Source organism: Chthoniobacterales bacterium (genome assembly GCA_039930045.1).
GTDB lineage: Bacteria > Verrucomicrobiota > Verrucomicrobiia > Chthoniobacterales > DASVRZ01 > DASVRZ01.
In genome coordinates this window covers 1-115343 of the sequence record JBDSQB010000003.1, presented here as the reverse complement: position 1 = coordinate 115343, position 115343 = coordinate 1, and the positions used below count along the sequence as shown (strand labels likewise).

General features: G+C 57.4%; 99 protein-coding genes (1 of these 99 running past the window's edge). 52 read left to right on the top strand and 47 right to left on the bottom strand.

Annotation, left to right across the window (positions count from 1 at the left end):
- Positions 1–293, bottom strand: partial view of an adenine phosphoribosyltransferase gene (locus ABIT76_03605; protein ID MEO7932226.1) — the 5' portion only. 232 nt of this gene lie to the left of the window's left edge; 293 of the gene's 525 nt are visible here — the first part of the coding sequence; its start codon is at positions 291–293; its stop codon lies beyond the left edge, outside the window.
- Positions 294–431: 138 nt separating this feature from the next.
- Between ABIT76_03605 and ccsA the strand changes: the two genes are divergently transcribed.
- The 4 genes from ccsA to ABIT76_03585 are packed head-to-tail and all read left to right on the top strand — an operon-like array spanning position 432 to position 3316.
- Positions 432–1223 (top strand): cytochrome c biogenesis protein CcsA, encoded by a 792-nt coding sequence (ccsA, locus tag ABIT76_03600; GenBank protein MEO7932225.1) that lies wholly within the window; start codon positions 432–434, stop codon positions 1221–1223.
- Positions 1220–2287, top strand: coding sequence for a glutamyl-tRNA reductase (hemA, locus tag ABIT76_03595; GenBank protein MEO7932224.1), 1068 nt, complete (start codon positions 1220–1222; stop codon positions 2285–2287). Before ccsA ends, hemA begins: the two co-directional genes overlap by 4 nt.
- Positions 2284–3180 carry a hydroxymethylbilane synthase gene (hemC, locus tag ABIT76_03590; GenBank protein ID MEO7932223.1) on the top strand — a complete coding sequence of 299 codons (897 nt, stop codon included), beginning with the start codon at positions 2284–2286 and terminating at the stop codon, positions 3178–3180. Before hemA ends, hemC begins: the two co-directional genes overlap by 4 nt.
- Position 3181: 1 nt before the next feature.
- Positions 3182–3316 (top strand): FeoB-associated Cys-rich membrane protein, encoded by a 135-nt coding sequence (locus ABIT76_03585; protein ID MEO7932222.1) that lies wholly within the window; start codon positions 3182–3184, stop codon positions 3314–3316.
- A 200-nt stretch (positions 3317–3516) separates the two neighbouring features.
- Here ABIT76_03585 and ABIT76_03580 read toward each other — a convergent pair whose 3' ends face one another.
- Positions 3517–5253, bottom strand: coding sequence for a DUF6600 domain-containing protein (locus ABIT76_03580; GenBank protein MEO7932221.1), 1737 nt, complete (start codon positions 5251–5253; stop codon positions 3517–3519).
- A gap of 146 nt (positions 5254–5399) precedes the next feature.
- On the opposite strand from ABIT76_03580, the gene ABIT76_03575 reads away from it, so the two are divergent.
- The 3 genes from ABIT76_03575 to ABIT76_03565 are packed head-to-tail and all read left to right on the top strand — an operon-like array spanning position 5400 to position 8594.
- Positions 5400–7058 (top strand): putative manganese-dependent inorganic diphosphatase, encoded by a 1659-nt coding sequence (locus ABIT76_03575; GenBank protein MEO7932220.1) that lies wholly within the window; start codon positions 5400–5402, stop codon positions 7056–7058.
- The gene (locus ABIT76_03570) at positions 7055–7873 is read left to right on the top strand and encodes an amino acid ABC transporter permease (protein MEO7932219.1); all 819 of its coding nucleotides are present in this window, start codon (positions 7055–7057) and stop codon (positions 7871–7873) included. Before ABIT76_03575 ends, ABIT76_03570 begins: the two co-directional genes overlap by 4 nt.
- The gene (locus tag ABIT76_03565; protein ID MEO7932218.1) at positions 7863–8594 is read left to right on the top strand and encodes an amino acid ABC transporter ATP-binding protein; all 732 of its coding nucleotides are present in this window, start codon (positions 7863–7865) and stop codon (positions 8592–8594) included. Before ABIT76_03570 ends, ABIT76_03565 begins: the two co-directional genes overlap by 11 nt.
- A 129-nt stretch (positions 8595–8723) precedes the next feature.
- Here ABIT76_03565 and ABIT76_03560 read toward each other — a convergent pair whose 3' ends face one another.
- Positions 8724–9200 carry a hypothetical protein gene (locus ABIT76_03560; protein ID MEO7932217.1) on the bottom strand — a complete coding sequence of 159 codons (477 nt, stop codon included), beginning with the start codon at positions 9198–9200 and terminating at the stop codon, positions 8724–8726.
- 202 nt (positions 9201–9402) lie between these two features.
- Positions 9403–10020, bottom strand: coding sequence for a fibronectin type III domain-containing protein (locus ABIT76_03555; GenBank protein MEO7932216.1), 618 nt, complete (start codon positions 10018–10020; stop codon positions 9403–9405).
- Positions 10021–10323: 303 nt separating this feature from the next.
- On the opposite strand from ABIT76_03555, the gene ABIT76_03550 reads away from it, so the two are divergent.
- Positions 10324–10542 carry a hypothetical protein gene (locus ABIT76_03550; GenBank protein ID MEO7932215.1) on the top strand — a complete coding sequence of 73 codons (219 nt, stop codon included), beginning with the start codon at positions 10324–10326 and terminating at the stop codon, positions 10540–10542.
- Between the two features lie 129 nt (positions 10543–10671).
- Positions 10672–14871 (top strand): hypothetical protein, encoded by a 4200-nt coding sequence (locus ABIT76_03545; GenBank protein MEO7932214.1) that lies wholly within the window; start codon positions 10672–10674, stop codon positions 14869–14871.
- Between the two features lie 267 nt (positions 14872–15138).
- Here the strand turns inward: ABIT76_03545 and ABIT76_03540 are convergent, their stop codons facing one another.
- Together ABIT76_03540 and pyk are read right to left on the bottom strand one after the other, a co-directional pair.
- The gene (locus tag ABIT76_03540) at positions 15139–15996 is read right to left on the bottom strand and encodes a tetratricopeptide repeat protein (protein MEO7932213.1); all 858 of its coding nucleotides are present in this window, start codon (positions 15994–15996) and stop codon (positions 15139–15141) included.
- A gap of 212 nt (positions 15997–16208) precedes the next feature.
- Positions 16209–17654 (bottom strand): pyruvate kinase, encoded by a 1446-nt coding sequence (gene pyk, locus ABIT76_03535; protein MEO7932212.1) that lies wholly within the window; start codon positions 17652–17654, stop codon positions 16209–16211.
- A 30-nt stretch (positions 17655–17684) separates the two neighbouring features.
- On the opposite strand from pyk, the gene ABIT76_03530 reads away from it, so the two are divergent.
- Entirely contained in the window at positions 17685–18029 is a 345-nt protein-coding gene (locus tag ABIT76_03530; protein ID MEO7932211.1) for a hypothetical protein, read from the top strand.
- Positions 18030–18039: 10 nt separating this feature from the next.
- On the opposite strand, the gene ABIT76_03525 is transcribed toward ABIT76_03530, so the two are convergent.
- From ABIT76_03525 to ABIT76_03510, 4 genes are all read right to left on the bottom strand, one after another.
- Entirely contained in the window at positions 18040–18189 is a 150-nt protein-coding gene (locus ABIT76_03525) for a hypothetical protein (GenBank protein ID MEO7932210.1), read from the bottom strand.
- Positions 18190–18196: 7 nt separating this feature from the next.
- The gene (locus ABIT76_03520; protein MEO7932209.1) at positions 18197–19264 is read right to left on the bottom strand and encodes a YihY/virulence factor BrkB family protein; all 1068 of its coding nucleotides are present in this window, start codon (positions 19262–19264) and stop codon (positions 18197–18199) included.
- Between the two features lie 45 nt (positions 19265–19309).
- Positions 19310–20038, bottom strand: a complete 729-nt coding sequence (locus ABIT76_03515; GenBank protein ID MEO7932208.1) for a superoxide dismutase — start codon at positions 20036–20038, stop codon at positions 19310–19312.
- Positions 20039–20107: 69 nt separating this feature from the next.
- Entirely contained in the window at positions 20108–21004 is an 897-nt protein-coding gene (locus ABIT76_03510) for an HAD family hydrolase (protein MEO7932207.1), read from the bottom strand.
- A gap of 82 nt (positions 21005–21086) precedes the next feature.
- On the opposite strand from ABIT76_03510, the gene ABIT76_03505 reads away from it, so the two are divergent.
- Together ABIT76_03505 and ABIT76_03500 are read left to right on the top strand one after the other, a co-directional pair.
- Complete coding sequence (locus tag ABIT76_03505; protein MEO7932206.1) at positions 21087–21608, top strand: hypothetical protein; 522 nt, start codon at positions 21087–21089, stop codon at positions 21606–21608.
- Positions 21609–21642: 34 nt separating this feature from the next.
- Positions 21643–22524 carry a UbiA-like polyprenyltransferase gene (locus ABIT76_03500; protein MEO7932205.1) on the top strand — a complete coding sequence of 294 codons (882 nt, stop codon included), beginning with the start codon at positions 21643–21645 and terminating at the stop codon, positions 22522–22524.
- Here the strand turns inward: ABIT76_03500 and ABIT76_03495 are convergent.
- From ABIT76_03495 to ABIT76_03485, 3 genes are read right to left on the bottom strand one after another with little or no spacing between them, the layout of a single operon-like run.
- A complete protein-coding gene (locus tag ABIT76_03495; GenBank protein MEO7932204.1) occupies positions 22499–23398 on the bottom strand; it encodes a small ribosomal subunit Rsm22 family protein in 900 nt (299 codons plus the stop codon). The two genes, ABIT76_03500 and ABIT76_03495, sit on opposite strands and share 26 nt — an antisense overlap.
- Positions 23395–24549, bottom strand: a complete 1155-nt coding sequence (locus tag ABIT76_03490; GenBank protein ID MEO7932203.1) for an SAM-dependent methyltransferase — start codon at positions 24547–24549, stop codon at positions 23395–23397. The genes ABIT76_03495 and ABIT76_03490 overlap by 4 nt, the downstream gene beginning before the upstream one ends.
- Entirely contained in the window at positions 24546–25328 is a 783-nt protein-coding gene (locus tag ABIT76_03485) for a hypothetical protein (GenBank protein MEO7932202.1), read from the bottom strand. The genes ABIT76_03490 and ABIT76_03485 overlap by 4 nt, the downstream gene beginning before the upstream one ends.
- Before the next feature lie 87 nt (positions 25329–25415).
- Between ABIT76_03485 and ABIT76_03480 the strand changes: the two genes are divergently transcribed.
- From ABIT76_03480 to ABIT76_03470, 3 genes are all read left to right on the top strand, one after another.
- On the top strand, positions 25416–26309 hold the full coding sequence (locus ABIT76_03480) for a sugar phosphate nucleotidyltransferase (protein ID MEO7932201.1): 894 nt from the start codon (positions 25416–25418) through the stop codon (positions 26307–26309).
- A 76-nt stretch (positions 26310–26385) separates the two neighbouring features.
- Positions 26386–28848, top strand: coding sequence for a transglycosylase domain-containing protein (locus tag ABIT76_03475; protein MEO7932200.1), 2463 nt, complete (start codon positions 26386–26388; stop codon positions 28846–28848).
- A 62-nt stretch (positions 28849–28910) separates the two neighbouring features.
- On the top strand, positions 28911–30248 hold the full coding sequence (locus ABIT76_03470; protein MEO7932199.1) for a S41 family peptidase: 1338 nt from the start codon (positions 28911–28913) through the stop codon (positions 30246–30248).
- A 154-nt stretch (positions 30249–30402) separates the two neighbouring features.
- On the opposite strand, the gene recN is transcribed toward ABIT76_03470, so the two are convergent.
- Entirely contained in the window at positions 30403–32103 is a 1701-nt protein-coding gene (gene recN / locus ABIT76_03465) for a DNA repair protein RecN (protein ID MEO7932198.1), read from the bottom strand.
- On the opposite strand from recN, the gene ABIT76_03460 reads away from it, so the two are divergent.
- Genes ABIT76_03460 through ABIT76_03450 form a run of 3 tightly spaced genes read left to right on the top strand, consistent with a single transcriptional unit; the run spans position 32098 to position 35786 of the window.
- On the top strand, positions 32098–32880 hold the full coding sequence (locus tag ABIT76_03460; protein ID MEO7932197.1) for an MBL fold metallo-hydrolase: 783 nt from the start codon (positions 32098–32100) through the stop codon (positions 32878–32880). The genes recN and ABIT76_03460 overlap by 6 nt on opposite strands.
- Before the next feature lie 9 nt (positions 32881–32889).
- A complete protein-coding gene (locus ABIT76_03455; GenBank protein ID MEO7932196.1) occupies positions 32890–34431 on the top strand; it encodes a TIGR03790 family protein in 1542 nt (513 codons plus the stop codon).
- A complete protein-coding gene (locus ABIT76_03450; GenBank protein ID MEO7932195.1) occupies positions 34428–35786 on the top strand; it encodes a DUF2851 family protein in 1359 nt (452 codons plus the stop codon). The genes ABIT76_03455 and ABIT76_03450 overlap by 4 nt, the downstream gene beginning before the upstream one ends.
- On the opposite strand, the gene ABIT76_03445 is transcribed toward ABIT76_03450, so the two are convergent.
- Together ABIT76_03445 and ABIT76_03440 are read right to left on the bottom strand one after the other, a co-directional pair.
- Positions 35787–36446, bottom strand: a complete 660-nt coding sequence (locus tag ABIT76_03445) for a type II secretion system protein (GenBank protein ID MEO7932194.1) — start codon at positions 36444–36446, stop codon at positions 35787–35789.
- A gap of 1 nt (position 36447) precedes the next feature.
- Positions 36448–36807 (bottom strand): DUF2237 domain-containing protein, encoded by a 360-nt coding sequence (locus ABIT76_03440; GenBank protein MEO7932193.1) that lies wholly within the window; start codon positions 36805–36807, stop codon positions 36448–36450.
- Between the two features lie 94 nt (positions 36808–36901).
- On the opposite strand from ABIT76_03440, the gene ABIT76_03435 reads away from it, so the two are divergent.
- Positions 36902–37498, top strand: a complete 597-nt coding sequence (locus ABIT76_03435; protein ID MEO7932192.1) for a DNA-3-methyladenine glycosylase I — start codon at positions 36902–36904, stop codon at positions 37496–37498.
- Here the strand turns inward: ABIT76_03435 and ABIT76_03430 are convergent.
- Positions 37467–37658 (bottom strand): hypothetical protein, encoded by a 192-nt coding sequence (locus tag ABIT76_03430; protein MEO7932191.1) that lies wholly within the window; start codon positions 37656–37658, stop codon positions 37467–37469. The genes ABIT76_03435 and ABIT76_03430 overlap by 32 nt on opposite strands.
- A gap of 55 nt (positions 37659–37713) precedes the next feature.
- Complete coding sequence (locus tag ABIT76_03425) at positions 37714–38130, bottom strand: NlpC/P60 family protein (GenBank protein ID MEO7932190.1); 417 nt, start codon at positions 38128–38130, stop codon at positions 37714–37716.
- 159 nt (positions 38131–38289) lie between these two features.
- On the opposite strand from ABIT76_03425, the gene ABIT76_03420 reads away from it, so the two are divergent.
- Both ABIT76_03420 and ABIT76_03415 read left to right on the top strand, forming a co-directional pair.
- On the top strand, positions 38290–38736 hold the full coding sequence (locus ABIT76_03420) for a gamma-glutamylcyclotransferase family protein (protein MEO7932189.1): 447 nt from the start codon (positions 38290–38292) through the stop codon (positions 38734–38736).
- Between the two features lie 99 nt (positions 38737–38835).
- Positions 38836–40872, top strand: coding sequence for an MASE1 domain-containing protein (locus ABIT76_03415; GenBank protein ID MEO7932188.1), 2037 nt, complete (start codon positions 38836–38838; stop codon positions 40870–40872).
- On the opposite strand, the gene ABIT76_03410 is transcribed toward ABIT76_03415, so the two are convergent.
- Positions 40869–42668, bottom strand: coding sequence for a sulfurtransferase (locus ABIT76_03410; protein ID MEO7932187.1), 1800 nt, complete (start codon positions 42666–42668; stop codon positions 40869–40871). The genes ABIT76_03415 and ABIT76_03410 overlap by 4 nt on opposite strands.
- Before the next feature lie 87 nt (positions 42669–42755).
- Between ABIT76_03410 and ABIT76_03405 the strand changes: the two genes are divergently transcribed.
- The 3 genes from ABIT76_03405 to ABIT76_03395 are packed head-to-tail and all read left to right on the top strand — an operon-like array spanning position 42756 to position 45933.
- Entirely contained in the window at positions 42756–43982 is a 1227-nt protein-coding gene (locus ABIT76_03405) for an efflux RND transporter periplasmic adaptor subunit (protein ID MEO7932186.1), read from the top strand.
- The gene (locus ABIT76_03400) at positions 43979–44719 is read left to right on the top strand and encodes an ABC transporter ATP-binding protein (protein ID MEO7932185.1); all 741 of its coding nucleotides are present in this window, start codon (positions 43979–43981) and stop codon (positions 44717–44719) included. The genes ABIT76_03405 and ABIT76_03400 overlap by 4 nt, the downstream gene beginning before the upstream one ends.
- On the top strand, positions 44716–45933 hold the full coding sequence (locus tag ABIT76_03395; GenBank protein MEO7932184.1) for an ABC transporter permease: 1218 nt from the start codon (positions 44716–44718) through the stop codon (positions 45931–45933). The genes ABIT76_03400 and ABIT76_03395 overlap by 4 nt, the downstream gene beginning before the upstream one ends.
- Positions 45934–45935: 2 nt before the next feature.
- On the opposite strand, the gene dxs is transcribed toward ABIT76_03395, so the two are convergent.
- From dxs to ABIT76_03370, 5 genes are read right to left on the bottom strand one after another with little or no spacing between them, the layout of a single operon-like run.
- Positions 45936–47858 carry a 1-deoxy-D-xylulose-5-phosphate synthase gene (gene dxs / locus ABIT76_03390; protein ID MEO7932183.1) on the bottom strand — a complete coding sequence of 641 codons (1923 nt, stop codon included), beginning with the start codon at positions 47856–47858 and terminating at the stop codon, positions 45936–45938.
- Positions 47842–48108 (bottom strand): exodeoxyribonuclease VII small subunit, encoded by a 267-nt coding sequence (gene xseB, locus ABIT76_03385; protein MEO7932182.1) that lies wholly within the window; start codon positions 48106–48108, stop codon positions 47842–47844. Before xseB ends, dxs begins: the two co-directional genes overlap by 17 nt.
- Complete coding sequence (locus ABIT76_03380) at positions 48108–49841, bottom strand: glycosyltransferase family 39 protein (GenBank protein MEO7932181.1); 1734 nt, start codon at positions 49839–49841, stop codon at positions 48108–48110. The genes xseB and ABIT76_03380 overlap by 1 nt, the downstream gene beginning before the upstream one ends.
- A 15-nt stretch (positions 49842–49856) precedes the next feature.
- Positions 49857–51233 (bottom strand): sigma-54 dependent transcriptional regulator, encoded by a 1377-nt coding sequence (locus tag ABIT76_03375; GenBank protein ID MEO7932180.1) that lies wholly within the window; start codon positions 51231–51233, stop codon positions 49857–49859.
- Entirely contained in the window at positions 51230–52423 is a 1194-nt protein-coding gene (locus ABIT76_03370; protein MEO7932179.1) for an ATP-binding protein, read from the bottom strand. The genes ABIT76_03375 and ABIT76_03370 overlap by 4 nt, the downstream gene beginning before the upstream one ends.
- Before the next feature lie 100 nt (positions 52424–52523).
- Between ABIT76_03370 and ABIT76_03365 the strand changes: the two genes are divergently transcribed.
- The 4 genes from ABIT76_03365 to ABIT76_03350 all read left to right on the top strand — a co-directional run bounded on the left by ABIT76_03365 (position 52524) and on the right by ABIT76_03350 (position 54775).
- Positions 52524–52652: a hypothetical protein gene (locus ABIT76_03365; GenBank protein MEO7932178.1), complete on the top strand. Its 129-nt coding sequence runs from the start codon at positions 52524–52526 to the stop codon at positions 52650–52652.
- Positions 52653–53334: 682 nt separating this feature from the next.
- Complete coding sequence (locus ABIT76_03360) at positions 53335–53730, top strand: ferredoxin (protein ID MEO7932177.1); 396 nt, start codon at positions 53335–53337, stop codon at positions 53728–53730.
- Positions 53731–53826: 96 nt separating this feature from the next.
- Positions 53827–54456, top strand: a complete 630-nt coding sequence (locus ABIT76_03355) for a GyrI-like domain-containing protein (protein ID MEO7932176.1) — start codon at positions 53827–53829, stop codon at positions 54454–54456.
- Positions 54457–54475: 19 nt separating this feature from the next.
- Complete coding sequence (locus ABIT76_03350) at positions 54476–54775, top strand: hypothetical protein (protein MEO7932175.1); 300 nt, start codon at positions 54476–54478, stop codon at positions 54773–54775.
- A 250-nt stretch (positions 54776–55025) separates the two neighbouring features.
- On the opposite strand, the gene ABIT76_03345 is transcribed toward ABIT76_03350, so the two are convergent.
- From ABIT76_03345 to ABIT76_03315, 7 genes are all read right to left on the bottom strand, one after another.
- Positions 55026–56282: an AI-2E family transporter gene (locus ABIT76_03345; GenBank protein MEO7932174.1), complete on the bottom strand. Its 1257-nt coding sequence runs from the start codon at positions 56280–56282 to the stop codon at positions 55026–55028.
- A 150-nt stretch (positions 56283–56432) separates the two neighbouring features.
- Complete coding sequence (locus ABIT76_03340; protein MEO7932173.1) at positions 56433–58190, bottom strand: SPFH domain-containing protein; 1758 nt, start codon at positions 58188–58190, stop codon at positions 56433–56435.
- A 14-nt stretch (positions 58191–58204) separates the two neighbouring features.
- The gene (locus ABIT76_03335) at positions 58205–59701 is read right to left on the bottom strand and encodes an SPFH domain-containing protein (GenBank protein ID MEO7932172.1); all 1497 of its coding nucleotides are present in this window, start codon (positions 59699–59701) and stop codon (positions 58205–58207) included.
- 125 nt (positions 59702–59826) lie between these two features.
- Positions 59827–60393 carry a peptidylprolyl isomerase gene (locus tag ABIT76_03330; protein ID MEO7932171.1) on the bottom strand — a complete coding sequence of 189 codons (567 nt, stop codon included), beginning with the start codon at positions 60391–60393 and terminating at the stop codon, positions 59827–59829.
- Complete coding sequence (locus ABIT76_03325; protein ID MEO7932170.1) at positions 60390–61196, bottom strand: glycine cleavage T C-terminal barrel domain-containing protein; 807 nt, start codon at positions 61194–61196, stop codon at positions 60390–60392. The genes ABIT76_03330 and ABIT76_03325 overlap by 4 nt, the downstream gene beginning before the upstream one ends.
- Positions 61196–62035, bottom strand: a complete 840-nt coding sequence (locus tag ABIT76_03320; protein MEO7932169.1) for an NAD(P)-dependent oxidoreductase — start codon at positions 62033–62035, stop codon at positions 61196–61198. The genes ABIT76_03325 and ABIT76_03320 overlap by 1 nt, the downstream gene beginning before the upstream one ends.
- Positions 62032–63009 (bottom strand): peptidylprolyl isomerase, encoded by a 978-nt coding sequence (locus tag ABIT76_03315; protein MEO7932168.1) that lies wholly within the window; start codon positions 63007–63009, stop codon positions 62032–62034. Before ABIT76_03315 ends, ABIT76_03320 begins: the two co-directional genes overlap by 4 nt.
- A 67-nt stretch (positions 63010–63076) precedes the next feature.
- Between ABIT76_03315 and ABIT76_03310 the strand changes: the two genes are divergently transcribed.
- Positions 63077–63649 carry a sigma-70 family RNA polymerase sigma factor gene (locus tag ABIT76_03310; GenBank protein MEO7932167.1) on the top strand — a complete coding sequence of 191 codons (573 nt, stop codon included), beginning with the start codon at positions 63077–63079 and terminating at the stop codon, positions 63647–63649.
- Between the two features lie 27 nt (positions 63650–63676).
- On the opposite strand, the gene ABIT76_03305 is transcribed toward ABIT76_03310, so the two are convergent.
- Positions 63677–64954 (bottom strand): hypothetical protein, encoded by a 1278-nt coding sequence (locus ABIT76_03305; protein ID MEO7932166.1) that lies wholly within the window; start codon positions 64952–64954, stop codon positions 63677–63679.
- Between the two features lie 2205 nt (positions 64955–67159).
- Between ABIT76_03305 and serA the strand changes: the two genes are divergently transcribed.
- Positions 67160–68752: a phosphoglycerate dehydrogenase gene (gene serA / locus ABIT76_03300; protein MEO7932165.1), complete on the top strand. Its 1593-nt coding sequence runs from the start codon at positions 67160–67162 to the stop codon at positions 68750–68752.
- 53 nt (positions 68753–68805) lie between these two features.
- Here serA and ABIT76_03295 read toward each other — a convergent pair whose 3' ends face one another.
- From ABIT76_03295 to ABIT76_03285, 3 genes are all read right to left on the bottom strand, one after another.
- Positions 68806–71337, bottom strand: coding sequence for a PQQ-dependent sugar dehydrogenase (locus tag ABIT76_03295; protein ID MEO7932164.1), 2532 nt, complete (start codon positions 71335–71337; stop codon positions 68806–68808).
- Between the two features lie 65 nt (positions 71338–71402).
- The gene (gene ileS / locus ABIT76_03290; GenBank protein MEO7932163.1) at positions 71403–74075 is read right to left on the bottom strand and encodes an isoleucine--tRNA ligase; all 2673 of its coding nucleotides are present in this window, start codon (positions 74073–74075) and stop codon (positions 71403–71405) included.
- A 70-nt stretch (positions 74076–74145) separates the two neighbouring features.
- Positions 74146–74598 (bottom strand): PAS domain-containing protein, encoded by a 453-nt coding sequence (locus ABIT76_03285; GenBank protein MEO7932162.1) that lies wholly within the window; start codon positions 74596–74598, stop codon positions 74146–74148.
- A 168-nt stretch (positions 74599–74766) separates the two neighbouring features.
- Between ABIT76_03285 and ABIT76_03280 the strand changes: the two genes are divergently transcribed.
- Both ABIT76_03280 and ABIT76_03275 read left to right on the top strand, forming a co-directional pair.
- The gene (locus tag ABIT76_03280; protein MEO7932161.1) at positions 74767–75762 is read left to right on the top strand and encodes an ABC transporter permease; all 996 of its coding nucleotides are present in this window, start codon (positions 74767–74769) and stop codon (positions 75760–75762) included.
- Positions 75759–76664, top strand: a complete 906-nt coding sequence (locus ABIT76_03275) for an ABC transporter permease (GenBank protein MEO7932160.1) — start codon at positions 75759–75761, stop codon at positions 76662–76664. The genes ABIT76_03280 and ABIT76_03275 overlap by 4 nt, the downstream gene beginning before the upstream one ends.
- A gap of 8 nt (positions 76665–76672) precedes the next feature.
- Here the strand turns inward: ABIT76_03275 and ABIT76_03270 are convergent, their stop codons facing one another.
- Positions 76673–77356, bottom strand: a complete 684-nt coding sequence (locus ABIT76_03270) for an N-acetylmuramoyl-L-alanine amidase (GenBank protein ID MEO7932159.1) — start codon at positions 77354–77356, stop codon at positions 76673–76675.
- Positions 77357–77482: 126 nt separating this feature from the next.
- Here ABIT76_03270 and ABIT76_03265 point away from each other — a divergent pair, with 126 nt between their 5' ends.
- Genes ABIT76_03265 through ABIT76_03255 form a run of 3 tightly spaced genes read left to right on the top strand, consistent with a single transcriptional unit; the run spans position 77483 to position 81519 of the window.
- On the top strand, positions 77483–79300 hold the full coding sequence (locus ABIT76_03265; GenBank protein MEO7932158.1) for a bifunctional homocysteine S-methyltransferase/methylenetetrahydrofolate reductase: 1818 nt from the start codon (positions 77483–77485) through the stop codon (positions 79298–79300).
- A gap of 5 nt (positions 79301–79305) precedes the next feature.
- Positions 79306–80025, top strand: coding sequence for a TVP38/TMEM64 family protein (locus ABIT76_03260; protein ID MEO7932157.1), 720 nt, complete (start codon positions 79306–79308; stop codon positions 80023–80025).
- A 15-nt stretch (positions 80026–80040) separates the two neighbouring features.
- Complete coding sequence (locus ABIT76_03255; protein MEO7932156.1) at positions 80041–81519, top strand: hypothetical protein; 1479 nt, start codon at positions 80041–80043, stop codon at positions 81517–81519.
- Between the two features lie 395 nt (positions 81520–81914).
- Here the strand turns inward: ABIT76_03255 and ABIT76_03250 are convergent, their stop codons facing one another.
- Together ABIT76_03250 and ABIT76_03245 are read right to left on the bottom strand one after the other, a co-directional pair.
- Positions 81915–84122, bottom strand: coding sequence for a von Willebrand factor type A domain-containing protein (locus tag ABIT76_03250; GenBank protein MEO7932155.1), 2208 nt, complete (start codon positions 84120–84122; stop codon positions 81915–81917).
- A 4-nt stretch (positions 84123–84126) separates the two neighbouring features.
- Positions 84127–84663 carry a sigma-70 family RNA polymerase sigma factor gene (locus ABIT76_03245; GenBank protein MEO7932154.1) on the bottom strand — a complete coding sequence of 179 codons (537 nt, stop codon included), beginning with the start codon at positions 84661–84663 and terminating at the stop codon, positions 84127–84129.
- Positions 84664–84742: 79 nt separating this feature from the next.
- Between ABIT76_03245 and ABIT76_03240 the strand changes: the two genes are divergently transcribed.
- Together ABIT76_03240 and queD are read left to right on the top strand one after the other, a co-directional pair.
- Complete coding sequence (locus ABIT76_03240; GenBank protein MEO7932153.1) at positions 84743–85399, top strand: radical SAM protein; 657 nt, start codon at positions 84743–84745, stop codon at positions 85397–85399.
- 5 nt (positions 85400–85404) lie between these two features.
- Positions 85405–85770 (top strand): 6-carboxytetrahydropterin synthase QueD, encoded by a 366-nt coding sequence (queD, locus tag ABIT76_03235; protein ID MEO7932152.1) that lies wholly within the window; start codon positions 85405–85407, stop codon positions 85768–85770.
- A gap of 18 nt (positions 85771–85788) precedes the next feature.
- Here the strand turns inward: queD and clpX are convergent, their stop codons facing one another.
- Genes clpX through tig form a run of 3 tightly spaced genes read right to left on the bottom strand, consistent with a single transcriptional unit; the run spans position 85789 to position 89136 of the window.
- Complete coding sequence (clpX, locus tag ABIT76_03230) at positions 85789–87060, bottom strand: ATP-dependent Clp protease ATP-binding subunit ClpX (GenBank protein MEO7932151.1); 1272 nt, start codon at positions 87058–87060, stop codon at positions 85789–85791.
- A 19-nt stretch (positions 87061–87079) separates the two neighbouring features.
- On the bottom strand, positions 87080–87772 hold the full coding sequence (locus ABIT76_03225) for an ATP-dependent Clp protease proteolytic subunit (protein MEO7932150.1): 693 nt from the start codon (positions 87770–87772) through the stop codon (positions 87080–87082).
- A 35-nt stretch (positions 87773–87807) separates the two neighbouring features.
- Entirely contained in the window at positions 87808–89136 is a 1329-nt protein-coding gene (gene tig, locus ABIT76_03220; GenBank protein ID MEO7932149.1) for a trigger factor, read from the bottom strand.
- 161 nt (positions 89137–89297) lie between these two features.
- On the opposite strand from tig, the gene proC reads away from it, so the two are divergent.
- Genes proC through ABIT76_03200 form a run of 4 tightly spaced genes read left to right on the top strand, consistent with a single transcriptional unit; the run spans position 89298 to position 91985 of the window.
- Complete coding sequence (proC, locus tag ABIT76_03215) at positions 89298–90095, top strand: pyrroline-5-carboxylate reductase (GenBank protein MEO7932148.1); 798 nt, start codon at positions 89298–89300, stop codon at positions 90093–90095.
- Entirely contained in the window at positions 90095–90892 is a 798-nt protein-coding gene (locus ABIT76_03210) for a tetratricopeptide repeat protein (protein MEO7932147.1), read from the top strand. The genes proC and ABIT76_03210 overlap by 1 nt, the downstream gene beginning before the upstream one ends.
- A gap of 57 nt (positions 90893–90949) precedes the next feature.
- A complete protein-coding gene (locus tag ABIT76_03205; protein MEO7932146.1) occupies positions 90950–91468 on the top strand; it encodes a LysM peptidoglycan-binding domain-containing protein in 519 nt (172 codons plus the stop codon).
- A gap of 13 nt (positions 91469–91481) precedes the next feature.
- The gene (locus ABIT76_03200) at positions 91482–91985 is read left to right on the top strand and encodes a hypothetical protein (GenBank protein ID MEO7932145.1); all 504 of its coding nucleotides are present in this window, start codon (positions 91482–91484) and stop codon (positions 91983–91985) included.
- Between the two features lie 4 nt (positions 91986–91989).
- Here ABIT76_03200 and ABIT76_03195 read toward each other — a convergent pair whose 3' ends face one another.
- The 6 genes from ABIT76_03195 to ABIT76_03170 all read right to left on the bottom strand — a co-directional run bounded on the left by ABIT76_03195 (position 91990) and on the right by ABIT76_03170 (position 101674).
- Positions 91990–93534, bottom strand: coding sequence for a bifunctional glycosyltransferase/class I SAM-dependent methyltransferase (locus ABIT76_03195; GenBank protein MEO7932144.1), 1545 nt, complete (start codon positions 93532–93534; stop codon positions 91990–91992).
- Between the two features lie 45 nt (positions 93535–93579).
- The gene (locus ABIT76_03190) at positions 93580–95445 is read right to left on the bottom strand and encodes a DUF2079 domain-containing protein (GenBank protein MEO7932143.1); all 1866 of its coding nucleotides are present in this window, start codon (positions 95443–95445) and stop codon (positions 93580–93582) included.
- Between the two features lie 7 nt (positions 95446–95452).
- A complete protein-coding gene (locus ABIT76_03185; protein ID MEO7932142.1) occupies positions 95453–97192 on the bottom strand; it encodes a tetratricopeptide repeat protein in 1740 nt (579 codons plus the stop codon).
- Positions 97193–98773 (bottom strand): hypothetical protein, encoded by a 1581-nt coding sequence (locus ABIT76_03180; protein ID MEO7932141.1) that lies wholly within the window; start codon positions 98771–98773, stop codon positions 97193–97195.
- Positions 98774–99188: 415 nt separating this feature from the next.
- Complete coding sequence (locus ABIT76_03175; protein ID MEO7932140.1) at positions 99189–101144, bottom strand: hypothetical protein; 1956 nt, start codon at positions 101142–101144, stop codon at positions 99189–99191.
- A gap of 110 nt (positions 101145–101254) precedes the next feature.
- Positions 101255–101674: a prepilin-type N-terminal cleavage/methylation domain-containing protein gene (locus ABIT76_03170; GenBank protein ID MEO7932139.1), complete on the bottom strand. Its 420-nt coding sequence runs from the start codon at positions 101672–101674 to the stop codon at positions 101255–101257.
- Positions 101675–101829: 155 nt separating this feature from the next.
- Between ABIT76_03170 and ABIT76_03165 the strand changes: the two genes are divergently transcribed.
- The 11 genes from ABIT76_03165 to ABIT76_03115 form a co-directional block, all read left to right on the top strand.
- Positions 101830–103650: a tetratricopeptide repeat protein gene (locus ABIT76_03165; protein MEO7932138.1), complete on the top strand. Its 1821-nt coding sequence runs from the start codon at positions 101830–101832 to the stop codon at positions 103648–103650.
- A complete protein-coding gene (locus tag ABIT76_03160) occupies positions 103647–104852 on the top strand; it encodes a glycosyltransferase family 39 protein (protein MEO7932137.1) in 1206 nt (401 codons plus the stop codon). The genes ABIT76_03165 and ABIT76_03160 overlap by 4 nt, the downstream gene beginning before the upstream one ends.
- Positions 104849–105250, top strand: a complete 402-nt coding sequence (locus ABIT76_03155; protein MEO7932136.1) for a SufE family protein — start codon at positions 104849–104851, stop codon at positions 105248–105250. Before ABIT76_03160 ends, ABIT76_03155 begins: the two co-directional genes overlap by 4 nt.
- The gene (locus ABIT76_03150) at positions 105240–106004 is read left to right on the top strand and encodes a TatD family hydrolase (GenBank protein MEO7932135.1); all 765 of its coding nucleotides are present in this window, start codon (positions 105240–105242) and stop codon (positions 106002–106004) included. The genes ABIT76_03155 and ABIT76_03150 overlap by 11 nt, the downstream gene beginning before the upstream one ends.
- A gap of 44 nt (positions 106005–106048) precedes the next feature.
- Complete coding sequence (locus ABIT76_03145; GenBank protein MEO7932134.1) at positions 106049–108592, top strand: CHASE domain-containing protein; 2544 nt, start codon at positions 106049–106051, stop codon at positions 108590–108592.
- Positions 108589–110007 (top strand): sigma-54 dependent transcriptional regulator, encoded by a 1419-nt coding sequence (locus ABIT76_03140; protein ID MEO7932133.1) that lies wholly within the window; start codon positions 108589–108591, stop codon positions 110005–110007. The genes ABIT76_03145 and ABIT76_03140 overlap by 4 nt, the downstream gene beginning before the upstream one ends.
- A gap of 237 nt (positions 110008–110244) precedes the next feature.
- A complete protein-coding gene (locus tag ABIT76_03135; GenBank protein MEO7932132.1) occupies positions 110245–111117 on the top strand; it encodes a hypothetical protein in 873 nt (290 codons plus the stop codon).
- Positions 111118–111148: 31 nt separating this feature from the next.
- Positions 111149–111826 (top strand): isochorismatase family cysteine hydrolase, encoded by a 678-nt coding sequence (locus ABIT76_03130; GenBank protein MEO7932131.1) that lies wholly within the window; start codon positions 111149–111151, stop codon positions 111824–111826.
- A gap of 42 nt (positions 111827–111868) precedes the next feature.
- Positions 111869–113455, top strand: a complete 1587-nt coding sequence (locus tag ABIT76_03125) for a regulator (protein ID MEO7932130.1) — start codon at positions 111869–111871, stop codon at positions 113453–113455.
- A 74-nt stretch (positions 113456–113529) separates the two neighbouring features.
- Entirely contained in the window at positions 113530–114213 is a 684-nt protein-coding gene (locus tag ABIT76_03120) for an isochorismatase family cysteine hydrolase (GenBank protein ID MEO7932129.1), read from the top strand.
- The coding region (locus ABIT76_03115) for an ATP-binding cassette domain-containing protein (protein ID MEO7932128.1) at positions 114210–115343 on the top strand (1134 nt) is incomplete at its 3' end. The genes ABIT76_03120 and ABIT76_03115, both read left to right, overlap by 4 nt.

Sequence of the window (115343 nt, the reverse complement as noted above, 5' to 3'; positions counted from 1 at the left end):
AATGTGTAGGAATGGCTGAGGCGGGTGAAGGGGAGTTTGCCCGCTTTGCGCACGGGGATGAAGCCGACTCCGAGCGCGTAGGCGGCGGCTGCGCCAAAGAGGAAGCCGCGCGCGTCGATGCCGACGATCTTTTGCACGTTCGACTCGCGGCATTTCGCCACGAAGAGGTCGATGGAGGTGCGGAAGCCTTTTGGGTCGGCGAGGATTGGGGTGATGTCCTTAAACTGGATGCCCGGCTGCGGAAAATCGGGGATGTTGCGGATGAGGCTGTAGAGGAAGGAGATGTCGTCCATGGGAGAAAGCGGAAACTTGAAACTAGAAACCCGAAACTTGAAAGAGGAAAACGAACGGACTCCCTTCAAGTTTCAGGTTTCTCCCGGTCTCCCTTGTTTTTTCACCCACTCCGCTTCAAATTGATCCTCCCTTAATTCATGGATCGTCTCTGGCTTTTACTCTCCACCCTGTGCTTTCTGGTGAGCTTCGGCTACACGGTGATCGCTGTGCGCGGCGGACGGTTTCTGCCAACCCGCTTTAACTTCGTCGCGGTCGCCGCCGGGTTTCTCCTGCAAACGACGTTTCTCTATCTGCGCGGCCAGGCCATCGGACGCTGCCCGCTCACGAATCTCTTCGAGGTCTTTATCTTCGTAAGCTGGTCGATGACGCTCATCTACATGATCGTCGGCCCGGCCTACCGGCTGTCGCTGATGGGGGCGTTCACGTCGCCGGTGGTGTTTCTCATTCAAACCATCGCGCTCCTGCTGCCCATCGATCAACCGGCGGCGCTTCGGGGAAAAGTGAACCCCTGGGTCGAGTTTCACGCGTCGTTTTCGATCATTGCCTGTGGCGCGTTCCTCCTCGCGGGCGTTGCCGGGGTGATGTATCTCGTGCAGGAACGGCAGTTGAAACGCCATACGCTCGGGTCGTTGTTCTATCGCCTGCCGCCGGTCAGCCAGTTGGCGATTGCGAATCGACGGCTGGTCTTTCTGGGCTTCATCCTGCTCACACTCGGCATCGGCGCGGGATTTTTCATTCATCCGCTGCCCAATCCACTGAAACTCGGCCTGGCCGTTTTCATCTGGGTGATGTATTCCGCGATCCTCTGGGGCCGCGGCTGGAAAGCACTCGCGCCGCATCGGCTGGCGACAGCGTCGGTGGTGGCGTTTGGCATCGTGCTGGCAACGCTTTGGAGCGTGACCCTGCTTTCGGGAGGCACTCCGAAATGAATCTGACTTGCATCGGAGTGAGCCATCAGACGGCCAGTGTCGAGGCACGGGAACGCTTCGCCATCGATCCCCTGCAAACGTCCGCCGCGCTCCAGCAGGCGCTCGGGCTGCCGACGGTGTGCGAGGCCGTGGCGCTCTCCACTTGCAATCGCGTCGAGTGGTATGTGGTGTCGGAGAGTGGGAAATTTGACGCGCTCAGTGTGCTCAAAGTCCGCTCACCGGTCGAAGCCAACGACCTCGAACACATTTACCAGCATGACTTCGAGGACACCGTGCGGCATTTGTTTCGCGTGGCCAGCGGGCTCGAATCCATGATCGTCGGCGAGACGGAAATCCTCGGCCAAGTGAAGAAAGCCTACGCCACCGCCGTGGACGCGCAGGCGACTTCCATCTGGCTGAACAAGCTTTTCCAAAAGGCGTTTTCCGTGGCGAAACAAGTGCGGAGTCAGACCGCGATCACGCGGGGCAGCGTCTCAGTCGGATCGGTGGCCGTCGATCTGGCGGAGAAGATTTTTGGGAATCTCGGCGGCTGCCAGGTGATGGTTCTCGGCGCGGGCGACACCAGCGAACGCACCGCCAAGGCGCTCGCCAGCAAAGGCGTAAAAAGCGTGATCGTCTCCAACCGCAGCCACGACCGCGCCGTCGCTCTGGCGGGGGAAATCGGCGGCCGCGCCCTGCATTTCGACGAATGGGAAAAGGAATTTGCCACGCTCGACATTCTCATCAGCTCGACGGCCGCGCCGCATTTTGTCGTCACTCGGATGCAACTAGACGCCCTCATGCGCACTCGCCCGGAACGTCCGCTTTTTCTCATCGACATCGCCGTGCCACGCGACATCGAGCCATCGGTCAACGACATCGACGGCGTCTATCTTTACGACATCGACTCGCTCGAAGCCATCGCTCGCGAGTCACTGGAAATCCGCCGTCAGGAAATGGTCGCGTGCCAGCGGATCATCGAGCATCACGTCGCGGAATTCGTCGCCTGGGCGCGGCAGCGGGGAATGTTTCTGCCCGCGTCCGATGCTCCATCGGCACCCGTGGAAACGGTGAAAACAGCATGAGGCCATTCATCATCGGCACCCGCAATAGCGCCCTCGCTCTCGCTCAAACCCGACTCTTCGAGGCGGCGGTGAAAGCGGCATTTCCTGAAGTCGCGGTCGAGGTTCGCGAGATCACGACGATCGGCGATCAGCGGTTGGATTTGAGTCTGACTGACGCCGCGGGCAAACTCGACAAGGGGCTTTTCACCAAGGAACTCGAGGAGGCGCTGCTCGATGGCCGAATTGACGCGGCGGTGCACAGCCTGAAGGATTTGCCGACGATGCTGCCCAATGGATTGGAACTCGCCTGTGTTTTGCCCCGAGCCAATGCGGACGACTGGCTGATTTCCAAAGTACCGGGCGGTTTTGCGGGCTTGCCGAAGGGAGCCAAAGTCGCGTCGAGCAGCGCGCGTCGTCAGTTGCAACTCAAGTCGCGCCGGGCGGACTTGGAAATCGTCGAGATTCGCGGAAACGTGGCGACACGACTGCGCAAGCTTGGGGAAAATCCCGATTGGAGCGCCACTGTTCTCGCCGCCGCCGGGCTGGAACGCCTGGGGTTGGTCAGCGAGGGAAAAATCACATCGGAGTCGCATTGTTTTCACGTGAGTAACCTCACTCCGGAAGTCACGCTGCCGGCGGTCGGGCAGGGGGCGATAGGAATCGAAGTCCGCTCTGGGGCTTCGGAGCACGAGGTTATTTTGCAAACGCTGAACCACCTGCCGACGTGGGAATCGGTGACGATGGAGCGGGCATTGCTGAGGGCGCTGGGCGGCGGTTGCCAAATGCCGCTGGGAGTGCGTTCTTATCAGGTGGACAATGAATGGATGCTCGAAGCCGTGTTGCATCGCGATGGCAAAGAATCCCTCGCCAGCGGACGCGACATTGAGGATCTCGTGGCCCAACTTTTAACCTGACATGCAAACTTTTCTCGCTCTGCTGGTGGTCGCGCTCACGGTCGTCATTTTCACGATCCGCTGGTGGCAGAACCGCAACAAAAAAGGTTGCGGCGGTGGGTGTGGTTGTAGCGCCAAGACAGTTCTGAAGCGTTAGTCAGGAAGTTTTCGGGAGCGCACGCGTCCCGCGTGTTCCCTTTTGCGTCTCGCGAAAGGGCTTTGACGCAGTGGCCATCTGAAACAGCTTTGAGGCGAGACACCTCAAAGAACACGCGGGACGCGTGCGCTCCCGAAGCAACAAAACGGGCTGCGAAGTTTCCTCCGCAGCCCGAGTTTGAGTCTTATCTGGCGAGTCGGTTAGCGATTGTCGTCGTCTTTTTTCTTCTTCTTGTTTCGCTCATCGCGCGCGGCGTCGCTGGAAGGCTGCGGGGCGCGTTCGCGGCTTTGTTGCACTTGCGGACGGGGCTGTGGACGAGCCTCACGTTGTTGCGGGGCTTCGCGCCGGACTTCAGGACGAGCTTGACGCTCCGGTGCGCTTTGGCGCCGAACTTCCTGGGCCTGTTGCTGACGGATTTGTTGCTGACGCTGCTGCGCTGCTTCCTCTCGTTGAGCACGGGCTCTCGTAGCTTGCGCGGCCTCGTCCTGACTGGCGCGCCGGGCTGCTTGCTGACGTGCCGCGTCTTCATTCTGTCGGGAGGCGTTGGCGGCCTCGCGACGTTTCAATTGCTGCTCACGCTCAGCGCGGGCTTGGGCATCGGCCTGATTGGAACGAGTCCGTTCAGCTTGCTGGCGCGTGGCCTTCTCGCGTTCGCGTTGGGCTAGTTCCTGATCATTGGACTGATTGCCACGACCCGAAGGTGTCTGCTCAGCGGCCTGTCTGCGGCGGGCGGCGGCTTCACGCTGGCGCGCCTCATCGGCATTGCGGTCGGGAGCGGCACCGGGGTCTGGCCGTGGATTGTGATTCTCGCGAGTCTGGGCGTTGCCTTTGTTTTTCTGATTTTCCCGGAACGCCTGGGAATGTCCGTTCGCGTCTGTTTTCTCCGGCTTCGGATCGACCACGGGCTGACGATCATCACGCGCCACGTCGGGGCGTTTATTCGGACGCATCGGCGGCTGCCGATCGGGCAAATCCGCCACTTGTTTGCGGCGGGCTTCCGTCCGCAACGCCTGGACGACCGACCTGTCGCGATTCACCGGACCGCGGGTGCGGCCCTTGTTTTCCTCGCGAATCTTCGCCCGGATGCGCTCGGCCTGCTTGGGATCGCGCACTCCCGACCACCCGTGCTCGGTCTGGACGCGTCCGAGACTGGCCTTGATGTTCCGAGGCCGGAGCTGCCGTTCGACGGGAACGACCGCTGGCGCAACCACCGTTAGGCGGCCATTTCCGCGATGGGCAAAACGGTTGTCGCGGGAATTATCCAGCCGGGTGATCCGCTCCAGGCGCAGCCGCTCGATGGGCCGTTCGCTGCGGCGGTTGATGCGGTCGAAATCGGGGCCACCGTTATACACGATGTTGTCGCGATAGGTGATGTTCGTGATGTTCGTCGTCTGATTGATGATCGTCACGTTTTCCGAACGATTCACGATCACCTGCCGGAGCGAAGGCGACCCGAAACGGCGGCACGAGGCAAAATGATAATACTCCGGCCCGATGTCGTAATCCTCGTCCACATCGCTGCCGATGGAAAAGCCGACGCTCACCACCGCACGAGCGGGCAGGGGAGCCCAGCCCACATATTCATCGCTCGAACGCCAGCTCACCCAGGCTGGGCCCCATTCGTAGCCGGGCACCCAGACCCAGCCGCGGTCGCGGAGATTCGCCCAGCGTCCATAATGATACGTCGCCCAGCCGAAAGATTCGTAGGAAACCCACGTCCAGCCCGCGTCGGTGTAAGTCCAGTAACCATCGGTGTAAGGGCTCCAATCCGGCCCGACATCGCGCGGTTGCCAGCAGTAGCCGTAGTCGTCGGCTTCAAACCAATCGCCGTCGTCGGCCAGCGAGTCATAGAAGAAATCAAGCGTGACTTCCGCCTGCGCCCGATGCGCGCTGAAGACAAACAAAGTGACAAGGAGGGTGATGAGGATTTTTTTCATTGGGGATGATAATTTAACGCATTTCCAAGCAGACTTCTGCAAGAACAATGCTGGGCACAAAACCATCGACTGCGTTGGCTTGCGGCTTATTCAACGGAATTTGAATGGCGTCGTTCGGCGGGTTGGCCTAAAGAGTAGCCTGCCTCATGCAAACCATCGTTATCGGCCACAAAAACCCCGACATGGACTCGATCTGCTCGGCCCTGAGTTATGCCGATTTGAAGCTGCGGCTTGGAGTCGAGGATGTCATTGCCGGCCGCGCGGGCAACACCAACGCGCGCATCGACTACGTGCTGGCAAAGTTTGGTTTCGAGCCGCCGGTGTTTTTCTCCGACGTGTCGCCGAAGGTGGCCGATGTGATGGTGCGAAATGTGGTCTCGGTGTCCGAAAACGCCTCGGTGTATCAGGCGGTCAACTCCATTGAAAAGAAGCACCTGCGCGGTCTGCCGGTGCTGGATAATGACGGGCGCTGCATGGGCTTGCTCTCGGGTTTTCAGATCAGTCATTACCTGTTTCCACCACGGGAAGAGTCGGCTTCCAGTCGTATTGTCCAAGGTTCCCTGCGCGACATGATCGACTCGTTCGACGGCCAGGTTTCTGTCGGTTCCGTCGATGACACAGAGGCCGAATATCTCCTGATGGTTGCGGCGATGAGCGCGAATTCCTTTCTGGAGCGCCTCGTTACCTATCGTGGTCAACACATTGTCCTCATCGTCGGCGACCGGCACGAAGTGCAAAAAATGGCCATCGCGGAAGGCGTCGCCGCCATCGTCATCACGGGCGATTTCTCCGTGCCGCAGGAAGTCCTCGATGCCGCCGCTGCGAAAGGCGTCGTGCTCATCAACTCCCATTACGACACCGCCACCACGCTGCTTCTGGCGCGCGGAGGCATCCGGGTCACTCGAATGCTCGACCGCGTCTTTCAAAGTTTCACGCCAGAGACGACCCTCACTCGTGCCCGCGAGCTGGCGACTCCGAGCAACGCCTTCGTGTTCCCGGTGGTGGATCACGAGGAAAAACTGGTCGGCATTCTTTCCAAGAGCGACTTCCTGAAACCCGTCCTGCGCCAGCTCATTCTCGTCGATCACAACGAAATGTCGCAGGCCGTCCACGGCGCGGAGCAGGTGCCCATCGTGGAAGTTATCGACCACCATCGCCTTGGCAGTTTTCAAACCGATGCGCCGATCCTTTTCTGGAACAGCCCCGTGGGCTCCACTTGCACCCTGGTCGCGCAAAGTTTTCGCACAAACAACATCACTATTCCGCCTAACATCGGCGGCTTGTTGATGGCGGGCATTATTTCCGACACGCTCAATCTCACCTCGCCGACCGCGACCGCGGTGGATCGCCAGATTTTAACGGAACTCGCCACCATCGTCGGCATTCAGCCTGCGGATCTGGCGGACCAGATTTTCTCTGTCGGCTCGCCGTTGCGCTCGCTCACTTCGGACAAAGTGATCCACGCCGATTGCAAGGAATACGTCGAGGCCGGACAGCGTTTCAGCGTTGCGCAGATCGAGGAACTCAACCTCAATCTGCTCCGGGAAAAACAAGCCGGTCTCATCAATGCACTGGAACTCGACTGCAAAAACAAGGCGCTGCTTTTCGCCGCCTTGTTAGTCACCGACATCAATACCCAGCAATCCGTCCTTCTCGTTTGCGGACACCCCGCTTATTTGGCCACGATTGATTTCCCGCACGTCGGCGATCACGCCTGGCGATTGGACGGCATTGTTTCCCGCAAAAAACAACTTCTGCCCTACCTCCTGCAATGCCTGCATCGCATGGCAAATGTGGAGTCATGAGTTGGTTGGGAACGAAAACCAGTTGGTTGGGAACGAAAACCAGTTGGTTTTGGGCTAAAGACGCACGCCCCGTTTCCGGCGGTGTGATGGCTTTGAACTTCGCCGCCGCGCTGCTGGTTCTCACCCTGCTTTTCTACTACGCCTTCCAGCAAAGCCTCGTCGCCTGGCAGGGCGAAGTGCTGGTAAAATATCAGGCCATCTTCTGGCGCGGCTGGTGGCTTACCATTCGAGTTTCAGCCGTATCACTCGTTTGCAGCACGATCTTGGGATTCCTCTGGGCGCTGGCGGGCCGGTCGCATTTTCTCCCGTTGAGAGCCATGGCCAAAATCTGCGTCGAACTCATCCGCGGCACTCCGTTGCTGGCGCAGATTTACATCTTTTTCTACGTCGTCGCGAACGCCTTTCAACTTAATAACCGCTTCATCGTCGGCATCCTCACGCTCTCCATTTTCAGCGGAGCCTACATCGCCGAAGTCTTCCGCGCCGGCATCGAAAGCATCGGTAAATCCCAACTCGAATCCGCGAAAGCCATCGGACTCGACCGCTGGCAGACGTATCGTTACATCATCATTCCGCAGGCGATTCGCGTGACTCTGCCGCCACTCGCCGGACAGTTTGCGTCGATCATTAAAGACTCCTCGCTCCTCTCGACCGTCGCCATCATCGAGTTCACCAAAAGCGCCGCCGACGTCGCCTCGCTCACTTACAGCAACCTCGAATGCTACCTGATGCTGGCACCCGGTTACTTGCTGCTCACCCTCCCCATTTCCCTCTGGACGCAATGGCTCGAAAAGAAACATCGCTATGAGACTTAGCCTCCGCGCTCTGGGCAAAAACTTCGGCGAACAACCCGTGCTCACGGGCATCGACTTGCGTTTCGACGACATCCATTCGCTCGCCTTCATCGGACCCTCCGGCGGCGGCAAATCCACCTTGCTCCGCATCCTTGCCGGACTCGAAATTCCCAGCACCGGCACAGTGGAAATCAATAGGGTCACGCTCAGTCACGACGAAGCGGAGTTGCATCGTTATCGCAAATCCGTCGGCACCGTTTTCCAGGCTTACAACCTCTTTCCGCATCTCACCGCGCTGGCCAACATCACCCTGCCGCTGGAGAAAGTTCACGGCCTTTCCACCGCCGATGCGAATGCCACCGCGATGGATTTTCTAACCCGGTTCCAGTTGGAGAAACATGCGCACAAACGCCCGGCAGAACTCTCCGGCGGACAACGCCAGCGCGTGGCGATCGCGCGGGCCATCTCGATCAAACCCAAATTGCTTTTCTTCGACGAACCCACCTCCGCTCTCGACCCCGAGATGACCGCCGAAGTCCTGGAAATGATCGAGGCCCTGCGCGACGAGGGCCGCGATTTCATCCTCGTCACCCACGAGATGGGCTTCGCTAGGAAAGTAGCAGATCAAGTCGTCTTCCTGGCCGAGGGCCGCATCGTCGAAAGCAACGCCGGCGAATCCCTCTTCTCCCACCCGCAAACCCCACAGCTCCAGCAATTCCTCGGTAGAATCCTGAAGTACTAGCAAGGTAGGGACGAGCGGCCTCGCTCGTCCGATAAACCCGATTGGGTAGGGACGAGCGGCCCGCTCGTCCGATCCCGGAACAAACGGACATGCGAGCCGCATGTCCCTACCTGAACAACCTACCTGTCCCTACCAACATTCACTCTCCACGATCCATGGCCATAATTTGGCCTCCTCCACTAAACCCGCTCGCACTGGATTCGCTCGAATATACGCGCTCTTTTCAGCACGACTTTCATCGCCACGCAGCCGATGTTCAAAGAAATCACGTTGCCACTCCAGGCCACAAGTCTTGGCCGTCAGACTTTTCCAACTCTGGATCGTCCGCCGCATACCGGGCCCGGTTTGCGGAAAAGAAAACAATCCGTGCAAGTGATCCGGCATCAGCACCACGAGGTGGGCATGCCAGTGTCCTGCTTTCTGGCGAAACCTCGCACTCTCCAACAGCGCCTCCCCTACACCTGCCATGCAGAGCTGATTCATCCCACGCTTTCGGCAGTTGATCGTAATGAAATAAACCTCCGCGCCGGGATCGATATAAGAAGGAATATCGTGCGGCAATCTGCGTCGCTGCGGCCATTCACTCACGCGGGAATCTTTTCCCATGCAAAGAAACAAAATCAACCCAAAAAGGTAGGGACGAGCGGCCCGCTCGTCCGATACGTCCAACCAACGGACATGCGGGCCGCATGTCCCTACCTGAACACATGTCCCTACCCAAACAAAAACACGCGGCGCCTTTCCTCCCGGGAAAAACCATCTCCCGTTGGGAAAGAGCGCCGCGTGGATTTATCGCTGGCACTGCTCTTTACGTCACGATCAAAGGCACCGGCGCACTCCAGTCACTCGTGCCGGCCGCATTGGTCGCATTGCCTTGGAAACAATACGATTGCCCCGGCGTCAAACCCGTAAACAACGTCGTCGCCGACGTGCTTTGCATCACACTCAAGTTCGTCTGAGGATCGGAAGCCAGAAAGCAGCGCCAGTTATAGACCTGGGCACCGAGCGCCACCAGCTTCATCACTACCGTGCCGGTATTCGGACCTGCGCCGATGCTTTGCAACACCGGAGCGGGCAGGATCGTCGAAGGCGTGCGCGTGCTCTTCTGCATGGGAAACCCGCTGCTGATGAGGATCGCCTGGTCATTCTTTCCATTGGCCTGCACATACGCCGCCAGGGTGCGCACACGCATGCACAGCTCACTGCGCTTCGCATTGCGAGCCGCCGTCAACGCCGTGCCGCCATCGGCCGCCGCCACGATAGCGTCCTTGAATTCCGTGTTCAGCGCGATCACTTCAGCGATGCCGGAATCCGTGGCCGGATAATTCGGATTTCCCGTGAGAGCGGACGTGATCGTGTCCACTTTAACGACTAACTCTGCATTGGAATCGGATCCCAGGAACCCGATCGATATTTTATTTATCATCTTAACCTTTATTTCTAAACTCCCGGGTGAACGAGGGAGAGTGCCTCGATTGCTCGCATCATGTCCGCAACAAGTTCCTAACCAAGCAGACTCCGCGCACCCCCGGCACATTCTCAAAATTGAGGACCGCACCCACACCCTATTTAGATGGAAAGTCGGAATAAAATTGCAAACAATTTTGCGAAGCAAAACCGCGTCGCAATTCTGCATAAAAATGTGAAGTCCCTATTATTTTTGAGAGGAGTTTAATCCCAATGTGGCCCATTTTGGGTTAACCAAGCCGCTTCATGGGTTCAAGAAGCGATGTCTTGGGTTCAAAAAATGTCTTTTTGGGTCAAACCCATCACGTCTTGGGTTCCAGAAGCGACATTTTGGGTTCCAGAAGCGACATCTTGGGTTTTGGAAAAGATTTCCTTAGGTCAAGAAGCGCCGTCTTGGGCGAAAGAAGCGCCTTCCTTGGTTCAAGTAGAGATGTCTTTGGGTAAGAAAGCGACGTCTTTGGTTCAGGAAGCGATTCCTTGAGTTTAAGAACAGGGTCCATCGATCTCAAATCAACATTGCCAAAAAGTGTTTACACATAATTTGTCCGCTCTAGCTTCTTCTGTGGTATCTCCTCCAAACTATATTGACCTCCGCAGAACATTTGCGCCCGTGGCAAAGGAGGCAGCAGGGGAAGAATCTGCACTCCAGAGCTATGCACCTCCTTCGGATTGGCTTGGGAGGCGCAATGCGCTGAGTTGGGATGAATTGCTAGAGCATCCTCTGGTCGTTGTGCTCGGCGAACCAGGAAGTGGTAAGACGTATGAATTAAAGCAGCAAGCCAGTCTCATCTCTCCCGGCTGTTCGCGATTTTACATGCGCTTGGATGAGCTAGCTACAGACGGGGATCAATTCCGTCTCGGTGATGACGACCAAAAGCGTTTGGTAGATTGGCGGGCGACTAGCGAAAAGGCAGTATTCTTCTTGGATTCAGTGGATGAGGCGAAAATCCGTCAGGCTACAGATTTCTATCGAGCTCTAGACCGTTTCGTTGGGCTGGTGGAGCGCCGCGCTTTGAGCCGAGCGACAATCGTGATCAGCTCTCGCATTACGGAATGGCTACCAACTACAGATGGTCACGAAGTTCGGACTCGAATTCCTCAACAAAGCGCTAGCTCCTCCACGCCTGGGAACAAAAACAATTCGGAAGAAAACTATCCTTTAGTCGTTCAGTTGCTGCCTCTCGACGAAGCAGCAGTGACGACTTACGCGAAAGCTCGAGGAGTTATTGATGCGCAACCGTTTCTCCAAGCTTTGGAGAAAGCACATGCATGGGAACTGGCAAGGCGGCCCGCCGACGTTAATGACCTGCTTGCCTATTGGCGCGAATTAGGAAGCCTCGGAACGCTGACACAAATCCTCTCCTTTATCTGCGAGAGCCAACTGAAGAAAACTTCAGACCGTGAGAGAAGTGATATGTCGCTGGAGCGGGCGCAAAGCGGTGCGCAATGCCTCGCTGCCGTGACTGTTCTCTGCCGCAAGTTTAGCTTTCAAATTCCCGGAGAAACGAACGTATCCGCTCAGTCACTTGATGCTCTTGCCTGCCTTCCACCGGACTGGCGGAATGAGGAGATTCGAGCATTGCTAAATCATGCCCTTTTTGACGGCGCGAGTTATGGCCACATCCGATTTCATCATCGACGCCTCTCCGAGTTCCTAGCGGCTCGCTGGTTCGAAGGGTTGATGGTGCAAGGCTGTCCCGTAGGAGAGCTAGAGGATTTGCTCTTCGAAGCACGTGATACTAAGCGATTTCTGCGTCCTTCTCTCGCTTCGCTTGCGGCTTGGCTCTGCGCCGGGCCAGCAAGATGGAATACGAACGTGCGAAGGCGAGTCCTAGAGGTAGCTCCGGAAATTCTCCTTCGTCTCGGTGATCCGGCAATGCTGAGTGTTGAAGATCGGCGCGGCTTGCTAAAGGCACTCTTACAGAAGGCTGATGGGCGTGAACATCTGTGGTGGAAGCACGATGATGCAACTCTCTCGCGACTCGCTGACCCAGCGCTCTCCGAAGAAATTAACGAACTGATGACTGCCCCTTCAAGCGGACAAACGCTTCGAGAGCTTGGACTGGAAATGGTTATAGCGGGGAGGTTGACTGAATGCGCACCAGCAGTTCTCACACTGGCGACTGCCGAACTGTCGAAAGGGGAGGTTTTCCCCACGGCGGCTCGTGCGTTGAAGGTTGTTGCCAGTGAAGATAATCTGAGGGAGTTGGCCTTTGCTGCAGAGAAGGTGGAGCGATTTCCAGCGCGCGTTTGCGTACCACTTTGCGATCTGCTGTTCCCGAAGATTTGGACCGTCGCACAGCTGTTTCGTGCGCTGAGCCGAATGGAACCGGTCACGCGAGGTGGATTTGGCTGGGATTACACCCTTTCCAGTCACCTCGCTTCGGTAACGACCCATGAAAACGGCCTTTTTCTTTTAAAAGGACTTCTTGGTCACCCGATCCAAGACGACGGAGACGAGGATGATATCGAGCCTTCGCCCAGCTTGAGAACAGCGGTTGCTGTTTCTAGTGTAATGCTCGACTGGCCAACTCTTTCGGAGGAAGAAGCATCGTGCATTGCGGAGATTCTTATCGGTGCTGGTCGCCGCAGGTACCATACAGGTCGAGAAGATACAATTCCCGCACGTACGGAACTTCATCAAAATCTAAGAGAGCGTTATTTCCGGATCGCGGCAGAACGGTTGATGAAGGAACACAAAATCACGGATGCGCGGTTTTCAAGTGTTACCATTTTCTTTGACTGGTTAAAACCGTGCGGAAACGACCTGCTTTGGATACTTAGCTGGCTTGAGAATACGGTTTCAGACAGTGAACGTGAAACCTCATTGTGGTGGGCATTGGACGTTTGGCAACAGACCGGTCGAGTTCGTGCCGACTTAGTCCGCATTAAACAAGCCGTGATGCCTTTTCCGAAAGCGCGAAAGCAGCTCCGAAACTTTTTGCATCCTGGTTTTGTAGCTCACGCTAGGGCGTTCTGGTATCGCCACATTCGTTACCGCTCCTACCGCCATCAGTGGTGGATGGCTCGGCAAAAAGCGAAGAAACCTCTTAGCAAACTTCGAACTCGCTGGGACCTCTGGTACCATCGTGACAAGATACAGTCTGGCGAGTATGCCGGATGGTTGGTTAGTCTGGCTTCCGAAGCTTGCGGCGATTCACACGACCGACAGTATCCAAGCGACTGGTCTTTGCTGGAGAAGAAACGAGGCACAAAATGCGTCCGTGCGGTGAAGGAGGGCTGTAAGAGGGTTTGGGAACGTTACGAACCCCCTCTACCTCACAAGAGAGAGCCCAATAGGGGTGCGACATATGGCACTACTGCGGGCCTAGCGGGTATCTTAATCTTATGGCAGGAAGGTAGTCTCAAGTTTTCTAATTTGCCTTTCGAGGATGCTCGTCGCGCTACTCGTTACGCGCTCAATGAGTTTAGCGGTGTCACCCCGTGGTTTGATGATCTAATACACGCCCAGCCTACGGCCGTGCTATCAGTCTTGGACGAATGCATTTCCGCAGAATGGGAATTCCCTGCGGACACCGAGTGTTCCAACCTTGCACTCAACAAGCTTTATTACAGTGGAAGCGCCGCAGGTAGCCTCGCTCGGCCACTGCTTATGGAACGATTAGCTCAAAGAGAGCCGACCAACCCACAAGTTCTTCAATACGCGATTTTTATCATCGTTTCATCTGACACCGCAATCGAAAGCCTTGCCAGTTTGGCAAAGCAAAGAACCCTAGCGGTCGAGGCATCTGCATCTAGCTTCGCACGATGGATGGCGGTATGGCTTCAGGCGGACGCTTTACCAGCTATTGCCAAGTTGGACTCTGTATTAGGGACTGCGAGCAATGCCTCAGACGCCATGATTTCGATATGTAGCTTTTTAGGCGGGCGACATGGGTACCAACTTGCAGTTCTACCCAATCCTTCGTGGCTGAAACCAGCGGCTATGAGGCAATTTATCCCGTTAGTTCATCGGTATATTCGCCAAGAGGACGATATCAATCGCGCGGGCGGCGGTGCTTATTCCCCAACTTCCCGCGATGATGCCCAAGATTTCCGTGGAGGGCTGCTGGAGAGACTGGTTGCGACGGCAAGTCCAGAAGTTGGCCTGGTTCTACAGGAGCTATTGTCCGAACCCTTGCTCTCGCATTGTTCCGATTACATGCGGCATCTCCTTGAGAAACATCATGAGCAAATGGCGGAGGAAAAACCTTGGAGAGCAAGCGATGTGCGGGCGTTTGCGACAGACTATGAACGCGAACCTCAAACCGACTCAGACCTGTTTAAAACTGGCCTGCGGCGGATTCTCGATCTGAAGCGATGGGTTGAGTTAGGGGAGGATAGTCCCCGACGTGAAGTGCATTCCGAAGATAATGAAGCAGGTTTTCGCGATTGGCTAAGACGGAAGCTGAACGAGACTGCCCGTGGCCACGTCATTGCACCTGAATGGGAAATCGTAGGCGGCCGACCAGATCTTCGTCTGGTCATTCCAAATGCTGCGCCAGTTTCGCTTGAGCTGAAGATCGCTGACAACTGGACTCTCCAGGAATTGGTGGACGGCTTGGAGAAACAGTTAGTGGACCTCTATTTGCGGGACCACCATGCCCGTTATGGCATTTACGTTCTCGCCCTGTTCAATCGGAATCGGAGATGGGAACCGTTAGGAGAGGGACTGCGGATCGACAGCGAACAAATGCATGCCATGCTCCGTAAGCGCGCCGAGGAAATTCAGGAAATGCGTCCCGATATTTCCGGCCTTGAGATTGTGTTGATCCACTTTTCTTCTCCCGTTATTAAATTGCGGCTGTGAAGAAAGGGTCGAGCGGTTCGACCGGGCTTTCGGAAAGAGACTTTTGGGTCCACTCGGCGAAGTGTTTCATTTTCTCCGGGTCTGAAAAGCCGTCATTCCATACCGCATCTTCCTCTCGGAGACGGCTCTTCTGTTGGCGCAGAAAAAGAGCGTAGTTGAGGATCGATTGCCGGGCTTCCGCCGGAGATTACATGGTAGGGACATGCGGCCCGCATGTCTGTTGTCGGGTCTATCGGACGAGCGGGCCGCTCGTCCCTACCTTTTGGGCTAGCTGCTGGCGATTTGCGCTAGGCGTTGGTCGAGCTCGGTTTCGAGTTCGTCGGCTTTGCGGCCCTTGCCGGTCTGGCGCAGGAAGTCGGCGTAGTTGCGCAGGACGATGCTGTATTCCGACCAATCGGTGCGGGCTTGTTTGGCGAGCACGTCGAGCGCGTCGCGATAGTAGGCCCCGGCTTTTTTCCAGTTCTGCCGCGAGTGATAGACGACGGCCAGGTTGCTGAAGGATTGGGCGACGTCGGGGTGATTGCCGCCGTAGGCTTTTTGCCGCAAACCGAGCGCGCGCAGATGCATGACTTCGGCCATGTCGAAATCCTGCTGGGCAATGTAGAGCGCGCCGAGATTATTGAGCATGGTGGCGACCTCGGGATGATCCGCGCCGCGCACGCGTTCGTAGATTTCGAGCGCCTTGTGATAGTGGGTTTCAGCGAGATCGAGCTTGCCCATCAGCTTGTAAGTCATCGCGAGATTATTGTGAATGGTGGCCACTTCGCAGGCATCGACGCCGCGTCCGCCGCCGGAAAGACGCAGGGCTTCCTCGTAAAAGCGACAGGCTTTTACCCGTTCGCCGAGCGCGTCGTGAATCGCCCCAATCTCGTGCGCGATGCGATACGAGCCGACGGTGTCGCTGGCGTATTCGTTAATGATCCAGAGCGCTTCCTCGAAGAGCGATACGGTTTTTTCCAAGTCACCCGCCTCGCGATACAAGTCGCCGAGCTGAATCATCTGGCTGGCAATCTGGGGATTTTCCGGCGCAGGCAGCAATCGCGCTTCCGCCAGGGCGGCCTCCGCCTCGCCAATGGGATCGTCGGCGTTCGTTTTTGTGCGGGAAAACTCGGTTACTTCAGTCACGGGAGGTAACTTAATCCGACTTTCTCACGTCTGAAAACAATTTTTGCGGATGGAAGCCGTCTCCGGTTGAAAAAGCCTTGGTGGGCGTCGCAAAAGTCCCTTGGCTTCTGTTGGATGGTAGGGACGAGCGGCCCGCTCGTCTGCTCCATGCGGTCCAAGGACATGCGAGGCCGCATGTCCCTACCTGTTTTCGAGACTTCTTAGACGCCCTCTTACGCGGCTGACGGCACGCGCTCGACTTTGATGAGATTCGTGGTGCCCTTTTGATTGTAGGGCGTGCCTGCGGTGATCGTGATGACGTCGCCCGGCTGCGCGTCGTAAATCTCGATGCTTTGAGAGATGGCCATGTTGACCAACTGATTCGTGCCGTTGATTTCTCCGGTGAGGACGCTTTCGACGCCCCAGCAGAGGCTGAGTTTGCGGGCAATCGCCGGATTGGCAACGATGGCGATGATCGGGATATTCGGGCGATGGCAGGCCACGCGATGCGCGGTTAGCCCGGAGAAGGTGGCGATGACGATGACTTTCGCCGACAGCGTTTTGGAAATCATTTGCGCGGCATGACCGACGCACGCTTCCAGATCGGGCACCAACTGGAGCGGGGGCAGCGCGGCGACTTCTTTCCGGGTGAGCGCGCCTTCGACTCGGATCGCTATCTCCGACATCGTGGCGATGGACAACACCGGGTATTGACCGGCGGCGGACTCGGCGGAAAGCATGAGCGCGTCCGTGCCGTCGAGAATGGCATTGGCCACATCGGCCGCCTCGGCGCGGGTCGGCTTGTGCGAGGTGATCATGGATTCCAGCATCTGCGTGGCCGTGATGACGGGCGTGGATTGCTGGCGGCAAACGTCGATGATCGTCTTCTGCGCCAGCGGCACATCGGAAAAACTCACCTCCAGCGCGAGGTCGCCACGCGCCACCATCACGCCGTCGGATTCACGGGCAATCGCCTCGATGTCGTCGAGGGAGCTTTTGTTTTCGATCTTGGAAACAATCCCGATCTTGCTCCCGGCAGCCTTCAAATGCTGGCGGAGTTGCAGGACATCGGCGGACGTTTGCACGAAGGAGAGCGCCAGAAAATCGAAGTGATTCGCGATGGCGAAATCCACGTCGGCGAAGTCCTTTTGCGTGAGCGCAGGCAGACTCACGCGCACGCCGGGGAGATTGATGCCCTTGTTGTCCTTCAGTTGTCCGCCGCGAACGACCGTGCAGGAAATGAGGCTGTCGCTGCCCACGCTGAGCACGGTGAGTTCCAGATTGCCGTCGTCGAGCAGGACGAGGTCGCCGGGTTTCACATCGTTGGACATGCCGGAGTGCGAAACGGGTATCACGCCGGGCACATACAAGGTCGCGCCAGGGGCGAGTTTCACTTCCGTGTCTTTCTGCAAAGTGATCGAACCGCCGGGGAAACGTCCCACGCGAATGCGGGGTCCGCGCAAATCGCCGAGGATGGCCACGGAGATTTTCAGCTCGCCCGCGAGCCGGCGAATCCGCTCCAGCACGGGCATGAGCTGGTCGTGAATGGCGTGGGAAAAATTAATGCGCACCACGTCCATGCCGGCGAGCATCATTTCGCGCAGGGTCGTTTCATCACTGCTGGCGGGCCCGAGGGTGGCCACGATTTTGGTGCGTTTCTTGGGTCGGTTTGGATTCATAAGTCTTGGGTGTCCCTCATTGGACCGAATGTGAATAGAGGAATCCGGCAAATTGAAAAGCTGAATTTCCGGGTCGAGTTCCATCGCACTCTGGAAAGGAACAGCCTCGACAAACGCGCTGGACCGGTTTGTCCTGCTGGCATGAACCCGACTTACACCGCACTGGCCGAGGCACTGGAAACGCGGCTCGCCCTCATTGCCGACCGCGAATGGGTCCAACGCGATGCCGCCGGTCACCTCGCTGCGCTGGGCGAGATTTCCATGAAACTCGAATCATTGGCCGCCGCCCTCCCGCGTCCGCTGCCGGGCGACTTGGCCCATTATCTGGAACGCCGCAGCTACGACAAGGCGCTCGCCTGGATTCAGGAGCACTGAAAACGGATGGTCATTGGCCGGCCTTCTGAATGATCGGCGGCAAAGTGGGCTTGGGTGGTGCGTCCCGGATGAGATATTTCCAACCTGCCAGCAGCGCGGCCCCGCAGAGGATCACGATGAGCAGGATTTTCAGGCAGCCTTTTCTGGCAGTTGGATTCATGAAGGTCTCACTGCTTGTCGCTAGAGCGGGTGACGAATCCCGCCAAAAGCCCGATGGCAGCAGCGAGGAGGACGGCGTTTTCCACTTTGAATCCGAGAGGCTGGGGGACGCTGATGATGCGGATCTCGGGTTTCGGAGTCTCGTGAACGCTGGGAGGAGTGAGCCCCTGTTGCGCGCGGGACGCGGCGCTGATGGGTTCCGCGTGTGGCGAGGGCTGGATGTTGTCGCCGGTGGCCTTGGCATAGACCTGGGTAAATTCCGCCCCGAGAAAGAGGATGCACGAGGTGTAATAAACCCAGAGGAGCAGGAGGACGACGGCTCCGGCAGCTCCGTAACTCGACGCGGTGCTTTCGCGTCCGAGATAGAAAGCGAGCCCGAGTTTGCCGAGCTCGAATAACCCTGCAGTGACGACGGCACCGATCCAGACGTTGCGCCATTTCACCTGAACATCGGGCAGGACTTTGAAAATGAGCGCGAAGAGAACGGTGACGAGTCCGAACGAAAACACGAAACTGATGGCGCCCCAGATGACGGGAGGGAGTTGCAGGATGGTGTTGCAGAAATTAGTCAGCGCGGTGATGGCGGTGGTGAGGAGCAGCGAGGTGAGCAGGAGAAATCCGATGACGAGCACCATGCCGAAGTTCAGGAGACGTTCCTTAATGAAACCCATGACGCCGAAACCGGACTTCGGTTTCACTTCCCAGATCGTGTTCAGGGCATCCTTGAGCTGGCCAAAAACGCCCGACGCCCCGAGCAGCAGCGTCAGAAACCCGGTGACCGCGCCGATCCAGCTCTGACTCGGCTTGGCGGCGCTTTGCACCATGGATTGCACGGCTTTGGCCGCGACTGTGCCGATGTAACCCGAGAGCTGGTCGTCGAGCTGGCCGCGCACGGCCTCGGGCCCGAGAACGAGTCCGGCCACGCTGATGGCGATGACGAGCAGCGGCGCAATCGAAAAAACGGAGTAGTATGCCAGCGCCGCGCTGAGCCGCAGGGCATTGTCTTCCAGCCAGTTGTTGACCGTGTCCTTCGCCAGTTTGTAGGTGAAGTTCCCTGTGATCGCGTCGAGATTCATACCCTCCCTTCGTGTCGGAGGGAGCCCTTGGCCGTTTGCGAAATTCTAGGCCGTCGCCTTGGCGAACCGGCTGTTTACGAAGTCCCAGTTCACGATCTTCGGGAAGGCGGCGATGTAGTCCGGGCGTTTGTTGCGATATTTCAAATAGTAGGCGTGCTCCCAGACATCGAGGCCGAGAAGCTCCGTCTGACCTTCGGAAATCGGGGAGTTTTGATTCGGTGTGGAGACGACCGCGAGTTTCTTGTCCGAGCCGACCACAAGCCAGGCCCAGCCGCTGCCAAATTGCTTCGTGGCAGCCTCGGCAAATTTCTTCCAGAACTCCTCCATCGAGCCGAAACTCGCCTGAATCGCGGTGGTCAGCGCCTCGGACGGAGCGCCGCCGGTCTTCTTCAGCATCTGCCAGAAAAGAGTGTGATTGTAATGTCCGCCGCCCTGGTTGCGGATGGCTTTTTGCAACGCCTCGGGCATCGACGGCAGGCTAGTGAGCAATTCCTCGATGGATTTTCCGGCGAGACTTTTCGCGTCAGCGCTGGCGAGGGCTTCGTTGAGCTTGGTGACGTAAGCGGTGTGATGCTTGTCGTGGTGGAGTTGCATCGTTTCCGCGTCGATAAACGGCTCCAGCGCATCGTAGGCATAGCCGAGCGGCGGCACAGAAAACGGCCCCGTCGGCGCAATCGGCGTCGGCTCAGCCGCTGGCGCACGGTTCTGGGCGATAAGGGAGAGAGCGGCTCCGGAGAGCAGGGTGGTGGCGAGTGCCTGGCGACGATTCATCATAAGAGTTGGGTTCGATTACAATCGTCTTCGACAACCTCAACGGTTGCACCGCTCAAAGTGATTTTCGCGCTACTGATGCCGTGGCGCCTTCACCGTGCCGGCCTCCGTCGCCGAGCGGTGTTCGCTTACGATCCGATTCGCAATCTCGTGAACCATTTCCTCAAGCAGCAGTCGCAGATGACTTCCCGCTCGATAATCCGACGGTGCGATGTTGCGCACCCGATCCGCGTGAGTCGAAAGCTGGTAGCATTTCTTGAAACTCGACCGCGTCGGATCCTCGGCATTGTAAACCGCGATCGCGTGCCCGCCGTAGCGCTTCATAATTGTGAAACACGGCACATCGGTCGGTCCATCACCCACGTAAATCATATTCGTAAACGGCACTGGCCGCAGTTCGGGCGGCATGTGGTCGTTCACATCCTCCGACATGTCGAGCAGGCCCTTGTTGATCCGAAAAAGATACTGCGTCTTCTGCGTGTGTGAGATCACGCGCTTCGGGAAAGTGATTTTTCCCTCCTTGTCCTCGGCATATTCGCAGCCAAAAATCGCCCGCACATACGGCTGCAACCGGCTGCCTTCGATCAGTTCCTTCAACCCCGACGACACGATGTAATGCTCTACCCGCACCCCATGCGCCTCCTGCTCCGGCGTGAGCAAACCGTGGGAAAACTCCTCAAACATCCCCGGCAATCCGGGATAAAAATTCAACTCTCCGCCCAGCTTGCGCAGCTCGGCATTGGTCGGACGATCCATGTCGAGGTAGTCCAGGAGCGCCTTCATGTAAGCCAGCTCACCGTCGTAGCCCTGGTCATTCACAAGCTCCTCGCAATACGCCCAAAACTTCTTCGGATGAATGCCAAACTTCGGGAAAATCACCTCGTCCTGCATGAAGTTCGGACTCAGCGTCTGGTCGTAATCGTAAATGATCGCTATGGAATTTTGCGCGTGAGCCACAGCGTCATCCAAGCGGAAAAAACGTCGCGAGGGAACAGCTTTCGTTCTCGCCTTTCTGTTTGAATAACCCGTCTCGTTCCAGTTCACTGGCGCAATGCGAACCACCCACTTTGCTCCGCGTGCGCTCCTTTTGGCCATCGTCATTGCCACCTTCTGCGGCCATTCCGCACTCCAAGCGGAGGATCGCAATGGACTGCTCTTCAACGTCGCCAAAAAAACTCTCTCCCGCGAGGATGGGCCCAATATGGATTACGCCAAGGAAATTGCCCGCGATCTCGTCTTAAAGGCGACTTTAAAAAATATTTCCATGAAGGATCGCGAGCCAGGCAGTGTTGAATATTCCATCCTCATCCGGCGCTGGGGCGGCGAGATCGGCAGCACGCAACGCTACTCTGGCACTGTCCCACTGACGGCCCTCAAACGAGGTCAGGAAGTCGAGGTGAATTCAGGTCAATTTCACATCGGCGGCCATTTGCATGGTACTTCGCGCATACACGTGGACGAATTGGAGGCGTGGAAATTTATCGTCATCATCGGTGACCAGAAAACTGAGTTTCGCAGTTCCGCCAAATTCGACGTGCTCGATAAAAAAGCCACGCCCGCGCCTGCCAAGTGACCTCACCGTCCGCGAAACACAACTAGCAGGCAAAATGCTGGGCCGACTCTGGAATACCACGGTGCGCGTGCTGCGGCTGGTGCGGTTCTCGCACACCATTTTCGCGCTGCCATTTGCGCTGGGTTCCATGATGGTCGCAGCGAAAAACCAGCACGGCTGGCCCGGCTGGCGGCTCCTGAGTTTGATCCTCATCTGCATGGTTCTGGCGAGAACGGCGGCCATGATTTTCAATCGTGTCGCCGACTGGCAGATCGACCAAAAAAACCCGCGCACCGCCGCACGCCACCAGCTTCTCCCGCGCCCGACTGCCATTGCTATCTTACTCGCCTGCGCCGCCGGTTTCGTCGCCACGACCTGGCGGATCAATCCACTTTGCTTCTACCTGTCGCCCGTCGCGCTGGGCATCATTTTTCTCTACTCGCTCACGAAACGCTTCACGCATTTTACTCAGCTTTTCCTCGGGCTGGCCCTCGCTGTCGCCCCAGTGGGCGCGTGGTTGGCGGTGACTGGTGCCTTCGCCTGGCCGCCACTGATTCTGGCCGCAGGCGTCTTGTTTTGGGTGGCCGGGTTCGACCTCATCTACGCCACGCAAGACGTGGACTTTGATCGCCATGAAGGCCTGCATTCCATGGTTGTCTGGCTCGGCGTGGACCGCTCGCTCTGGCTCGCGCTCCTCTTCCATGTGGCGATGTGGATATTGTTAGGAGCGTTCGCCATCGTTGCCGGACTCGGCCCCATTTTTGGCGGCGCGCTCGTCCTCATCGCGGCGATGTTAGTTTACGAGCATCGTGTCGCCGCCACTCGCGATCTGGCTCGCATCAACGACGCATTTTTTAAGGCCAACGCCATTGTCGGCCTTCTCTTTGTAAGTGCGATCCTACTCGAATGCGTCAGACCGATTTCTGAAGCGCCTTGAACGCCGCCGGGTCTTCCCGTTTCTGCACCGTTTTTTCCGTCACCACAAATGGCTCACAGACTAACAATTTCGCGTGTCCCTTGAAAAACCGGGGCCGTCCCAGCACTTTCTCTGCCGGACGATTCACCGGCGATTTTCCACAGACCAGATACGAATACGGCACCGTGCTCATGTCGATTTCCAGTTCGCGCACAAAGGCCGAAAAATCCGGATCGTGATGCGCCCAGCCCGGTGGCCGCGTGAAATGATGACACCAATGCGGCGCATTTTCCGGCACGAGCAATCCACACATGCCATCGTGCGGACACGGCGCCAAGAGACTGAAACTCGACCGTAGTTTTTCCCGAACCGCGATCAGCCGCCGGCTCGCCGCAAACGTGCCCGGCTCCACCCAGAGGATGGATTCGGCCTGCGACGTGAGCAGCGAAATGAGCGGAGTTAGATCCGACTCTGGAAGCTCATTCAGGACGTGGCTGAGAAGGTAGATCGCCCGTGGCGGAGACGATGGATTCCACGGCACGAAGCTGATGTTAGGAAACTTCTGGCGAATGCTCTCGGTGGCGAAGCGCAGAGCCAGCGGCGAGCGGTCCCAGAGGGTGACGTGCGTGATGCTGGGATATTGCGCCAGCACGCGCCGCGTGGCGACTCCGGTGCCGCAGCCCCAGTCCACGACATGATTCGAGTTAGGTTCAAATGCACGCGATGTTAGATCGGCCAAAACTGCATCCCACTTCCATCCGATTCTCTCGGCGAAAAACTGGTCGTAAAGCCCCAGATGCGCCGGGGTTTTCCAATAGTCGGCGAGTCCGTTTTGGGCATTTAGAAATCCCTTCCGCATCTGCCGGAGAATCTCCCAATCGCGGGCGGGCATCATGTTAGCAGCGTTTCCAGATGAAGGGTGGGGAGGCCGAAGAGGGTTTTCAATTGATCGAGTTTGAGTTGTGCGTTGGGAGATTTCTTTCCCGTGCGGGTGGCGATGAGCAGGAGGTTTTTGTCGGTGTGCTCGGAGGAGACAAACTCCACCACACGGACGGAATATCCCTCGCGTTCGAGGATGAGTGTGCGCAGCGTGTCGGTGAGCAGCGCGGCCTGCCGCTGGCGGAAAAGTCCGTGTTCCAGCAACCCGATAACACTGGAACTCCCCTGCATTTTTTCGCGGAATTCGTGCTGGCAACAGGGCGCACAAACGATCATTTGTGCCTCGTGTCGAATGCCCAGCGCAAGCGCGTCGTCGGTCGCGGTGTCGCAGGCGTGGAGTGCGATGAGAACGTCGAGGTTAGTAAAAGTCGCGTCGCCAATGCGACCTAACTCGAATCGCAAATTTGGCCGCTGATGTTTCTGCGCGAGACCATTGCAAAGCTCAACTAACTCGGGGCGCTGCTCGACGCCGTGAACGAGCACGGGAGTTCCATTGTTATCTGTAAACCACGCCTCGATTGCGAATGTTAGGTAGCCCTTGCCGCAGCCCATGTCGAAGATTTCCAAGGGACGTTCGCCGCTCCAGCTAACATCGCGCCAGGCATGGCTGATCAGCTCCACAAAACGCTCGACTTGCCGCCATTTCGCCGAGCGCGACGGGAGGATGTTTCCCTGGACATCAGCCAGACCCAGATCGGCCAGCCAGGGGAGTTGCATCGGATTCAGGAGGCGAGTTTTCTGACGGTCGTGTCCGGCGGAAATGAGATTGTTAGTCTGAAGTTTCTTGCGCGAAAGATGCGGAGCGCCCTTGCGGCTAAAGCGCAGGCTGATGGCGCTGTCATCCGTTTCCAGATGGGCATCGAGAAAGTTTTTTCCTAACAATCCGGCCACAATGCGATGTGACTCGACTGGAGTGAGGTTTTCCACTTCGTCGCGAGTCGGATGCCGATGCGTGAGTTGAATCATGGATTCGCCGCGAATGTTAGCAGGCCGCAGGAGGACGTTCTTGCGAACCTCGCCATTCGCCGGACGGGCCAGGGTGAGGCGATGAAATTTTCCCGTCTCCAGAGACCGATCCAACTCGCCCAAAAATGCCGCCGCGCTCATGCTGGACGCGGGCGCAATTTGCCGAGGAGAAACGCCACTGGAAATGTGATCCAGCCGATGAGTTTTGTGACCGCGAGCATGACGAACAACGAGCCGCGAACGAGCGGTTGAAAAAGGGATTTAACCTTGTCGTTGCGCTCGTAGATGAGCGAGATCAGGACGATGATGCAGATGCCGCCGAATTTGCCTGCGGAGCCGAGATGCACCTCGAAGAGCATTTCAAAGATGAGCAGAAATCCGACGTAGCCGACTAACAAAAAGGCCGCGGAGCCAAGGATGGGAAATTTTTTGATGAGTCCGATGGCGTAGCCTGCCAGCAGGCGCAGCGCAAGAATGCCGATGAAGACGCCAGTGACAATCACCCAGAGCTTGTCGCTGAGCGCGACGGCGGCGATGACGTTGTCGATGCTGAGGCTGAGGTCCATCAATTCGATGGTGGCGACGGTCAGCCAGAGTCCGCGTGGCTGGATTTTTTTGGCATCTTCGGGCGACGATTCGCTCGAGGTTAGGTGCGAGCACATCAGGTAGATGAGGTAGCCAGCGCCGAGGTATTTAATCCAGAGGTTGGATTGAATCCAGACGACGAGTGCGAGGGAGATGCCACGAAAAACATAGGCGCCGATGATGCCGAGTCGAAGGGCGAGTTTCTGCTGGTCCTTCGGGAGATGTGAGGCCATCGCGGCGATGGCGAGGGCGTTGTCCACGGAGAGCAAACCCTCGATGAGAATCAGCGAAAGAATGACGGGCAAAGCCTGGGCGATTTCGAGTCCAGAGGGCATGGAAGTCCTCCCGTAACGCACGAAATGGCGCGGGACAACCCCTTTCTCCTCGCCGTTTCCCAGCGGAATGACTTATTTTGCGCCGACATGAAACTCCGCAAAGCTGTTGTTCCCGCCGCTGGTCTGGGCACCCGTCACTTTCCCGCTTCGCACGCGGTGAAAAAGGAATTATTCCCGATTGTCGGCCCCGATGGCGTGGCGCGGGCGCTGATGCATTATCATTTGCTCGACTTGCTGGGGGCGGGATTTGAGGAGGTCTGCCTGATCGTGCAGCCAGGAGACGAGGCGGTGTTCCGGGCGTATTTTGCGGGCCCGGATGAGTCATATCTAACTCGACTGGAAAAATATCCCGAGTTGCAAGCGGAGGCGGAGCAGATGCGGGAAATGAGCGGGCGCATTACCTATGCGACCCAGAAAACGCAGGACGGCTACGGGCACGCGGTGTTTCAGAGCCGGGATTTTGTGGACGGCGAGCCGTTTTTGCTCTGCCTGGGAGATCATCTTTTTCGCGGTGGCGAGCTGAGTTGTCCGGCCCAGCTCGTGGCCGCGTCGGAACTGACTCCGGGGCTGTCGTTGTCGGCGGTGAATCGAATCGCGCCCGAGGAATTGCGCGGGTTTGGGACGATTGCGGGGAAACGGCGGTCGGAAAATCCACAGATCGTGGACGTTTCCAAGATCGTCGAAAAACCGAGCATCGCGCTGGCCAGGGCGGAGTTACAGGTGGATGGGCTGGAGGACGACCAGTTTCTCGGCTGGTTTGGAATGCATCTGCTCCAGCCCTCGATCTTCGACGTGCTGGAGGAAATGATTCGCGACGACGTGCGCGACGGAGGCGAGTTCCAATTGACTCGGGCGCAGGAAATCCAGCGTTCGCGGGAGGGTTACGCCGCACTGGAGATCACGGCGGGCCACCGCTACGACTTTGGAGTCCCGCTGGATTTCCTCGCGAGCCTGGTGGCCTTTGCGCGACCGGGGATTTGATCCGACTGCCAGCGGCGACGTCATATTCTTAGTTGCCGAAAAGGCGGCTTCCGCTGAAAATAGGCCTCCTTTATCTATGTGGGATTACAAGCCGACCCCTCCCTTCTACGCGCGACCGTGGTTCATTTACACCGCGTGTTTCTTTGTCATCATAGGCATCGGCGTCGCGGCCTTCGTTCTCTATTGGCAGAGCATTTACGTTAAAAAAGCAGGCGAGTTTGATCTCAATGAGCTCTCGAAAATGGAGAACGCCAGCACGATTTACGACCGCAACGGCAAGGAAATCGGCAAGGTTCTCGTGGAAAATCGCGAGGTCGTGCCGTTCTCGCGCATCTCAAAAAACCTCGTTGATGCGGTCATTTCCGCCGAGGACAACCGTTTCTACGAGCACGGCGGCGTCGATTACATGGGCATGGCGAGAGCGGCGCTGAAGAACTACAAGGCGGGTAAAATCCGGCAGGGCGCGAGCACGGTCACGCAGCAATTGGCCCGCAACAGCTTCGAGCTGCGCGAACGCACCTACGAGCGAAAAATCGTCGAAATCTATCTCTCGAAACGCATCGAGGAAAATTTCTCCAAGGACAAAATCATGGAGCTTTACCTGAACCGCGTCTATTTCGGCGGCGGACTTTACGGCTGCGAGGCGGCGGCGAAAGGTTACTTCGGGAAAGCGGCGGCGGATCTTTCCCTCGGCGAGGCGGCGACTTTGGCGGGACTCTTGAAGGGCCCAAACATGCTTTCGCCCTGGCGCAACGCGAAGGGCGCGGAGCAGGAGCGCAATTTCGTTCTCGGACGCATGTTGGAGATTGGAAAAATCAACAAGCAGCAATTTGACGACGCGCATTTGCTCAGCTTCCGGGTGCGTCCGCGGCGGTCGTCCAGTCGGGGACAATCGTATGCGCTGGACCTGATTCGCCAGCGGCTGACGACCGACCTCGACTTCGATGCCGCCGCCAGCGCGGGCTACAAGATTTACACGACGATCGACGCCGATTTGCAGAAAGTGGCGGAGGAATCGCTTTCCAGGGAACTCGCCCGCGTGGAGACGACGCCCGGTTATTCCAATCCCACGATGGCCGACTGGAAGGCCGCGAGGAAAAATCAGCCCGCTGCCGCCGAGGGTGCACCGGCGAAGCCCGAGGATCAGCCGGATTACTTGCAGGGTGCGGTCTATGCGCTCGACTCGCGGACGGGCGGCATTCTGGTCCTGGTCGGCGGGCGCGATTACGGCGACAGCGTTTACAATCGCGCGACCGATGGGTTGCGTCCGCCGAGCACGGCTTTTACGCCGTTCGTTTTTGCGGCGGGTTTTGCGGACAAGATTTTCCCCGGCACGCTGGTGGATGATTCCGCACTCGACAACCGCCAGGTGATGATCGGCGGTTTCACCGGGATTTTGGGCGAATGGGGCAGCGAGCGAGCTGACTCGCAATACGAGGGGCTCATTCCTGCGCGCCGGGCCGTTTCGCAGGGAAAGAATGCCGCCACCGTTCGCTTCGGACTCGATGTGGGCTTGGAAAAAGTCGTCGCCTTTGCCAAGGAAGCCGGCATGGACGCGCCGATGCGGCAGTTTCCGGCCACCTACCTCGGCAGCAGTGAGGTCACGCTCGCGCAGTTGACGATGGCTTACACGATCTTCCCCGAGGGCGGCTATCGTCCATCGGCTCCGTATATCATTTCCCGCGTCGAGGAGGCGGACGGCACGCTCATTTACCAGGCGACTCCGACTCGAAAAAAAGTCACCACGCCAGCCGTAGCATTCGAGATCCATTCGTTTCTAAGTGACGTTCTGGAGGAAGGCACCGCGGCCAACGCTGTCGCCGATTACAAGTTGCGCAGCTTCCCCGGCGGTGGAAAAACGGGCACGGCCTACAACTTCACCGATGCCTGGTTCGTCGGCTACGACAGCGAAATTACTTGCGGTGTCTGGGCTGGATTCGACAAACGCCGCACGATCTATCGCGGTGCGTTCAGCAACAAAATCGCGCTGCCCGTCTGGAGCGCGATCATGAACGCCTCGCTCTCGACCCACCCGCCGCAGCCGATCCAGCGTCCGGCCAACATCGAGCGCATCGAAGTTTGCAAAGCCTCCGGTTTGCCTGCCACTCGTGATTGCTTCAAGACCGACGCGCAGGGTCTGCGCCAGCGAACGACGTTCTACGAATTCTCCTCCGCCGAGCAAACGCCGAAGGGCACCTGCTTCGTTCACGGCGGCACCGGAACGACCGTTCCCATGATGACGAACAGCGGAAAAGTGCCCGTCGCCCAGCTCGCGACCAACACCAGCGATGTGAAGCCCATCCCCATGAAAGGCCCCGCGCTGATCGGCACCGAAGATCCCTTTAACTCAACCGTGCCTCGGGCCGAACCTGTAACCGGCGTCGATCCTGCCACTGGTCTCGCCCTGCCTGGCACCGATCCGAATGCCGCTCCCACTCCGCTCCAAGTCATGCGGGCCGAGCCCGTTCGTCCGCTCGACCGTGCTGCCGCCGAGCCAACTCTGAACATGGAGCCGCCGCCTCCATTGGACTTGCAGTAGAATCAGGCCGCAGCCCAGGGAAATTTTTCGTCAGGCGAGGGCTTTGTGCTATCATCTGGCTGATGAAACTTTCGTCCCTAGGACCGGTGACCGTTTTTCTGGCATTTGCCCCGCTGCTTTCCATCGGCGCACCCGCCGTAAAGCCCGTGGAAAAACCCCCGGAAAAACCGGCCGACAAAGACACCGCCTACGACAGCATGACTGTCTTTGCCCGTGCGCTGGAACTTATCCGCCAGGACTACGTGGATGAGAAAAAAATCGCCTACAAAGACCTCACCTACGACGCGCTTCAGGGGATGCTCACCTCGCTCGACCCGCACTCGCAATTCCTGCCGCCAGCCGACTTCAAGGACATGCAGAGCGACACCAAAAGCGAGTTTACCGGCCTCGGCATTGTCGTTTCCTTCAAGGGTGGCCTGCTCACCGTCGTCACCCCGATGGAGGATTCGCCCAGCTTCAAGGCAGGCATTCTTCCCGGCGACCAGATTCTCCGCATCGATGGCGAAAGCACCGAGAAACTGGAGCTGTCTGAAGCCATCAACCTCCTTCGGGGCGATCCCGGAAAACCGATCCGGCTGACCATTTCCCGCGCCTCGACCCACGAAATCAAGGACTTCGACCTCATTCGCACCGTCATCAAAGTCGCCAGCATCAAGGACGCGAAACTCGTCAAACCCGACCTCACCGACGGCTACAAAATCGGCTACGTCCGCATCACGCAATTCAACGAGCCGACCGCTGGCGACCTGCAAAAGGAACTCGCCCGCCTCCGCGAACAGGGGATGCAGGCGCTCATCGTGGACCTCCGGCACAACCCGGGCGGGCTCCTTACCAGCGCGGTTGATGTTTGCAGCCAGTTTTTGTCCGCCAACCAGATGGTCGTTTACACCGAGGGCCGTGCCGCCTCGCAACGCCGTGAGTATCGCACTTCGGGCATTGAAAAACCCGACACCAAGACCCCGCTCGCCGTCCTTGTGAACAGCGGCAGCGCCAGCGGCGCCGAGATTCTGGCCGGAGCCCTGAAAGACCTCAACCGGGCCGTCATCGTTGGCGAAACCACCTTCGGCAAAGGCAGCGTCCAGAGCGTCATCCAGATGCAGGACGGCTCTGCGGTCAAACTCACCACCGCCAAATATTACACCCCTGGCCGCCAAGTCATCCATGAGCACGGCATTACGCCGACCATCGTTTCCACCATGACTCCAGAGCAGGAGCGCACGCTCGTGATGTCGCGCCGGGAGGACAAACTCAGCCTCGAAGAGCAGGCCAACGTCGAGAACTTCGACGACCCGCAAATGGATCGCGCCATCGACGCCCTCAAAGGCGTCCTCATCTACACCCAAGTCGCCAAGCTCGAAACTAAACCCGAGCCCGCCGCCAGCCCAACTCCGGCGGAATAGTTAATACTGCTTAGGCTCTAATGAGAGCTTTCTTCGGGAGCGCACGCGTCTCGCGTGTTCCCTTTTGCGTCTCGCGAAAGGGCTCGTCCAAGCCATCGGACGAGACGTCCGCCGGAACACGCGAGACGCGTGCGCTCCCGAAAACAGTGGAGTTTCAATTCACTAGCAATAACGTCGCGGCGTGTTCGAGGGCGGACTTGGATTGTCCTCCGAGCATTCGGGCAATTTCGGTGAGGCGAGTATCTGCTTCCAGTCGAGTTAGGGTCGAATGGGTCCGCCCGTCGCGGACTTCCTTGGAGACGACGAAATGCTCCCCGGCACGCGCCGCGACTTGGGGTAAATGCGTGATCGTGAGCACTTGATGCTGCTGGCCGAGGCTGGCCATTTTCTCTCCGACCGCATGGGCAATCTCGCCGCCGATGTTCGCATCCACTTCGTCGAAAACCAGCAGCGCCACTTCGTCCTGACTGGCCAGCGCCGTCTTGATCGCCAGCATGACGCGGGAAATTTCTCCACTGGACGCGATGGCGCGCAACGGCTGGATCGGTTCCCCTGGATTCGGGGCAAACTGAAACTCAATCGTCTCAAACCCAGTCGCACGGGCGGCGGCAGAGGGGACGAGCGTAATCTCGAACTTCGACTGGCGGAAACCCAGATCGCGCAGTTGCGTGGTGACGGCGGCGGAGAGGGGGGCGATGGCTTTCTGGCGGCTCTTGGTGAGTTTGGCCCCGGCGTCTTGGAGAGCGGCCTCGGCCTTTTTCAATTCGAGTTCCAATCGATTCAGCTCGGCGTCGCGACCGGTGATTTTGGCGAGGCGGGCGGCGACGTTTTCGCCGTGGGCGATGACTTCCTCAATGGTGCGCCCGTATTTTCGACGCAGGGTTTGCAGGAGATTCACGCGATCTTCCAGCGTGGCGATTTGATCCGGATCGAGATCGAGTTTGGCGAGGTAAGAATCGAGTTCCACGGCAATGTCGTCGAGCTCGGCGACCAGGGCGGTGTGGCGCACGGCCATTTCACTCGCACTCGGATCGAGCCGTTCCAAGTCGCGGAAAAGGCGTTGCGCATCGGTGTGCCGGGCGCTGGCGGCGTCATCCGTCTCGGTGAGCGCATTGCGAATGGCGGCACCGAGTTCGATCAGGCGGCGGGAGTTGGAAATCGCGGCGTAACGCGCCTCGGTCTCGGCGGCTTCAGCAGGATCGAGGTCGGCGGATTCGATTTCGTTTTTCTGAAATTGCAGGAGGTCGATCTCCTGCGCGACCGCCGCCTCGCTGGTGGAAAGCGCCTCGTATTCGCCGCGCAACCCGGCCACTCGCTCGTAAAGACCTCGATAAGTTTCCAAGTCGTTTCCGGCAAACTGATCCAGAATCGCGAGCTGGCGCGCCGTGGAAAAAAGCGACTGGTGATCGTGCGGCCCGTGCAAATCGACCAGGTCCTCGCCAAGGACTTTCAGCACCGCGAGCGTCGTGGGGCTGCCGTTGATGAATTGCCGATTTGCGCCGCCGGCGGTGAAGCTGCGTTTCAGGAGAAGCTGGTCGTCCTCGCACGGTTCGACCCCGAGTTCGGCCAGAGCGGAGTTCCATTTCAATAGGTTTTCGATGGAAAAAGCCGCTTCGACTGTGCAGGCGTCGGCCCCGGAGCGAATGAGCGATTTGTCGGCCCGCTCCCCGATGAGAAGTTTTAATGCGCCGAGGATGATGGATTTGCCCGCGCCGGTTTCCCCGGTGATCGCGGTGTAACCCGGCCCGAGCGGCCATGAGAGGTCCTCGACGAGGGCGAGATTGCGGATGCGAAGCGAGGTGAGCATTGCGGGCACGGTCGGGAGACTGTAAGTGTGCCGGGCCAAATCATGCAACCCATCGAGATTACTTTTCTAGGCACCGGGACTTCGCAGGGAGTGCCGATGATTGGCTGCGATTGCGCGGTTTGCCAGTCAAAGGACCCGCGAGACAAGCGTACCCGGTCGTCCATTTATGTGAAAACACCCGAAGCCGCCTGGGTGGTGGACACGGGACCGGATTTCCGCGAACAGGTCTTGAGGGAAAAAATCCGCTGGCTGGACGCGGTGGTTTACACGCACTCACACACGGATCACGTCATGGGTTTCGACGATTTGCGGCGGTTCTGCGATGCACGCGCTGGCACGATGCCGATCTACGCTTCGCAGGAAACGATGACTGATTTGGAGCGGGTCTTTGACTTCGCATTCAATGGCACGGCGACTTTTCCCGGCTATGTGAAACCGGAAAAACATCTCGTCGATGCGCCGTTTCTCCTAGGTGATACGACTTTGACTCCGCTCCCGGTGAAGCACGGCCGCGCCCATGTTTTCGGCTATCTGCTGACGCAAAATGGCGTCAAACGCGCGGCTTATCTGAGCGATTGCAAAACGGTTTCCGCCGCTACTGTGGTCGCGCTGCAAGACGTGCCCGTGCTGATCGTCGATGCGCTGCGCCATCGCCCGCATCCGACGCACATGAATCTGGAGGAGGCGCTGGCGTTTCGGAAATTGGTCGGGGCGAAGCGCACCTGGCTCACCCATCTCTGCCACGATCTCGGCCACGAGGAGACGGAGGCGACACTGCCCGAAGACGTGCGAGTTGCCTTTGACGGATTGAAGATCACCGTCTAGAAACGCGTCGTGCGATTTCTCATCTGCCTGGCGATCCTCGTTTCCGTGCTCTGGAGCCGAGAGATGACCGCCGCGCCGTCGCTGGCCTCGAAAACGCTGGTCATCTACAACGTCAACGACCCCGATTCTGCCCAGCTCGCCCGCTATTACGCCGCGCGGCGCGGGATTCCCGATGAGCAAATTCTCGGTCTGAAATGCCCGACGGAAAGCGAGGAAATCAGCCGCGACGACTACGATACGACCATCGCGATTCCATTGCGGGAGGCATTCACCGCCAACAACTGGTGGGAACTGAGCGACAACCGGGTTGCGCCCACGGCGGTCATCAAAAACAAAATTCGCTACGTCGCCCTGATTCGCGGCATGCCGCTCAAAGTCCGCGAGAAAACTAGCTATCCCGGCGACAAACCCGACACGACGACTCCTTTTGGCCCCGTGAACGGCTGCTCGGTAGATTCAGAAATCGCCGTTCTGGGTAAATTCACCAAACAAATTTCCGGTCCACTCAACAATCCCTACTACGAAAACTACGACCGCTTCGACTCGGTAGAACTCCCGCAATACATGCTCGTCTGCCGTCTCGACGGCCCAAGTCCGGATGACGTGAAGCGCATGATCGACGAATCTCTGCGAGCCGAGAGCAACGGGCTTTTTGGCTGGGTTCTAATCGATCAGCGCGGCACCGAGTTGCCCGGCTACAAGGTCGGCGACGACTGGTTGAAAGGTGCCGGTACTAACTTTCGCAAGCGCGGTTTTCCCGTCTTCACCGACAACATCGAGCCGATCCTGCCCACCGGATTTCCGATGCCGAAGACCGCGATTTATTTCGGCTGGTACAACGGCGACATGGCGGGCGCGTTCACCGGTGCCGGTGTGCGTTTCGTGCCTGGAGCCATCGCATGTCACATCCATTCCTACAGCGCTTCGACTCTGCGCAGCCGCTCGATCGGCTGGTGCGGACCCCTGATTAGCAGCGGAGCCGACGCCGTTCTAGGCAACGTCTATGAACCGTATCTAACACTTACGGCCAATCTCGATATTTTCAGCGAGCGATTGCTGCGCGGCTACACGTTTGCAGAAAGCGCCTGGGCCTCTCAACGGACGATGTCGTGGATGAATGTGGCCGTCGGCGATCCGCTCTATCGTCCGTATGCCATTCTCGATAATCCAGAAGTTAGCTATGGTGCGGAGTTTGAGAGGTTTCATAAAAGCGCGGTCAATAATCTGGTCGAACTCAGCACCGGATTCTCCGCAGAAGCCTGGGCACAGTGCCGGATGGCGGAAGGCGACGATGCTGCGGCGGACTACCTTTTCCAGCAGGCTATCAAGAAATACAAGGAGTCCGATAACATCGCGCGCGCGGCGTGGAGTTACAGTGAATTCCTGGTGCACAAAGGCCGCAAGGCCGCTGCCCTCACTATGATGAAAGACGCGGAAGCCCGGATTCGCGGCGACAGCGGCTCGGCCTTTCTAATGACGCACTTGCTGGAGCTGGAACCCGCCCTGCCAAGTCCAAGTCCAGCGGAAGCTTCACCGACTCCCGTAAAATGACGCCCGCGGAGGCTTATGCCCCCTGGAGTTTGTCGTCGCGAGTCGATGAGCGACTAACATTGCTCCCGAAGCTATCGGAGTTGGAAATCCAGGCCCGCTGGTTTGCTGGAAAATTTCCGGTTGAGTTCCATACGACTGACGGGCGGAAAGTGGAAATCATCCATCGCGGCGTCTGGAACCGTGAGCCAGGTCCGGACTTTTGCGAGGCGGTCGTTCGCTTTGGCAACGCAGAACCCAAGCGCGGCAGCATCGAGTTGGATACCAATCTTAAGGATTGGGAAAACCACGGGCACGCGACCAATCCGGCCTTCAACAATGTCGTGTTGCATCTCTTTCTGGAGCCTGGAACGGGAGAATTTTTCACCCGCACGGAGCAGAATAAATTCGTCCCGCAAGTGCGCCTCCAACTAACAGACGACGAGCGACTTCCAGTGGTTCCTCCACTCGCGATTCAAGGCCGCTGCGCCGCGCCGCTGACTTCCATTCCATTGGAAGTGAGAACCAACTTGATCGAGGCTGCGGCGCATTTTCGTTTGCAGAAAAAGGCCGAGGCATTCGCGCGCCTAACCTCTTGTTATGGATGGGACGAGGCGCTGTTTCAGACGCTGGCAATTACGCTCGGCTACAAGGAAAACAAGAATCCCTTCGAATTGCTGGCCCAGCGCATCGGTTTGCAAACTCTTCGCGCCGAGCCGGCCAGCATCGACTCGCTGCTCTTCGGCTGCGCCGGTTTTCTCGACGCCACATCACTGCGGAAATTCGCACCCGACACACAGGAATATCTACGCGCCCTTTGGGAGCGCTGGTGGTCGATGCGCATACGCTGGGAGCGCCTCATTTTGCCTCGCTCCGCTTGGAAACTGACCGGCTCGCGTCCGGCGAATCACCCGCAACGCCGTCTGGCTGCGCTGGGTTTAATCGCGAAGAACTGGCCGGCTGTCTCGGAAGCCTTTCGTGATAGCACCCTAACTCGACTTGAAAAAGTGCTGGGTGGTTTGCAACATCCTTATTGGAGCGAGCATTACACCATCAGTTCGCGCCGTTCCGCCGCGCCCATCGCGCTTCTCGGCAGAAGCCGGATATTAGAAATGTTAGTCAACGTCGCCGTGCCCGCGTCGCTTTCCACTTCGCCTAACAACTGGCGCTCGCTCGCCAAAATTCAGCAGCCGCTGGAAAATCGAAAGCTGAAAACCGGCATTCTTCGACTCTTCGGCAGCGATGTTAGTCATGTGAAAACTAACATTCTCCAGCAGCAAGGCATTTTGCAAATCTACGAGGACTTCTGCCTGCGCGATCTCACCGATTGCGCGCGCTGTCCTTTTCCAAAGAAAGTTCTCGAATGGGAAGTTGTCTAGCTACTGCCCGGGCACAGTGTAATTTTTGTCCACGGCCCACATGATCGGCTGGTAGTCGGCCTCTTTGATAAAGCGCGCCGATCCGTCGGCAAACACGTAGTTGGAGCCCAGTCCGTAAGCTTCCAGATTGAGAATCGTCGTGTGGTTGTTCTCATTGTAGTCCATGTAGAAGTTAGTATCGTGGGCCTTGGGCATTCCTAACAAAATCGTTTGCGCGGGAGAGGGGATGCTGATGATCTTGATATGGAAGTCGGGATTGCCGTAGGCGCCGAGATCGTTGTAGCCATTCATGATGAAGCTTGTGTTATCAGTGGCATTAGAGAGAAGGTCGAGACTTTCACCCGTGCTGTCCTCAATTCCGGGAGCGGAAAAAACCTTGGTCGTCTTGGTATATTCGTAGAGCAGCTTCGGCCATTTATCCTGTCCGGGAACATTTACACGTCCGGGCAGATCGTAGTCGTGGTCGCCGGTGTAAAGATGGAAAGCGATGGCTAGCTGCCGCATGTTAGAAAGGCAGGCGCTTTGCTTCGACACTGACTTCGCTTTGGATAGAACTGGAATAAGGGTCGCGGCCAGAATGCCAATGATCACCATGACGACCAGCAGCTCGATGAGCGAGAAGGCGAAGGATGGCTTCTTCCGGGGAGAAGGGAGTTTCATGTTAGTCCACGGCGTAGGCTTGTAGCTCTTCCAGACTAATAAATTCCAACGCGCTCGCGTGGGTTGCGGCGAGCACGACCTGCGGTGCCATGTTTTCCTCCAAGGCCTCAACCCAGCGGGTGACGCAGAGACACCATTTGTCGCCCGCTTTCAATCCGGGAAATTGATACTCCGGCATCGGCGTGGACAGATCATTTCCCCGGCTTTGGCTAAACTCCAGAAACTCGTCGGTCACCACCACGCAGACCGTGTGCAACCCTACATCGCCGGGTCCGGTGTGACAAAATCCGTCGCGATAGTAACCGGTCAGCGGGTTGTTGCAGCAGCATTCCAGAGGGTCGCCAAAGACGTTCGAGGGCATGGCCGCAAGATAGTCAGGCGGATTGCGGATTCAATCAACCATTTGCCCGGCTTCGGAATTTACAGCGAACACAGTCGAGTTAGACTCGATTCGCATGAGCGAAAAAATTCGTTGTCCGTGGTGTCCGCCGAGAGACGCGCTTTACGAGGCGTATCACGACGAGGAATGGGGCGTGCCGGTGCGCGATGGACGGCTGCTTTTTGAAATGCTCAACCTGGAAGGCGCGCAAGCCGGCCTGAGCTGGCGCACAGTCTTGGGCAAGCGCCCGGCTTACCGGGAAATCTTTGAAAATTTTGATCCGGCCAAGCTCGCCGCCTGGACGGAGGAGCCGATCTCGGCGGCATTGCTGAATCCGGGAATCATCCGCAATCGACTCAAAGTCCGGGCGGTGGTGCGAAATGCTCGTGCGTTGCAGGCGTTCGGCGGCGATCTCGATGCGTTTTCCCGCTACCTTTGGAGCTTTGCCGACAATACGCCGCAACAAAATAACCGGACCGACTTGGGCGATTATCCCACTCGCAGCGAGGCCAGCGATGCGATGAGCCGGGCGTTAAAGAAACTGGGCTTTACCTTCGTCGGCTCGACGATTTGCTATGCTTTCATGCAGGCCGTCGGCATGGTGAACGACCATTCGGCGACCTGTTTTCGGCGCGAGCCGGTTAGGAATCTGGCAGCAAAGTGGCGCCTTTGATCATCCGGCAGAATTCTTTTTTAGTCGCTTTCTGCACTCTGCCGGTACCCGAGGTGAGGCTTTCCATGGCTTTGTAATCGACCGAGAGCCGCTCCAATTGAGTGATGCGGATGTAAGTCGCGCCCTGCTGCCAGACTTGGCCTTGTTGTAGTTTGAGCATGGCGAATGATTCGTCGCGCCTGCCATCGACGGCCAGTTTATTTCGCAGGAAAATTTTACAGACCCGCAGGATGACGTGCCACGAAGCCGCGCAGGGAACGGGCATTTCCCCGCCAGCCGGGGCCGTCGTTGCCGCGGTTGCCGGTCGTGTCGAGGCGAATCCCGGCGACCACCATGAAGGCGTGCCCGCTGCGGGCGTAAATGGTGATCCAGCGACCGCGACCGCTCTCGCCGTAGTTCATGAGAGATTTGGAATCCATCGGCGATGATAACAATCCAGCCCGGCCCAAAGCGTAACTGACGGTGCCCGAGCAATCGTAACCCGAATCGTCGAAACTGCCGTGGCCACCGCCCCATTTGTAGGGTTTGCCCGCAATACGGTTGCCGGCGTGAATGGCGTCCTTCACGGGCGACGGCGCTTCGGCTGGAGCGTGAGCCCGGCCAAAGGCGACCGAGCCGCGCGGACCGGACATTGAGGAGCAAGCTTGCAATGAGAATGCCACAGCCAAAAGGAGGAGGGCCCGAAGTGAGTTGGAGGAGAAACCTTTCATAGATTTATATAGAGCTAGAGCCGTGCCGCGTCGCAAGTATGCGACGCATTGGAGCGAAGTAAAAAGCCTTTACCTAGGGCAATGACGTTCGATGTTGCCATTGAAATGGAAGTCAAATCCTTCTCAAATTTGAGCGAAGCGCCAATTACGCGACTTTTCGTCTATGGAACTCTGCAACGCTCGGACCCGAGCGGGAAAGCCGCTCTGCTCGGTCGCACACGCCTTTTGGGACGGGGAAAAGTCTCCGCACAACTCTACAATCTCGGCGACTATCCTGGGGCAGTTCCGGTCGAACCGGGTGATGGCTGGGTTTCTGGGGACGTCCACGAACTCGACGACTTCGCCACCCAGATTCACGCGCTCGACCTTTATGAAGGCTGCGCTCCCACCGATCCCGAGCCCTATGAATATCGCCGTGAGCTGACTTCCATTGCTATGGAAGACGGGGAAACAATCACCGCTTGGATTTATTGGTATCGAGGCGCGATTACCGGTTTGCAGCGCATCCGATCGGGCGACTGGCTATGATTATCGTCTTTTCAAACGATTGGGTTCGCTTTTTGAATCTTCAAAAGCAACTATGGATGTAATCCATTAAACCATGGCCACGTGATCCTTTATTCCTGAATGAAAGACCTCCCACAACACATCCTACGCACGCTCCTACTCGCAGGAATGTATGTCGCCGCAGGATGGTTTGGGCTCACTTCCGCCGCGCTTTCCGGGTATGTGTCCCCATTCTGGCCGCCTGCGGGACTGGCTTTGTGCTTCCTGCTTTTGCAAGGCTGGAAGACGTTGCCGGGCATCGTTCTTGGGGTTGTTACAGCCGCTTATTTTCGACAGTTGCCGTGGACGGTGACCGCCACCATCGCTCTGGGAAACACCTTGGAGGCGGTCGTAGCCTATCTTTTTCTGATCCGGCTCGCGAAATTTCACCTCAAACTGGATCGCTCGCGGGATGTGGTGGCGCTGGCCTTCAGCGCGGCGCTGGCCCCGATTATTGCAGCTACGCTTGGCACCCTTGCCGCATGGCTGGCGCAAAAAGCAGAAGGAAGAGAACTGGCCTCGGTCTGGACCACTTGGTGGTCGGGAGACGTGCTCGGTATTCTGGTCGTGGCACCTCTGATTCTCTCCTGGTGGAAACCGAAGCGTGAGCCGCTTTCCAGAAATAAAATCGTGGAAATCCTGGCTCTCGGCATCGGTTTGACCGTGGTCTGCCGGGCGGTTTTCAATTTCGGCGGCCCGGTGTCGGATTCCGCGCTGGCCTTTCTCACGTTTCCATTTCTGCTCTGGGCCGCGCTGCGTTTTGGAATGCGGGGCGCGGCCACAGCCAGCGCCTTGGTGTGTTTCGTGGCGATTCAATCTGTAGCGGCTTTTTCCGGTCCATTCCGGGTTGCGGCCGTCGTGGAAAATGTCTGGATTTTGCAGACGTTCCAAGTCGTTTCCAGTCTCAGCGCCCTGCTTGTCGCCTCGCTAATTTCCGAAAGAATCGCCTCCAACCTCGCTCTGCACACAAGCGAGTTGCGGCTCCATGAAACCCAGAAATACGAAAGCTTGGGCATTATGGCTGGCGGCATTGCTCACGACTTTAATAATTTGCTCACCGCCGTCATGGGAAATGCCGAGCTTCTCAAACTCCGGCTGCCAGGCAATCCGCTCGTCGAGGAGCACACGGGCGAAATCGAGAAAGCCGGGCGCAAAGCTTCCGAACTTTGCCAGCAAATGGTCGCCTTTTCCGGCTACACCGTGATCGCTGATGTCGCGGTGAATCTGAACGATTGGCTGGAAAAACATCTGGCTGCCATGACGCCCGTGCTGCCACGCCAGATCCGCGTGCAGACCGTTTTTTCTCCCGAAGTTCTGCAAGTGAATATCCAGCCGGATCAGCTTCTTCAAGTCTTCCAAAATTTGATCGACAACTCGGTCGAGGCTTATCACGGACGGAGCGGTCTCATCGAGGTGGAGACAGGGATTAAAAAAATCGACGACGCCAATTCGCGCCACAATCTGCCCTCACTCCAGGTGCCTGCGGGGAGTTACGTTTATTTCACCGTTCGCGACAACGGTGAGGGCATGTCGGACGACATTAAGGACCGGATCTTCGAGCCGTTTTTCACCACAAAATTCACCGGGCGCGGCCTGGGTCTGGCCTTTGTCCTCGGCATCGTGCGCGCGCATCAGGGAACATTGCAAGTCGTCTCGCAGCGCGACAAAGGGACTGAAATTACCATCCTTTTGCCCGTTCGCACCTTGCCGGAACAAACGAAAACGCTACCCGCGGCTCCTGCGCTGGAACGCACCAGCGAGGCTTATTTAATGGTCGATGACGATGATCTGGTTCGTGAGATCACAGTCCAACTCCTCCGCGAAACCGGTGCCAAAGTCTTCTCCGCCAGCAACGGCATCGCCGCGCTCGATATTTACCAAGCTGAAGTCCCGGAAATCGATGTGGTCATCATCGACTGGATCATGCCGGGCATGACTGGCTTCGAGGTCGCCCGCGCCATTCGCTCGATCAAGCCCGACCAGCCTATCGTGTTGACCAGTGGATTCACCAATGAGGAAGTCAGCCTCGAACTGCCCGGCACCGGAAAAACCACGTTTCTGCCCAAGCCATTTACGACCAAGGACATCATGGTCAAAGTCCGCGAAGTGATGAGCTAGGCCCAATCCGGTTTCGCGGCCTCGAAGTGTATTGGCAGATTTGTCAGCGGATGACGAAACGACAGCCTCCACGAATGCAGACAAAGCGGTGGCGCATCGGGCGAGAGCGTCTGTGTTTCTCCGGTGGTTCCGTCTGCGAGATAAGTCGCGTCGCCGCAAATCGGAAAACCCAGCGTCCGCAGATGCAGCCGGATCTGATTGGTGCGCCCTGTCACGGGCTCGACTTCCAATAAACTGGAGCCGTCCTCCATTCGACTGACGACCTTGAAATTTGTTCGCGCCATCTGGCCCGCCGCCTCGTCGATGTCGCGCGAACCCGCCGGGCCGACTTCCATTCCAATGGGAGCGTCACAAAAAAAATCATCCTCCGCCGGATGGCCTTGCACACGGGCAAGATAGATTTTCTTCACCTCGCCACGGGCAAATTGTGGCTGGAGCAGCTTCGCAAAATGTCGCGTGCGCGTGCAAACGACGAGTCCGGTCGTATTCGCATCGAGCCGGTGCGCCGCCTGAATTTTCTGCGGTGCGTAAGCCGCATTCAAAATAAACTGGAGCGTATTTCGGTTGAAGCGACCGCTCGGATGCATCGGCAGCGGTGCTGGTTTTTCGAGGACCACAATGGCTTCGTCTTCATACAAAATGCGGATGTCGGCGTTCACCTCCGGTTCAACTGTGCCCGGCGTGATCCGCCTGTAACGTTCCCCGGCGCGCACGATTTGATTCTCTGTGGCTGTCTCGCCATTCGGTGCGCGAAAACTTCCCCGGTCCACGATTTCCGACCATTCGTCTTCAGATACGTGCGGGAAAATGCCGCAGAGCACATCGAGCAGCGGAGTTCCATCGTACTCAGCCGGTATGTTCAGAGGACGCTCGTTCAGATACGGCTGCGAGCCGGGCAGAGGAGTCGTGTATTTTCGAATCGCCGCCTGATGCTGGGCGATGTTCTCGGCCATTTCCTCATCGGAATTTTTATGGCAATACGGGCAGCTCAGATTCGGCACAAACCGCGCATCCTGCTGGTCGTCTCGATCAAGCGGCGTCTGGCAAACGAAGCAAATCGCCGAGTCCGTTTCCTGCAAAGCCGGATCGACTCCGACGCGATGATCGAAGACAAAACACTCGCCGTCGTAGTGATCGCCGCCGACTTCCTCGAAGTATTTTAGGATGCCGCCGTCGAGTTGGAAGATGTTTTGAAAACCCTCGCGCTCCATGTAGGGCCCGGCTTTTTCGCAACGAATGCCGCCCGTGCAAAACATCACGATCGGCGTTTGTTTCAGCTCGTCGGGAAGCTGGCTGACTGCATCAGGGAACTCGCGAAAATGGTCGATCTCCAGCACCTTCGCGCCGCGAAACGTGCCCAGCTTCACCTCGTAATCGTTGCGCGTGTCGAGCAGCGTCACCGGGCGGCCCTCGTCCAGCCAGCGCTTCAATTCGCGTGCCTGCAACTTCGGCGACGTGCGCGTTCCGGGATCGATGCCCTCGACTCCGAAGGAAATGATTTCCTTTTTGATCCGCACCAGCATCCGAGAAAATGGCTGGTCGTCGCTCTCGCTGTATTTCGGCGCGAGCGTTTCCAAGCCCTGAATCGAATGCAACTCGGCCACGAGTTTTTCGATCTCGGCGCGTCTGCCAGCGACGAATAGATTGATCCCCTCGGTGCTCAGCAGAATCGTCCCCTTCAACCCCCAGGTCCGGCATTGATCGAGCAGGCGCTGGCGCAGCGACTTCAAGTCGTCCAGTCGGGTAAATCGGTAGGCGGCGATATTGGTGATGGCGGGCATTGGGGAAGAAAGCATCCACAGATCGGGGGAGTTTCATAGCACTTTCTCGCTGTGCAGTGCGCAACTTTCCTCTGGCGGACGGGTTCGCTCTGGCACTAAATTGTGAGTATTCAAAAGACGTCGCGCATATCCTGGGTCTGGTGGTTTTTGGTCATTGCGGCTATCGCTGGCGCGGGTTGGTATTTTTGGAGTACAACGCAGGATGAGCCGACCACCTACGTCACGGTTCCGATTGGAAAAGGCGACGTCACGCAGGCCGTGACCGCCACCGGCACGCTCAATCCCGTGCTCAACGTCCAGGTCGGCAGCCAGATCTCCGGCATCATCCAGAAGCTGCTGGCCGACTTCAATACGCCTGTAAAAGAGGGCCAGCTCATCGCGCAAATCGACCCCGGCACGTATCAAGCCGCTGTGTCTATTGCCGAGGGCGATCTGGCCAATGCCGAGGCGGCGCACGAATTGGCCGTGGTGAATGCCGCACGCACGCGGAAATTATTAACCATCAATTCTGCCGCCAAATCCGAGGTTGATGCGTCGGATGCGGCGCTCCATCAATCCGAAGCCCAGATCAAAATCAAAAAAGGCTCGCTGGAAAAAGCGCGGATCGATCTGGCTCGCTGCACGATCAACGCGCCGATCAGCGGCATCGTCATCTCGCGTAGCGTCGATGTCGGGCAGACGGTGGCGGCGAGTTTGAGCGCGCCGGTTTTGTTCACCATCGCAAATGACCTCACGAAAATGCAGATCGACGCCAACGTCGCCGAGGCCGATGTGGGGACGGTCGAAGTCGGGCAAAAGGTGGATTTTACCGTCGATGCGTTCCCGTATCGCACCTTCCATGGGACTGTAACTCAAGTCCGCAACGCACCGCTCACCGTCCAGAATGTGGTGACTTACGACACAGTCATCAGCGTGGACAACACAGATTTGAAGCTCAAGCCGGGCATGACCGCCAACGTTTCCGTCCTCGTCGCGGAACGTCAGGACGTGCTGAAACTCCCGAACGCCGCCCTGAGGATTCGCTTGGAGGAAACCCCCGTCGTCGTAGCGGGCAAGCCGCCGGAAGGAGGACGCCGCGAAGGTGGCGGTAGCCGGCGTCGGGGTGGCGGCAAACGTGCGCAGACGGTTTACATTTTGCCCGCCGGAGCCAGCAAGCCGCAGCCGAAAGAAGTCCAACTCGGCATCAGCGACGGCGTGAGCACCGAAGTTGTGTCCGGCCTCAATGAAGGCGATCCGGTTGTCGTGAGCATGATCCAACCCAAATCCAAAAAAGAGGGACCAGCCGCTCCGAATCCATTTACCGGTGGGCAGAGGCAGCGAGGGCGATGAAACCCATCGTTCGGCTGGAGAAAATCAACAAGACTTACGAGACCGGCGAAGTCTCCGTGCAGGCCGTGCGCGGTGTGTCGCTGGATATTTTCGCGGGCGAATTCGTCGCCTTCATGGGCTCCAGCGGCTCGGGCAAATCGACTTTGATGAATATCCTAGGCTGCCTGGACCGCCCGACTGCGGGCCGGTATTTGCTCGATGAGGTCGATGTCTCGGGCCTCGACCGCGATCAACTAGCCGACATTCGGAATCATAAACTCGGCTTCGTTTTTCAAAACTTCAACCTCCTCACGCGCACCTCGGCCCTCGAAAATGTGGAGCTGCCGCTGCTCTACGGCGGACGCCATTTGAGTTCCATCGCACTGCGCGAAAAGGGCATCGCCGCGCTGGAATCCGTCGGTCTGGGCCAACGGCTCGATCACCATCCAAGTCAGCTCTCCGGCGGGCAGCAACAACGCGTCGCCATCGCGCGCGCCCTCATCAATGACCCGGAAATTATCCTCGCCGACGAGCCTACTGGCAATCTCGACAGCAGGACTAGCATTGAAATCATGAGCCTTTTTCAGACGCTCAACGAGCGTGGGATCACGATCATCATGGTCACGCACGAGCCGGACGTCGCCGCTTGGTGCAAGCGCAATATCGTGATGCGTGACGGCAATGTGCTGACGGATATTTTGGTAAAAAATCGTACCCGCGCCGAGGACGAGATTCGCAAACTGGAGGCCGTTCCATGAAGTGGTTTTCCATTTTGAAGATCGCCCTTCGGGCGTTGCGCCGAAACAAGATGCGCTCCACCCTTACCGCGCTCGGCATCATCATCGGCGTGGCGGCGGTGATTGCGATGGTCGGCATCGGCAGCGGCGCGCAGGCGCAGGTGGAATCGCAGATCGCCAGCCTGGGTGAAAACTTGATTTTGATCTCACCCGGCAGCGTGACTTCGAGCGGACTCAGAACCGGATGGGGCGGCAGTGCCACGTTGAAAATCGAGGACGCGCAAGCCATCGAGCGCGAGGTTTCGGGGGTCAAGGCGACCAGCCCGGAGATTCGGCAAAACAGCCAGGTCACAGCGGCAGGCGGAAACTGGTTCACGCAAATCTACGGCGAGTCGGCGTCTTATTTCGACATTCGCCAGTGGCCCTTGATCGAGGGAGCGGTATTCACGGAACAGGACGTGCGCTCCTCGAACAAAGTCGTCGTGATCGGACGCACGCTTTCGACGCAGCTTTATGGCAGCGCGTCGCCCGTTGGGCAAATTTTGCGGATTGGAAATGTGCCCTTCATCGTCACCGGACTGCTTGCTCCGAAGGGATTTAACGTCAACGGCACCGATCAAGACGACGTGGCGATTGTGCCTTACACCAGCGCGATGAAACGGCTGACGGGCGGCAAAAACCTCCGTGGGATTAACGTCCAAATGACCAGCGCTACGCAACTCGCTCCGGGTCAGGAACAGATCATGGAATTACTGCGCCAGCGCCACCGCATTGGACCGGGCAAGGACGACGATTTTACCGTGCGCAACCAGGAAGAAATCGCCGAGGCGGCCACGGCGACTTCGAGAATTATGTCGGCACTACTGGGTTCGATAGCCAGTGTTTCCCTGCTCGTGGGCGGCATCGGCATCATGAACATCATGCTCGTCAGCGTGACCGAGCGCACCCGGGAAATCGGCATTCGCATGTCGGTCGGTGCCCATGGCCGCGACATCATGAGCCAGTTTTTGATCGAGGCCGTGGCCCTCAGTTCGATGGGCGGCATCATCGGGATTCTACTCGGAGTCGGCGCGGCAAAACTGCTCTCGATCTTCGCCGAATGGCCCACGCTGATCTCACCGTTGTCCATCGTGGTAGCCTTCGTCTTCAGCGCAGGCGTGGGCATTTTCTTCGGATTCTATCCCGCCAGAAAAGCCGCCGCGCTCGACCCGATCGACGCCCTGCGCTACGAGTAAAATCAGGCGGCTGATTTCGGAAATGCCTGTGACTGGTTTTGCAGGTGCGGCTTGATCTTGGCGGCGGCGGCCTCGGGGGTGAGGCCGTGTTTTTGGCGCAGGATCGGGATGGTACCGTGCTCGATGAATTGGTCGGGCCAGCCGATGCGGACGACTGGGGTTTTGATGCCGCTTTCACTGAGTTGTTCCATCACCGCGCAGCCGTAGCCATTGTGCAAAACGTGGTCTTCAAACGTGCAAACCACCTGGCAGCCACGGGCAAAAAATTCCAGCGTCGTCACGTCCATCGGCTTGATCCAGCGCGGGTTAATGAGGGCGACCGAGATGCCTTCCGCTTCGAGCAGGCGGGCGGTTTTTTCGGCGACTTCGAACATATTGCCGAGACCGAAAAGCGCCACCTGACGGCCCGGTTGCACGACTTCGGCTTTGCCGATTTCGAGGAGCTTCGGAGTGGGCTTGGGCTTGGCTCCGGTGCCGGCTCCACGAGGATAGCGGATGGCGGTCGGGCCGTCTTGATGGTGCGACATGGTCCAGAGCATGTCGGCAAATTCCTCCTCGTCGCGCGGCTGCATAAAGATCAAACCCGGGATGTGGCGCAGGTAGCCGATGTCGAATAAACCATGATGCGTCGGACCGTCGTCGCCGCTGAGTCCGGCGCGATCCATGCAGAGCGCGACGTTGAGATTTTGCAGGCATATATCGTGAACGATCATGTCGTAGGCACGCTGCATGAAGGTGGAGTAGATGGCCAGAAACGGGGTGAAACCTTGAGTCGCCAGACCGCAGGCGAAGAGGGCGGCGTGTTCCTCGGCGATGCCGACATCGTAAAATTTATCGGGATGTTTCTGCGCGAATCCGATCAAACCCGTGCCTGTCGGCATGGCGGCGGTGATGCCGACGATTTTATTGTTGGTGTCGGCAAATTTGGCAAGCGTCTGCCCGAGCAATTCGGAGTAAGTCGGAGTGGCGGCGGCCACGGTTTCGCCACTGTCCACGGCGTATTTGCCGAGGCCGTGGAACTTGTCGGGCTTCTCGATGGCGGGCGCGTAGCCTTTGCCTTTCTTGGTCAAAACATGGAGAATAACCGGCGCGTCCTGGGTTTTGAGAAACTCGAAGGTGCGAATCAGAGTCGGAATGTCGTGGCCGTCAATCGGGCCATAATAACGGAACCCGAGATCCTCAAAAATCACGCTGGGAACGACGAGGTTTTTGACTCCGGCCTCGGCTTTTTTGGCGAGGTTGCGGACGGTTTCGCCGCCAATGGCGCTGATGAATTTAGCCGCTTTCTCGTGTAGATGCGCGTAGGTCGGGTGCGTGGTGATTTTGTTGAGATAACCTGCGATGGCGCCGACGTTTTTCGCGATGGACCACTCGTTGTCGTTGAGCACCACGATGAAGCGCCGGGTCTGGTCGGAGACGTTGTTGAGTGCCTCGTAACTCGTCCCGCAGGTAAACGCGGCGTCGCCCGCCACCGCCACGACGTGCTCGCTGGTGCCACGCATGTCGCGTCCGACCGCCATGCCGAGTGCGGCGGAAATGGCGGTTCCCGCGTGGCCCGCGCCGTAGCTGTCGTGGATGCTTTCTGACCGGAGTAAGAATCCATTGAGGCCCTCATATTGACGGATCGTGTGGATGCGGTCGCGGCGGCCGGTAAGCAGTTTATGGACGTAACCCTGGTGGGAAACGTCGAAGACGAATTTGTCCTCCGGCGTGCTGAAAACCCGGTGCAGCGCGATGGTCAGCTCGACAACGCCGAGGTTGGGCCCAAGGTGGCCGCCGGTCTCGGAAAGAACGTCGATGAGTTCATCGCGAATCTCTTGCGCGAGTTGGGGGAGCTGATTTTCGTCGAGCGATTTAACGTCGGCGGGCGATTGGATTTTATCGAGGAGCGGGCGTGAAATGTGGGAACTAGAAGAGGCTGACATCGTTGTTGGATTCTTTGGAAGGAGTGGCTGGGTCGGTGGCTTTGCGGGTGACGATTTCGATGCGCTGCTCGGCGGTTTTGAGTTTTTCCTGGCAGACAGCGATCAACTGGGTGCCTTCCTCGTAGCGTTCTAGTAATTCGTCGAGCGGCATCTGGGCGGACTCCATTTGCGCGACAATATTTTCCAAGCGCTCCATGGCGGCCTCAAAAGTGGTGGCCGGCGGCGCGGGTTTGGGTGCGGTGGTGGCCATTAGCTTTTGCTCCAGCGATCGCGGTCGCTATAGAAGATGCATTCACCGGCGAGGGGCAGGGGAACGAAGGCTTTCAAGGGGAACTTTGCTAGCGATTGGGTGTTGCGCAGGATCAGTCCCGACCACTCTTTGTATTCACCAGCGGCGACGTTGGGGAAAAGTCCAAGCCGGCTGGTGACCGGAGTGAGATAGAGTCCATTGATCGGCATCTGGAGCTGGTTGTAGTCGTTCAGCGCATTAAAATCCTCCACTGAATTTGGGAGCCAGATGCTTTTGCGATCCGCATACCAAGCGACGGCGTAGGGCATGTCGGAAGCGATGATTTCATTGGGCTGCATCCAGCGATTGAGAAAGGCGATGATCGGCGGCACATACGGCGGCCAGACGAAGGCGCTGCCATTTCCCTTGGGCAAAAGCGTGAGAATGAGCTGCACACTGGAGCCGAGAAAGATGACGCTGATGAACGCCGCGCGGGCATACGGAAAGACAATTTCAAGTCGGCTCCAGAGAATGAGCAGCATGGCCATTCCGTAGAAAATCATCATCGGGACGAAGAGAATGTGCAGTTGGTTCGGCGAAATAAAATCCTCGTTCTGCCCGGCGATGGTCATCCCGAGGAACGCGAACAGCCACATGGACAGCAACGCCCAGCGCAGGGCGGCAGTTTCATTTCGCTTAAAGCGGTGGAGGAGCGACACGAAAAACATCGGCGCGGCCAGACTGGAGCCGAGCATCATGAGCAGCTTGCCGGATTGATGGAACGTCTGCTCGCTGATCTTGGTGCGAAACCACGAGACGCTGATCCCAAGTGTCGTAGTCGGCTGGCGCATCCAGGCGGCCTCGCTTTGCTTCACCTCGTCGAGCTGTGAATAGGGTGCAACTCCGAATGGCGCGCCGGAAACCTTGATATTGCGGACGACCCACGGCGAATAAATCACTAGCGCCACGGCCAGCACGAGCAGCGCGTTAATCACCCGGGGCGTGAAAGCCACAGCCACAAACGCCACGAAGCCGAGCAATATCCATATCGTCAATCCGTGCGTCAGTAGCAGAAGCCCGAACAGCACTCCGATTCCGCTCAAAGTCAGCCCAAAGGCGCGTCCCTCGGCTTGCGCGTTGATGGCCCGGACGAGCAAATACACAATCCCGCTAAAGATCAGGAGCATCAGCATTTGCGGCAGACCCGACATGGAATACTTCCAAAACATGTCGCAGACGAGCGTGAGTCCGGTCCCGATAACCGCGAGTTTCTCATCGAACAGCCGCCGCGCCGTGAAGTAGTTCACCGTTACCGCCAGCATGAAAAACACCAGCGCCAGGATCGCCACCAGCTTGTCGCCCGCGTAGATGATTTCCTGGTTTTTCGCCTCCGTATTCCAGCCCGATTTAACGAAAAGCATCAGCGGCGCTTCGACCAGCGGGTTGAGCGGAGCGTGATACGTATCGGGAAAGCTAAAGCCGCTGATCGGTTTGTTGTGATCCTCCAACTGCGCCACGGCCAGCGGTCGAATCGTCTGCGTCACGAAGCCATGACCGCGGGCGATTTCCCGGGCGATCTGGGCCTGATCCATGCCCATGCCATGCTCCAGACCGCGAAATTTGTAGATAATATAGATCGTCGCCACCGCCAGCACGGCCACGATGAGCAACGTGCGCCGTATGATCGAGGCGAGGGAGCCGTGTTCGAGATTGTGAACGAGGCCTTGGACGGAAGTTTCAGCGGAGGAAGCCATGAATAGTGCGGAGGATTAGGAAATATTTAACTCGTGCAGACGCCGATGCAATGTGCGCCGGCTGATGCCCAATTTCTTGGCTGCCTCGGTGCGATTCCCGTCGGTGTCTTCCAAGGCGCGCATGATGAGCCGGGTTTCGGAATCATGCAAATTCAAAACATTGGCCCGTGCCACTGGCGAACTGCCCGCAAAGCCACTCTTTGAATCGCCGATTTCATCCACGGAATCTCGCACCGACTGGGGCAGATCGCGGACCGTGATTTGATTTTTCTGGGCCATCACCACCCCGTGCTCCATCGCCGTGCGCAGCTCGCGGACGTTGCCCTTCCAGTTGTGGCGCAGCACGCATTCCATCGCCTCCGGACTGAGCGGGCGAAAGGGTTTCCCATTGGCCTCGGCGAACTTGTGGAGAAACGCATCCACCAGCAGTGGCAGGTCCTCCTTGCGCTCCCGGAGCGGCGGCATCGTGATCCGCACCACGTTCAATCGGTAAAACAAGTCATCGCGAAATTTCCCCTCGGCCACCAGCTGGGCGAGGTCCTTGTTCGTCGCGCAAACCAGCCGCACATCCACCTTCACGGTCGTATTCCCGCCAACGCGCTCAAACTCGCCCGGGTCCAGTGCGCGCAGGATCTTCACCTGCGTGTTGGCATCGATCTCGCCAATCTCGTCCAGAAAGAGTGTCCCGCCATTCGCCTGCTCGAAGCGCCCGATCCGTTTCTCCGTCGCCCCGGTAAACGCCCCGCGCTCGTGACCAAACAACTCGCTTTCCAGCAACTGCGGGGAGAGCGCCGCGCAATGCACCGCGACGAATCGCGTCTTGTTCCGGTTGCTGAGATTATGGATCGCCGCCGCCACCAGTTCCTTGCCCGTGCCGCTCTCGCCTTGAATCAGGACCGTCGCCCGGGACGGCGCGACCTGGCGGATGACGTCGAACACCTCCTCCATGCACGCGCTACTGCCGATGATGTTTTCCAGCCCAAACCGTTTGTCCACGACCTGCTTCAACTCGACTACCTCCGCCTCCGTCTTGCGGCTGCGCAGGGCGCGATTAATGAGAATTTCCAGCTCGTCGATGTTGATCGGCTTCGTCACGAAATCATACGCGCCGCGTTTCATCGCTTCCACGGCCGTATTCACCGAGCCGTAGGCGGTCATCATGATGCAGATCGGCGGCTTTGCGCGGGTCAGCACGGTCTCGATCAGCTTCATTCCATCGTCACCGCCGAGCCGGAGATCGGTCACCATCACATCGACTTGCTCGTTCTCGAGAACCGACAACGCCCCCGCCGCGTCGGGCGCAATATAGACGTCGAACGCGTCCTCCAGCGAATTCCGCAAACCCTCGCGGGTGTGTTTCTCGTCATCAACAATCAAGACCACTGGATTCATAAATTCTCCTCCACCGTCGGCGCGCCGAGCATTCGGATTCGCCGCTCGCCGAATGGCAGCCGGATCGCGATCGACAGCCCCTTGCCCTCGTGGCTCTCCAAGTCGATCTCGCCGCCGTGCTCCCGCACAATCCGCCGCACAATCAGCAATCCGAGCCCGCTCCCGCTCTCCTTTGTCGTAAAGTACGGCTGAAAAATCCGCCCCATGTTCTCCGGCGAAATCCCCCCACCCGTGTCCGTAAACCGCACCCCCACATGCTCGTCGCCCCGCCAGCTCGCAATGTGCAGGATGCCGCCCGTCTTCATCGCCTGGAAGCTGTTCTTGATGAGATTGTAAAAGGCCTGCTTGATCTGATTGCGATCCAACTCGAGTGCGGGCAGGTCCTCCGCCAGGTCCAGCTCCACCAGCACATCGCGGTCCTCGATTTCCTTCGCCAGAAAGGAAACGGACTCGCGAATGATGGCATTGATGTCCTCCTTTTGCACCTGCGGCTGCGTCGGGCGCACCGCCCGGAGAAACTGGTTCACAATGTAATCCAGCCGCTTCACCTCCTCCTTCGCCACCTCCACCGATTCCTCCAGCGCCACCCGTTGCCGCCCCTCCAGCTTGCGGATGCGGCGCTCCATCAGTTGCAGGTGAATGTGCAGTGAATTTAGCGGGTTCCCGATCTCATGCGCCACCCCCGCCGCCAGCAGCGTCAAGGCCGAAAACCGCTCGCTCTCCAGCGATTCCTCGGTCGATTTCCGTGTCTCCGTAATGTCCCGCAAAATCACGGCGTAACCCAGATTCTCATCATTCGGCCCCAGATCTTCGATCTCGCCTTCCTCGCCGAGATGAAATGGCACCACATAGAAATTCAGCAGCCGGTTTTGAGGATAAAAAATCTCCATGTCGCGACTCACCACTCGGTCGCTCTGCGACATCCCGCGCCAGTCGAGGCCCCGCATCCGCTCGGTCAGGAGTTCACCCAGATCCGACTTCGCATTCAATCCGCACAAGCCGCAGGCCGCTTGGTTGAGGTAAAGAATCTGACTCGTGGCATCCGTCACGATCACTCCTTCTTGCAGCGAATTGAACACCCGCTCAAAGAACCCTTTCTCCCGCGCCAGCCGCAGAATCGTGCTCTGCACCGCCTGCGGCTCCACCCAGTGGATGCGATCTAGAAACTTATCAAGAAACCCCGGCTTCATTCTGGAGCGACAAACTGTCACACCCTCATCCATTTGCAACCCGCCCATCCGGGAAAAACTCTTCCTCCCGGAAAACAACTACAAACTGGCGCAAGCCAGGGTGAGCCTCATCGAGGGAGTTCTCGGCAAGGACCACCCCGCCACGCTTCGTACGCGCGGCATCCGCAGCAGCTTGTCGAACCCCGCTGCGCGCCATCCACACGCGGCGACCGCGACTCCAGCGACCTAGAAAGCCATCGACCAGCGCCTGCCGGAGAGGAAGCGTTCCGACAGGTGCATCCGGTGCTCCGTTTACGAGTCGGATCGTTCCCTGACTCGATTCGACCGTTCCCTGAGAGCAATCGACCGATCCGTTGGCTCCGTCCAGCGTTCCGACAGCTCGCTGGACCACTCCTTTTGGCAAACGACCGATCCGTTTGCGAAAAGGACCGATCCGTTTCGTGAATCTGGTTGATCCTGAGCGACTTATGCCTTTTCCACAGGGTTAAGTCTTCCAAAGCTCGAAAGCGCAAAATCATGATCGGGAATGCCACCACATTGGTTTTGGGAGCTAGTGCGAAGTGTCCGACTCGCCGCTGGTCAGCCAGCCCGCTTGCGAGATGCCCGTCGGCCCTTCCGAGACCCAGCGGGTCACCATATCTATAGCACCCGAACCAAAAATCCATTCAGTCCATCGGAGCGGCACCAAGTCGGCGAGGCCCGAATGTCTCTACGGAGTTGGGCCAAGGTGGAGATGCTTTCTATAAATATCAGGCTCCCAAGGGAGCCGCCGGATATTCCATAATCAATACCATTCATGTCATCCGTGTCCCGCAGATCACTAGGCCAGCCAAGGGAAAGACCGCTTGTTCAAGCAACCATTTCTCGCCTAAAACATCTAGGCCACCTTGCTTGCCTTTATAGAATCAACCATGCCACACGAAGAGTTTAAGCACCGCTGGCCAGAGAATGTTCCGGGCAAGTATTACGTTTCCGCTTCGTGTATGGACTGCGATCTTTGCCGAGAGACCGCGCCAGATAATTTCACTCGCAACAATGCCGGCGGTTATTCCTATGTTTGTAAGCAGCCAGAGACACCCGAAGAAGAAGTTATTGTTCGTGAGTCTGTAGAGGGTTGTTGTGTCGCCACCATTCATACTGACGGCGACACTTTTGACTGGGATGCTATTCCAGCAGACACACCTTACTATCTCATTCCGGAAGGGAAGTTACATCGTCAGGAGCTAACTGAGCAAGCTTCACACTCTTGCTGTAGGGCTAGATCCAACATTCTGGCGCGCCTTTTTCAACGGCTCTTCCGCAAATGACAGCAAAGGAGCGCAAGCATCTCTTGCACTTACTTTGTCTTTCTGGCGCTTTTTTTGGCGGTACCACATTCTGTCACTCAAGCCCAATCTAACTCTATGGAGAAGATCGACTACAAGAAGGAGCTGAAGCATTTCTACCGGGCCTCGGCGAAGGAGGTGGTGGAGGTGGAGTTGCCGCCGTTGCGTTACTTGATGGTGGATGGCGAGGGCGATCCGAATACTTCCCCGGGGTATGCGCAGGCGGTGGAGGCGTTGTTCACGGTGTCTTACACGGCGAAGTTTGCGGTGAAGAAGGCGACGGGGACCGACTACTCGGTGATGCCGCTGGAAGGGCTCTGGTGGGCGAAGGATTGGTCGGCGTTCGAGGCTGGGGATCGGCAGAATTGGCTGTGGACGATGATGATCCTGCAGCCGCCGTTCGCAACGGACGCGGTGATCGACGGGGCGCTGGCTCAAGTCGCCCGCAAGAAGCAGCTCCCGGCTCTGGCGAAGTTGCGGCTGGAAGTGTTTGCCGAAGGTCGCTGTGCGCAGATCTTGCATGTGGGCCCATTTACGGAGGAGGGGCCGACGATTGCGCGCCTGCATGAGTTTATCGAGGCGCGGTCGGGGCTCGCAGGGAAGCATCACGAGATCTACCTGAGCGATGTCCGGCGGGCTGACCCGAAGAAGTGGAAGACGATCCTGCGACAGGGGATGAGGGAACATCTTTCACCTACAACGTGTTAGGCTCTGTAGTTACCTCGTCATGAAAAGAAAACTCCTGATTGGATTTGCGACAATCGTCAGCATATTCGCAATGGACTGGGTTCATAGTGCCCCCGATAGGCAGTGGAAATCTGTTCATCCAGGAATGAGTCGGGCAACCGTTACCTCCCTCATCGGCATACCAGCAACGGATGTGAAAGACTCCAAAGGGATTCAGATATGGATTAATGCGGGCGCTATTCGAACAACATCTTTTGCGGCTATGTATTACGACGAGAATACACCTGAGATTGTTACGCACACCACATCGGGAACGCGATGGGTATGGGAGCGCTTTTAGTGAGGCTGTATACGGAACCGCTGGTGGACTTGGTTCGGGCTCTTTCGGAGGACGATAGGCTCTCAGAGTGGTTTCTCAATATGGAAACTTTGCCGCTGCCTTCACGTGCGACGGAACTCGGCGGGATGGCTACCCAAATGCAGGCGGCTGGCGAAGACGCGGCGCTGGTGAATGCGTTGACACTTCTGGCGCGGCCCACGCTCTTTGCGGCGGCTTGTGAGGCATTGCGCGAGTTGCGACGGTAGGCTCTTTACGCTTTCGCAGCAGTAGCGGAAACGGTGTGTTTCTTGGCGGGCTTGCGGCGGGCTTTGGGCTTGGGCGGAGTGGGTTCTTTTTTTTCGGCGGCGGGAGTTTCATCAGACTCAGCAGGAGCCTCGGGGGCAGGGGACGGGGTAGGAGCGGGCTTGATTTCGCCAGTGCGGAGGCTGTGCACGGGCGGGAGGATGGTTTTGAAGGTGGCGGCGTAGATGTCCCACGCGGTGAGGAAGAGGCCGCAGATGACGGGGCCGATGATGAAGCCGATGGGCCCAAAGAGGAAGAGTCCGCCCAAAGTCCCGACCATGATGAGGAGGTCGGGCATTTTCGCATCCTTGCCGACGAGGCTGGGGCGCAAAACATTATCGATGGTGCCGACGACGGCTGCGCACCAGATGCCGAGGAGGGTGCCGGCGAGGGTCTGGCCGGAGACGAAGAGGAAGATGACGGCCGGCACCCAGATGAGGGTGGCTCCGATGCCGGGGACGACGGAGAGGAGGACCATGAGGGTGCCCCAAAAGGCGGCACCGCCGATGCCGGCGATGGCGAATCCGATGCCAGCGAGGGTGCCCTGGATGAGGCCGATGAGGAGGGTGCCTTTGACGGTGGCACGGGTGACGGAGGTGAGGCGGTCGAGCATGCGGACCTCGTCGTCGTGCTGAAGCGGGATGTAATAGAAGATGCGCTCGAGGATGGCGGTGCCGTCTTTCAAGAAGAAAAACATGGCGTAGAGCATGACGAAGAGGTTGAGGAGGAAGTTCGCCGTGCTGGCGGTCATGGCAGAGGCTCCGGCGACGAGGGCGTGCCCGGCGGCCTTGGCGGCGTTGCCCGCGTTCTCGACGATTTTCGCCTGATCGGGCAGGTAATTGGCGAGGGGCGGGAAGCGGTGGGCGAGCCATTCGCGGGCGTCGGTAGCCCCGCTGGCCTGGAGGTGGACTTGCAGCCAGGGGATGGCCTCGTCGGAGATGCCCGCGGCTTGGTTGATGACGACGCCAACGAAGGCGCTGATGGGCCCGGCAATGAGGAGAAAGAGGACGAGCAACGTCAGGGCCGAGGCGAGGGAGCGGCGGCCTTTGCAGATTTTAACGAACCAGCGGAAGAGCGGACGGCAAAGGCCGGAGAAAATGGCGGCAAGGAAGAGCGGCTGGAGAAACGGCCAGATAACGCCGAGGAAAAGCGCGGAAATGGCGATGACGAGGATAAGAACGAAGGCCGTCTGGAAGCGGCGTCGGTCGAGTGGGGCGGGTTCCATGGGAATCAGGCGGCAGGGTTGCGGGGAGAAGTCATTGCCGGAGAAACGGATGATTGCGGAGTTGTGGTTCCCTATGTGCGATTTAAAGCGTGGAAATTTTCTTTGGCGATGGCTGCTCTTCGCCTCGGAATTGGGATGCTGGCAGGCCGCTTACCGCTTTTCCAGAGCCTTCGCTCCGGCGGCTCCGCTGAGGCCCATTTTGTCGAGATCGGTCCAGAGGGTGCCAGGTCCGGTGTGGAGGACATTGATCTTGAGCGCGGGATTCAGGGCGCGGGCAAACTCAGCGAGGTTGTAGGCTTGCGGGTCGCCAAAGGCTTTGATCTTCAGCGCGTAGCCCTTGGCTTTTTCGCCCTCGACCATCAGGCTGGCGTCGGCATTGGCCTTGCCGAGGGCTACGTCGCGCTCGGCCCGGATGCTGGCTGTCTTTTGCGCAATTTCGGAGACGCGGACATTTGTTTCTCCACCCAGTTCGGCAACTTGCTTGGCCTGGTTGGCGGCGATGCTGGCTTTGAGTTTGCGGGTTTCGCCGATGACTTCGGCGGAACGCTGCTCGATGAGTTGGGTCTCGGTGTTGAGTTCGGCCAGTTTGGCCGCGGTCTTCTGGCGCTCTTTGTTGGTGAGATCCTGTTCAGTGGCGATGCTGGAGTTTTGGATGGGCTCCAGGATTTGCTCGGGCACTTTCACGTGGCGAATAAGGGCGTTGTGGGTGGTAATGTGCTTGCCTCCCAAGTTCGACTGAAGCGAGAGGGTGAGTTCGTTCTGAAATTTCTCCCGGCCTTCACCCACGATGAAGTCGAGGGCGCGGTAGGCGGAGCCTTTCAAGCGTGAAATGGACAGGATCTGCGGCATGAGGATTTTTTCCACCACGGCGGGCATGTCGCCATAATCGCGGTAGATGCCCGCGACGTTTTCGGGACGAAACTCAAACTCGACCGTCATGTCGAGGGCGACATCGAAGCCGTCGCGCGAGGGGAAGCTGACGTGCTGGTTGAGGACGAAGGTGGCCTCGGTCTGGGTCTTTTCTTTTTTGGCTTCGGATTGCGGTTTGGCAGCGGGTGCTGCGGAATTTCGGGTGGAACCATTGGCCCAAGTGCCGCTGCCAGCGTTTCGCGAGAGGGCGAAATCCTGCTGGGCCGGGGCGAGGCTCATGCCGGACTGGCTCTCGTTGCTGATGTAGTCGGCGCGATTGGCAGCCTGTTGCTGGAGGACGTTGTTTTCGAGATTGTTGAGGAATCCATTGGAACTCCGCAGGGCCGTTTTGGTGATGACGGCACCACCTTCCTTGCCAAGGAGGGAGACTTGGTTGAGGCCGACTTCGATGACGTCCACCTTGTATTGCTTGGGGTTAATGTAGTAGAGGCCGGGCTGGAGGATGTTTTCCATGACGCCTTTTTCCCCCGGCTTCGCGAAAGCTCCCTCCGGTGCCTGCCGTCCAGAAAGCGAGGTAACGACGGCGCTGTAGCCGATGGGGATGCTGATGGCGTCGAGGATGTCCACTTTGTAGCCGACGGGGTTGATCTTGTATTTGCCGGGTCCGAGGACGCCGCGCTGGATGCCCTTTTGGCCGGGGCCAGCGAGGAAGTCGCCCTGGCCGAGGTCGTTGCCGACTTTGGAAACGATCACGCCGACCTTGCCGGGTTCGATCAAAGTGACGGGGACGATGGTGTGCTCGTAGCTGTAAGGATTAAGAAAATAACGGCCTTCACCGAGGACGTTCTCCTGGACGCCCTTCTGGCCCTCCCTCGCGAGAATTTGCCCCGGCGGAAGCAGCGAGCCCTCTTTGGCGGTGATGACGGCAATATGATTGATCGGGACGTAAAAGCGGCAGAAACCCCAGGTCCAGAGGAACCAAAGTCCGGCCACTGCGACGATGGCAGCGACAATAAGAAAAGTGAGTGAGCGTTTCATCGGGAGGGAAGAAATCAAGGTTTGCGGGTAGGCAGATAGGAGTTGAAGAGCGATCCGAGGCTGCCTTCGCCGTCGCCGGTGAGAATGCTTTGAATCTGCGGCGCGGTGCGGCTGTAGAAAAGATGGCGGGCGTAGTTGAAGCCATCGCCAAACGCGGCGGCCTGTTGTTGCAAGACGCTCGCTTCCGCCAGGTTCTGGGCTTGGATCACCGTCTGCTCACCGGTGGCGCGGCTGAGAATGGCCCGCGCCTGGGCTTGGGCGGCATCGCGCTCCAGGCTGGCCACCGCCAGATCCTGCTCAGCGGCTGTCAGGCGCACCTCCTGATCTTGTTTTGCTGCGATGATGGATGTGAGCGCAGTGGTTTCTGCGGCGACCTGCTCGCTTTTCTGGACGGCGAGCTGCTGCTGGCGGGCCAGTTGCGCCTTCGACTGCGCCTGGGTGATTTGCTGGTCGTACATGGCGCGGGTTTGGGCGGCGAGTTCGCGTTCGCGAATGATGCCGGCGATCTGGTCGGGCGGGGTGATGTTGCGGATCAGCACGGAGCGCACGTCGATGCCCCACTTGCTGCAATGCTCGCGGAGGTGACTTTCGAGTTTATCCTGAAAAAGCTGCCGCGTCTCGCCCACGATGTAGCTCAAGGCGGGATTTTTACTGCCCTCAATGCGACCGAAGCCGCGCGCGACGGGCAGGATGATTTTTTGAACGATGTCGTCCATGTCGCCGACCTGATGCGCCAGAAGCGCGGCGCTGTCCCGCTTGATGCCATACTCGATCGTGCCCTCAGCGGTGATCGTAAAGCCGTCCACCGTCAGAAAATCGATGGAGTCGTCGCCGCTCATCTCAAACCGCTGACTCTGGAGGTTCACCTCGACCAGGCTGATGAGAAATGGATTGATGTAATAACTTCCCGGATCAACCGTTTCGGAGACGACGCCCTTGGTGCCGACTGGGACGATGAACGTGTTGGTGGCTCCGGGCTGGCCGGTGAGGGGATCGCCGCCCACGAGGGAGACTTTTACCCCGATGTGGCCGGGGCGGATGGTGATCGCGTCGAACATTTGCACATGAAACGCGTAGGGATTGATGCGGTGTTTCCCTGGGAGCAACACATCGGAGAGGATGCCCTTGCTGTCAGGATGCGCGATGATTTCTCCATCGGGCAGATTATTTCCAAAGAGCCGCGTGACGACTCCCAGCTTGCCCGCAGGAACATCCGTTACCGGAACGACTTCCCAACTATAAGTGTAGGGATTCAGGAAATGGCGGCCCTCGGCCAGCACATCGAGTTGAATGCCTTTTTCATCCTTGGCCGCGAGGACGGCGCCTTGCGCGGGGTTTTTTCCAGTCTTGCGAATGAGGACCACGATTTCATCGGCCATCGGTTCCACCCGGCAGAAAAACCAGATGTAGAGCGGAATAAAAAGGACGGCCAAAATGAGAATGACCGGCAAGCTGAAGGCCCAGGTCGGCAGTTGCGGGCGACTCTTGGGAAGATCGGGGAAGGAATTCATACGAGGGGGAGAAAGAACCGTCGCGCTTGTTTAAGGAAAAAGGCGCGCGGCGTCGAGCATTACCGAGGAAACGTGCGAAGAGCGTTTTCCTTGGAAAAATCTTCCATTGGAATGGAACTCCAGAGCTACTGCTGCACGATCTGGATCGAGCGGATGACGGAGCGGACGAGCGGGGCGTTATTTGAATCGGTCTCGCCGTGGCTGATGGCTTCGAGGACTTCCAGTCCGCTGGTGACTTTGCCAAAGACGGTGTATTCGCCGTCCAAGGTCGGAGCGGGGACGAGGGTTACGTAAAACTGGCTGCCGTTGGAGGCTTTGTTGGGATTGATGCGGTTTGGGAGGCGTCCCATGGCGACGGTGCCGCGCTGGTGTTTGAGTTTAATCTCGGCGGGAACAACGTAACCCGGGCCGCCGGTGCCGAGGGGAAGATTGGGTTTCTTTTTGCGACTAAGCGGGTCGCCGATCTGGACGAGGCGACCGGGCAGGGCGCGATGGAAGGCCATGCCTTTGTAAAATTTCTTGCGGGCAAGTTTCTCGAAGTTGGCGACAGTCTGCGGCGCAGCTTCGGGATACAACTCGATGGTGACTTGTTTCGGCTGCTTTTCGTTGGGCACCTGAATGGAAAGGACGGCGACTTCAGCGGCCGGGGCCGCAGTGAGCAGGGCGAGGAAAAATAGTGAGGCGAGTTTCATAAGGATTGGACGGTCAGGCTTTCTCCAGTGGCGGTTTGGATGACGGTGCCGGGTGTGGAGTGGGCGCGCTTGACGTAAGCAAGTGCGACGATGTTTTCCAAGTCCAAACTGACAGCCGCACTGGTGACGCTGCCGATGGGTTGTCCATGAACGAGGAGCGGGGAGCCTGCGCCGATGGCGGAATCTTTCGGAGCGGTGAGGCGAATAAGGAGGCGATTGACGTGCCCGACGCTTTTAATGCGGCTGATGACTTCCTGCCCGATGTAGCAACCCTTGTGGTAGTCGATGCAGTCGCGGTCGAGCCCGGCCTCGACGGGGATGGTGTTTTCGTCGAGTTCAGCGCCCCATTTGGGAATGCCCTGCGCGATGCGAAATGACTCGGTCTCCAGCGGAGTTAGAACGCGATGGGAGCGGGTGGTTTTTACAGTTTGCCAGAGGTCGCAACCGGGGACGCCGAGGCGTTTGGACTGGATTCCACCGCTTTCGCCGACGAGGTGAGTCAGATGCAACTCGGAGCTAATATCTGTGATGCTAACATCGTCGGAAATGATGTAACGCTCGAAGCGGGCGAGCAATTCCTCGCTCATGTTAGGAGGACCATCGACGCGGATGCCGTCGTCCAGTTTTGTCAGCCAGACTTCGGCGTTCATCTTGCCTTTGGCGGTCATCACGCAGGCGTGCATCGCGATGTTAGAATGAAGTTTCCTAACATCGTTGCTGAGCTGGCCATTGAGGAAACGAACCACGTCCGCACCCCGAAACTCCAGCACAGTGCGCTCTAACTCGACTGCAAAATTTTCCATCAGGACTTCGCGGCGAGTTTGGTGAGAATCGAGAAGTCGTCGCCGGATCTTCCCTCGGCCTCGGCGCGTTGCAACGACGCGAGCGCGGCGTCGATAGCCGGTGTGGCGATGTTCTTGGGCCGGCTCAAACTCGCCGCGTGCCGCAGATCTTTCATCATGTGCTGCACGGTGAAATGCGGCGAAAAATCATTCGCGATAATGGACGGGAGTTTCATATCAATCAGCGGGGAACGAATCGCGTTCGGGGCGAGCGCCTTCTGCACTTTTTCCAGCGAAATTCCGGCGGCGCTGGTGACGGCGAGCGCTTCCCCGAGCACTTGCAACATCCCGGCGATCATCATGTTGGCGGCGATTTTCATGACCGCTGCCTGGCCGACTTCGCCGATGGGGACGACCGTTTTGGCGCTGTCGAGGAGGATGGGGGTCATCTTTTCGATGAGCGCCGGATCGCCGCCGACGTAGTAAACCAGCGCGCCGTTTTCCGCAGCGACCTTGCTACCGGTGAAGGGGCAATCGAGAAATTGCGCGCCGACGCTGCTGACAATGCCGCCGACGCGTTTCGTGGTTTCCGGCGAGACGGTGGGATGAAAGAGCAGAATGTGGTTTTTCGTGAGAACGCTGACGACCGATTGGACGGCTTGCAGGAGCGCGGCGTCGTCGGAGACGAAGAATTGGAGGATGTTGCAGGTCCGGGCGACTTCCTCAGCGGAGCCGAGAAAATTCGGCACGGGCCGCGGCGAACGGCTCCAGACATAGACTTCGTGACCGCGTTTTCTGAGGTGACCGGCGATGCGGCTGCCGATGATGCCGAGTCCGATGATTCCGATGCGAGTGCTCATAATAGATGTGGGTCGAGAATTTCGATCTTCGCACGTTGCACGAGATCGGTCACGGTGGCGTCGATTTTTTTCCGCTCCTGCTCGTCTCGACAACGCTGACGCACCTCGGCGGCGACATCGTCATAACTCAGCGTGACGGCAGGGTGACGCTCGGAAACGAGAATCAAATGGAACCCGAATCGAGTTTCCACGGGCTGTCCGACTTGGTTGAGCGGCTGCGCAAAGGCGGCCTTAACGAGCGCAGGTTCCATGCGCTCGCTACGAAACCAGGACAGGGAGCCGTGGGTGATTTTTTTCGCCGGATCGTCCGACAACGCGTCGATCAACTGCGAAAAGGGGATGCCATCCGCCAGGCGGGCTTGAGCGTCGTGGATCAGATCGACCTTTTCCAAAAGTTCGACGGGGGTTCCTTTCGGAGAAAAAATCGCGGCGAAATGACTCGCCTGCGCGACTTCGGGCAGCGCTGAAATCTCCAGATGAGCGGCAAACCAAGCCCGGCATTCTGCTTCGGTAGGCTCGCTTTTCGCCATTTCCCGCAGCCACTTCTCCACCTGCATTTGAGTTCCAATGCGTTGGCGCAGATCGTTTTCGCTCAAGCCCGCGGCTTGCAAGGCCGTGTTTAAGCTGGCGACATCTGGAAATTGATGGCTCAGCGTTTCCATCCTTTCCTCGACCTGCTCGCTGGGCAGTCGCGGCATTCGCTGAGAGACGACTTCCATTTGAATCAGGCGCTGGAGGGCGGGGCGCAGTTGATTAACGTCTGGCGGCTCCCGATCTAACTGCGCGGCGGACAACAAATAACGCGCATACAACGGCCGCCCGTTGACTCTGGCGACCACGGCGGGAATTCCCTGCACCGGCTCCTCGCATACGCGATTTCGTTCAAAAACCAGCCAGAGCATTCCGCCCAAAAGGAGGAAATTCAGCGCCAGCAGCCAGCAGAGAAGGCGTGTCCGTGGGTGGGTGTCTGCCATGATTGTTCGAAAATGATAAACCTTGCTGGCACCAAATTTCCAGACATACTTCCCACGTCTATTTCTCATGGATAACCCGCCCGAACAACAGCTCGAAATGGAGCTTCTTCGCCGCACCGCACAAGGGGATCGGGCCAGCTTTGAGGCGCTATACGAGCGGTTCAGCGGCATCCTTTTTACGGCGGCTTTGCGCGTGCTGAACGACCAGCGCGAAGCCGAGGATATTCTCCAAGATGTCTTTATTCAGATCTGGGAAAAGGCTCATTTCTACGTTCCAGAACGCGGCAAACCGCTGACTTGGGCGCTGACTTTGACCCGCAATAAATCCATCGACCGGCTGCGCTCGCTGCAACGTCGCGCCCGTCTCCGCGACCAAGTCGAGAACGAGACGGAAATCAAAAGTTCCCTCGGCCAGCGCGATTCATCCGACGAGGTGGACTCGTTGGAAAAGGGAAAAATCATCCGTGCCGCCGTTATGCAACTTTCCCAAGAGCAGCGCGAAGCCATCGAGATGGCTTACTTCGGCGGACTGACCCAAATTGAGATCGCATCACGCCTCGACCAGCCCTTGGGGACAGTCAAAGCGCGCATTCGCCGCGGCATGATGCGTCTGAAAGATTTAGTAGAGAATCAACTGTAACTCGTTTTACACGAGGAAGTTGCCCATCTACTGACCGCGTCCGCCACCACCCCAATTTCCACCGCCTCGTCCGCCGCGCTCCGTCAGGCTTTTTGTCGCAAGATCACGCAAAGGACCTGCCGGAATTGAGTTCACCCAAGCGTCTGAGGCCGCCTGATCACCGCGTCTGACCTGACGTGCAATCGCGGTAATCGCCGCCTGTTGCGTCTCCGGATTGTTCATGCCTAGCGCCGTGTTGGTCGCTGCCTGACTGTCTGTGGAAGCCCAGCTACCGATGGCAGAACTGACGGCGGCTTTTTGAGAATTGGGGTCAGTAATTTGCGTAGCCCAAGCAACAGCCTTGGCAGGGTCATTCTTGGCCCATGTATTGGCGATAGAGCGATAGGCATTACCCTGGCCGTCTGCCGGAAGATTGCTCGCCCACTGAATGGCTTGGGCTGGATTGGTTTCTGCCCATTTGCTGCTGATGCGGTCGATGGATTGATTGCGCTCGCGGCCGTCGGGAAATTTTTCCACCCAGGCAGCAGCGTGAGCCGGATCGGTTTCCGCCCATTGATTCGCCACGCTGGCCACGACCCATTGACGGCCATCGCCCTCGGCCAGTTGCGAGGCAAAGGTGGCGGCTGCAACGGGATCGGATTTCGTCCAACTGCGAGCCACGGCCATATTCATGAAACTCCGCTCACGGCCTTCGATTTCGTTCTGGGCAAAAGCGGCCGCTTCAGCCGGATTTTTGTCGGCGAGGGCGAGGGTCACACTCATCGCGGCAGACGTTCCCAGACTGCCGTCGCCCTTGTCATCGGGACTGGAGAAAGCCCATTCCATGGCGAGACTTTTCATGGCAAACCGCTTGTCGGCGGGATCGGTGAGGCTCTTGGCGGCATCCAGGGCATTCTTCGGATCTGTGGTGGCGAGCTGGCCAAAAATCCCGCTCAACATGGCGCGACGATCCGCTCCAGCAGGGAGTTTGCTGACCATGTCCAAGGCTTTCTTGAGGTCGCCAGCGGCCAGCATTCCGCCCAATTCGGTGAACGCCTCACGCCGCTTGGCCGGATCGTCAATTTTTTGGACAGAATCGGCAGTGAGATTGCGCGTGTCGATATTAGCGTCCAGCAAGCGGCTGCTGGAACTCGGATTATCATTGGCGAGGCTGCCACTGGAACGGGAACTGGGGCCGGAGTTGGGATGTTCCGCCGAAGCCGAGACGGTCGCGCTGGAGGGCGACTTCGTGGTGTTATAAATGATGGAACCTGCGGCGAGGGTCCAGCCAGCAGCGGTGGCGACGATCAAGGGGAGTTTGCTCATGGGAAAGGAATTCTAACTTCGTTATTAAACCCGCGCTTGGAGAAAAGTTGCGAATGAGTCGGCTCTAGTATCCAGGGGTGAGGCTTGGCTGGACGCAGGAGGGCAAGGCATCCCTTCGCAGGTAAACATTGCTATTGGTGTTGGTGCCGATTCAAATTGGAAGCTCCGACTGGCCCTCGTCATCGTATTTAATCCTTCCTTCTTCACTGCTGGATTTGATCCACCGCTCTCTGGATCAAGATACCAAGGCGTCTTTGGCGTCTGCGGCGGATAAGTGCGGGGGGCGAGAATCATTTTACGGGGCTTCACTGGCGCAACGAAATCGGGCATGAACTGCCGCTGGCGTGGCATCCATGCGTCCTCTGATCTTCGCCGGGAAGGGCGTCCCGCTGGGACGGCTGATCGGGACGGGTTGCCGTCCGGCAAGGACCATCCAGCTTTCTGCGCCCGTTCCGGTGATACCTCTGTTTTATATTACATACAGACGGACTGACCCCTGTGGAGAGGGGGGCGTCATTATTGTATGACGTTATCAAAGGGGCCGAGGGAAGCACGGATGGAAGGGAATGCAGCTCCACGATCTCCCGGACATCGAGGATTTCGTTGAGGCGGTCCCGATACTCCAAAACATCGACTCGGAGGGCTTGGCGGGCCTCCTCAGTGCGAAGAGAGAGCGGAATGGCGTCGATCATCTTGGCGAACGTGTGAACGCGAGCCAGGACAGAGTCAACCGGGATATGGGAACGTCGAGACCGCCCCTGCGAGGTTTTTGGCGCAGACAGGGACGGCACACGGGGAGCGTCACTTCCCCCAAGGACATGAAAGCGATGAGCGGCTGCAACTCTCGACTTACCCACAATTTCCTGATCCGCCCCGGCTGGCGTCTCCGACGAGCTGGTCCTTCCGGGCCCATTCTCGACCCCAGCCGGGGCGGGGAAATCATGGATAAGTCTGGCCTCCGATGTAAGACACGGAGGGCAAAAAGAGGGGTTTTCCGGGTCCGAAGAAAAATGGCCTTCCGCAGCACTTTCCCTCGTAATGGATTGAGTTGTTTCTAAATAGACAAGGAAGGGAACCTGACCACCGGAGGCCGCTGGCGCGGCCTCTGTGGTCAAGCTCCCAACACCGTTCATTCCATTCACGACTGGCAGCGTGACCGCTGGAGAGGCGATGCGCCGTCCATTGCGCTTATACCTCTGTTTTATATTACATACAGACGGATTGACCCGGTTTTCGAGGGTGGGGCCGTTATTGTATGATGTTACTGGCACGCTGGATTCTACACCAAGAAGGGAGTCGATTTCGAGGATTTCGTTGAGGCGGTCCCGATACTCGGAAAGGTCGTGTTCGAGGTCATGGCGGGCCTTTTCCGTGCGAAGGGTGAGCGGTATGGCAGCCGTCATGGTGGCGAACTTGTGGACTCTGGCCAGCACGTCAGCAACTGGGATTTTGGGGGCTGACCGCCGAGCCGAGGTTTTCGGCACAGGACCCGGCGGCGACTTCACCCCAGCGAAGCTCTCATTTGCAAACGAGGGCGCGGCCTCAATTCGCGACTTACCCACAATTTCCTGATCCGCCCCTGACTCTGTCTCCGACGAGCTGTTTTCGCTACGCTGCCCATTCTCGCCAGAGTCAGGGGCGGGGAAATCATGGATAAGTCTGGCCGCCGTTTCGAGGTCAGCGAGGACAGCGGGAACAACCTCTGAAACATGGACGATTCCATCAGGAAGGCTCTTTCCGAGTGTAATTACATCATGACAGGGCTCCAGAGGGCTGTTTTCCGTGTTAGGGAGATATGACACTATAGATAAACCAAACGGCATGGCTGCCGCTGGCGCGGCATCCACGCCGTTGGTGCATCCATGCGCCCTCTGATCTTCGACGGGAAGGGCATCCCTGTGGGATGACTGGTCAGCGGGGATTGCCGTCCGGCAAGGACCTTCCAGCTTTCTGCGCCCGTTCCGGTGATACCTCTGTTTTATATTACATACATTGTATGATGTTATTCTTATATGGCGTGTAATGAGGTATTTATCTTGTTGTGAACAACTTGTGGATGGATTTCCCCGGCCTCCCGCCGAAGTTATCCACAGGAGTTTCCTTATTTTCTCTGCGCAGCCTGCAGGTTCGCCACTAGCGTCAGGCGCATTCATTGCATTTCGCTTTTGACACGTTCCCGCCTGCCTCTTAGCCTCTGCGCTCCCTATGGCTAACTTTCGTGTCCTTGTCGCTGATCCTATTTCTCAACGCGGTGTCGATGAACTCGCTTCCGGCGGTCTCCTCGAAGTCGTCGTCAAAACCGGTCTGAAAGAAGATCAACTCATCGAAGCCATCCAAGGCGTCTCGGCTCTGGTCGTTCGCAGTCAGACCAAAGTCACCGCCAAAGTCCTCGAAGCCGCCAAGGACCTAAAAGCCGTCGGTCGCGCTGGTGTCGGCGTTGATAACGTCGATGTCGAGGCCGCCACCAAGCATGGCGTCATCGTCATGAACACCCCGGGCGGCAACACCATTTCCACCGCCGAGCACGCCTTTTCGCTCCTCGTTTCCCTCGCCCGCAACATCCCGCAGGCCGATGCTTCCATGAAGGCGGGCAAATGGGACCGCAAAAACTTCGAGGGGGTCGAGCTTTACGGCAAAACCCTCGCCATTCTCGGCATGGGCCGCATTGGAACGGAACTCGCCCGTCGCGCCATGGCCTTCGGCATGAGGGTTTTGGCCTACGATCCGTATCTCTCCGCAAGTCGCGCCCGCAGCTTGCAGGTCGAATTAATCGATCAACTCGACGACATTCTGCCCCAGGCCGACTTCATTTCGATGCACATGCCGCTCACGGCCGAGACCAAATACATGCTCGACTCCCGCCGCCTGGCTCTTTGCAAAAAAAGCGTCCGCATCGTCAACTGCGCCCGCGGAGGTCTCGTCGAGGAAACCGCCCTCTACGAATCCATGAAAAACGGCCACGTCGCCGGTGCCGCGCTCGACGTGTTTGAAACCGAGCCGCCTCCCGCAGATTTCCCGCTGCGCTCGCTGCCGAACATCGTGCTGACCCCTCACCTCGGTGCCTCCACGTCCGAAGCTCAGGAAAATGTCGGTATCGAAATCGCCGAGGCTATTCGCGCCACCCTGCTCGAAGGCACGATCCGCAACGCCGTCAATATGCCGAACATCGACGCCAAAACCCTGGCCGTTGTCGGTCCGTATCTCACCCTCGGCGAATCACTTGGGAAATTCATCAGCCAGATCGCTCCGAAACGCTGCGAAAACCTTAGCGTCAACTACAGCGGGAAAATCAACGAGGCCGACACGACTCCGATCTCGCGCATGATTCTCAAAGGCTACCTCGCCAACATCGGCGGTGCCGAGGTTAACACCGTCAACGCTCCCGCTCTCGCCGAAAGCCTCGGACTCGCCTTCAAAGAAACCCGCCAGAGCGTCTCCGGCGACTTCGCCGAACTCCTCGAAGTCACCGCTGGCTGCGGCGACGACATCGTCTCCGTCTCCGGCACCTTCTTCGGCACCACGCCTCGCATCGTTCGCATCAACCAGCGCTACGTCGAGGCCAAGCCATCGGGTTTTTTACTCATTTTAGAAAACCAGGACGTGCCTGGCATCGTCGGCAAAGTCGGTTCCATACTCGGCCAGCACGGCGTGAATATCGCGGGCATGTCGCTCAGCCGAAATGAGATCGGCGGCAAAGCCCTCACCGTGCTCAACCTCGACAGCTCGCCCAGTGCGGACGTCGTGGCGTCGCTCACCGGCGAATCCGACATTCTCTCCGCCCGCGTCGTCGCGTTGTAAAAACTCATTGGAGTTGCAGTGCAATCTGCGCTGCGAGTCGAATGGAACTCCGCTCAGGGATGCTGCGGCAGATAGTTTTGAATCCAGTCCGTGACGATGTTCACGGCTTGCGGATCGATCTGATTCGTTCCTAGCGGCGGCATTCGTGTAAAACCGTGCGTCCCTGCGATGCGGTTGAGGATCACTGAGTGCGCCGGGTCGCCCGAGACCACGAGCTTGTTCGCGGAGTCGCCGCCATCGTCGGAAACTGGCCCATTGATCAAACCCGTTTCCGCCAGCGTTAGCTCCGGCCGGCCATCCCATTGCGTCGGCGCGGTGCCGCCGGATTGATGGCAATACGCGCAGTTTACCCCGAGATAAGATCGGACGCGGTTCTCGAGATCGAACTGCAAGTCGTCCAGCGGATAATGACGCGGCAGGCTCACCGAATCCGGCACGGTCGTGGAGAAATATCCCGCCGCTTTCAGCACGTCAATCTGGTTCCCGGCGAATCCATTCAAACTCGGCCCGTGGTTAAATTGCCGCGTGTTGAAGGAGAGCGAATAGCCACCTTGCGGCGTGTGGCAGGTGGCACATTCCGCGCGTCCCGGAATGTGCCAGACCTGATTGGTGGGACTTCCATTCACCTGCACTGGAATGGTGAGATCGGCCCCCTGCTCCGGCACGAGATACGCCTCAGTCTGGGCCGAGTTCCATTGATATGTGAGTCCGTAAACGCCGTCGTCGTTGCGTACTAACACACGCGTCTCGATGCGTCTTTTGGTGGCTGGATTTCCGCGAGTCGTTTCGAGGTCGAAATGTTTCACCCAGATTGTGCCGGTCGGTGTGACCCAGGGCACGTCCTGCGACCAATCGATCTGGCTAGTACTAGCTGGCAGACGAAACCACCGGCTCTTGATCGCGTAGTCGCTCCAGAATGGAACGTTCGGCGAGTAAGCGACAAATCCCGGATTCGGCGAGAGCGTTTTCACACTCGCAAAAATGTTCGTGGCGGTGAGCGTCGCGGGAAAAATAGTGTTAGGCACAGACTGGATCAGACGCAGGATTTTTCCCTCGTTGATGTTGCACGCGAGGATGTCGCCATTCGACGGATCGGTGCCAAAAGCCACGAGACCGTTGCGCGCCATCAGCCGGGTCACAACCGGACCATCAGGCGTCCGTCGCAGCGACCAGACATTGCCCGTTTCATAGTCCGCATAGACGTAGGAACCGATCAGACTGGCCAACTTGCTCGCGCGATAAACCAGACCGCCAGTGATGGAGTTTCCGCTGTTCGGGCCGCTGCCGTGGGCGTGCTCGACGATGGGGTTTATTGAGGTGAAACCCACCGGCGGCGTCTTTGGGCCGGCATGATTTCCCTCGCGGTAAGCCCAGCCGTAGTTGCCACCAGCGGTGATGAGATCGACCTCTTCCCACGCGTCCTGGCCCACGTCGGCGCACCAGAGTTCATTGGTCGCGATGTCGAAGGAAAACCTCCAGGGGTTGCGCAATCCCACGGCCCAAAACTCCGTGCGCAGATTGTTAGGATTGATCGTGATTCCATTGAAACTCGTCGCGCCGACGAACGGGTTGTCGCTAGGTACGGAGAACCGCGCGACACCGTTATCCAGCGGGATCGAGGCGTGCGCCTTCGGCGCGAGATTACCCGAGAGTTTGTCCACGTCGATGCGCAGGATGCCGGAGTAAAAATCCTTGTCGATGCGCTGGCTGTTGTTCAGCGAATCGTTCGCCGCGCCCTCGTCGCCCACCGAGATGTAGAGATAACCATCGGAGCCAAATTGCAGGCAGCCGCCATTGTGATTGCTAGCGTCGTCTAGCTGATTGAGGAGAACGAGTTCGCTCGCGGGATTGGCCTTCGCGGGATCATTGTTAGAAACCGTGAAACGCGAGACGCGCTCATACTCGTTTCCAGTTTGATTGTTATGCACGGAATAAAAAACGTAGAAGTAGCCGTTGCTCGCGTATTGCGGATGAAAGGCTAGGCCCAACAACCCCTGCTCGCTATCCGTGGACAACGTCTCGCCCCGCGTGGCCAGCAGCGCGGGCAGATCCAGAAAGGTCGTCACCGCTGTGTTAGTACTAGCAGTCACGTCGGCCACCAGCTTGACCGCGCCGGTTTTCTCCAGAACAAACAGGCGGCTCGTTTCACCCGGCGGCGTGGCTAGGCAGACTGGTTGATCGAAGGTCGCGTCCAAGGCATCGACCATCGAATAGGCGGAGCTGGCGCCGGGGTCGAGCGGCAGCGTGGTGGGGAACGGCGGGACGCGCAGATTTTTTGACAACCGTATTCTCACCAGCGCCGTTCTGGAGCCATTTCTCAACTTGTAACGAAACGCATCCACGCTGGAGGAGCCGCGTGTGTTGCGATAGAAAATCGTGCCATCGCGGTTCAGGGTCACCGAACCATATTTCGGGGCTTTGGCGATGCGAACCGAGGTGCGCGAGATGCCTTTCGAGTCGTTTTGAAGCACGGGAATGCTGGCGCTTTGCCGGGCATTGATCGTAACGGTGTCGTTGCGAAGAATGGGTCCTGCGTGGGCGATGGCGGCCAGCAAGGGGAGGACAGCTAGGAATCGAGGGAGCATGATGCGACGCTCGCCCCAAAAGATATGCGCACAAATGGAATTTGTCCGTCTGCGCGGCGAATCGTCTAAACGACTTCCGCGCAGCGGGCGCACAGCTCGGGGTGAGTCGAGTTAGAGCCGACTGTGGGGCGGTGACGCCAGCAGCGTTCGCAGCGGGAAGAACTGGTTCGAGTAACAGTCGAATGGCGCTCGCCGACGGTTAGAACGAGGTCGCTGAGGATGAGGAATTCCTCGATTTCATCATGGTCGATCTGTGGCGATTCGGCGGCGGGAAGACTGACTTCGACGTGGGCTTCGAGCGCGTTACCGATAATTTTTTCCTGGCGCTGCGCCTCGATCCCTTGGGCGACGAGCGAGCGGAGTTGCATGAGTTTCTCAGCCTCGGCTTCGACGGCGGCATCCACTGGATAATCAGCCACTTCGGGCAGCAAGGTTAAGTGGACGGATTCCTGATTTCCAGCATGTGTCCAAGCTTCGTCGGCGGTGTAGGCGAGGATCGGTGCTAACAAGCGGCAGAGTGCGTTGAAAGTCCGATGCATCACGGTTTGCGTGCTGCGGCGGCGGTCGGAATCGATGGCGTCGCAATAGACGCGGTCCTTCGTGATATCAACGTAGAGACTGCTGAGATCGACGGCGCAGAATTGATTCAAGCTATGATAGACGCGGCGGAAATCATACGCGGCATAACCTTCGCGACACTCGCTCACGACATGTCCAAGACGGCTGAGAGCCCAGCGATCGACGAAGGTTAGTTCGTTGTTAGGAACGGCATCGCGACTAACATCAAAATCGGAGAGGTTGGCGAGAAGGATTCGCAGCGTATTGCGAATCCGCCGGTAGGTGTCGGCGACGCGGGTGAAGATTTCTTCGCCGAAGGGAACTTCGTCGGAATAGTTCACGCTGCTCACCCAGAGACGGACAATGTCGGCTCCATGTTTTTCGACGAAATACTTCGCGTCCATCGGCTTCTTGTAGTCGGAGGACTTGGAGATTTTTTTTCCATCGGTATCGACGACGAATCCATTGGTAGCGACGGCTAAATAGGGCGCGCAACCTTCGATGGCGACGGATGTTAGCAGCGAAGACTGAAACCAACCGCGATGCTGGTCGGTGCCCTCGATATACATGTCGGCAGGGAAATGGAGTTCGGGTCTGCGTTTCAACACGGCCTGATGACTCGTGCCGGAGTCGATCCAGACGTCGAGCGTGTCGTTGCGGCGCGTGGTGTTAGGAGGCAGATCTAACATCGCGGCCCATTCGGCATCGGACTTCTCGAACCAAATGTTAGTCCCCTGTTTTTCCACGAGATCGGCGACTTGGCGGGCGATGTTAGCATCGAGCAGCGGCGCGCCGGTTTCATCATAGAAAACCGGTAGCGGCACGCCCCAGGTGCGCTGGCGCGAGATGCACCAATCGGGGCGCGCCTCGACGGTTCCGGCAATGCGGTTGCGGCCCCAGGCTGGAATCCATTGGACGGTGTCGATGGCGGCCAAAGCGTCGGCGCGGATGGCGTCGATACGGATGAAAAATTGCTCGACAGCGCGGAAGACGATAGGCGTTTTCGAGCGCCAGCAATGCGGATAACTGTGGGTGTATTTCTGCTCTGCTAACAACGCGCCGCGCTCGCGAAGGAGTTCGATGACAATGGGGTTCGCGGCGAAAACGTATTTGCCGGTGAGCGCCGGAACGCCCGCTTCCTCGGTGAGATGCCCGCGATCATCGACGGGTGATAGGATTGGAAGTCCGTTCTGTTTTCCAGCGACGTAATCGTCCGCGCCATGGCCGGGCGCGATGTGGACGGCTCCGGTGCCGGTGTCGGTGGTGACGAAGTCGGCGGTGATTACTTTGGAAGTCCGCTCTAAAAACGGATGACGCGCTTCCATTCCGGCGAGTTGATCCCCGGTGAAGCTGGCGATTTCGCGAATGAAGCGGATGCCGGTTTCCGTTTGAAACACTTCTAACAATGGACGCGCCACGATTAAAGTCTCACCCGAATCAGTTTCGGAAAGAACGTATTCCTGTCGAGGATGCACTGCGATCGCGACGTTCGCCGGCAGCGTCCAAGGAGTCGTGGTCCAGATGACCAAGCTGGAAGCTTGTTCTACCATCGGAAACTTCACATAGATCGCCGGGTCCGTGCGGTCGGCGTATTCCACCTCGGCTTCGGCCAGGGCAGTTTGCGCGCCGGTGCTCCAGAGGACGGGTTTTTTCGCCTGATAGACGAGCCCTTTTTCCACGAAGGTCGCGAAGGAACGCATGATGTCGGCTTCGTAGGCCGGGTCGAGGGTGAGATACGGATTTTGCCAGTCGCCGAGAATGCCGAGACGCTGAAATTGCCCGCGCTGGATGTCCACGTATTTGCGGGCGTAATCTTCCGAGCGTTTGCGGATTTCCACGGGCGAAAGATCGCGCGATTCCTTGACGACTTTGAATTCAATGGGCAGACCGTGGCAATCCCAGCCCGGCACATACGGGGCGCGAAAGCCGCTCATGGTCTTCGATTTGACGATGAAATCCTTCAGCACCTTGTTCATTGCGGTGCCCATGTGAACGTCGCCATTGGCGAACGGCGGGCCGTCGTGCAGGACGAATGCGGGCGCATCTTTTCGCGCCTCCTGAATGCGCTCGTAGAGTCCGATGGAAGTCCACTGGGCCAGCATTTCCGGCTCCCGGGTGGTGAGCCCGGCCTTCATCGGGAAATCGGTTTTCGGGAGATTGAGCGTGTCTTTGTAATTCATCGGCTAAGGGTCAAAACTGGGGCGTCGAAACTACAACGCCCGCCGGGGGTTGCCAAGCGGCCAGTTTCAACTAGGCGACCTGTCCGACTTCCTTTTCCAGCGCGATGAATCCTGTGCAACTCCCGTCGGCAGCGAACGTCGGCGAGAGCTCAATGTCCACCTCGTAGCGTTCGCCGTCCTTGCTGTAATTTATCAGTTGCGCGTGAGCCGGACGCCGCTCGCGGATGGCATTGCGAAGCGTCTCTACCGCAGCCGGATCGGTATCCGCGCCCTGGAGCATTTTCCCGGCTTTGTTGCCGCGAAGTTCGCCGAGGGTATAACCGCACATCCGGCTAAAGGCAGGGCTGACCCATTCGATGAGTCCCTCGATGTCCGAGACGACGACCGCCTGGCTGTTGACGCCCGGGATCTGACGCAAAAAGTCGCCGACTTTCTCCGGCGGAAACAGTTTCTCGAAAAGCTCCTCGCGCACTGCGGCCGGCGGCGCGACGACGCTGGAGGGATCGATGGATGGCAGATGCATGGCGATGAGTTCGTTTATCAAGGATGGAGGCACGTCATCGATCATGGAGGTGGAGGCTAGCTCAAAATGGCAGACATCGACAACCCACTTTTCGACTGAGTGCGGCTGGCGGATTCATTCTTTTTTCTTGCTGACAAATCTGGAGCTTTGCCGATGCTGGCGGCGGTCATGTTCATCCTTCGCCGCCTGCTACTCCTTATCCCGGTGCTGCTGAGTGTGATCACGATCACGTTTTTTCTGATTCGGATCAAACCCGGAGGGCCGTTCGACAAGGAAAAGAAAATCCCCAAGGCCGTCGAGGAGGCGCTCCTCCGCAAATACAAACTCGATGGCGCCGATGGTCGTGATTGGGCTGTAACTCACGCCCAAAGCCTCGGCCTCAGCCCGGCTGCGCAGCAATCCTGGGGGAAATTTGGCTCGCTCTGCCAGCAGCTTGGCGACTATCTAGCCGACGTGGCGAAGGGCGACTTCCGGCTGTCTCTCAAATATCGCAACCGCACGGTGAACGAAATCCTCGCGCAATCGCTCCCCGTCTCGGCGACGCTCGGGAGTCTGGCTCTGATCGTGGCCGCGTTCACCGGCGTTTCCCTTGGGGCTTACGCCGCCATGCGGCAGCATCAGATCGCCGACAGCGCGTCGATGTTACTGGCTTTGGTCGCAATCTCGTTGCCGGCATTTGTCACGGGGCCGATTCTCATTTTGATCTTCTGCTTTTGGCTGAAATGGCTCCCGGTGGGCGGCTGGACCGGCTGGCAAAGCTGGATTCTCCCCGTGCTCACGCTCGCGCTGCCGTATGCGGCCTACATCGCGCGTCTCATGCGCGGCTCCATGCTCGAAGTGCTCAGCCAGGATTACATTCGCACCGCCAAGGCCAAGGGCCTGAGCGAGGTGCAAGTCGTCTGGAAACACGCCCTCCAGATCGCCGTGCTGCCGGTCGTCTCGTTTTTCGGACCGCTCACCGCGAATCTTCTCACCGGCTCGATCGTGGTGGAAACGATCTACAACGTACCCGGATCGGGCCGGTTTTTCGTCAATTCCATCTTGAACGGCGACGCTTTTCTACTCGGCGGCGTCACCATCGTTTACTGCACGCTGCTCGTGCTGATGAACCTCCTCGTGGACATTCTTTACGGCGTTCTCGACAAACGCATCACGCTCCAATGAACCGCCTCCCCACTCCCGGCGCCTGGCAACGGCTGCGGCGCGATCCGAAAGTGGTCGCCTCCGTGGTGCTCCTGAGCTTCGTCCTGCTCGCCGCTGTGCTCGGCATTTTCGTTTTTCCTGAGCGCATGGCTGGCACCAGCGCGGCTCAGTTTTCCCCACCGTCCCGCGAGCATCCTTTCGGCACCGACTTAAATGGACGCGACGTGCTCTATCACACGCTGGAGGGCGCGCGCATCTCGCTCGTGGTCGGCGTTTTTGGTGCGCTCGTTTCGTTCGTCATCGGCACGACTTACGGCATGATCTCCGGCTACAAAGGCGGCAAAATCGACTCCGCCATGATGCGTTTCGTCGATATTCTCTACGCCATCCCGCGGCTGGTTTTCATCCTCATCGCCATCAGCAGCTTCGACACTTTTTTGAAGCAATGGCTCATCGGCTGGCACCTGGATTCTCTCGTCGGCTACTCAAAAATTCTCATCCTCATCGTCTCGCTCGGGGCCATCGAATGGCTCACCATGGCCCGCATCGTTCGCGGCCAAGTCCTCGCGCTGAAGTCCCAACAATTCGTCCTCGCCGCCCGCGCCCTCGGGCAGACCAACTTCCGCATCGTCCTACGCCACATCTTTCCCAACTTGCTGGGCGTCATCCTCATTTACGTCACGCTCACCATTCCGGCGGTCATTCTGGATGAATCGTTTCTCTCCTTCCTCGGCCTCGGCGTGCAGGCGCCACAGGCGAGTTGGGGTACACTCCTGGCGGAAGGCGCGCAAACCATCAACCCGATCAAATCCAACTGGTGGCTCCTCGTTTTTCCCGCCGTCGCGATGTCACTCACCCTGCTCGCGCTGAATTTCCTCGGCGACGGCCTGCGCGACGCCCTCGATCCTCGGGAGAAAAAATAAGAGTCGAGTTAGATGCGAATGCGGCGTCCGCCATCTTTCGGATCAGTCGGGCGCGAGAGCGGACTGGCAATCTCCGGCACGCGCCGGATGCCGGCTTCGCCTCGTTCGCGGAGTTCCAGCAGGCCGTCGCAGATGCCCTGAGCGATGGCGTCGCGGGTTTTGGCCTGCGCCAGCCGCCGCGCCTCCGACGGATTGGTCATGTAACCGCCCTCCACCAGCACCGCAGGAATCTCGGGATTGCGCGTGAGCCGGAGTCGGCGGCGGTTAATCGCGATATTGCTCAGACCCGCCTCACTCGCGACGTGACGCTGGATACGTGCCGCGAGCGCAGTCGCATCGGGCCGCCAGAAAAACGTCTCCACGCCGTGTGGTTCGCTGCCGCCGACCGCATTGTAATGAATGGAGACCAGCACGGCGTCGCGGCCCCGGTAACGATTCGCCATGGCCACGCGGTCGTCGAGTTCGATGAAAAAATCGGCGTTGCGCAGCAAGATGGATTTCACCCCGGCCCGGGTCAGCTTCGACTGGAGCCGGAGCGCAGTGTCGAGCGTGAGTTGCTTTTCGATGAGCCCATTTCCATGGCCGCCGCTGTCCTTGCCCCCGTGCCCGGCGTCGATGATGACCAGCGACGGCGAGGCGGCAGAGGCGAGTTGCAGTCCAATCAGGCCGAGAAACAGAAGGCGGAGAAGCATGCGCGTTTCTTAGCCCCGCCTCCAGGCGATGTAAACAACGGCCGGTCATATTTGACCTCGTTGTAAATAGACTGGTCGCGCAAACGGCTTGCGCAGAGCGGGCAAATCGGTTTGCCTTGCACCCCCATGGATTTTCTCGACGAACTCAATAGCGGCCTGCTTTGCGGCGATGGCGCGATGGGCACCGAGATCATGGCGCGCGGGGCGCTGGTCGATGGTTGTTTCGAGGAACTCGTCTGCTCGGAGCCGGGGCTCATTTCCGGGATTCACACGGATTATCTCGCCGCCGGGGCCCGGGTGATCGAGACCAATTCCTTTGGTGCCAACGCTGTGCGACTCGCTCGTTTTGGACTGGAAAACCGGGTCGCTGAGTTCAATACGAATGCGGCCCGGCTCGCCAAGGTCGCCGCGCTCGGCAAAAACGCTTACGTCGCCGGTTCGGTGGGTCCGATCGGACTCAGCCCGGAGGCCATCCGCGAGCAAAACGTGGATCGCCGGGCGGTATTTCAGGATCAAATCAGTGCGCTCCTCGACGGCGGCGTCGATCTGATCCAACTCGAAACATTTCTCCACCTCGACGAAATCCTTCTCGCACTCGAAGTCAGTAAAAATCTCAGTCGAGTTCCTGTCGTCTGCTCGATGGTTTGCAGCGAGGAAGGCCGCCTCACATCGGGTTTGAGCATCGTCGAGGCCTTCCGCAAACTGACCGCCGCCGGAGCCGACGTCGTGGGTCTCAATTGTCTCACTGGCCCGCACGCCATGATCCGCGTGCTGGAAAAAATCCCGCTCGACTTCAATCTCAGTGCATTCCCCAATGCCGGGCATCCGCTCTACCGCGAGGGCCAGTATTTGTATGGCTTGTCGCCCGAGTATTTCGCCACTGCCGGACGCGAATTTGCCGCCCAAGGCGCACGACTGATCGGTGGTTGCTGCGGCGTCGGGCCCGAGCACATCGCGGCGCTCTCGAAGGCCCTCATTGGACTCCAACCCGCCTCGCAAAAAATAGTCGTCCGCGTCACCGAGGCCCCGCGTCCGTCCGCCAAGGCGCACTCAGAGGAAACCAGTTTGCTCGATCTGATCGCCGCCGGAAAAACCGTCATTGTTACCGAACTCGACCCTCCGAAAACCCTCGATCTCGACAAGTATTTCGCCGGAGCCCAGGCACTCACCGAGGCTGGCAGCGACGCCATCACTTTGGCCGACAATTCCCTCGCCATCCTGCGCGTCGCCAACGTCTCCATCGGCGCGCTGCTGAAGGAGCGTTTCGACATCATGCCGCTACTCCACATCAGTTGCCGCGACCGCAATTTGCTCGGACTCCAAAGCGAGCTGATGGGCATCGCCGCCCTCGGCATCCGCCACATTTTGCCGCTCACCGGCGACCCCGCGAAAGTGGGCGACCACCCGGGAGCATCGTCGGTCTATGATGTGAATTCCATCGAACTCATGCGCATCATCGCCCGGCTCAACGAAGGCTACAATCACGCCGGAAAAAGCATCAAGGTGCAGACCAATTTCGTCCAGGGCTGCACCTTCAATCCCAACGCCAAAAACCTCGACGCCCAGGTCGCCCGACTCGAGCGCAAGATCGCCGCCGGGGCCACTTACGTCATGACCCAGCCCGTCTTCGACACGGCGCTCGTGGCCGAAATGCACCGCCGCACCGCGCATCTCAATGTCCCCATTTTCACCGGAGTCTGGCCATTATTGAATGGCCGCCAGACCGAGTTTCTGCACAACGAAGTTCCCGGCATTTCCATTCCCGACAACGTCCGCGAGACCATGCGCGGGATGGAGGGCGCTGAGGGCAAAAAGAAAGGCGTCGAACTCGGAAAAGACATCTGCCGCGCCGCCTTGGATCGTTTTCCGGGTGTGTATCTGATCACGCCATTCCTCAACTACGAGACTACGACCGAACTCGCCGCCTTCGTCCGCGCCCAATAGGATCGATGAAGCGCCGCGCCCTCTCCATTCACTACGCCCTTCTCGCCATCGCCGCGCTATTCGTCGGCTGGCTCGCGTGGAAATTCCCCATCCTGAGCTGGATTCAGACTGCCCAGCGCTGGGTCCAAAGCCTGGGGCCAGCCAGCATTGTCGCCTACCCGCTGCTCTACGCCGGCTGCAACGTCCTCCTTCTGCCCGCCGGCGTGCTCGTGGTCGGAGCCGGGTTTTTCTTCGGACTTTGGGTCGGATGCGCCGTCGTTTTGCTCGGCAATATCCTCGGGGCCGCCATCGCATTTGTCATCGCCCGCACCGTGGCGAGAAAATGGGTCGAGCGCAAAATGCTCGCCAACGCCCGCTGGCAGGCGATGGACGAAGTCATCGGCGAAAAGGGCGGGCGCATCGTCTTTCTCAGCCAGCTCCATCCGCTTTTTCCCACGAGTTTGCTGAACTATTTTTACGGCATCACCCGGCTGCCTTTTTGGTCCTGCCTCGGCTGGGTCGCGCTCGGCCAGTTGCCGGGGATTTTTCTCTACGTTTACCTCGGCACGATCGGGCAATACGGCGTGCAGATTCTTCAGGAAAAATCCCGGTTCCAGCTTGGCGAATCCGGCCTCTGGATCGCCGGCCTGCTCGCGGCGCTCGGCATCAGCATCGCCCTCGCCCGCCTCTCGATGAATCTCCTCAAGGAAATCGACGAGCGCGCCGTGGCCCTGCAAGTCGGGTAAATAGGATCAGACCGGATGAAAAAAAATCTCATCCGAGTTACAGCGGGTTCGTTCCTCATCCTCGTCGCCCTCGTCACCTTGGGCCAATGCGTCGGGCTCGGCCTCAATCACGACGAGCACCAATTCATCGCCCCTGCCGTCCTCTGGGCTCGCGAGGGTCTCCTGCCCTATCGCGACGTGCCATTGTTCCATCAGCCGTATCTCATCGCGCTTGATGCTGTGGCCGTGAAACACGCCGCCTCTCCCCTGCTCGCCGCCCGGCTGATCTCGGGTGCCGCCGCCTTTCTCACCGCGCTGCTGCTTTTTGGCTGCGCGTGGTTAGCCACTCGGGAAAAACCCATCGGACTTAGACTCGTTTCAGCCATTTCCATCGTCACGCTCTGGCTCACCAGCCATCTGTTTCTGGTCGCATCCGGGCGCACTTGGAACCACGATTTGCCCAGCCTGCTCGCCATTTCCGCCCTCGCGATTCTCCTCTTTTCGGAAACACCCCGCCACTGGCACTGGCTCGCCGCCGGGTTGCTGGCCGGACTCGCCACTGGTAGCCGCCTCACCTTCGCCCCGTTCGCCGGATTGCTTCCGCTCACCGCGCTGCTCTGGGGAAACGTCCCGCTGCGCACGCGTTTTTTCCATCTGACTTTGAGCGCTATTGGAGTCGCCCTCGCCCTCCTGCCCAGCCTCTGGTTTTACCTGCAAAGCCCCGAGGGCTACCTCTTCGGCAACTTCCAGTTTCCCCGCCTCCCGCTCCTCGAAGCCGATAACAGCCGCATCCTGAAAACCATCACCCCGTGGAGAAAAATGCGGTTTTTCTTCAAGGAAGTCGTTGCCTCGAATCTCCCGCTCGCCCTCGCCTTCATCGGACTTGCAGTCGGATCGCTGCACCAGAGCCGAATGCAACTCCCCTGGCGCTGGATCGTCCCGAGCCTGGCTCTCGTCGCGGGAGCGTTCGCGCCGTCTCGATACGAGATGCAGCATTTCTACATCGTCGCCCCCCTCGCCGCCCTCCTCGCCGCGCAGCTTTTACAGGCGACTTCCACCCGCCTCATTTACGGATTGCTCGCCGTCGCCGCTATCAGTGTCGTCATGGGCGGGAAAGTCTTTCTCCGCGCTGGTGAAGTTTGTCATCCACAAGATTGGGATGTCACTCGCATCCACGACCGCGCCCTCGATCTGCGAGCTAGGGTGCCCAAGGGAAAAATCCTCACCCTGACTCCCATCGTCGTCGTCGAAAGTGGACTCTCCATTTATCCGCCACTCGCCACGGGGATTTTCGGCTGGAAATTTGCCCATCTCGTTCCCCCGCCGCGCCGGGAACGACTCGGCCTGCTGGCTCCAGCGGACTTGGATTCCTATCTGGCCAGCGAACCGCCTGCGGCCATTCTCACGGACGGAGAAGAAGCCAAATTGGAAAAACCACTGATCTCCTACGCAGCGCGTCTGGGGTATCGTCCCGAGCGTCTGGATGATGCAACAACGCTCTGGCTGCGGCCTTGAGGCGGGCGCGCTCCTGACAAGCCGCCGACGAAACGGAGTTTCGGGGACAAGGCATTCCCAAACGGAGCTTGGGAACGAGGGGGAGGAAATGGGCTGCGGGGACGCCGTTTTCCGGGGACCGAAATCGGTCCGGAGGAGAATCCCCACCGATTTCTGGCGACGAAAATCGGCCCGGAGGAGAATTCCCCCCGATTTATGGCGACGGAAAACAGTCCGGAGGAAAATCCGCCCCGATTTCTGGCGGCGGAAAACGGCCCGGAGGAGAATCCGCCCTGATTTCTGGCGACGGAAAACAGCCCGGAGGAGAATTTCACAGGTTTTCCGAGGCCAGCAATCGCCCCGGGCCGCGTGGCGAGCCTTGGGCGAGGCACCCGGAGCCATCCCTTCCGTTCCCGCTACGAATCTTTGGGACGGGTGAGAGCCTCGGCGCGGCGGGCGAGTTCCACAAATTCGGCCCGGTAGCCGCCGCGATCCTCTCCCTTCGATTCGCTGGCGCGGGCGATGAGCGATTCCCAACTCGCGAGCTGGCTGTGCTTGGACTTCCGCAGCAACTCCGCAAACTCGGCCACTGCGCTGGCGAACTGGAAGTCGCGACTGGCGGCTTCGAGCTTCTGGTGGTCGTCGGTGAGCGGAAACTCGAGCAATTTGCTCACGTCGCCCGCGGGGTCTTTGTAACGGAGTTTGACGGTGAGCATTTCGCCGCTGGGCAGGGTGGCCATTTTCATTTGCACTGTGTTGCTCTGGTAACGAAGCGGCTCGGCGTGGACTTCGGTGGACATGCTGCCGACCATGACGACTTCGTAGAGCGCGGTGACGGTGTGTCCGGCCCCGATTTCCCCGGCGTCTTTTTTGTCGTCGGCGAAGTCTTCTTTCTTGAGCGCCCGGTTTTCGTAGCCGACGAGCCGGTAGTTGCTGACCACAGCAGGATTGAACTCGACCTGGATTTTAACGTCCTTGGCGATGGTGACGAGCGTGCCGCCCATCTGCTCGACGAGGACTTTGCGGCCTTCGTTCAGGCTGTCGATGTAGGCGTAGTTGCCGTTGCCTTTGTCAGCGAGTTTTTCCATGGTCGAGTCCTTCAAATTGCCCGAGCCGAAGCCGAGCACGCTGAGGAAGACGCCCGATTTCGCCTTCTCCGTGATGAGATCCACGAGGTCGCTCTGGTTGGTGACGCCGACATTGAAGTCGCCATCTGTGGCGAGGATGACGCGGTTGACGCCCTCTTTTTGGAAATGGGCGGCGGCCTCTTCGTAAGCGAGCCGGATGCCCGAGGCTCCGTTGGTGCTGCCGCCGGCTTTGAGGTTGGCGAGAGCCTCGCGGATGGCCGTTTTATCGGAGGTCGAGGGCAGGACGAGTCCCGAACTGCCCGCGTAAACGGCGATGGCGACGCGGTCGTTTTCACCGAGTTGATCGACCAGAAGGCGGAGGCTTTGCTGGAGGAGCGGGAGCTTGTTGGGCTCATCCATCGAGCCGGAAACGTCGATCAGAAAGACGAGGTTGGCGGGTTTGCGCTCGGCCACGGGGATTTCACGACCTTTCAACCCGATGCGCACGAGCCGATGATCGGGCTGCCACGGGCAGGTGGCGACTTCGAGGTTGGTGGAAAATGGCGCGTCACCCTCGGGTTTGGCGTAGTCGTAGGTGAAATAATTCAGCATTTCTTCGACGCGCACCGCGCCCTTGGGCGGAAGCTGCCCGTCGCGCAACATCCGTCGGACGTTGGCGTAACTGGCGGTGTCCACATCGATGGAGAACGTGGAAAGCGGATTGTCGCGAGCGGCCAGGAAGTCGTTCTCGGTGACGGCGTCGTAGGCTTCGGTGTTGGGCTGCTCGGTGCCTTTATCTACCCTCATGGAATAAGCATCGTTGCCATTCACTTGGCTACTTTTTGTTGATTTGAGACTTCCTCCACCACCAGCACCCTGCGACCAGCCGCCCGTAAAACCAGCAATGGTTGCTTGTGAACTTGGAGAAAGAGCGGGCGAAATCGTTGCGCCGTTCATTGCAGTTGTGCGGCCATCCGAGGGTATTCCTGATCTCAGAGCTTCCAAACGCTGATCGGCTGTTGGTCTTTCCGGAGCAGGAGCCACCCAAGTTGGTTGGGCTGCAATAATTGGTTTTTGCGCCAGCGCGGATTCACTTTCAGACACGACATATTGACCAGCTTCAGTGGCGATCATGTCCGTTTTCTCTTTTTTCATCTCCTCCCTCGGCATTTGGAGAGTCATCGGCTTATCGCTAATGGCAACCTTGGGTGCCGAGCTATCGCGGAGGCGCAACAATTCTGTCCACGGTAGCAAGGGAGCCGACGCCAGGCAGGCCGCCAAAGCCGCGAGGCCGATCATCGACCATGTCCGGCGAGCCGTCGGGAGCGGGATGATTTTTCCCGAGGTCAGGATGGATTCCCTCTGGGTCTCGGTGAGTTCCACCGGAATGGCGGTGTGCAGTTTTTCCGAGAGGAAATCGGCCAGTTGCCGGGTCTCAGCCACGAAGTATTGGCCTTCCGGGTTGGCAGCCAGCCAGGTTTCCACTTCGGAAAGTTCCGCAGGATCGGTGAGTTCGCCGAGGGCGTAAGCGGTGAGTTTGGGGTCGTCGAGGTTCATAGATTTAGCCGACTTTCTTGAGAGTGAAGGTTTCGTTTTCCTGAAGGAACTCGCGCATCTTGCGGAGTCCGGTGTGGAGGAGAAATCCGACGTTGCCGACGCTGAGCGAGGTGATTTCGGAGATTTCTTTGTAACTCAAATCCAACTGGAATTTCAGCCGGATGACTTCGCGCTGGTTCTCCGGGAGCCTCTCCAAATAACGCCCTAACTCGAGTGCGTTTTCCTTTTGCTCGAGGACGCGGGATGGCCCGTCAACGTCGGCAGGCGAGTCTTCCATGGCGGTTTTTTCCATATAAATGAGGCGTTTGGATTTGCGGTGATGATCGTGGGCACGATTGCGGCAGACGGTGAAAAGCCATGGAGCCAGATGGTCGCCGACCGGCGGCTCGGGCTCGCGGACGAGTCGCAGAAAGGTGTCCTGCACGATGTCGCGGGCCTGGTCAATGTCGCCGGAGGTCAGGCCGAGGGCGTATTGAATGAGCGGTCGCTCGTAACGGACAAGGGTCGATTCGATGCTGTCCTCGGTGGCTGGGTTTGACATTGGGGTTGGCAGGGGGTAAACGGCCTTCCGCGGAATTTTCTTAGGCAGTTTTTTCAAGAATAATTCGCGCCCGATTTTTATGGAGCAAAAAGAGCCGACGCTCACCGTTAACGAAATTTACCAGTCGATTCAGGGTGAAAGCACTTGGGCTGGACTGCGCTGCGTCTTCGTGCGGCTGACTTTTTGCGATCTGCGCTGCACCTATTGCGACACGGCGTATGCGTTTTACAAAGGCGACAAGCGCGTGCTTTCCGAGATCCTCAGCGAAGTACTGGGCATGGATTGTCCGCTGGTGGAGATTACCGGAGGCGAGCCGCTTTTGCAGAAAAACGTCCTTCTGCTGATGACCGCGCTCTGCGACGCAGGCAAGACGATGCTGATCGAGACGAGCGGCGCGCACGACATTTCCAAGATCGATCCGCGCGTGCATCGGATCATGGATTTAAAGACGCCGGATAGCGGAGAGTCGGGCCGGATGCTTTGGACAAATATCGCGCATCTGACGTCGCGCGATGAGGTAAAATTCGTCATCGGATCGCGCGTCGATTACGACTGGGCCTGCGCTCGGATTGCTGATTACGATCTAACTCGAATCTGCACCGTTTTGTTTTCCCCAAATTTCACCGTGATCGAGCCGCGCCTGATTGTGGAATGGCTCGTGGAGGATAAACTGGATGTGCGTTTCCAGCTTCAAATGCACAAATTTATCTGGGACCCGAAAACCATCGGAGTCTGATTTTTATGAAAGCAACGATGACCAAGGATTTCACTTTTGAAGCCGCGCAGACTCTGCCCGGGGCGCCGGAAGGCCACAAATGCCGGCTGATGCACGGCCACAGTTTCAAGGTGGAAGTCTCTGTGACGGGCGAGGTCGATCCGCAAATCGGCTGGATTTATGATCACGCCAAAATCACCGGCGCGATGAAGCCGCTGATCGACCGGCTGGATCACTCGTATCTCAACGAAATCGAGGGCATGGAAAACCCGACGATCGAGAACATGGCTGCGTGGTTTTGGCGGAAGATCGAGGCGGATCTTCCAGGGCTGAGTGAGATCGTGATCTACGAAACGCCAACGGCGCGGTGTAGTTTTCGCGGGGAGTTTTAGATTCGACTTCCAGTCGGTTCAGGCTGCTTCTTTTTCCTGCTTGCGGCGCAGGATGGGCGCTTTGGTGCCCTCGACGACGGCGCGGTTAATCGTCACCTCGGCCAAATCTTCGCGGCCGGGAGCCTCATACATGACGTCGAGCATGATTTTTTCGATCATGGAACGCAGGGCGCGGGCACCGGTGCCCTTGGCGACGGCTTGAGCCGCGAGGGCGCGCAGGCCGTCCTTGGTGAAGTTCAGGTTCACGCCTTCCATGCCGAGCAGCTTGGAATATTGCTTCACCATGGCGTTCTTCGGAGCAGTTAGAATTTGCACCAGTTCGTCCTCATTTAGCGGATTGAGCGCCGTAAGAACAGGCAGACGACCGACAAATTCCGGGATTAAGCCGAATGCCAGCAGATCCTCCGGCTCGGTTTTTTGGAACGCCTCGGGAATGCTCATGCTCCCGCCATTGGCGGCCACAGCGTGAAAACCCATCGCTTTGCTGCCGATGCGGCGGCTGACAATTTTCTCCAACCCCACGAAGGCTCCGCCGCAGATGAAGAGAATTTTGTCGGTATTGATTTGAATGTATTCCTGCTGAGGATGCTTGCGCCCGCCTTGCGGAGGGACGTTGCAGGTGCTGCCTTCGAGGATTTTCAGGAGTGCCTGCTGGACGCCTTCTCCCGAAACGTCGCGGGTGATGCTGACGTTGCCATTGCTGCGACCGATTTTGTCGATTTCGTCGATGTAAACGATGCCGATCTCGGCGCGTTTGACGTCGTAATCAGAAGCCTGAAGCAGGCGGAGAACGATGTTTTCCACATCCTCACCGACGTAACCGGCTTCGGTCAAAGTCGTGGCGTCGGCGATGCAGAAAGGCACGTCGAGAATGCGGGCGAGCGTCTTGGCGAGCAGCGTTTTGCCGCAACCCGTGGGACCTAGGAGGAGAATGTTGCTCTTGTCGAGCTCGACGTCCGAAAAGTCGGTGAATCCGCTGCTGGAAGGATGCGGCACGTCCAGAATGCGCTTGTAGTGGTTGTGAACTGCGACCGAAAGCGTTCGCTTGGCAAGTTCCTGTCCAATCACATATTGATCGAGCTGGCGTTTGATTTCCGCAGGCTTGGGCACCCGCATTTCCAAAGCCACTTTTTTGCGGCCATCCTCATTTAACTCCTTATCAAGGATGCTTTTGCAAACATTGATACAGCTATCGCAAATATACACTCCGGGGCCTGCAATCAGCTTTTTGACCTCGGAATGGCTCTTTCCGCAGAAGGAGCACATGGTGAGATTGGAAGCTCTGGCCATAATGAAATGTCAACGCAATTTACGCAGGAAGCGAAGCCGGGGATGGAGGATCGGAAGGTTTGTCCTTGAGGTCGGGTTTGGCCGAAGCGGGAAGTTCTTTTTGGGATTTAACCACTTCATCCACCAATCCGTAAGCAGCGGCTTCGTCGGCCGTCATATAATTATCGCGATCGGAGTCGAGATTCACCTGCTCGGGAGTTTTGCCGGTGTGATGCGCCAAAATGCGGATGAGGCGCTTTTTCAGCTTATACATGAACTCGACCGTGCGTTCGACGTCGCTTGCCGTGCCTTGGGCACCACCGGAAACTTGGTGGATCATGATGTCGGAGTTTGGCAAGGCATAACGTTTGCCCTTGGCTCCGGCTGCCAGAAGAACCGCACCCATGCTCGCGGCCATGCCGAGGCAATAAGTCGAAACGTCGCAGGTCAAAAACTGCATCGTATCATAAATCGCCAAACCCGCCGTGACTGAACCGCCTGGTGAATTGATGTAAAGATGGATGTCTTTTTTCGGATCTTCCATCTGGAGGAAAAGCAACTGCGCGATGATGAGATTCGCCACATGATCATCCACGGCGGTGCCGAGGAAAATGATGCGATCCTTCAGCAGGCGCGAATAAATATCGTAGCTGCGCTCCCCTCGCCCGGTTTGCTCGACAACCATGGGGACAAGCATGGAGTTACTGGGAGTTTGCGTAAAACCGGCGGGCATGGAGGCGAAAGGCGAGATGTGATTCATAGCGAAAATTACTCTGCGGGAGTCGGGGTGGCAACTTCCTGAACCGTAGCGTTCGCGACGAGGAAATCAATCACCTTGCCCATGAGAATGTCTTCCTGGAGACCGCCAAAACCGCCACGTTTTTGCAACTCGTTCTGCATTTTCTTGGGAGTCACACGGTATTTCTGAGCCATTTGCTCAACGCGGCTGTCCACTTCGTTGCGGTTGATACGGATTTCTTCCTTCTCCGCGATGCGAGTGAGAATGAAGGCACCTTTCAGACGGTTGCGAGCGCCGGTCGCGGCTTGGACGACGATGTCTTTCTCGTTTTCCTTAAGCTGCTCGTCGGTGATACCGCGTTGTTGATTTTGCTGAACGATCTCGGCCATGATGCGGCGGGTTTCGTTCTGCACCATGTCCTGAGGCAGCTCGCACTCGACTTTGGCGAGGAGATTTTCCACGACTTGATCGCGTTTCAGGCGCTCGACTTCATTGGCGCGCTGGCTGGCGATTTCTTCTTTGAGAAGCTCGACCAATTGCTCGTAAGTGTGATCCGGGATGACTTTGGCTGCGAGTTCGTCGTTCAGTTCAGGTAGAACCTGCGACTTGATGCCTTTGACAGTGACATCGAAGTCCACTTTGAGACCGGCCACTTCCTTGGCCGGGAAATCCGCTGGGATCTCGATGGCGAACTTGCGGTTGTCCTCGATCTGCGCGCCAACCAGGTTGTCGCAAAAGCCTTTGAAAAAGGATTCGGGTCCCATTTTAATCCAGAAACCGGTGTTTCCAGAGAGAGCTTTGCCGGCTTTGGGAGCGATCTCAGCGACGGATTTTCCATCGACAGTGCCGGTGTAATCAATGACGGCAAAGTCGCTCATTTCGAGTCCGCGGCCTGAGACATCAACGAAATCGGCGTGCTGCTCGCGGAGATTTTGCAATGCGCGTTCGATATCGCCGGGCTGAACCTCGGAAGACGGCACCTGCACGGGAAGTCCCTTGTATTCAGGGAGTTCGAAAGTGGGCTGGGTAATGATGGTCGCGGTGAACGACAGGCTGTGATCCTCATGGAACTCGACGTCTTGCACGTCGGAGACAGAGAGGACTTTCAGTTTTTCCTTCTGAATCGCTTCGCGGAAACCTTCATCGACGAGCTGCTTGGTGAGCTCTTCTTTGATCTCTTTATGGAATTTTTTATCAATGACGGATTGCGGCGCTTTGCCCGGACGATAACCGGGGATGCGAGCTTGATTTTTATATCCGGCAGCGATGCGGGACTGGGCGGCCACGACTTTGTCGGAAGGGACTTCGACTTTGACGGAGGCTAGACAATGGGGCAGGGATTCGACTTCTACGTTCATAAAATTTTGATAGGGAAAAGTCGCGGAACTTAGGCTCTCGGTTTGCGCTTGGCAATCGAAAGAACAGGGAAACCGCGAAAGTTGCCGACTTTACGCCGGGTTTTTCGCAAATGGCGAGGAATGACTTTTTTTCCGATTTCGAGCGGCTTAGAGTTGGCTCCATGACAAAGATTGGCTTCATCGGTTGTGGAAAAATGGCGGGCGCGATCCTGCAAGGCGTCTGCAACTCAGGTAAATTTGACGGCGATCAGCTTTTTCTGCACGACAAGGACGCCGCTCGCATGGCGGAGTTAAAGGACATTTGCGGAGCGCGTCCGCTCGCCTCGAATACCGCGGTCGCAGAGGCTGCCGAGGTGATTCTCCTCTGCGTGAAGCCCTGCGATGTGCCTGCGGCTTTGAAAGAAATCCAGCCTGTGCTGGCGGGGAAATTGATCGTTTCCATTGCGGCCGGACTGACCATTGCCCGACTTCAGGAGCTCTCTGGCAACGCGGCGGCGGTCATTCGCGTGATGCCCAACACCCCGGCGCTGGTGCATCGCGGCGCGACTGCCTACGCCTTGGGCGACGGTGCCACCGAGGAACATGCGGAGGTGGTGGAGGAAATTTTCTGCGCCGTGGGCCAGGTTTTCCAAGTCGCCGAAAGCGCCCTCGACGCCGTTACCGGCCTGAGCGGCAGCGGGCCCGCCTATATTTATACCGTGATCGAGGCGCTGGCCGATGGTGGCGTCCTGATGGGACTCCCCCGTGAGCTGGCTTTGCAACTGGCCGCGCAGACCGTCATCGGCGCTGGAGAAATGGTCGTGCAGACGCATCTGCATCCGGCGGCCCTGCGCGACATGGTCACGAGTCCCGGAGGAACGACGATTGCCGCAATGGAGGCGCTGGAAAAAGGCGGCCTGCGCGCGGCGCTGATTTCGGCGGTTCGTGCGGCGACGGAGAGGTCCTCCGCCATGCGCTAATGAAAAGACTGGGTGCCGTTTTTGTCGTTTGGGCGGGAGTTCAAACGATCTCTGCTCAGACGGTGATCCCCTCGCCGACTCCGGCGCATTTCGACGATGACAAGGTGATCGCCGCGTCGGCCATGGCGGCTTTTGAAAAGGCGAACCTGCCTCGGGAGCGGCTCCAGTTTGATAAAATTCGCAGTCTCCGACTGGCCCAATCCGCCACGCCTGCGCCGACGCCCCCTTTCGCCCCGCTGACCGATGAAGCAAAAGTCGTCGCCGCGCTGGCGATGGCTGCTTTTGAGAAAGGCGATCTGGCCGAGGCTCGTCTGGAGTTTGAAAAAATGCGCGCCCTCAGCCCTGGCCATCCCATGCCGCTGATCAATCTCGGCACGATCGCTTTTCAAACTGGACGCCTCAAGCAAGGCGCCGAACTCCTCGAGCAAGCTATCCGAGTCGACCCTAACTCCGCTCAGGCCTGGGCTTTGCTCGGGATGGTTCGTGTTTATCAGGACGATCCAGACAAGGCGCTCGCTGCGCTGGCGCAGGCTGTTTTGCTGAGTCCAGACAATGCCAAAATCCACAATTACCTGGGAGTCGCCGTGGGCCGCAAAGGATGGTTCGACGGAGCCGAGGCGGAGTTGCAGCAAGCCATCACACTCGACCCGAAATATGCCGACGCGCATTTCAATCTGGCCCTGATCTATTTGCAGCGCGATCCGCCGAACAAAGCCCTCGCCGAGAAGCATTATCAGGCCGCGCTCAAACTCGGCGCACCGCCCGATCTGGAAACGGAAAAAAAGATCAAGGAATGAGCCGGTTTTTGCCTTCCTGATGTTGCGTTGCCGGATGCCTTCTGTATTCTGGGAACAATGCGTGCGCCTTTTTTCTGCGTTTTCTTAATTGGTTTCACCGCCAGCATTTCCCAGCTCTCCGCACAGACCCCGGTGGATGGAGACGCGGATTTGAAACGTCAGGTCGGAGCTCTTCGCGAGGCCGTCATTCAGCAAACCCGTCAGATCGACGCCCTGACGGCAGAAATTGAACGGCTCGGCATCGCTCTCGGCCAGCGGCGTCCACCGAAAACATCCGAAGCCGTCACGCCAGCTCCTGCAGCACCGACACTGGCTACTTCGGAGCCACCAGCCACGGCGACTCCCTCTGCCTCCGCCCCAGTTGTCGCCACGCCCACGCCCGATCCAAATGTCCTGCAGCACACGGTAATCAAGGGCGATAATCTGACTAACATCGCCAAAAAATATGGCACCACCGCCGACGCGATCCAGAAATTGAACAAAATCACCGACGCGCGCAAAATGCAGATCGGCCAGGTTCTCTCAATTCCCACACCACCGCCCGCAGCAGCCGCCCCTTCCCCGGCTGCCCACTAACAAAATTCCCCCTATGAGCACAAACTGGCACTTAATGAAGCACGACGACGGGACCGTTTTTGGCCCCGTGTCTTTCGATCAAATCAAGGAATGGGCGCAGGCGGCCCAAGTTTCCCCGCTCGATAAAATTTCCGAGGACCAGCTCAACTGGATCAAGGCTCCCATGTTTGCCCAACTCGAAATGGATTGGCTGCTTCAGATGAGCGACGACCATTATTACGGTCCCACCACGCTTAGTGCGATTCAGGAATTCATTAAGGAAGGCGAGATCGACCACGAGACGCTGGTGATCAATTGCAAGGACGCCACCGAGACCAAAGTGGGCGAACTTCCGTTTCTACCAGAAGAGGAAGAGGAGGAGCCGGTTGAAGAAACTGAGCCTGCCGATTCGGAAAAAGCCGGCGAAGACAGCGCGCTTCTGCAGCGGATCGCCGCCTTGGAAACCGCACTGGCGGCAGAAAGAAATCGCATCGACGACTTGGTAGCCACGCTGAATGACTTCCTAACTCCGCGCTAGCAGGTTAGCGGCGGTTCGCGAGATCCAGATCGGCGGCCAGTTTCGAAGACGCGTCGATGGTCTCGCCAAGAAGATTTTGGATGGTCGGCGTCGCCTTCGCCTTCAGAAAGATCTGATAGGAAAAAAGTCCGCGAGAGAGGCGAATCAAGGCGCGATTGGCCAGCATCAGGCCGCGACTCAGAATGTTATCACCCAAGGCTGCGGGAATCGGAGCCGGAATGCCGTGCATTTCCTCGACTTCGTAGCCGGTTTCCTCCAAGGCCTGACGCAAGGTTTGAAACGTGAAGAGCCGAGTGTGAGTCCGATCTAAAATTCCCTTTCGCCCGTAATTGAATTGTCCGAAAAGCAGCATCAAGCGCGTGACGATGAATCCAATGTTAGCCGTTGTCAGAATCAACTCCGGACGCTTCCTCCCCGTGGCTTCACGCAGGTTTTCCAGAAACTCCTCCGGGTCCTGAAGATGCTCGATGATGTCGAGCATAAAAATCTGGTCGTACTCGCTGGGTGAAGTGGGCAAGGTGATGTCGTTTAGATTCGCCCGCAGATAACGAACGCCCCGACTGGACGTGCTGCCGATGGGCGCAAATTGATCGAGGCCTGTCACCTGCGCTCCACGTCCGGCGGCTTCCTCGGCCCAATAACCTTCGCCGCAACCGAGATCGAGCACGCTGGCACCGGCGCGAACGGCTTTCAGAGAATCGGTATGCGACGAGCGATACCCAAGTTTGAGCGTGTATTTTTCCTCGATGCGGCCAACCTCAAACTTGCGGTCGTAGAGCAGATTGAGTTGGTGCAACCGCACCCGCACGCTCGTTCGGATCACATCCCAAGCGTATTTCAGGCCGTTCACGTGGCAGATTTCCTCGCCGTAATACGTCGGGATCGGCACCTCGGCGATGCGGAGTTTCTTCAGCAAAAATTGCGCGATAATCTCCGTATCGAAATGGAAGTCCCGCGTGTTTCGCTCAAAGGGAATCTGCCGCAACGCGTTGACCGTATAGAGACGGTAGCCGGAGTGAAATTCGGACAACGACCCGCGCAACAGCCAGTTTTGCGTGATGCTCAGAATGCGGTTGCCAATGAATTTGTAGGCGGGCATTCCGCCGCGCCTCGCCGCGCCGGGAAGCAGCATGCGGGAGCCAAAAACAGCGTCCGCCTCTCCATCGAGCAGCGGCTGGAGAAGCTCGGGCAGTTTTTCCGGCGCGTATTGTCCGTCGCCATGCACGAGGGCGACAATGTCGAAACCGTGTTCGATGGCGTAGCGATAGCCGAGTTTTTGATTGCCGCCGTAGCCTTGATTCACCGGATTGCGCAGGACGGTGAGTTTAATTCCATGCACCAGCGTCTGGCAGCCTACGGAGAATGTCCCGTCGCGAGAAAAATCGTCGATCACCAGCACTTCCACACCGGGCTGGCGCAGGCTTGCGGGAATACGATTGAGCACCTGACTGATCGTTTTCTCGGCGTTGTAAGCGACAATGTGGATGAGCACACGCGCTCCAGACAACTCCATGGGAGTGGAGTCGATAGATGGATTTTGGGCAGGCACACCCAATAATAAGCAAAATGCGGGCCAACGGGATCAGACCGCCGACTATTTCTTCCAGGGAATGTCGATGGCGAAAATTTCGTCACCATTCAGCTCGCGATGCGTGTAGGAACGAGTCGCATGATCCTCAAAGATCGCCCGGAAGCTCCATTCCTCCGGACGAATGAGAAGCTCCGCAGGCAGGTTCCAAGTGTCGCGCCAAATGCCTCCGTCTGCCCTGCCTTCGGGGCAACAAAGTCCGCGATTGAAAATGCGTTGTTCGCCGGTGCCGATTTGAGTGGCGATCACATGCAGCCACGGGATTTTTCGACGCTCGCTACGATAACTCCATTCGGATGTAACTTGAATCTGCCCGTTGTTATTCATCACAGATAGAGTCATCAAATCCGTGGCTGAATCGATCAAGCCGGACTTGAGCGGAATGGATGTTGGCGTTGCGACAACCGGTTGGGCCGAAATCTTCTGGAAAACTGTGAGTGCGCCCACAGAATCCACCTGCCAGCTTGCCTTGCTTAAAAACTGATGTAGCAGCGCATCACTCGAACTCACTACTTCGCCGGTCCTTAACTTCATCGCCGGATGGTAGTAACCGGAGTTGGAGTCGAATGTGATGGTGTCGTCATAATCTACTATGACAAAATCCGTTGGCGGAGGAGGCGAATAGATATTCCGACTCAGGGTTTTCAACCCTTTTAAAACCAGGTGTAGCGAGTAGATTTCAGGCCGCTCAGCCAGTTGAGATTGAAATGGAAGTGGGGCCAGCACACTAGCCTCAGCCGGAATTTCTCTAACAATCGCCTTCTTGGCTGCGAGCTGGCTGTCGATGTTAGAAAAAGGAGCGAGGAACTTCTCGGGAGTCTCCACAATAAAGAAGCAAACCAGATTTGCCAGCACAAGGAAGAAAGGCATTGTGGCATACCATTTTTTACCCTCCCCATTTTGCGGATTTAGTGATTCCAGAGTGGCGATCCAAAACACCGGCAAAATCGGCGCGGCGTAATGGAAGTAAATGGTCCATTCCGACGATCTCCAGGAGAGTAAATGCTGAAGCAAAAGCGGCATCGTAGGCAGCAAGCTCAAAGGTTTGCGCAACGGAAGAAATAGCATTGGCAGCAGCAGCGCCCAGAGAATGGAGCCTTGCAGTGACGAGTGGAAAACATCGCTGGCTCCAGCGAGTAAACCCTTCTCGTGCAAGTGCGAGTAGAGTGCACCGAAATCCACATTTCCTGCATTCCACTTTGGTCCCAGCCAGAACAGATAAACAGCCATCCAGCCTGCAATAAATAGTCCGGGAAAGATGATCCATTGCCAGAGAATCTGACGACTGGGATGTTCAAAAAGCTTTATGAAACACCAGGCACCTGCCAATAGCCCCAGATTTTCTTTGCAACTAAGAAACAGAATCAGGAACAACCAGAATGCCCGAAGATTTTTCTTCTGCCAGCTATGATAGATCGCCAGCCAAAGCGGTGCCGCAAATGCTTCCGGATGAAATTCGTGCAAGGCTACAAATGTTAGCACAGGATTGATCAGCAACACGGACGCGAGCCAAAAAGAGGACCGCGAGTTCCAGCCCATTTGTCGGGCAATTTTCCACCCAAGCGGAAGACAGGCTGCAAGAGCTAGATTCTGCACAACAATCAGCGTCATCGGGTGACGAATGACGGCAAACAGCGGCCAGATAAGGAGGATGATAAAATCTGCGTGATTGCCAAACGGTTTGACTCCCAGCAGGCTGCTCCAGTTGCGTCCGTGAGTGAATCCATCGAGCGCCTGCACATAGAAGGCGAGATCGAATGTGGTGTAGCTGAAATGACTCCATCTCCACCACGATTGAAATGTCCACAGCGCCGCAATCAGGACTGTGATGCACAGACAAATTTTGAAATGAGCGGAGCGGATATTTTGCAAATGAAGACTATTGAGAAGTGGTAGCTGCACGCAGTGACTGGAGTGCATCCATGGCGGGTGGAAAATCAGGTCGTATCCGAAGACTTTCGAGAAGGTGCATTTCGGCCTCGCGAGTTTTTCCTAACATCTGCAGACCTCTTCCCATGTTGTAGTGAGCCTGGGCGGAGTTAGGGTCGATTTTAAGAGCGATTTGTAACTGGGAAACCGCTTCGTCGGCTTGTCCAGCTTGTAAATAGATGTTGGCTAGATTGTTTCTAGCCTCTGCAAAACTGGGCAGCATCTGAATGGCTATCTGATATTCCCTGATCGCATCGGGAATGCGTCCGATTTTTCCGAGTGCATTCGCTGTGTTGAAATATAAGCCAGGGTCGCGCGGCTCGATCTGCTTGGCGTGATCATACATTTTAATCGCAACAGGATAATCTCCTAGTTGCGCCACTAACACGCCGAGGCATTTCCACGCCCGTGCGTTTTGCGGACGCTTCTCAACGGTGTCTCGCCAGATGGAAAGATGCGTTTTGTAATCCTGAATTCTGAACTGCGTCAGCATCGAGGCCATGACAATTAGACCCGCGAATAGAATACCGCTCGATTTACCCAACTTTGAATATAAGCCTGTCACCACGAGAGCGAGGATCACAGCTGACGGCAGATACATCCGGTGCTCCGCCATGGTTTGTGTGACCACAGGCACCACACTGGAACTCGGCGCTAGAATGACAAAGAAACCAGCTCCGAGAAATCCGAGAATGGGACGCTTCCAGAGTGCGATCAAAGTCAAACCCAGCAATAGGACAATTAGGATGCAGGGAAGAATCACCTCGGACGGAGTGGTGATTAGGTCTGTGCCATAATCAAAGATCAATGGTGATGGCCAAAAGATTAGCTTCAAATAATTCGCAATGGCCCAAGTTTGAGTTAGGGCATAATCTAGAAGAGGCATTTTAACGCCGAATCCGGCTGTTCCACCACGGTTGCCGGTGCTGAGGATTAGAAGAATTTGAAAGCACCAGCTGGCCACCAGCGAGAGATAATACTTCCAGCGCAAAGCCCAGGCTTTACGAAAGCTGCCTGAACAAAATGTTCGGTCGTAGAGGAGTATCGTTAGCGGAATGGTGGCTCCCACTTCTTTGCTGGCGACTGAGAAGTAGCAAGCAGCTACAGAAAAAACTAACCAGCGTGTAGCATTTTCCTGTGCGCTCCCTCGAATAAAACTATAAAGCGCCAAAAGATAGAAGAGGCACGTCATGACTTCGGCTCGTTGAACAATGTAAGTCACAGCCGCAGTGTTTAGAGGGTGGACTAACCAAAGCAGCGCGATTACCGAAGCCAGGGGTAATGCAGCCTGACCGAATTTGTCTTGGAGTGATGGCTGCAGGAACGTTCGTCTCGCGATTCCCGTGAGGGCCAGTGCCGCACAGAGATGAGCACCCAAATTGAAGATGTGATATCCGGTGACTTTGTACTGATCAAGTGCGTAGTTCACAGCCAAAGAAAGATTCACCAGAGGGCGTCCTGCTGTGGTTAGGCCGCTATTGGGCGGAGGAAATAACGCCTCCTTCAAAGGCCATATGTGCAAAATAGTTGGATTTTCCTGAATAGTCGGAATGTCATCGAAAATGAATGGCACGCGAAACGACTCTCGATAAGAGACTATGCCAACGATGATTATCAAAATAGCGACCAGCATGATTCGCTGGCGTTCTATTCGCAGATTATTCTGATGAACAACGGGATCAGGATGCATCTATTTTGCTGGTGTTTTCTCCGACTGCAGCGTTTTTATGGAGTCTAAAATTTCCCGCTGTCGCTGGGAATTGTCTCGACTGACGGCTTCTTCCTGCAACGCAATTGCTTTAGAAAAATCACCTTTCTCTGCAAGTATCACTGCGGCTTGTGCCAATGGCTCGGGATCTCTAATGTCTAATCTCGCTGCCATGAGATACGCTGGCAGCGCTACGTCAAATTCATTAAGAGAAACGCAAAGCTCAGCCAGCTCATTCTGTGCCGCAGCATTCCACCAATTTCTTTGAGTATATCCATTGAGCAACTGGATAGCAGCCAGTGTTTGATTTTGCTCTTTGTAGATTTGGGCAAGCGCTTTGGCCATAGACCAGGAATTGGGGTTAGCTTCGTAGGCTTGTCGGGCGACTTTGGCGGCTTCACCAAATTGCTTTGATTGGGTTAACAGGGCGACAGTGGCGCTGCGTTCAGCCATGCCGGAAACGTGCGTGTCGAGTTTTGCGCCAAGCTTCTCCACGTCAGCCGGACGCTGCTGTTTGAGTAAATTCTGAATGAGAAGCACTCTGGCCAAAGAAAAATCAGGGACAGCTTTGAGGATGGATCGATAAATTCTTTCTGACTCATCCAATTTGTTCATTTTCTCATATTCACCTGCCAGGTTGATTCTAACTCGAATGCTGTCGCCTCCATCGCGGATGGTTGCACGGTAGAAGGTGAACCCATCCTTCCAATCCCCTGCTCTTACATGTGTACGAAGGCCAAGACAGACTATTGCCACAGGCAAGAGCAAAACAATACTCCGCCGGAAAATTTTGCCAGCATCCAACCAGCATCCAGCGAGCCAGAGATAGAGGCCGATGGAAGGAATATAGAGCCAGTGCTCCGCCACCGTAGCATTCAAAGTGAATAAGTTGGAAACGGGCAAAATCATGATGCCAAACCAGAGCACACCAAGAAGACGGAGTCTGCGTCCTTCTCCTTTCCACAATAGAGAAGCTGTGAGAGCAATGAGAAAAGCGCCCCCCATCCATCCAAGACAAGGAAACAACGCATCGTTCTTTACAGCGTCGGTGAACAGTCCGGTGTGAATACTTACCTGCCGCTCCATGAAGAGCTTGGCCGGATAGATAAAAAGTCGGCCATAATCACCCATGGCTCGTAAGAATAAGCTAAGTTTTTCGATCAATGGAATTATTTTTCCATCTGAAGGAGCCACATTTGGATCGGGCAGTTGTCTCAATAGAAAATAACAGATGACAATCAAAGAGACCATGAGCGTGGTTTTTCCTTTTACCAGATTTGGAACGTCTATTTTAAAAAGCCAGAGGTATAGAATAAAAAAGCCCATCCCGGCCAATCCGATTTCCTTGGAGCAGCAACCAGCTAAAGCCAGTAAGAAAGCCAAGGCGTAGAGTGCCCGAATCCGTTTCTTTTTTTCTGGTGAGACGGCTCGTGCGGTTTCCCAGCAGAGCCAGCCACCTAGTAAACCCGCCAGAGCAAGGCTGTCGGCCCGACCAGACACATAGGCGACAATGGCGCTGTGAACTGGATGCAAAAGCCAAATTGCTGCCAGGCAGAATGCCATGCAAGTCGATTGAGAGCAGGTCCTTGCTGTAAATCTTCTGAATAGATTTCTGCCCAAAAAAAACAGCAGAACGCCATTCAGTGCATGGAGAATGATGTTAGTTCCATGGAAGGCACTTGGGTTCAACCCAGCGCGGCAGTAATCCAGAATGTAAGAAAGGTTTTGCACAGGCCTATAGAACTCGCCTTTTGCATCTGTGAAAAGGAAGTGACGGAAAACTTCAGCGCAAAGAATAGGTGATCGGATAAATGAATTCCGTAGAACTAGAAACTCGTCATCCCACAGAAACTTACCATGCCACACCGGCAGGTAAGCGATTTCTGTAAGTAACACAAGCGCGGCGCATAAAAGGCATATCTTCCACCAAGAAACTTGATCAGTATCTAACCTGCGCTGCCGAGGTGGGAAGGACATTTTATTTTTTATGTGCCGCAGACCGCAATGAATTTAGGAGCGCAATTTGTTTCAAGGAACCTTCTCTATCGAGTGCCTTTTTCTCCCAGATAATGGCTTCAGAGTAATTGCTATTCTTCACCAACAAAGATACAATGCGATTGTAGGCCCCAGCATCTCGGATATCGAGTTCAGCAGCATTTTTATAGGAGGCAATGGCATTATTTAAGCAGCCTGCATCGGCATAGTAATCACCCAGCAAAATTAGAGAATCCCTATGCCACCAGTGTCTCTCCGCGAAAGACTGCAGGACAGTTAACTTGTTTTGCGACTGGTTTACTTTGTCAAAAAAAAGAAGTGTGTCTTTTGTTATCATCCATGAATCTGGATATTGCTGTCGCAACTCTTTCAGTAAGCTGCCAGCTTTTTGAATCTGGTCTACTTGCAGCATGTGCTGCAGCAAATAAATCTTGCCTGAAAAGCTAGACCCAAGTGCATTTTCACCGTCACTGATTAACTGACTTGCCTCGTCTGTGTTCCCTTGCGCTTGCAGATTGGCCGCCAGGGCATGACGGGCTTGGAAATAAGTCGGGCTTTTCTGCAAAACAAACCGCAACACAGTTTCTCCTTCGGCAAACCGTCCAACCTTTCGGTATTCATTAGCCAAGTTAACCCGCATTCGAGCTGTATCGCCACCGTCGTGAATTGTTTTTTCGAAGAATGTAATCGGTGTTATCCAATCTTTAGACCTCACAACCGTTCGACAGGACAATCCAATAATCCAGATCGCTATGAATAGTGTGGCGATTCTTTGGATATTTCGCGTGGCCTCCAACCACGATCCTAACAGCGCGATAAAAAAGCCAATCGATGGAATGTAGAGCCAGTGTTCGGCAACCGTAGAATTAAGTGAGAAGACATTGGAGACTGGTAGCAGCATCGTGCAAAACCAAGCCACGCCAAAACGACGTAGAGGCTGATGTTTTCCTCGATAGATACACAGAGTCAGCAGTAAGACTATAAAAATAATTCCTATAATTGCCAGCCATGGATAGAGTGGATCAAAGCTGGCTGGATCCACGTAGAGGTTGGGCAGCAATGCAACTTGGCGTTCCATCCGCAGATTACCAGGGTAGATGAGCAGGCGCAGATAGTCTCCCAGTGCACAAAGGATCAGCTTGGGCCTCTCTGGCCATTCGGTGAAAAAACTATTGGGTTCAGTGACGTTGTTAATGCTAAAACGGAGAGCCAGATAAATAGCAAACAAGAAGAGGCAGGCGAATACCACGCTCCACTTGCGTGTTGCTGATAGTTCATTCTCAAGAAAGAGGGTATTCAGGAGGAAGAAGGCCATTCCTATTAACGCGGCTTCTTTAGAGCCCAAGGCTAAAAAAAGAGAGAACGTCAGAGTGAACAGGAGCAGAGTTGCACTGCGTTTCGACGATTGCTTGATTTTCTCCCATAGACACCAGGTGGCCAGAAGGAATAGCAGTGCCAGGCTGTCCGCCCGCCCTGCAATATAGGCGACGGTGGCTGAATGTATGGGTTGTACCAGCCACAACAATGAAACTAGAAAAGCTCCAAAGATTATCTTCCGATCCAGCCCGGCAGTCTCTTTTTTTAGACGTAGCATGAGGAAGGTGAAAAACAATCCTGCATTCAGGCCATGAATGATGACGTTTGTCTGATGATAGTATATCGGTGCAATTCCGCCTCTCCAGTAGTCGAGCAAATATGTCAGTGTTTGAGTGGGACGGTAGAAATTTGACGAGGGATCGTAGCCAAGAAAATGACGGTAGATTTCAAAGAATAACTTGGGAGAACGAATGAGAGGGTTATTTTTAACTAGAAAATTGTCATCCCAAATAAACTCGCCTCTCAAACACCCCCAATAAAGCCAGAAAGTGATGCCGATAAAAAGCACGGTGGCTGTTACGCTGAACCAGATGAGATAGTTTTTTTTGGGAAGCGCGATCACAGCCAGGACAGAATTTATTAAGATGTCAGCTTGGAAGGCAACCAAAGACATTGAAACACAAAAAAGCCCCCCGAGTTTCCTCGGAGGGCTTGATGTGAGTTTAAGTTAGATTAGTTAATCGAGTAGGGAGCCCAGAAGTTAGCATCAGCAACATCAGACAGCGCTGTGTTGGTGGTGGTTGGCAGCTTCGGCAGAGCATCCACGGTTGGCACGGCAACAGTGTTGCCAAGCTGATCGGTGATGGCATTATTAGCAGCTGCGACCTGAAGGCGAGTGCCGGTTTTGAGATATTTGGAAATATCCGCACCAGTTGGCTGAACGCCAGCGGCCTTGTTGTTTTCGATCGCATACTGATCAACGGCAGCGTCGATGAGGCGCAAGTCGTTTTTCACTGCAGTAGCTTGTGAGCGTTTACGAGCACGCAGGAAGCTGGGAACAGCCACGGAAGCGAGCAAGGCGATAATCGCAACAACGATCATGATTTCAACGAGGGTGAAGCCCCCACGGTTTTTGTTTAGTTTGTTTAGCATATGATGTTTTCTATTTTTATTAGTTTGTGTTTTTACTTTGTCGGATTGTCCGACACAAAATCTTATTAAGCAGCCGTCGTGCCAGCTTTTTAAAATAACTCGGGGACCTTCCCCGTTGACTTGGCGGTGCCGGGCGCACCATTCTTTCGGCTAAAATGTCCTCGGCCCCTCGTCACGCCTTCTATAAGAGAGCCGGTTTATTGGTTTTTTTTCTAACCTTAACGGTTCGCCTCCTAGTCCTCTTCCGGCTTCAAGACGCATCATATATCCTTGATAATCAAGGCGATATGCAGTTCTATAACGAATGGTCGAAACGTCTTCTGTCTGGAAACTGGACGGACCATTACGCTTTCTATGGATTGCCTGGGTATGCTTTTTTAGTGGCTGGAATCTACAAAACATTTTTCCAAAACCCGATTTTAATCACTGCTCTCCAAGCTGGAATAGAGGCATTTCTCTCATTTTTGATATACAGCATTGCAAATTTGATTTTCGCAAAAGGAGAAAACAGGCATTTTTCCTCTGCTATAGGTATCTTCGCAGGGGTTGGTTATGCTTTTTACCTGCCTTCGCAGGCATTTGCATCCGTGATGATGCCGACAACACTGGCAGCCGCCGCTTTTTGGCTCATTGTCTGGTGGTGTCTGAGAAGTCGCGTAAAAGAAATCACTTGGATGGAGGCATTGGCGGTTGGCATCGGCATCGGTTGCATGGCCATGATGGTTGCGACGATCTTTTTTGTTCTGCCACTCGTATTGCTTGCGCTCATCCAGAAGAGCACAGCTCTATCGAAGTCCATTCCCCTGCTCTTGGTGGGCGTCATATTAGGATGCAGCCCGGCTATCCTGCATAACAGATGGATCGCGCATGATATGGTGATGCTCTCCGCGCACGGCGGACTGAATTTCTTCATCGGTAATAACGCCGAAGCCGACGGCTACCTCAAAATTCCTTCCGGCCTTCGCGCCAATCAAGCACAGATGCTTGCGGACTCCATCAGTGTGGCAGAAAAAGCACTGGGTGGCGGCCAAAATATTCCGCGCTCCGCCGTCTCCGCGTACTGGTCGAACCAAGCCAGCGCCTACATTCACGAGCATCCAGTCGCTTGGTTGAGACTTCTCGGTCAGAAAATCATCAATTTCTGGAACGCCTATCAATACGACGACCTCAGTATCATTCGGGCGCTCGGCGAGGAGAGAATCACCACGCTTGGTTTACATTTTGGCATCGTCGCCGCCTTGGGCTTGGCCGGAATCTGCGTCGCCTTGGGCAGCGAGCATGTGAAATCCCGATGGGTTGTCGCCGCCATTTTCCTTCATCTGGCATCGCTGCTCACCGTCTTCATCACCGAACGCTACCGTTTGGCCGCAGTGCCGGGTCTGATCATCATGGCCGCCTACTTCATCGTGCAGCTTTGGGAGAATGCAGCGTGCGCCCGGTGGAAATGCGCCGTGATGCAATCCGCGACGCTCATCGTCTGGACCATTTTCGTCACCCTCCCCGTGCCCAACCAAGGCGCGTGGGCTTTGGACACCTATAATAGTGGCATCCGTTATCTGGCCAAAAAAGATGCGAACAAAGCCAGCGAACAATTGCAACTCGCCTGGCGCTACGCTCCTGAAAACGACAACACCAATCTCGCTGTCGGCAATCTTTATCTCCTCCAAAACGATCTGACTCGAGCCAGTTTGTTTTTTCAACGCGCCATTCGCCTCAATTCCAGAAACACCGCCGCCCTGAACAACCTGGGTTACATCGCACTCAGCCAAAATTCCCCCGCCAGCGCAGTTTCATACTACTCACAGTCGCTGGAGCTTGATCCCGGCAACATCCTCGCCGCCTATCAACTGGCCACCGCTTACTGGAAAAATCAAAACCCCTCCCAAGCCCTGCAAACCCTCGATCAAGCATTGATTCTGCACCCCAAACAAGAGCAGCTTCTTGAGCTTAGAAGCAAAATTTCGAGCAATCCATGACTACAGAAAAACTCTCCCTCACCTGGATGCTGATCCTCGTATTGTTAGTCGGCATCGGGATCTACCTGCGCATTCATTCCTTTGAAAAGCAGGAAGGCGTCGGCTTCGACGAAAATATTTACCGCCAATACGTCGAGCAAATCGGCCACCGTGGCTGGACGCATTATCCGGACATGGTCAATGCGTATATCATCGATCAGAAACAGGCTCCCATCGCCTTTCTGCCGCCGACGCGAGTTGCATTCTTATTGTCAGCCGCCGTTTGGCACGGGCTGACCGGCGCCTCATCCGTGGAATCCGTGCGCGCCATTTCCACGGCGGCCAGCATTTTACTCTTACTCGGATCAGCCGTTTTCGCCTGGAGACTAGGCGGCAAACGACTGGCGCTGGTGATTACAACCTTGATGACCTTCGCCCCGCTCCAACTCTACATGGCGCATCGTGCGCTCATCGACGGCTTCTTTGCCACCATCACTTTCTTCGTCATCTGGGCTCTTTGGGAAGCGCTGCAAAACGCCAAAAGCAAAGCCTGGCTCGCTGCCTACGCAGGCTTTCTAGCCATTCTAGTACTCACCAAGGAAAACGCCGCCTTTGTTTATCTAGCCATTCTCGCAATTCTGGCCGCCAATCACTGGCTCAAACTCGGAACCGTCACCAAGCCCCTGCTCATCGCGACATTTCTCGGCCCATTGCTGGGAGCCTGTCTCCTAACATTAGCCGCCGGCGGCACAGACACCCTCTTCACCGCCTATCTCCTCAACGTCCGCATGTCCTATGTGCTGCCCTACGCCATCGCTACGGGAGACGGCCCATGGTTTCGTTATCTCTCCGACTTGGTTCTTACCACGCCCGCCGTTGTCCTGCTAGCCATTGGAGGAATGTTTCGAGCCAAAGAAAAAACCGCCTGGTATTTCACGGGCTTCATTCTCATCAGCTATCTCATCATGGGAAATCTGCGCTACGGAATGAATCTTCGCTACGCCTTGATCTGGGATTTCCCGCTCTGCTATCTCGCGGCGATTCCATTGCTGGACTTAAGCCATTCACTAACTAAACCGCTGGCGCAGAAAGCTGTTCTCAGCGTGATGTTAGTCGTTATCGTTTATTTCCAGACATCCAATTACGATACCATCTTCATCAAGAACGCCGTGTATGATCCGGTGCCCATGCCCTTGATGCAGGCGCTGAAAATGATCAAATGACCCTGCTGCAAAAGCAAAGCGAACTAATCGAGCGCTACTCGCTCATTGAGGACCGGCACGAACGGCTAAATGCCATCATTAGCTTCAAACTCGCCGACCGACAGCTCGCTGCCGAGGAACGCCGCGACGAATGGCTGGTCCGGGGTTGCTCCTCGCAAGTCTGGCTGCGGGTGCAAGTCGCCGAGAATCGAATGGAAGTCCGATATGCCGCCGATTCCGTCATGATCCGCGGACTGGTGGCCTTGTTAGTCGAGCTTTATCACGGAGCAGACATTGCCGACGCGCGGGATTTTCATCCGACTTTATTAGAAGCGCTCGGGCTCGATAAAATCCTCAGCCCCACACGATTGCACGGGCTGGAGCGAGTTATTCAAACCTTTCGAGCCCATGTGGATTGATGCGCACAATCATCTGCAAGCCCCGTTGCTGGCGGAAACCCTGCCGATACTAACCTCACTCCCAATGGAGGCGGCAGTGGTCAATGGCACCACGGAAGCGGACTGGCCGCACGTTCAGGAATTGGCCGCTGAATACCCGTGGATTCGACCTGCATTTGGATTGCACCCGTGGTTTCTAGCCCGGCGCACTGCAAACTGGAAAAAGGCTCTCGATCAATTTCTCTCCACGCCACAATCGAGTCTGGGCGAAATCGGACTCGACCTCTGGATGAAAGATCCGGATCGCGCGGCGCAGGAGGAAATTTTTCGCTGGCAGCTAACATTGGCGGCCGAGAGAAACATTCCCGCCACCATTCATTGCCTGAAGGCTTTTGGTCTGCTGACGAAAATACTCCGCACCAATCCCCTGCCCGCCTGTGGATTTTTGCTGCACGCCTGGTCGGGTTCCATCGAAATCGCCCGTGAGTGCCTGGATATGGGCGCGTATTTTTCCTTCTCCGGCCATTTTCTGCACGAGCGAAAAGCGGCCCGGCGCGAAGTCTTTCGCCAGTTGCCGCTGGAGCGTTTGTTAGTAGAAACCGACGCGCCGAGCATGAACCTCCCCGATCACTTAGCAAAAGCCACACTCGAGTCAGGGGCGAATCATCCTGCTAACATCGTCGCGTGTTACGAGCATCTGGCGCGAATTCGTGGAATGGAAGTCGCCGATCTCGCGCTTGCGGTGCGCAATAATTTCCATCGTCTCTTCCAGTAAAACTAACATTGACGCGCCGTCCGCATCTGATTACCACTCCGCACGTGCGACGTCATGCCGTCTTTTTGAGTGTCCTGCTTGCGGGCACAGCGTTTTCCGTTGTGCTCTGGGTGCTCGTCGCCCGCATGGAAAAAGAAATGCTCCACGAGCAGGTGCAAAAGCAAACGGCGGATCGCGTAGAAATTCTGCGCAGCCAGATTCTGCGCTCGATGGAAGTACTGCACTCGATTCGCTCTTTCTATGCGGCGCGCGAAGTAGTCACACGGGCCGAATTTCATGACTTTGTGGCCGATGCATTGCTCCGGCAGCCGGAGTTGCAAGGGCTCGCCTGGGACCCGCTCGTTCTGCTCGGCCAACGCGAGGCTTGGGAGGAAAGGGCGCATCAGGACGGCTATGCCGACTTCCATTTTACTGAGGAGGAAACGGAGCATCATCTCATAACCGCCGCGACTCGCGACGAATATTATCCGGTCTATTTTCTTGAGACGCTGGAGAGAAACAAGGCCGCTTTCGGCTTCGACGTTGGCTCCGAGAAGCGCCGTCGCGCCGCGCTCGAACTCGCGCGCCACACTAACAAAGCCATCGCCACCGCTCCGATCGAACTCGCCCAGGGCGATCCCGGTTTTCTAGTTTTCCTGCCGCTCTATCAGGGCACGGATCACGCCACGTTTGCCGGGTTTGCGGTCGCTGTTTTCCGAATCGCCAATCTGGTGGAAAGCGCCCTCAGTCCGCTGCAAAAAATCGGCCTCGGCGTCTCGATCCAGGATATGGGCGAGAAGGATGTTAGCATTTATCGTCAGCCCGTGGAGAAACCGGACTCTGAGTTCGATCAACTCGTGAATCTCGAATTTGCCGGGCGCAACTGGCAGGTTAATTTTCAGCCCTCGGCGGAATTCATTTCCCAACGCGCGACGCATTGGTCGTGGATGGTGCTCGGAGCGGGCCTCGCCTGCACGGGGCTGGGCGCGTCATTGGTCCGCGGCTCGCAGCGGCGTCAGGAGGAAATCGAGGATTCTGTCTTCGAGAAAACGATGGAACTCTCGAACGAAATCGCCGAGCGCAAGCGAGCGGAGGAGGAATTGAAACTCGCCCGCGACAGTCTGGAGATCAGCGTTCAGGAAAGGACTGAGCAACTGGCGCGCGCCAATGAGGCGCTGACCAGCGAGATCAGCGTCCGCAAGCAAGCCGAGGAAGCGGCGGCGGCGGCAAACCGGGCGAAATCTCTCTTTCTGGCTAACATGAGCCACGAAATTCGCACCCCGATGAATGCGATTCTCGGCTATTGCCAGATTCTCCAGCGCGCGGCGTCGCTGCCGGCATTTCAGCGCGATGCGGTGGCCACCATCGCCAGCAGCGGCCAGCATTTGCTCCATCTGGTGAATGAAATTCTCGACCTCTCGAAAATCGAGGCGGGTCACATGGAACTGCAACTCGCCGAGTTTGATCTGGTCGAGCTTTCGCGCGAAATGGCCGCCATGTTTCAGCAGCCGTGCGAGGAAAAATCCCTCGGACTGCGCATCGAATGGACCGGCGGCGAGGATCGGCGAATCGTAGATGGCGACGAGGGAAAACTGCGTCAGGTGTTGATCAATCTCCTCGGGAACGCGGTGAAATTTACCGATCAGGGGCTGGTCACGCTGCGCATCCAGCCGCAGGAGGAAGGCCGCTGCCAGTTTGAAGTGCGCGACACCGGCATCGGCATCGCGCCGGAGTTGCAGAAGTCGGTCTTTGAGCCGTTTCATCAGGGTGCGACAGCCGTTCATCGCGGCGGCACCGGACTCGGACTCGCCATCGCGCGGCGTCAGGTCGAGTTGATGGGCGGAGAGCTGGAGGTCTGGTCCGATGAAGGCGCGGGCTCGACATTTTTCTTCAACATCCCACTGCAAACGCCGGTCGCGGGCTCGTTGCAGCCGCGACGCAGCCGGATGGTTAGGAGCCTTGCGCCGGGCAGCCGGGTGCGAGCCTTGGTCGTGGACGACATCGAGGAAAATCGGGCCGTCATTTCGCACATGCTGGAGAGTATCGGCTGCGAAGTGCGGACGGTGGACAGCGGGCCCGCCGCACTCGCTGCGGTCGCCATGGAGACGCCGGATATTGTCTTCATGGACATGCGGCTGCCCGGAATGAGCGGGATCGAGGCCACGCAACTTCTGGTCGCGCGACACAAAGGCTTGCACATCGTCTCCATGTCGGCGTCGGTTTTGCAGGACGAGCGCGAGGCTTGCCTGAAGGCGGGCTGCGATGATTTTATCGGGAAACCGATCCGCGCCGAGCAGGTCTGGCAATGCCTCCAGAATCTGCTCCAAGTCGAGTTTGATTACGATGAAAGCGCCACTGCCGAACATCCCGACACGCCGCCGCTGGATCTGGCGCAGATCGTTCTCCCCGAAGATTTGGCGTTGCGCATGATGATGGCCGCCGAGCTGCACAGCGCGACGGTTTTGAAAAATTGCCTGCGCGAACTCCACGCACTCGGCCCGCGCGAGCAGCGGCTGGCGGAGCATTTGCGCGAGTTTATGGCCAGTTACGACATGGAGACGATCCTGAAAATCGTCGCGCAAATCCCGAGCGGAGTTAGACCCGAATGAGCGAGAAAATTCTCATCGCCGACGACACTCCGGCCAATCTCGACGTGCTCACCGGCACTCTCGAGCCGCATGGTTACGAGGTGCTCACGGCTCCCGGCGGCGAGGTCGCGCTGAAGATTGCGGCGAAGGCGATTCCCGATCTCATCCTGCTCGATGTGATGATGCCCGGCAGCAACGGGTTTGAAATTTGCCGCGAGTTGAAGCGTCATGCGGCGACCCGCGACATACCGGTGATTTTCATCACGGCACGAGCGGAAACAGCGAGCATCCTGAACGGGTTCCGAGTTGGCGGAGTGGATTATATTTTGAAACCCTTCGAAGCCGAGGAAGTGCTCATTCGCGTGGAGACGCATCTAAAAATCGCCCGGCTGACTCGTGACCTGATGCAGAAAAACCGCGAGTTGGCCCAGGAAATTGAGCGCCGCGAACGCTCCGACGCCCGCCTTTCCACGATCACCGATCGCGAGGACGAACGCTGGGGCATGACGGGTTTCGTCGGTGAAAGTCAGACAATGCGGAAGATTCTCGGCGACATTGAGCGGCTCCAGCCATTTGCCAACACCAGCGTGCTCATCACCGGCGAAAGCGGCACGGGAAAAGAACTCGTCGCGAGGGCGATTCACCACGACAGCACGCGGGCCAAAGGACCGTTCGTCGCCGTGAATTGCGTCGCTATCCCAAATGAATTGGCCGAGTCGATGTTCTTCGGGCACCTGCGTGGGTCGTTCACCGGAGCGACGGCGGATCGCAAGGGCTACTTCGAGTTGGCTCACGGCGGGACGTTGTTTCTGGACGAAATCGGCGACATGCCCGCGACGCTGCAGGCGAAATTACTGCGTGTGCTGGAGGATGGCCTGGTGACTCCCATCGGCGCGACGCAAGCAAAAAAAGTGGACGTCCGCGTGCTCGCCGCGACCAATGCCGACCTCGACGCGCAGATCGGATCGGGCGCATTTCGACGCGACCTCTATTTCCGCCTCGCCCGCTACACCGTGGAGACGCCGCCGTTGCGCCAGCGCCGGGAGGACATTCCGCTGCTGGCCACGCACTTTCTCAAAGTCTTCGCCATTGAAATGGGACTCCGCCCTCCGGCCCTGAGCCCAGAGGCGTTGAAGGCGCTCGCCGCCTGCGATTTCCCCGGCAATGTTAGAGAGCTGAAAAATCTCATCGAGCGCGCCCTCATCGCTAGCGGCGGCGGCGCCATCGAACTCGCACACCTCCATTTGTCTGCAACTCCTACACATCAGAAAGAAGTGCAACTCGAATCAAAAATTCTAGTCGGCGACCTCCCTCTGAATCTGGAGAAAGCCGAGGAGGTTCTCATCGAGCGTGCCCTGGCTCAAACTGGCGGCAACGTCGCCGAGGCGGCGCGATTGTTAGGAGTGAACCGCAGCCGCATCTATCGCCGGAATTAGCAGGTGTTGCACCTGTTGCGCAGTGCAACAAATGGAACAGTCGGCGATGAAGACATCGCCGCAGGATTCTTTGTAAGTCGCTGATGATCAGCGGCTCGATTTCTTTGTTAGAAGTGGCACAGGCGTTGCTAAAGAAGCCAGCGTCCGGGAGCAATCCCACAGCCTAAACCACACACTACTAACATACCTATGACTAAGTTGTTCAAAACTGTTTCCAAAACGCTAGCCTTCTGCGCCATGGCGGCCTCCGCCACTCCAGTGCTTCTTGCCGGCCCGATCTCCGATGAAAAAATGGCGAAGCCCATTCTCGAAGAATCACCCGGCCTGAAAATCCACGGACTGATTCAACTCGAATTCTCCGACCACTACATCACGCCGCGCGGTCTCGACACGGAAAACCAGGGCCTGATCTTTCAGCCGCTCCTGCTGCTTTTCTGGGATCTCTATTCCTCGAAAACCGGTCCGCTCAACGATGTTAGTCTCACCACCGGCGTCTGGAATAGCTGGCACACCCGCAAGTCCGGCGCGACTCCACGTCAGTGGAACGAGATTGACCCGATCGTCGGCCTCACTTTCAAGGCATTTCAGGACTTTCAGTTCGATGCGTTTTACACCGCGTTTAACAGCCAGACAAATTCCTACGACACCTCGACTAACCTCGACCTGAAACTGACCTATCACGATCACTTCATCAAGGGATTCTCGATCAATCCATACGTGGAATATTTCCGCGACATCGACAAACTGCCCGTCGTGTTAGGTGCGACTTCCAGCTACTACTTCTCGCTGGGCATCGATCCGACTTTCAACGTCGGTCCGGTCAAAGTCGAGTTGCCGAGTTTTGTTAACCTCGTGGCGTCCGACTTCTACCAGCGCCTCGATGGTTCCGATGGCGGTTCGGGCGCGGCGGTGATTTCCACGGAGTTGAAAGTTAGCACTCCCCTCACCTTCATCCCCGCCAGCTACGGTCACTGGGGCATCTATGCGGGCGTGCAATACTATCACTTGAACAATGAAGGTCTGCTCGATGGCAACGTCCTGCTCGGAGCCACCTCCAAGCGCGACAAGGATCTGATCCAGCTCCACACCGGCATCACCATATCCTTCTAACTCGAACGTCCGCCAAACTAGGAAAACTAACATGGACCCAACCCTGCCCGTCACCGTCGAAGCCGAGCCGTATGCGTATGAATTCATCCCGGCCAAATGCGCCCTGCTGATCATCGACATGCAGCGCGACTTCCTCGAGCCGGGCGGTTTTGGGGAAATGTTAGGAAACGACCTTTCCCAGTTGCGCGGAACCATTGAACCTAATCGCCGGTTGCTCGCCGCGTGGCGGGCAGCCGGCTTGCAGGTGATGCACACCCGCGAGGGACATCGGCCTGATTTATCGGATCTGCCACCAGCTAAAAAAGTTCGCGGCCACGGCACCACCACCATCGGCGACATCGGTCCGATGGGGCGCATTCTCATTCGCGGCGAGGCCGGGCACGACATCATTCCCGAGTTGTATCCGCTGCCCGGCGAACCGGTAATCGACAAGCCGGGCAAGGGCGCTTTTTTTGCAACTGACTTGCAGGCGATTCTGCAAAATCGGGGCATCACCTCACTCATTGTCACCGGCGTCACCACCGAGGTCTGCGTCAATACCACCGTCCGTGAGGCCAACGATCGCGGCTACGAATGTCTCGTGCCGTCCGACTGCGTCGGCTCCTATTTTCCCGAGTTCCAAGAGATGGGTTTGAAGATGATCAAAGCCCAGGGCGGCATCTTCGGATGGGTCTCGGATTCCACAAAAATTCTCAGCGCACTTGCATAGCTATCACAGCCAAAAAAACCAACACCAACACACAAACCTAACATGACCACTGCCAAACCAAAAATCTGGGTGCCGGGAGACTGGAATGCTCTCTTCGGCTTCGGAACCAACATCCTCGTCAACCTGCTAACCTTGAGCGGCCTGCTGCTCTACGTCCTGAAAATGCCGCCCGACATGGTGTTCAAACACATCCTACCCGCAGCCGGGTTGATGATGTGCATGAGCACCTTTTACTACGCGTGGCTCGCCTACAAGCTGGCCCAGAAAACCGGACGCACCGACGTTTGCGCACTGCCCTCTGGGATTAGTGTGCCGCACATGTTCATCGTCACGCTGGTCATCATGCTGCCGATCAAGATCGTCACCGGCGATCCGATGAAAGCGTGGCAGGCGGGCCTCGTCTGGGTCTTCATCCAGAGCTTCGTTTTAATGTTAGGAGGTTTCCTCGCTCCGATCATTCGGAAGATCACTCCGAAAGCCGCGCTGCTCGGCGCGCTGGCCGGTGTCTCGATCAGCTTCATTTCGATGAAACCCGCCTTGGAAATGTTTATGACTCCGGTCATCGGCATTGTCTGTTTCGCGATCATTCTCGTGAGCTGGTTTGGTGGAGTGAAATTTGGCGGCATACCCGCTGGTCTTGTCGCCATCGCGGCGGGCACCACCATCGCTTGGGGCTCGAATCTCCTCGGTTACAACTTCGGTGGAATGAATGTCGCCGCACTGCACCAGTCGTTTTCGACGTTCGGTTTTTCTGCTCCAACACCGGTCTTCGGACTCGTCTTCGGAGGGCTGAATTGGGCCTTGCTCAGTGTCATTCTCGTCACGGCAATTCCCTTCGGCATCTATGATCTGGTCGAGGCCATGGATAACGTCGTGAGCGCCTCCGCCGCCGGTGATGAATATCCCACGACCCGCGTGCTGACCGCCGATGGCGTGATCAGTCTGATCGGCTGTCTGATGGGTAATCCTTACATCAACGCCGTTTACATCGGCCACCCCGGCTGGAAGGCCATGGGCGGTCGCATCGGCTACTCCGCCGCCACAGGCGTGATGGTGATTCTGCTCTCTTGGTTTGGCATTATCTCGCTGATGACTGCGCTGATTCCAGTCGTGGCCATCTCACCGATTCTGCTCTACATCGGCATGTTGATCGGCTCCCAAGCGTTTCAAGAAAGCCCGCACAAACACGCGCCCGCCGTCATCATGGCGATCGTTCCGTCGCTGGCCGCCTGGGGTAAATTGCAAATCGACAACGCCCTCGGCTCAGTCTCCGGCATTCACCATGTCACTTCCGACATGATCGCCTCGATGGCGCAGACCGGCGTGTTCTACCACGGCCTCTCCATCCTCGGTGGCGGCTCCATTCTCGCGGGAGTCGTCCTCGGTGCGATCACGACTTACATCATCGACCGCAAGTTCATGATGGCCAGTGCGTTTGCCTTTGCGGGCGGCGTGCTCACCTTCTTCGGACTCATGCATGGCGAGGCCATCGGCATCAACCAGACGCCCTCGGTCGCTCTCGCTTACGTCGCCGTCGGAGGCGTGCTCCTGGCCTGTTGCAAATCAACGGTCACAGCCACGGAATCAGAGCCTGAAAGCGCCCTCGAAGGCATGGCGGTCGCGGAATAATTTCCTAGGTTAAGGGAGCGCCCGGTGGACCTGAGTGGGTTCGCCGGGCGTGCTTCCGTTTTCTAACATCACATATGAATGAAACTTACGTCCCGGCTCAACCTTATCCCTGGCCTTGGAACGGTGATCTTCGTCCGGAGAACACCGTTTTTCTCATCATAGACATGCAGATCGACTTCTGCGGCGTCGGCGGTTATGTCGATAAAATGGGCTACGATTTGTCCCTCACTCGTGCCCCGATCGAACCCATTCAGCGCGTGCTGGAGGCGGTTCGCAGCCGGGGTTTTCACGTCATGCACACCCGCGAGGGACACCGCCCGGATCTCGCGGATCTGCCGGCTAACAAACGCTGGCGCAGCCGGCAAATGGGCGCGGGCATCGGCGATGACGGCCCTTGCGGACGCATCCTCACACGCGGCGAGGCGGGCTGGGAAATCATCGAGGAACTCGCCCCGCTGCCCGGCGAGGCAATCATCGACAAACCGGGCAAAGGCTCCTTCTACGCCACCGATCTCGACATGTTGCTCCGGCAGAAGGGCATCCAGAACATCGTGCTCGCGGGCATCACCACCGACGTCTGCGTTCACACCACGATGCGCGATGCCAACGACCGCGGCTATGAATGCCTGGTGCTTTCGGACTGCACGGCCGCAACTAAGTACGAGAATCACCTCGCCGCGCTCGACATGATCAAGATGCAGGGCGGCGTGTTCGGCGCGGTGGCGACGTCGGCGCAATTGCTGGAGGCCTTGCCATGAGCGATCCGGTCCGGGCGCCGTCCCTCGAAGCCCAGGGCATGACCAAGATCTTCGGGCCGCTGGTAGCGCTCGGCGATGTTTCGATCAAGGTCGACGCCGGCTCATTCCATGCATTGCTCGGCGAGAATGGCGCCGGCAAATCGACACTGGTCAAGTGTATCATGGGCTTCTACTCGCCCGACAAGGGCAGGGTGCTGCTCGACGGCAAGGAAGTGGCGATCAAATCGCCGCGCGACGCGCGCGCCCACGGCATTGGCATGGTCTATCAGCAGTTCACGCTGGTGCCCTCGCTCACCGCGGCAGAGAACCTCGTGATCTCGCGGGCCGATGCGCCGGGGGTCATCGACTGGAGCAAGGAGAAGAAGGCGCTCTCGGCCTTCATGGACCAGATGCCGTTCCGCGTCCCGCTCGACACCCAGGTCAGCGGCCTCAGCGCCGGCGAAAAGCAGAAGCTCGAGATCCTGAAGCTGCTCTATCTCGACCAGCGCTTCATGATCCTCGACGAGCCCACATCGGTGCTGACGCCCGGCGAGGCCGACGAGATGCTGGGACATCTCGGTGCCATGGCGGCGCGCAAGGAGATCACCGTGCTGATGATCTCGCACAAGTTCCGCGAGGTGAAGGCGTTTTGCGACCATTTCACCGTGCTCAGGCGCGGCCAGTTCACCGGCGAGGGCGACGCCAAGCTGGTGAGCGTCGGTGAAATGAGCGGGATGATGATCGGCGACACCACGATCCGCGAGCGCGCCAGCCGCAAGGCCGACAATGCGCGCGGCGACGTGCTGGAACTGGCGGGGCTGTTTGCCGACGACAATGACGGCATGCTGGCGATCAAGTCGCTGAACCTCAAGATCCAGGGTGGCGAGATCGTTGGCATCGCCGGGGTCTCCGGCAATGGTCAGTCGGCACTCGTCGAGACGCTGAGCGGGCAGCGGCCGCTGAGCGACGGCGGCATCTTCATTCACGGGCAGCGCTTCGAGCCCAAGCGCGGCCACTTCGACCGCTTCAAGGTCTTCGGCCTGCCCGAGGAGCCCCTGAAGAACGCCACCGTGCCCAAGATGAGCGTCGCCGAGAACCTTGCCTTCCGCGATTTCGATCGACCGCCGGTCGCGACGCTCGGCTGGTGGATG

Bases quoted from the DNA above. Each gene is read 5' to 3' on its own strand.
- ccsA (MEO7932225.1), top strand. From the start codon at position 432: ATGGATCGTCTCTGGCTTTTACTCTCCACCCTGTGCTTTCTGGTGAGC.
- hemA (MEO7932224.1), top strand. From the start codon at position 1,220: ATGAATCTGACTTGCATCGGAGTGAGCCATCAGACGGCCAGTGTCGAG.
- hemC (MEO7932223.1), top strand. From the start codon at position 2,284: ATGAGGCCATTCATCATCGGCACCCGCAATAGCGCCCTCGCTCTCGCT.
- ABIT76_03585 (MEO7932222.1), top strand. From the start codon at position 3,182: ATGCAAACTTTTCTCGCTCTGCTGGTGGTCGCGCTCACGGTCGTCATT.
- ABIT76_03580 (MEO7932221.1), bottom strand. From the start codon at position 5,253: ATGAAAAAAATCCTCATCACCCTCCTTGTCACTTTGTTTGTCTTCAGC.
- ABIT76_03575 (MEO7932220.1), top strand. From the start codon at position 5,400: ATGCAAACCATCGTTATCGGCCACAAAAACCCCGACATGGACTCGATC.
- ABIT76_03570 (MEO7932219.1), top strand. From the start codon at position 7,055: ATGAGTTGGTTGGGAACGAAAACCAGTTGGTTGGGAACGAAAACCAGT.
- ABIT76_03565 (MEO7932218.1), top strand. From the start codon at position 7,863: ATGAGACTTAGCCTCCGCGCTCTGGGCAAAAACTTCGGCGAACAACCC.
- ABIT76_03560 (MEO7932217.1), bottom strand. From the start codon at position 9,200: ATGGGAAAAGATTCCCGCGTGAGTGAATGGCCGCAGCGACGCAGATTG.
- ABIT76_03555 (MEO7932216.1), bottom strand. From the start codon at position 10,020: ATGATAAATAAAATATCGATCGGGTTCCTGGGATCCGATTCCAATGCA.
- ABIT76_03550 (MEO7932215.1), top strand. From the start codon at position 10,324: ATGTCTTGGGTTCAAAAAATGTCTTTTTGGGTCAAACCCATCACGTCT.
- pyk (MEO7932212.1), bottom strand. From the start codon at position 17,654: ATGAATCCAAACCGACCCAAGAAACGCACCAAAATCGTGGCCACCCTC.
- ABIT76_03525 (MEO7932210.1), bottom strand. From the start codon at position 18,189: ATGAATCCAACTGCCAGAAAAGGCTGCCTGAAAATCCTGCTCATCGTG.
- ABIT76_03520 (MEO7932209.1), bottom strand. From the start codon at position 19,264: ATGAATCTCGACGCGATCACAGGGAACTTCACCTACAAACTGGCGAAG.
- ABIT76_03515 (MEO7932208.1), bottom strand. From the start codon at position 20,038: ATGATGAATCGTCGCCAGGCACTCGCCACCACCCTGCTCTCCGGAGCC.
- ABIT76_03505 (MEO7932206.1), top strand. From the start codon at position 21,087: ATGCGAACCACCCACTTTGCTCCGCGTGCGCTCCTTTTGGCCATCGTC.
- ABIT76_03500 (MEO7932205.1), top strand. From the start codon at position 21,643: ATGCTGGGCCGACTCTGGAATACCACGGTGCGCGTGCTGCGGCTGGTG.
- ABIT76_03495 (MEO7932204.1), bottom strand. From the start codon at position 23,398: ATGATGCCCGCCCGCGATTGGGAGATTCTCCGGCAGATGCGGAAGGGA.
- ABIT76_03490 (MEO7932203.1), bottom strand. From the start codon at position 24,549: ATGAGCGCGGCGGCATTTTTGGGCGAGTTGGATCGGTCTCTGGAGACG.
- ABIT76_03485 (MEO7932202.1), bottom strand. From the start codon at position 25,328: ATGCCCTCTGGACTCGAAATCGCCCAGGCTTTGCCCGTCATTCTTTCG.
- ABIT76_03480 (MEO7932201.1), top strand. From the start codon at position 25,416: ATGAAACTCCGCAAAGCTGTTGTTCCCGCCGCTGGTCTGGGCACCCGT.
- ABIT76_03475 (MEO7932200.1), top strand. From the start codon at position 26,386: ATGTGGGATTACAAGCCGACCCCTCCCTTCTACGCGCGACCGTGGTTC.
- ABIT76_03470 (MEO7932199.1), top strand. From the start codon at position 28,911: ATGAAACTTTCGTCCCTAGGACCGGTGACCGTTTTTCTGGCATTTGCC.
- ABIT76_03460 (MEO7932197.1), top strand. From the start codon at position 32,098: ATGCAACCCATCGAGATTACTTTTCTAGGCACCGGGACTTCGCAGGGA.
- ABIT76_03450 (MEO7932195.1), top strand. From the start codon at position 34,428: ATGACGCCCGCGGAGGCTTATGCCCCCTGGAGTTTGTCGTCGCGAGTC.
- ABIT76_03445 (MEO7932194.1), bottom strand. From the start codon at position 36,446: ATGAAACTCCCTTCTCCCCGGAAGAAGCCATCCTTCGCCTTCTCGCTC.
- ABIT76_03440 (MEO7932193.1), bottom strand. From the start codon at position 36,807: ATGCCCTCGAACGTCTTTGGCGACCCTCTGGAATGCTGCTGCAACAAC.
- ABIT76_03435 (MEO7932192.1), top strand. From the start codon at position 36,902: ATGAGCGAAAAAATTCGTTGTCCGTGGTGTCCGCCGAGAGACGCGCTT.
- ABIT76_03430 (MEO7932191.1), bottom strand. From the start codon at position 37,658: ATGCTCAAACTACAACAAGGCCAAGTCTGGCAGCAGGGCGCGACTTAC.
- ABIT76_03425 (MEO7932190.1), bottom strand. From the start codon at position 38,130: ATGTCCGGTCCGCGCGGCTCGGTCGCCTTTGGCCGGGCTCACGCTCCA.
- ABIT76_03420 (MEO7932189.1), top strand. From the start codon at position 38,290: ATGACGTTCGATGTTGCCATTGAAATGGAAGTCAAATCCTTCTCAAAT.
- ABIT76_03415 (MEO7932188.1), top strand. From the start codon at position 38,836: ATGAAAGACCTCCCACAACACATCCTACGCACGCTCCTACTCGCAGGA.
- ABIT76_03410 (MEO7932187.1), bottom strand. From the start codon at position 42,668: ATGCTTTCTTCCCCAATGCCCGCCATCACCAATATCGCCGCCTACCGA.
- ABIT76_03400 (MEO7932185.1), top strand. From the start codon at position 43,979: ATGAAACCCATCGTTCGGCTGGAGAAAATCAACAAGACTTACGAGACC.
- ABIT76_03395 (MEO7932184.1), top strand. From the start codon at position 44,716: ATGAAGTGGTTTTCCATTTTGAAGATCGCCCTTCGGGCGTTGCGCCGA.
- dxs (MEO7932183.1), bottom strand. From the start codon at position 47,858: ATGTCAGCCTCTTCTAGTTCCCACATTTCACGCCCGCTCCTCGATAAA.
- xseB (MEO7932182.1), bottom strand. From the start codon at position 48,108: ATGGCCACCACCGCACCCAAACCCGCGCCGCCGGCCACCACTTTTGAG.
- ABIT76_03380 (MEO7932181.1), bottom strand. From the start codon at position 49,841: ATGGCTTCCTCCGCTGAAACTTCCGTCCAAGGCCTCGTTCACAATCTC.
- ABIT76_03375 (MEO7932180.1), bottom strand. From the start codon at position 51,233: ATGAATCCAGTGGTCTTGATTGTTGATGACGAGAAACACACCCGCGAG.
- ABIT76_03370 (MEO7932179.1), bottom strand. From the start codon at position 52,423: ATGAAGCCGGGGTTTCTTGATAAGTTTCTAGATCGCATCCACTGGGTG.
- ABIT76_03360 (MEO7932177.1), top strand. From the start codon at position 53,335: ATGCCACACGAAGAGTTTAAGCACCGCTGGCCAGAGAATGTTCCGGGC.
- ABIT76_03355 (MEO7932176.1), top strand. From the start codon at position 53,827: ATGGAGAAGATCGACTACAAGAAGGAGCTGAAGCATTTCTACCGGGCC.
- ABIT76_03350 (MEO7932175.1), top strand. From the start codon at position 54,476: ATGAAAAGAAAACTCCTGATTGGATTTGCGACAATCGTCAGCATATTC.
- ABIT76_03345 (MEO7932174.1), bottom strand. From the start codon at position 56,282: ATGGAACCCGCCCCACTCGACCGACGCCGCTTCCAGACGGCCTTCGTT.
- ABIT76_03340 (MEO7932173.1), bottom strand. From the start codon at position 58,190: ATGAAACGCTCACTCACTTTTCTTATTGTCGCTGCCATCGTCGCAGTG.
- ABIT76_03335 (MEO7932172.1), bottom strand. From the start codon at position 59,701: ATGAATTCCTTCCCCGATCTTCCCAAGAGTCGCCCGCAACTGCCGACC.
- ABIT76_03330 (MEO7932171.1), bottom strand. From the start codon at position 60,393: ATGAAACTCGCCTCACTATTTTTCCTCGCCCTGCTCACTGCGGCCCCG.
- ABIT76_03325 (MEO7932170.1), bottom strand. From the start codon at position 61,196: ATGGAAAATTTTGCAGTCGAGTTAGAGCGCACTGTGCTGGAGTTTCGG.
- ABIT76_03320 (MEO7932169.1), bottom strand. From the start codon at position 62,035: ATGAGCACTCGCATCGGAATCATCGGACTCGGCATCATCGGCAGCCGC.
- ABIT76_03315 (MEO7932168.1), bottom strand. From the start codon at position 63,009: ATGGCAGACACCCACCCACGGACACGCCTTCTCTGCTGGCTGCTGGCG.
- ABIT76_03310 (MEO7932167.1), top strand. From the start codon at position 63,077: ATGGATAACCCGCCCGAACAACAGCTCGAAATGGAGCTTCTTCGCCGC.
- ABIT76_03305 (MEO7932166.1), bottom strand. From the start codon at position 64,954: ATGAGCAAACTCCCCTTGATCGTCGCCACCGCTGCTGGCTGGACCCTC.
- serA (MEO7932165.1), top strand. From the start codon at position 67,160: ATGGCTAACTTTCGTGTCCTTGTCGCTGATCCTATTTCTCAACGCGGT.
- ABIT76_03295 (MEO7932164.1), bottom strand. From the start codon at position 71,337: ATGCTCCCTCGATTCCTAGCTGTCCTCCCCTTGCTGGCCGCCATCGCC.
- ileS (MEO7932163.1), bottom strand. From the start codon at position 74,075: ATGAATTACAAAGACACGCTCAATCTCCCGAAAACCGATTTCCCGATG.
- ABIT76_03285 (MEO7932162.1), bottom strand. From the start codon at position 74,598: ATGCATCTGCCATCCATCGATCCCTCCAGCGTCGTCGCGCCGCCGGCC.
- ABIT76_03280 (MEO7932161.1), top strand. From the start codon at position 74,767: ATGTTCATCCTTCGCCGCCTGCTACTCCTTATCCCGGTGCTGCTGAGT.
- ABIT76_03275 (MEO7932160.1), top strand. From the start codon at position 75,759: ATGAACCGCCTCCCCACTCCCGGCGCCTGGCAACGGCTGCGGCGCGAT.
- ABIT76_03270 (MEO7932159.1), bottom strand. From the start codon at position 77,356: ATGCTTCTCCGCCTTCTGTTTCTCGGCCTGATTGGACTGCAACTCGCC.
- ABIT76_03265 (MEO7932158.1), top strand. From the start codon at position 77,483: ATGGATTTTCTCGACGAACTCAATAGCGGCCTGCTTTGCGGCGATGGC.
- ABIT76_03260 (MEO7932157.1), top strand. From the start codon at position 79,306: ATGAAGCGCCGCGCCCTCTCCATTCACTACGCCCTTCTCGCCATCGCC.
- ABIT76_03255 (MEO7932156.1), top strand. From the start codon at position 80,041: ATGAAAAAAAATCTCATCCGAGTTACAGCGGGTTCGTTCCTCATCCTC.
- ABIT76_03250 (MEO7932155.1), bottom strand. From the start codon at position 84,122: ATGAACCTCGACGACCCCAAACTCACCGCTTACGCCCTCGGCGAACTC.
- ABIT76_03245 (MEO7932154.1), bottom strand. From the start codon at position 84,663: ATGTCAAACCCAGCCACCGAGGACAGCATCGAATCGACCCTTGTCCGT.
- ABIT76_03240 (MEO7932153.1), top strand. From the start codon at position 84,743: ATGGAGCAAAAAGAGCCGACGCTCACCGTTAACGAAATTTACCAGTCG.
- queD (MEO7932152.1), top strand. From the start codon at position 85,405: ATGAAAGCAACGATGACCAAGGATTTCACTTTTGAAGCCGCGCAGACT.
- clpX (MEO7932151.1), bottom strand. From the start codon at position 87,060: ATGGCCAGAGCTTCCAATCTCACCATGTGCTCCTTCTGCGGAAAGAGC.
- ABIT76_03225 (MEO7932150.1), bottom strand. From the start codon at position 87,772: ATGCCCGCCGGTTTTACGCAAACTCCCAGTAACTCCATGCTTGTCCCC.
- tig (MEO7932149.1), bottom strand. From the start codon at position 89,136: ATGAACGTAGAAGTCGAATCCCTGCCCCATTGTCTAGCCTCCGTCAAA.
- proC (MEO7932148.1), top strand. From the start codon at position 89,298: ATGACAAAGATTGGCTTCATCGGTTGTGGAAAAATGGCGGGCGCGATC.
- ABIT76_03210 (MEO7932147.1), top strand. From the start codon at position 90,095: ATGAAAAGACTGGGTGCCGTTTTTGTCGTTTGGGCGGGAGTTCAAACG.
- ABIT76_03205 (MEO7932146.1), top strand. From the start codon at position 90,950: ATGCGTGCGCCTTTTTTCTGCGTTTTCTTAATTGGTTTCACCGCCAGC.
- ABIT76_03200 (MEO7932145.1), top strand. From the start codon at position 91,482: ATGAGCACAAACTGGCACTTAATGAAGCACGACGACGGGACCGTTTTT.
- ABIT76_03185 (MEO7932142.1), bottom strand. From the start codon at position 97,192: ATGCATCCTGATCCCGTTGTTCATCAGAATAATCTGCGAATAGAACGC.
- ABIT76_03180 (MEO7932141.1), bottom strand. From the start codon at position 98,773: ATGGCATTCTGCCTGGCAGCAATTTGGCTTTTGCATCCAGTTCACAGC.
- ABIT76_03170 (MEO7932139.1), bottom strand. From the start codon at position 101,674: ATGCTAAACAAACTAAACAAAAACCGTGGGGGCTTCACCCTCGTTGAA.
- ABIT76_03165 (MEO7932138.1), top strand. From the start codon at position 101,830: ATGTCCTCGGCCCCTCGTCACGCCTTCTATAAGAGAGCCGGTTTATTG.
- ABIT76_03160 (MEO7932137.1), top strand. From the start codon at position 103,647: ATGACTACAGAAAAACTCTCCCTCACCTGGATGCTGATCCTCGTATTG.
- ABIT76_03155 (MEO7932136.1), top strand. From the start codon at position 104,849: ATGACCCTGCTGCAAAAGCAAAGCGAACTAATCGAGCGCTACTCGCTC.
- ABIT76_03150 (MEO7932135.1), top strand. From the start codon at position 105,240: ATGTGGATTGATGCGCACAATCATCTGCAAGCCCCGTTGCTGGCGGAA.
- ABIT76_03140 (MEO7932133.1), top strand. From the start codon at position 108,589: ATGAGCGAGAAAATTCTCATCGCCGACGACACTCCGGCCAATCTCGAC.
- ABIT76_03135 (MEO7932132.1), top strand. From the start codon at position 110,245: ATGGCGGCCTCCGCCACTCCAGTGCTTCTTGCCGGCCCGATCTCCGAT.
- ABIT76_03130 (MEO7932131.1), top strand. From the start codon at position 111,149: ATGGACCCAACCCTGCCCGTCACCGTCGAAGCCGAGCCGTATGCGTAT.
- ABIT76_03125 (MEO7932130.1), top strand. From the start codon at position 111,869: ATGACCACTGCCAAACCAAAAATCTGGGTGCCGGGAGACTGGAATGCT.
- ABIT76_03120 (MEO7932129.1), top strand. From the start codon at position 113,530: ATGAATGAAACTTACGTCCCGGCTCAACCTTATCCCTGGCCTTGGAAC.